Consider the following 113,676-nt stretch of genomic DNA (forward strand, 5'->3'; position numbering starts at 1 on the left):
CAGGCCCGGCAGCCGTCTATCCCTCCCCCACATCCACCCGACCCGTCACCATCCCCGTCAAGCCACCCCACGCCCCCGCCACCAAGCCCTCGGCACCGGTCCGGCCACCGGAAAAGGCGACCCCGCCCCCGGGCCCGCCGGCCGGCATCTGCGTACCGATCGTGGGCCTGTGCATCGACGACGGCCCGAACCCGTAGGAGCGGCGAGCCCTCAGCCCCGCCGGATCGTCAGCCCCGCCGGCTCATCAGCCACGGCTCGACCACGCCGAGCCCGCGCACCGCGCGCTGCCACATCGGCTGGAGCCCGAAGCGGTACACCGGCGGCTCCTCGCCCTCCTTCTCCGCGGCGACGGCCTCCTCGACGGCCACGGCCTCGGAAGCGGGCGCGTCGCCCGTGCGGATCAGTTCCTCGGCGAACGCCCCGTCGACCAGGACCGCGTCCTTGGGAGCTATCGACGTCAGCCGGGAGGCGAGGTTCACGGTCGTACCGAACACGTCGCCCATGCGCGTCGTCACCGTGCCGAACGCGATGCCCACGCGCAGCTCCGGCATCGTCTCGTCGTTGGCCATCGTCTCGATGAGGCGCAGCGCGATCTCGGCGGCCACCCCCGCGTCGTCGGCCGCGTACAGCACCTCGTCGCCCAGGGTCTTGATGAGCCGTCCCCCGTGGGCGGCGACGAGGTCGGCGGCGGTGGTCTCGAAGGCCTCGACGAGTTCGCCGAGCTCCTCCTCCTCCATGCGCCGGGTCAGGCGGGTGAAGCCGACGAGGTCGGCGAAGCCGACGGCCAGGCGCCGGTCGACCATCTCCTCGTCGTCCGCGGCCTGCACGACCCGCCCGGTCGCGGCGGCGAGCTGGCGCCGCCAGACGTAGATCAGGAACTCCTCCAGCTCGGGCAGCAGCAGTTCGATCAGGGGGTACGTGACCTCGGTGCGGGTCATGCCCGGCTCGGGCGGCTCGGTGAGGCCCTCCAGGAACGAGTCGATCTGCCACTCGGCCAGCCGGGCCGTGGTCTGGCCGGTGGAACGGGCCACCTGGACCGCCATCGCCTCGCTGAGCAGCCCCGCCTCGACGAGACCGGCCAGCCGTCGCAGTGCCAGGACGTCCGCCTCGGTCAGCGCCTTGGCCTGGCCGATGTCGGCGAAGCCCATGGCCCGCCAGAAACGGGAGGCCAGCTCCATGGAGACGCCCGCGCTGCGGGCCGCCTGGAAGGGGGTGTAGCGGCGCTCGGCGCCGAGGATGAGCTGTTCGAGCCGGAGCGCGAGCGGATCGTCGTCGGACTCGGCGCCGGGCTGGTCGGTCCGGCCGCCCTGCCCGCCCGTCCGGCTGTTCTGCACGTCGGTGCGGCTGTCCCGCACGTCCGCCCGGCCGTTCTGCACGTCGGTCCGGCCGTCCTGCGCGTCCACTGGGTCCTGTTCCTCTTCCTCCACGCGCGCGTGGAGCTCAGCGCGGTCGACCCGCGCGGCCGCCGTGTCGGCGACAGACCCGGCGGCACGCCCGGGCTCCCCGTCGGAGGCGGGGTCACCCGTGCCCGAACCGCTGTCGTCGACCGTCACGCCTGCTGCCCTTCCGATCTGCCGCGGTCAGGTATCGACCGGCCTCAACTCTACGGCAGGTGTGCTGTGGCTCACTCCCGACTGCCGAGGCCGGACGGCCCCTGACCCACTCCGTCCCCGTACGTCCGTCGGCCCGCTCCCGGCCCGCTCCCTGTCGTACGGCCCGGCCGCGCCCCTTGCTCACCACCAGCACGAACAGGCGCGTGACGCGGGGAACGCACGGAACGCCCCGCGTACCCCACTGGGCGCGTCCGTCACTCGCTGCCCGGGGATCCCGTCGATCCCGCCGGGCGCAGGTGCACGATGTCCCCGGCGCCCACGGGCTGCTGCACTCCTTCCGCGGTGGCGAGCACCAGCCGTCCGTCGCCGTCGAGGGCGACCGCCTCGCCGGTGATCGACTTGTCGCCGGGCAGTTCGGCCCGTACCTCGCGGCCGAGCGTCGCGCAGCCGGCCGCGTACGTGTCCTGGAGACCGGACGCGGCGGGGTCGCCTCCCACGCTCCGCCACTTCTCGAACCATTGTTCGAGCGAGCGGAGGACGGTCCGCAGGATGGTGTCCCGGTCGGTGGTCACCGCCCCCGCGAGAGCGAGCGATCCGGCGCCGGGCACGGGCAGTTCGTCGGCGCGGAGCGTGACGTTGATGCCGATGCCGACGACGACCGTGTCGGCCCCGGCGCGTTCGGCGAGGATGCCGCCGACCTTGCGTTCCTGCCCCTCGACCGTCACCAGCAGGTCGTTGGGCCACTTCAGCGCCGTGTCCACGCCGGCCGACCGTGAGAGCCCCGTCGCCATCGCCACCCCGGCGAGAAGCGGCAGCCAGCCCCACCGCTCGACGGGGACCCCGGTGGGCTTCAGCAGGACGGAGAAGAAGAGGCCGGAGCGGGCGGGCGCCGTCCACTGCCGGTCCAGGCGCCCCCGTCCGGCGTCCTGTTCCTCGGCGATCAGGACCGCGCCCTCCGCGGCCTTGCCGTCCACGGCGAGGGCGACGAGGTCGGAGTTGGTGGAGCCGGTACGGGCCACCACCTGGACGTCGGACCAGAGCCCTCCGCGTCCCCCGTCGCGCACGAGCGCGCGGCGCAGCGCCACGGCGTTGAGCGGCGGACGGTCCAGGTCGGACCACGGATTGCTGTGCGCGTTGCTGTTCGCGTCTGAGTCATCTCGCGGCGTCATGCAACCCACCCTAGGTGTGGTAAACGCCGCACTGCCGAACGGTAGGCACGCCACTACGCTACGGATGAGTAGCCAACCCCCCTTCTGAGCACCTCACCCTCACGTCCCCACTGAGCAGGCAGGGAGCCGCATCCCGATGTCCGAGCCGGAACAGCAGCAAGAGATCGACATCCACACCACCGCGGGCAAGCTCGCGGATCTGCGGCGCCGCATCGACGAGGCGACGCACGCCGGCTCGGCACGCGCCGTCGAAAAGCAGCACGCCAAGGGCAAGTTGACGGCCCGTGAGCGCATCGAGCTGCTGATGGACGAGGACTCCTTCGTCGAGTTCGACGAGTTCGCCCAGCACCGCTCGACGGACTTCGGGCTGGAGAACAACCGCCCGTACGGGGACGGCGTGGTGACCGGGTACGGCACGGTGGACGGCCGTCCGGTCGCCGTGTTCTCGCAGGACTTCACGGTCTTCGGCGGCGCCCTGGGCGAGGTCTTCGGCCAGAAGATCATGAAGGCGATGGACTTCGCGCTGAAGACCGGCTGTCCGGTCATCGGCATCAACGACTCCGGCGGCGCCCGCATCCAGGAGGGCGTGGCGGCGCTCGGCATGTACGGCGAGATCTTCCGCCGCAACACGCACGCCTCGGGTGTGATCCCGCAGATCAGCCTGGTCGTCGGCCCGTGCGCGGGCGGCGCGGTCTACTCCCCCGCGATCACCGACTTCACGGTGATGGTCGACCAGACCTCGCACATGTTCATCACCGGACCCGACGTCATCAAGACGGTCACCGGCGAGGACGTCGGCTTCGAGGAGCTGGGCGGCGCGCGCACGCACAACGCGGTGTCGGGCGTGGCCCATCACATGGCGGGCGACGAGAAGGACGCGATCGAGTACGTCAAGTCGCTGCTGTCCTACCTGCCGTCGAACAACCTCAGCGAGCCGCCCGCCTTCCCCGAGGAGGCGGACCTGGCGACGACGGACGAGGACCGTGAGCTCGACACGCTGATCCCGGACAGCGCGAACCAGCCGTACGACATGCACACGGTGATCGAACACGTCCTGGACGACGCCGAGTTCTTCGAGACGCAGCCGCTGTTCGCGCCGAACATCCTCACCGGCTTCGGCCGCGTGGAGGGCCGGCCGGTGGGCATCGTGGCCAACCAGCCGATGCAGTTCGCGGGCTGCCTGGACATCGACGCGAGCGAGAAGGCGGCCCGCTTCGTGCGCACCTGCGACGCCTTCAACGTCCCCGTCCTCACCTTCGTGGACGTCCCCGGCTTCCTCCCGGGCGTCGACCAGGAGCACACCGGCATCATCCGCCGCGGCGCCAAACTGATCTACGCGTACGCCGAGGCCACCGTCCCGCTGATCACGGTGATCACCCGCAAGGCCTTCGGCGGCGCCTACGACGTCATGGGCTCCAAGCACCTCGGCGCGGACCTCAACCTCGCCTGGCCGACCGCGCAGATCGCCGTGATGGGCGCGCAGGGCGCGGTGAACATCCTGCACCGGCGTGCCATCGCGGCGACCCCCGCCGACGAGCAGGAAGCCACCAGGGCCCGGCTGATCCAGGAGTACGAGGACACGCTCCTCAACCCCTACACGGCGGCCGAGCGCGGTTACATCGACGCCGTGGTCCTGCCCTCCGACACCCGCGCCCACGTCGTACGCGGTCTGCGGGCCCTGCGCACCAAGCGGGAGTCCCTGCCGCCGAAGAAGCACGGCAACATCCCCCTCTAGCCAGTACGCCGGTCGTCGAGAACGGGAGCGGTCATGAACATCAAGGTCGTACGGGGCAACCCGACCCCCGAGGAGCTGGCCGCCGCACTGGCAGTGGTCAGAGCACGCGCCGCGGCGGCGGAGACACCCTCGCCCGGCGCGGCGAAGAACAGGGACGCCTGGTCGGACCCGTCCCGCCTGGCCCAGACCCACCTACCGACCCCGGGCCCGCAGTCCTGGGCCCACACCTTCTGGCCCCGCTGACCTCTTGATCGGGCCCTCGGGGCCCGTCAAGGGGCGCGGGGAACTGCGCGACCAGCCACGACGCACCCGCAGTCAAAGAACCAACCCCACGGCTTCGGCCATCGCCTCGTACCCGAGATCATTCGGGTGCAGGTGATCGCCGAAGTCGTAAGCCCCACGCAGCTCATCCGGCGCCGCGGGATCGGCGAGCGCCCGATGGAGGTCGACCACCACGTCGTACTCCCCCGAGCGACGAACCCAGTCGTTGAACTCGTGGCTCACCTTCGCCGCCCGCTCCCCCCAGTGGTCGGACCCCCCGAAGGGCAGCAGCGTCGCCCCGACCACCCGCAGGCCCCGCCCCCGCGCCTGCCGTATCAACTCCCGGTGCCCCGCGATCAGTTCACGCACCTCGACCAGCGGCGCGGGCCGGTACGTGGGCTCCGCCGCCCCCTCGCTGAACCCGATGTCGTTGAGGCCGAGCAGCACGACGAGGGTGTCCACGCCGGCCAGGGAGAGCACGTCCCGCTCCAGCCGGTGGACGCCCTTCTCCCCGTACCAGGCGGAGTCGTTGAGCAGCAGGTTCCCGCCGATGCCGGCGTTGAGCACGGGCCGCCCGGTGCGCGCGGCGAGGGCGTCGGACCATCTGCGGTTCGCACCGGGCGTGGACCCGAACCCGTCGGTGATCGAGTCGCCGAAGAGCGCCACGCCGTCCGTGCGCCCGGCAAAGACATCGACCGCGGTCAGGAAGTACCAGGACTCGGTGGCCTCGCCGAAGCCCGCGCCCCCGGTGTCCGCCAGGAGGTCGCCCGCGCCCCGGTAACTGGTCGCGAAGGCCTGCGCGTGGAAGGTGGCGGGCCCGGTGACGGCGTCGAGGTGCAGGGTGACGGTCACGGACTCCCCGGCCGCCACGGCGAACTCGGCCGCGTCGCCGACGGTCTCCCCGCGCGCCGGGATCTCCACGGACGCGGCCCCGCCGAAGGCGAGCCGCACCGGCTCGGACCGCACGGCGGCACCGGCTCCGGCACCGACACCGGCGGCCGTACGGGCGAGGGTCGCGCCCGCGATCCTCAGCGGCGAGGTCCCGTACGCGTTCGAGAGGCGGATACGGACGCGGTCGCCGCCCGCGGAGAGGCGGACGACCTGCCGCAGGGACTGGCGCCAGAAGCCCTCCTGCGACCAGTTGGGGGTGAAGCCGGTGCTGGGCGACTGCGGAGAGGCGGTCCAGGCGGTGGTGAACACAGCGGTTCCCTCCAGTTCCTCACGGGAGCTCCTAACGGGATTGGAGTCCCTTTAGCGATGCCGGGAACGGTAGCAGGAATCGACCACCTAATGGAACCAGTGACCCTTTTAGTCAAGATGAGTACGCGTACTCAGGCGTCCGGAGCCGTGCCGGAGTCACGATCGGAGACATGCTGTGGTCCGACCCCGAGAACGAGCCGCCGAAGGAGCTGCGCGACATGCAGGACATGTTGCGGAGGCTCGGCGTTCTCATGGCGCTGGCCGTGGTGTTCGCGATGATCATCCTCGGCCTCATGTGAGCCCGGCCGGCAGGCGCTCGCTACGCTGACCGTATGACTGATCAGCCACGCCGCAGGCTCGTTCTCGCCTCCCAGTCCCCCGCCCGGCTCGGACTGCTGCGGCAGGCCGGACTCGACCCCGAGGTCATCGTCAGCGGGGTCGACGAGGACGCCGTGACCGCCCCGACCCCCGCCGAACTGGCGCTCGCCCTCGCCGAGGCGAAGGCGTCGGTGGTCGCGGCACGGCCCGAGGTCGCCGGCGCCCTGGTGATCGGCTGCGACTCGGTGCTCGAACTGGACGGCGTGGCGTACGGCAAGCCGGCCGACGCCGAGGAGGCGACCGCGCGCTGGAAGTCGATGCGCGGCCGGGCGGGCATCCTGCAGACCGGCCACTGCGTGTGGGACACGGAAGCCGGCCGTCACACCTCGGGGGTGGCGTCCACCGTCGTCCGCTTCGGCGAGCCGACCGACGCCGAGATCGCCGCGTACGTCGCCTCGGGCGAGCCGCTGCACGTGGCCGGGGCGTTCACGCTGGACGGCCGCTCGGCCCCGTTCGTCGACGGCATCGACGGCGACCACGGCAACGTCATCGGACTCTCGTTGCCGCTGGTACGCCGTCTGCTGGCCGAACTGGGCGTGGGCATCACGGACTTGTGGACCCCGCGCGAGAAGTAGGACACGCCCGGGCAGGTCGAGGGCGGTTCAGGGGCGATCCAGGGGCAGGTAGGGGGCAGCTCAGGGACCGTTCAGTGACGGGTCAGGGACCGTTCAGGAGACGGAGGGCGCCGGGGGCGGAGGCAGTACGCCGTCCCCGGAACCCCCGGAAACCCCGGAACCCTCGGCGTCCCTGGGGCTCCCCGGGCCGGCGTCAGGCCCCGCGTCAGGCCCCGCGCCCGGACCCGCGTCCGGCTTCGCGTCGGACCTCGTGCCGTCCAGCCGGTCGTACGTCATGAAGATGAGCACGATCAGACCCAGTACGACCATCATGAAGGCGAACGCGCCCCAGCCCACCAGGCCGACGGTGAACGCGCCGAGCAGGGCGTGCACCACCGCCGCGCTGATCAGCAGGATGCGGCCGATGCCCGCGGGCGCGCGGTCGCGCAGGCCGACGCGCAGCGCGGTGAAGCCGCAGAGCGCGAAGTAGAGGCCGAAGACCAGCCCGGCGACCTTCGACGACGTGGACATCACGTCCGGGTCGAGCCCCGCCAGGGACATGTCCTGCCGGTCGACGACGACCCCCATGAACCAGTTGACCCACGCGATGCCCACCGCCTCGACGAAGAGCACGATCGCGGTCACGAATGCCACCGGTCTGCGGACCACCGGGCCCCACCCACTTTCGACTTCCGCCCGAGCAGGGCCGCTGTTACCTCAAGTATCCGTACGCCAGCGAGCACGCTACTAACGAGTAAACCCAGGTACAAGGGATCTGCGGAGGGCAAAGAATCGTTGGGCCATTCGTAGGGTCTCCACAAAGAAACCGAGTGGCGCGCAGCACGGACTCACAGAGACCTTGGCCACACAGGAGAGCTAGGGTTCGAGGTAAGCCCCCTGCGTACCGAGGTACGGCAAGGGAAATCGCGGGCGAGCAGGCCTTGTATCACGCTCCGTGTGGGCAAGCTCACCATCGGGGACGGGTCGAAACGACGTGTCGGCAGTCCCTAAACTCGGCTTGTTTCAAGGAGAGGGAGCCAACGTGCGCAAGGTGTTGATCGCCAACCGTGGCGAAATCGCTGTTCGTGTCGCCCGGGCGTGCCGAGACGCCGGCATCGCGAGCGTGGCGGTGTACGCCGAGCCGGACCGGGACGCCCTGCATGTGCGGGCCGCGGACGAGGCGTTCGCGCTGGGCGGTGACACCCCCGCGAGCAGTTACCTCGACTTCGCCAAGGTGCTGCAGGCCGCCAAGGACTCCGGGGCGGACGCGGTCCATCCCGGGTACGGCTTCCTCTCGGAGAACGCCGACTTCGCCCAGGCCGTCCTGGACGCGGGCCTGACCTGGATCGGCCCGCCGCCGCAGGCGATCCGCGACCTCGGTGACAAGGTGGCGGCCCGGCACATCGCGCAGCGCGCGGGCGCCCCGCTGGTCGCCGGTACGCCGGACCCGGTGCCCGGCGCGGACGAGGTCGTCGCCTTCGCCCGGGAGCACGGCCTGCCGATCGCGATCAAGGCGGCCTTCGGTGGTGGCGGCCGCGGTCTGAAGGTGGCCCGCACCCTCGAAGAGATCCCCGAGCTGTTCGACTCCGCGGTGCGCGAGGCCGTCGCCGCCTTCGGCCGCGGCGAGTGCTTCGTGGAGCGCTACCTCGACAAGCCGCGGCACGTCGAGACCCAGTGCCTGGCCGACACCCACGGCAACGTGGCGGTCGTCTCCACCCGTGACTGCTCCCTGCAGCGTCGCCACCAGAAGCTGGTCGAGGAGGCGCCCGCGCCGTTCCTCTCCGACGCCCAGGTGGCCGAGCTGTACTCGTCCTCCAAGGCGATCCTCAAGGAGGCCGGGTACGTCGGCGCCGGCACCGTCGAGTTCCTGGTCGGCGCGGACGGCACGATCTCCTTCCTGGAGGTCAACACCCGTCTGCAGGTCGAGCACCCGGTCACCGAGGAGGTCTCCGGCATCGACCTGGTCCGGGAGATGTTCCGGATCGCCGACGGCGAGGAACTGGGCTACGACGACCCGCCGCTGCGCGGCCATTCCTTCGAGTTCCGCATCAACGGCGAGGACCCGGGCCGCGGCTTCCTGCCGGCCCCCGGCACGGTGACCCTGTTCGCCCCGCCCAGCGGTCCGGGCGTACGCCTGGACGCGGGCGTGGAGAGCGGCAGCGTGATCGGCCCGGCGTGGGACTCACTGCTCGCCAAGCTGATCGTCACCGGCGCCACGCGCGAGCAGGCTCTGCAGCGGGCCGCGCGCGCCCTGGAGGAGTTCACCGTGGAGGGCATGGCCACGGCCATCCCCTTCCACCGCACGGTGGTCGCCGACCCCGCCTTCGCGCCCGAGCTGACCGGCTCCACGGACCCGTTCACGGTCCACACCCGCTGGATCGAGACCGAGTTCGTCAACGAGATCCCGGCCTTCACCGCTCCCGCGGACGCCGACACGGAGGACGAGCCGGGCCGTGAGACGGTCGTCGTCGAGGTCGGCGGCAAGCGCCTCGAAGTCTCCCTGCCGGTCTCGCTGGGCATGTCCCTGGCCCGTACGGGACTCGCGGCGGGCGCCAAGCCCAAGCGGCGCGCGGCCAAGAAGTCCGGCCCGGCGGCCTCGGGCGACACCCTCGCCTCGCCCATGCAGGGCACCATCGTGAAGGTGGCGGTCGAGGAGGGCCAGGAGGTCAAGGAGGGCGACCTGATCGTGGTCCTGGAGGCCATGAAGATGGAACAGCCCCTGAACGCCCACCGCTCGGGCACGATCAAGGCCCTCGCGGCAGAAGTGGGCGCGTCCCTCACCTCGGGCGCGGTCATCTGCGAGATCAAGGACTGACCCCAGCCCGACCCGTCATGACGAGACGCCCGGCAACCAGGATCCCCTGCGTGCCGGGCGCCTCGGGTTACGGCCCCGAAGAGCGCCCCGCCAGGGGCGCGGGGAACTGCGCGACCAGCCACACACGACCCGCAGCAACCGGCGCGCTTTTCAGGGGCGCGGGGAACTGCGCGACCAGCCACATACGGCCCGCGGCACCCGGCCGGTGGTCATGGGGCAGACGGAAAGGGTCCGTGGTCGGCCCATCGCCGCCCGAAGGACCGAGGAGAGGGTAGGTAGGACATATGGCCAACCCCCCAACAGGGATGCGCGCCGACGCCCGCAGAAACCACGACCGCCTCATCACGGAGGCACGAACCACGTTCGCGCAACACGGCGCCGACGCCTCACTGGAAGACGTGGCGAAACGCGCAGGCGTAGGCATCGGCACCCTCTACCGCCACTTCCCCAACCGCCACGCCCTACTGAACGCCGTCTTCGCGGACGCGGTGAGCGACCTGCTGACCCGCTCACGCGAACTCCTCGACGCCCCGAACCCGTGCACGGCGCTCGTGGACTGGCTGCGCGCCGTCATCACTCATGCGAGTGAGTACCGCGGACTGTCACGCGCGCTCATGTCGGCCTCGCACGACGACGCCTCGGCGCTCGCGCAGTGCAGCGGCCCGATGCGTGAGGCGGGCAGCGCCCTCCTCACGCGCGCGCAGCAGGCAGGCTCCGTACGCACCGGTGTCGCCATCGGTGATCTGCTTCAGCTGACCAACGCGATCGCGCTGGCCGCCGAAGAGACCCCGGGCGACCCGGAGTTGGCCGACCGCCTGCTGGCACTGACGCTGCGGGGCCTCAAGGCCTGACACTCCGACGTACGGACTGGACCGCCGTCCGTCAGCCACCACTCCGTTGTCAGCGTCTGCGCATGTCGGCGACCCGCGCCCGCTCGCTCTGGGCCTGGTCGCCCAGCACCGCCGCGGCGCTGCGCAACTGCGGTCCCGCACCGGGCACCTGACCGCGTCGGGGGCCGGGCAGCGGCACGTCCCGGCGTGGCGGCTGGCGCCCCGCCGGGACCGTATCGCCGCCCGAACCACCCGCTCCCGCCACCGCGATCTGTACGCCCTGGTCCGCCAGGGCCTGCAGTTCGGTGGCCGCGCGGTCGTCCTGGGCCGGTGGCTCGTCCGTGACCAGGCGGGTGATCACATCGGTCGGCACCGTCTGGAACATCGTGTCGGCGCCGAGCTTGGTGTGATCGGCCAGGACGACGACCTCGGCGGCCGCCTGGACGAGCGCGCGGTCGACCGAGGCCGACAGCATGTTGGAGGTGGACAGGCCGCGTTCCGCGGTGAGCCCGCTTCCCGACAGGAAGGCCCGGGAGACCCGCAGTCCCTGGAGGGACTGTTCGGCTCCGCTGCCCACCAGGGCGTAGTTGGAACCGCGCAGGGTGCCGCCGGTCATCACGACTTCCACACGGTTGGCATGGGCCAACGCCTGGGCCACCAGCAGGGAATTGGTGACGACGGTCAGCCCCGGCACCCGCGCGAGCCGGCGAGCCAGCTCCTGCGTGGTGGTTCCCGCCCCCACCACAATGGCCTCGCCCTCTTCGACGAGACCCGCGGCGAGGTCGGCGATGGCCGTCTTCTCGGCGGTCGCGAGATGAGATTTCTGCGGAAAGCCGGACTCCCGCGTGAACCCGCCCGGCAATACCGCACCGCCATGCCGGCGGTCGAGGAGTCCTTCTGCCTCCAGTGCGCGCACGTCCCGCCGTACGGTCACTTCGGAGGTCTGGACGACGCGGGCGAGCTCACGGAGCGACACGGCTCCATTTGCTCGCACCATTTCGAGGATCAATTGACGACGTTCTGCAGCGAACACGAAACTGACAGTAACCCCAACGACCGTCTGCTTTCAGCAGTTTGCGCCGAATAACAGAAGTTGTTCGCATGGCAGTACCCGGAGTGGTATACGCGCCTAATCCGGGCGCCTATGCCGCACGAATGGTCGGCGACTCCCCGTGACCAGAGGGACGCCCGATCCGCGTGACCAGCGAAGAACCGCTCACGGCACCGCTTTCCGTGCCGCCCGGGGCCCGGCTTCGCGGGCCCCGCGCCGGCCGTCGGCGCTCAGCCCTCGCCCGTGGACTTCCGGGTGTGCAGCTGACGGGCCACCTCGGCGATCGACCCCGACAGGGACGGATACACGGTGAAGGCCTTCGCGATCTGCTCGACGGTCAGGTTGTTGTCGACCGCGAGCGAGATCGGGTGGATCAGTTCCGAGGCGCGCGGCGCGACGACCACACCGCCGACGACGATCCCGGTGCCCGGACGGCAGAAGATCTTCACGAAGCCGTCCCGGATGCCCTGCATCTTGGCGCGCGGGTTGCGCAGCAGGGGCAGCTTCACGACCCGGGCGTCGATGACGCCGCCGTCGACGTCCGACTGCGAGTAGCCGACGGTGGCGATCTCGGGGTCGGTGAAGACGTTCGACGAGACCGTCTTCAGATTGAGCGGCGCGACCGCGTCGCCGAGGAAGTGGTACATGGCGATACGGCCCTGCATGGCGGCCACGGAGGCGAGCGCGAAGATCCCGGTGACGTCACCGGCCGCGTACACGCCGGGGGCCGTGGTCCTGGAGACCTTGTCGGTCCAGATGTGCCCGGACTCCTGGACCTTGACCCCGGCCTCCTCCAAGCCCATGCCGTGGCTGTTGGGGATGGCGCCGACGGCCATCAGACAGTGCGAGCCGGTGATGACACGGCCGTCGGCGAGCGTCACCTCGACCCGGTCGCCCACCCGTTTGGCGGACGCGGCGCGCGAGCGGGCCATGACGTTCATGCCGCGCCGCCGGAACACGTCCTCCAGGACGGCCGCCGCGTCCGGGTCCTCGCCCGGCAGCACGCGGTCGCGGCTGGAGACGAGCGTGACCCGGGAGCCGAGGGCCTGGTAGGCGCCGGCGAACTCGGCGCCGGTGACACCGGAGCCGACCACGATGAGCTCCTCGGGGAGCTCGTCGAGGTCGTAGACCTGGGTCCAGTTCAGGATGCGCTCGCCGTCGGGCTGCGCGTCGGCCAGCTCGCGGGGGTGCCCGCCGGTGGCGATGAGGACGGCGTCGGCGACGAGCGTCTCCTCGCTGCCGTCCGCGGCGCGCACGACGACCTTGCGCGAGCCGTCCAGGCCCTGCATGCCCTCCAGCCGGCCGCGGCCGCGCAGCACCCGCGCCCCGGCGCGCGTCACGGAGGCCGTGATGTCGTGGGACTGGGCGAGCGCGAGGCGCTTCACCCGGCGGTTGACCTTGCCGAGGTCCACGCCGACGACCCGCGCGGGCTGGTCGATGTGCGGGGTGTCGTCGGCGACGATGATCCCCAGTTCCTCGTACGAGGAGTCGAAGGTGGTCATCACCTCGGCCGTCGCGATGAGGGTCTTGGACGGCACGCAGTCGGTGAGCACCGACGCACCGCCCAGGCCGTCGCAGTCGACGACGGTCACCTCCGCGCCGAGCTGCGCTGCCACCAGGGCCGCTTCGTATCCGCCGGGTCCGCCGCCAATGATCACGATCCGAGTCACGTACTCCATTGTCCCGCACGCTTCAAGGTGCTTCCGCACGGGGGCGCTGTCCGGGTGTCCCGGGCGGGCGATCGGGGTGGCACGGGTGTGCGATACGGGGCCGCGGTTACGGGAGAGTCACATGGGTTCGCTGCCGTACCCTCGGTCCCATGTCGCTCTACGCCGCGTACGCCGGCAATCTCGACCCGCGGCTCATGACGCGCCGCGCACCCCACTCGCCGCTGCGCGCCACGGGGTGGCTCAACGGCTGGCGGCTGACGTTCGGCGGCGAGCACATGGGCTGGGAGGGCGCGCTGGCGACGATCGTCGAGGCCCCGCGCTCGCAGGTCTTCGTCGCCCTGTACGACATCGCGCCCCCGGACGAGGAGTCCCTGGACCGCTGGGAGGGTGTCGGCCTCGACATCTACCGGCGGATGCGCGTACGGATCCACACCCTGGAGGGCGAGGAGCCGGCGTGGCTGTACGTCCTCAACGGGTACGAGGGAGGGCTCCCCTCGGCCCGCTACCTCGGCGAGCTGGCCGACGCGGCGGAGTCGGCGGGCGCCCCGCACGACTACGTGATGGAACTGCGCAAGCGCCCCTGCTGACCCGCGGGACGCCTCCCGGAACACGCCGCCGCCGGGTCTCGTCGGAAACAACAAGACAACGATCGCAAACCCGTGACCATCAACATCTACGCGCGTAGGCCGCGAGCGGCTACCCTCATGCGCGTGAACGCATCTCTTCTTCCGGACGACATCCAGGGCGACCCGTACGCCGCCGCCGACGCCGCCGCCGCGCGCCTGCGGGAACTCTCGGGCGCCGAGACCCACGACGTCGCCCTCGTGATGGGCTCCGGCTGGGCGCCGGCCGTGGACGCCCTCGGCGCTCCCGAAGCCGAGTTCCGGGTCACCGATCTGCCCGGTTTCCCGCCGCCGGCGGTCGAGGGGCACGGCGGCACGGTCCGCTCGTACGGGATCGGCGACAAGCGCGCGCTGGTCTTCCTGGGCCGCACCCACTACTACGAGGGCCGCGGGGTCGCCGCCGTCGCGCACGGCGTCCGGACGGCCGTGGCCGCCGGCTGCAAGACCATCGTGCTGACCAACGGCTGCGGTGGGCTGCGCGAGGGCATGCGGCCCGGGCAGCCGGTCCTCATCAGCGACCACATCAACCTGACCGCGACCTCCCCGATCGTCGGCGCGAACTTCGTCGACCTGACGGATCTGTACTCGCCGCGGCTGCGCGCGCTGTGCAAGGAGATCGACCCGACGCTCGAAGAGGGCGTGTACGCGCAGTTCCCCGGCCCGCACTACGAGACTCCGGCGGAGATCCGGATGGCCCGGGTGATCGGGGCGGACCTGGTGGGGATGTCGACCACGCTCGAAGCGATCGCCGCGCGGGAGGCGGGGGCGGAGGTGCTCGGCATCTCGCTCGTCACCAACCTCGCGGCGGGGATGACGGGCGAGCCGCTCAACCATGAGGAGGTGCTCCAGGCGGGCCGGGACTCGGCGACGCACATGGGGTCGCTCCTCACGCAGGTCCTGGACCGGCTGTAGTTCTCCGCCCCCGCCGCCCCTACCCTTCCCGTCACCGACTCGGGGGCGCTGCCCCCGAACCCCCGGTCCTCAAACGCCGGACGGGCTGAAAGGCAAGCGGACAGGCTGAGGGATAACGGACCGGCTGAAAGGCAGCGGACGGGCTGAAAAGACGGCGGATCGGCGAGGGGCAGCGACCGGCCGGGACTGGGGCGGACGCGGCTGAGAGGCGGCGGACGGGGCTGAGAAGTCCGCCACCGGGCTGAAAAGCCGGCGAGGGCGCAGCCCCGCCTCTTTTCAGGGGCGCGGGGAACTGCGCGAGCAACCCCCACCGGCCCGCGGACAACCCCATGGGCCGGGGGCACAGCCCCACCCTCAAGGGGCGCGGGGAACTGCGCGACCAGCCCCCACCGGACCCGCAGACAAACCCGCGGGCCGGGGCGCAGCCCCGCCCTCAAGGGGCGCGGGGAACTGCGCGACCAGCCCCCACCGGCCCCGCAGACAAACCCGCGGGCCGGGGCGCAGCCCCGCCCTCAAGGGGCGCGGGGAACTGCGCGACCAGCCCCCACCGGCCCGCGGACGAATCCCGGCGGCTGAGGCCCCGGGGGCCCGAGCACGGCGCCCCCGAGGGAAACCGGGGTACACCACCACGTACAGACGACGAAAAGAGGTCGACCCTCGTGCAGGACGAACTCATCGCGCGGGCCACGGCATGGCTGGCCGAGGACCCCGACACGGACACCCGCGAGGAACTCGCCAAGCTCATCGCCGCCGAGGACACCGCGGAGCTCACCGCACGCTTCGCCGGCACCCTCCAGTTCGGCACGGCGGGCCTCCGGGGTGAGCTGGGCGCGGGCCCGATGCGGATGAACCGCGCGGTCGTCATCCGCGCCGCCGCCGGCCTCGCCGCCTACCTGAAGGCGAAGGGGCAGACCGACGGCCTCGTCGTCATCGGCTACGACGCCCGCCACAAGTCCGCCGACTTCGCCCGCGACACCGCCGCGGTCATGACGGGCGCGGGCCTGCGCGCCGCCGTACTCCCCCGCCCCCTCCCCACGCCCGTCCTCGCGTACGCCATAAGGCATCTGGGCGCGGTGGCGGGCGTCGAGGTGACGGCGAGCCACAACCCCCCGCGGGACAACGGCTACAAGGTCTATCTGGGCGACGGCAGCCAGATCGTGCCCCCGGCGGACGCCGAGATCGCCGCGGAGATCGCCGCGGTCGCCCGCCTCGCCGACGTCCCCCGCCCGGACTCCGGCTGGGAGACCCTCGACGAGGGCGTCCTGAACGCCTATCTGGAGCGCACGGACGCGGTCCTGGCCCCCGGTTCCCCGCGGACCGCCCGCACGGTCTACACGGCCCTGCACGGCGTCGGCACGCAGACCCTGCTCGCCGCGTTCGAACGGGCCGGTTTCCCCGCGCCCGTCCTCGTCGCCGAACAGGCCGAGCCGGACCCCGACTTCCCGACCGTCGCCTTCCCCAACCCGGAAGAGCCCGGCGCGATGGACCTCGCCTTCGCGAAGGCCCGCGAGACCGACCCGGACCTGATCATCGCGAACGACCCGGACGCGGACCGCTGCGCCGCGGCCGTCAAGGACGCCGGGAACGGCGGGAACGGCGGCGACTGGCGCATGCTGCGGGGCGACGAGGTCGGCGCGCTCCTCGCCGCGCACCTCGTCCGCCGTGGCGCGCGCGGCACCTTCGCGGAGTCGATCGTCTCCTCCTCCCTCCTCGGCCGCATCGCCGGGAAGGCGGGTCTGCCGTACGAGGAGACCCTGACGGGCTTCAAGTGGATCGCCAGGGTGGAGGGCCTGCGGTACGGCTACGAGGAGGCGCTCGGCTACTGCGTCGACCCCGACGGCGTACGGGACAAGGACGGCATCACGGCGGCCCTCGCCATCACGGAACTGGCGTCGGAGCTGAAGGCGGAGGGCCGCACGCTCCTCGACCTGCTGGACGACCTCGCCGTCGAGCACGGGCTGCACGCCACGGACCAGCTGTCCGTCCGGGTGGATGACCTCTCCGTCATCTCCGACGCGATGCGCCGGCTGCGCGAACGGCCGCCGACGCAGCTCGCGGGCCTGTCCGTCACCGAGGCCGAGGACCTCACCCTGGGCACGGCCACGCTCCCGCCCACGGACGGCCTGCGCTACACGCTGGACGGCGCCCGTGTCATCGTCCGGCCCAGCGGTACGGAGCCGAAGCTGAAGTGCTATCTGGAGGTCGTGGTGCCGGTCGGCACCCACGACGACCTCCCGGCGGCGCACACGAAGGCGGCGGAGCTGCTGGCGGGGATCAAGCGGGACCTGTCGGCCGCCGCGGGCATCTGAGGGGGATGACGGACCGGCGCCACCGGAAGCGCCGGTCCGTCAGCTCTTCACCCCCTCAGCCCCTCAGTCCCTCAGCCCCTCACCCCGTCAGAGCCCGTACCGGCTCTTCAGGTGGCGCCAGAAGTCGCGGAACATCCACTTGTCGAACTCGGTGATCTGCGTGGCGCTGCCCGCGTTCATGAGGAAGCAGCACTGGCCCGTCGGCGTCCAGTCGTAGAAGTCGTCGAGGCCGAAGGTGTGGCCGACCTCGTGCAGATAGATGTGGATGTCCTCCTGGGACAACGCACCCGTGAAGTACTCCTGCCCGACACGCTGGCCCCAGTCGCCGCCCGCGCCGCCCCCGAAGCCCTTGGTCAGCCAGAGGGACTGGTCGTAGTGGCGGGCCGCGCCGCCCGGACACTTCGAGTAGTCGCCGTCCTGATGGAAGAACCGGCCGCAGTCGGGCGCGCACTGCGGGGCTCCGCCGCTGTCGAGGTTCCCGGCGTAGACGTCGACGGAGTTGTCCGTCCACTGGAGGGTGGAGCGGTTCTTCACCGCCCAGCCCACGATGTTGACGGGCACGCTGGTGTACGGCCAGGCGTTGTGGCCCGTGCCGTTGTCCAGCATGGCCGCCGTCCACTTGCCGAACTGTTTCTTCAGGGCGGTGTGGATCTGGTCCCGCAGAGCCGTGCTGACCGGCGCGTCCGACTCCCAGCGGACGCAGTAGTTGATGCTTCCCCGGTTGGCCATGACCTGGTCCCAGCCGTAGTTGCGGAAGCCGTAGAGGTCCGGGTACGTCGTCGAGACGTGGTTCCACACCTCGTTCAGCGGCTGCACCAGGTTCGCGGGCGGGTTCCACTGGTCGGCGGCCTTCGCCGGGGCGGCCCGCGTGAGGGGTGAGACGGCCAGCGCGACCAGCGCGACAAGGACGGTGACCAGTCGCGCCAGGCGCCTGTGCGGGTGTCTGCGCACGGTGAACTCCCTTGGTGGGGGACGGGATTTCACCTTCAGGTCGCCGCCGACACGGGCACGGGTTGCCTACCCGGCCCACCCCGGTCCACCCGGCTCGCGCCGGAGAGTCAGACACGCATCAGATAGCTGAAGCCCGTGTCCGGTCCCACGCAGGACTGCAGGGTGAGGTCGCCCCAGTACAGTCCGGCCGCCGGGGCGCCGCGGCCGGGCGTGACCCAGGTGGCGTACACGCGGTACGTCCAGGTCCCGCGCGGGGAGCGGACCGTGACCGTAGAACCGACCGGGAGTGTCGCGAACCGGTCGAAGCCGCAGTAGTCGTGGCCGACGAGCACGGCGGTACGCAGCCGGTAGCCGTCCTCGGCGCCGAGGGCGGGGCCGGTCCACTGGACGGCGTCCCGGCAGGCGTCGACGGCGTCCTGGCCGCCCCGGACGACCCGGGCCGACCAGTCCCCGATGGTGATGACCGTGTCCGAGCGGGCCCTGCCCGGGGTTCCCGCACCGGCCCGTTCCTCGGCCGAGGACGAGGGCGAGGGAGCCGCTGTGGTGCGCGGTGCCGTCGTCCGGGGCCGGGCGGAGGCGGGACGGGACAGGTCGGGGCCCCGTACCGGGCCGGTGGCCGTCGGCGAGGGACCGCCGGTGGCGGGGGCCCGGGGCGAGGTCGACGACGGGGCGGGCCGGTCGGCGGGCGGGCTGGGCTCGGGGGCGGACCCCGTCGCCGCCCGACCCGTGTCCCCGGCCGTCCGGCCACTCGTGCCGGGGGCGGCGGCCGGCCCGTTCCCGCCACCCGGGGCGCAGGCGGTCAGCGCGAACAGCAGGGCGAACAACAGGGTGAACGGCAAGGCGCGCGCGAGGGCCGACGTCCGGGCCGCCGGTCCGGGCGGGGCCGCCGCTTCACGGCCGTACGCACGGGCGCGGCGGTGGGTGCGGCCGTCGGCACCGCGGGAGGCGGGGGCGGCCTCGAAGTCGTCGCCGTGGCGCCTGGCTCGGAGCACCCGGAGCAGGCGGGGCAGGCGGGTCGCCCGAACCGGCCGGCTCACCCGAACCGGCCGTTCACGTAGTCCGACGTCCTTTCGTCCCGGGGCGAGGCGAACATCGCGTCCGTGTCCCCGTGCTCCACGATCACGCCCGGGGTGCCGTGGGACGCCAGGAAGAAGGCGCAGGTGTCGGAGACCCGCGCGGCCTGCTGCATGTTGTGGGTGACGATGACGATCGTGACCTCGGTCCGCAGTTCGGCGATGGTCTCCTCGATACGCCGGGTGGACGTCGGGTCGAGGGCCGAGCAGGGCTCGTCCATGAGCAGCACCCGCGGGCGGACCGCCAGCGAGCGGGCGATGCACAGGCGTTGCTGCTGTCCGCCGGAGAGCGCGCCGCCGGGCTGCCGGAGCCGGTCCTTGACCTCCTTCCACAGACCGGCCTTCGTCAGACACTCCTCGACGAGGTCGTCGCGGCCGTCCCGGGACGCCTTGATGCCGTTGAGCTTCAGGCCCGCCAGGACGTTGTCGTACAGGGACATCGCGGGGAAGGGGTTGGGCTTCTGGAAGACCATGCCGATCTCGCGGCGGGCCCGGGTGATGCGGCGGCCGCGGTCGTAGATGTCCTCGCCGTCCAGCAGGACGCGTCCGGCGAGGGAGGCCGAGCCGATCAGCTCGTGCATGCGGTTGAGGATGCGCAAAAAGGTCGACTTGCCGCAGCCGGAGGGCCCGATGAGGGCGGTGACCTGCTGTGCGGGCATGGTGAGCGAGACCCGGTCGAGGACCTTGTGGTCGCCGAACCAGGCCGAGACGTCCTCGGCCCGCAAGTCGGCGGGCCCGTCGCCGTGTCGCTGCCTGTGCTCCGGCCCGTCGACGGTCCGCGGCTGGACGAGGGTGGTGGCGGTCGCGCCGGTGGTACCGGTCGTGTCGGTGGACATGGGTACGTCAACTCCCGTACGGAACTGGGGGTTCAGAGGACATTGGGGAGCAGCGCGGTGAGGGCCGCGGAGTCGGCGAGACCGAGCGCGGTCAGTACGGGCGCCGCGCAGATCCAGGTCTGCCAGCGGCCCCACACCCGGTACAGCCAGACGGCGAGCAGCGCGGCGAGGAGCAGCCCCTGGGTCCACAGGAGGACGGCGAGCCATGCGTCGTCCTGGCCGGCGAGCGCCTGTTCGGACGGGTCGATCCAGCCGGACCGGATCACGCGCGGCGGGTTGGGGCGGAGGTCCGAGACGAGTTCCGCGTCCACCCGCAGCAGGCCGTCGGGCGTGTAGGGGGCGCCCTTCGCGGTGATCAGGGTGAGCCGGCCCTGCCCCTGGCCCAGCCGGACGGGCAGTTCGTCGCCCGCGTGCCGGACGCCGGTGACCTCGTACACGGACCTGCCCTGTCCGGTGGTCAGTTCGACGCGGGTGCCGGGGGCGAGCAGGTGCAGGTCGTTGAAGGGGCTGCCGTAGCCCCACTGGCGGCCCATGAGGACGACCGTGCCCGCCTGGCCGGGCAGCGGGGTGTCGCGGCGGTGGCCGGGCCCGGACATCAGCACATCGGCGGTGGTGCCCTCGGCGACCACCTCCTTGAGGCCGAGCACGGGGATGCGCAGCAGCGCGACCGGCGCGCCGAGGGCGAGCGGCCGGCCGTCGTAGGTGCGCTGGCCCACCGGCGCGGTGCCGAGCGCGAGTTGCTGCCGCAGGGTGTCGTACGCGGTCTGCTGGTCGCGGGAGTGCTGGAGGTGTCCGACGATCGTGAGGTTCGCGGCGAACCCGAGGAGCACGGCGGCCAGTACGCACAGCGTGGCGCCGGCCAGGGCGAGTCCTGGCCGGGCGGGCGGCCGCGGGGCGGCGGGCGGCGTCGGGGGTGGTGGGACCGGCACGGACACGGTGGGTGCGCTCCTCGGGCGGGTGTGCGGGTGTGCGGGTGGACGGATCGGCCGGGTGGGGTGGGGCGCGGTCCCGGGGCGGGGGTCGGCGGCTCTGCCCCGGGACCGGGGCCCGGTCGTGGGTGCGCGCGGCTCGCTAGAGGTGGTTCGGGGTGTCGCCGAAGGTCAGCAGGCCCTTGCGGCGGACGTGGACCACGAGGGCGGCGCCGGCGCAGAGCAGGGCCAGCGCGGCGAGGCCGACGGAGCCGACCTGGGCGCCGGTGGCGGCCATGCTGCCGCCGCCGCCCGTACCGCCGCCGGAGCCGCCCGTGCCACCGGCGGTGCCCGTGTCGCCGGACGTGCCTCCGTCGGTGCCGCCGCCCGTGTCCGAGCCGGTCTCCGAGGCACTGGGGTCGGGCTCGTCGCTCGGGTCGGACCCGGCGCCGGTCGTGAAGGCGAACGCCACGCTGTGGCCGTCGGCCTTGTCCTCCGCGAGGGTCAGCGTGTGGTCGCCGTCCGCGATCTTCTCGGGCACGGTGAAGGCATAGTCCGTGACGGTCCCGTCGGCGTCCGCCACCGCGTCGGTGTACTTCTCCTCGCTGTCGGCGAGCGTGACCAGCACCTTGGCGTCCTTGGTGTAGCCGCGGGCCGTGATCTTCACCTTCTGCCCCGCTTCGAGGTTCGGGCCGGCCTCCAGCACGGTGCCGTTCTCGTCGGTCACTTCGAGGTCGGCGGGGACGGTGGGGGTGGGCGAGGTGTCGGTGGGCGTCGGGGTGGGCGTGGGCGACTGGTCCGGCGTGGTGATCTGGACGGGCTTGACGGCCGTCGACGTGCTGAAGGCGTCCGGGTCCGCGGGCGTGAAGGTCGCGGAGTAGAAGTGGTTGCCGGCGGTCGCGGGCGCGGTGACCGTGATCTCCGCCTTGCCGTTCGCGACGTCCGCCGTACCGACCGGGACGGGCTCCGAGTCGTTCGTCGCCCCGGTGTAGGCGAAGGCGACGCTGCCCACGGCGGTGTCCGGGGTCAGGGTGGCCGTCAGCTTGAGGGAGCCGCCGACGGGGGTCGCGGGGCCGTCGAGCGCCACGGTGGTCGTCTGCGTCCGGACCAGCGTCCAGGTCTCGCCGGTGATCTGGACGATCGCGCTGAACGCCGGGACGTTGTTGGTCAGTCCGGCGCCGCAGGCCAGGGCCAGGGAGTACTTGCCGTCGAGGGAGCCCTCCGCCACGTACGAGCGCAGCTGGGTCTCCACGGTCGCGGTGCCCGGGGTCAGCGGGACCGTGAACGGGGCCGTCTTGGAGATCGTGTCCGCCGAACTGCTCTTGGCGAGCTGCTTGCCGACGGTGGCGCTGCCCGGCTTGAGCAGCCACAGGAACATGGCCGTGGGGTTACTGGTCTCGGGGCATCCCGCGTCCGTACTGGCGGAGGTGGCGCTCAGCGGGGCCTTGATGCTGCCCGTGCCCGGCTCCAGCGTGAACTTTCCGGTCGGGGTGACCGCGTGCGCCTGGCCCACGAACGCGAGCACTCCGGAGAGCGCCCCCATCAGCAGGGCGCAGCACAGCAGCAGGGCGGCGGGCGATCTGAGCGGTGTCTGGCGGTTCATGTGGTGTCCCCCCACAGGGTTCGGTCCGGGTCGGGTCGGTTGTCGGTCGGGTCGGTTGTCGGTCGAGGTGGTCACGGGTCGGGGTCCGGGGTGGTCGTCGGCCGCCGTCGCGGATACGCCGCCGGGCCGGGCACCCATCGGGGTGCCCGGCCGTTGTGCGATCAGGTCACGGCGCCGGTGATCAGCGCTCGCCCTTGAGGTCGGGGTCCGTGGTGTCACCGCAGTTGTCGATGGCACCGAAGCCGTAGAGCTGGATCGTGTCGGTGTCGTTGCAGACCTTCGAGCCGGAGCCGGCGAACGTGGACGCGATCGTCGCGTTCGACAGCTTCGAGGTCGGGACGACGTTGTAGACGTCGCGGTTGTAGGTGAAGCCGACGTTGAGCGTGCCGTCCGCGTTCAGCGGCGCGGAGCCGTTGATCTCGCCGAGGACCGTGGCGCCGTGGCGGTCGTTCACGATGCCGCCGGTCTGCGCGATGTACTGGGCCACGGAGTACGGGGCGATGTCGCCTGCGGTGTCCAGCGCCTCGCCGTTGTGCTCCTGCATCGAGCCGACGCAGGAGCCGACCGCGGACTCGGCCACACCGATCTTGCCGAGGAAGAAGGTCCGGGTGCCGGAGTTGGTCTGCGGCAGCAGCGGGGTGAGGGTGACGCCGTCGACCGAGGTCAGCGAGCAGGTGTAGATGTCGTGCAGCTGGGCCGTGGTGAGGTCCGGGACGGCCAGGGCGCTGTCCTCGCGGACGGCGACGGTGACGGCGTCCTTGGCGAAGGGGATCCAGGTGAGGTCCGTGGTCGAGGTGTCGGCCGGACCGCGGGAGGAACGGGCGAAGTCGAGGCAGCCCGTGCCGGTGTCGACGGCGTTGCGCAGCGCGTCGATGCCCGCGGAGGAGCCGTTGGGGCGGTTGATGACACAGCCGGTGGTGCGGGTCTTGACGGTGGCCGAGCCGGTGGCGTCGTACGAGGCGATGGTGTTGCCGCCGTCGACCGAGTCGCCGAGGCCGTTCACGACGTCCTGGGTCGTGTCGGAACCGGCGCCGGCGAGCACCCGGAAGCCGTTGGAGGGATCGGCCACGGCCGGGGCGGCCATGGCACCGACGGCGAGGGCGGTGACACCGACAACGGCGGCGATACGTGCGCGGGACTTGACGTTCACAACTGTTCTCCTCCGTCAAACGCATTGCATTTCCCACCGACCCGGCGGTCGGCCACGGCAAACAATTCCGCACTCCTCTTCGCGGCGGCCACCACATTCAGCCGCCCATTGAGTTAATAAAGCATTTCCAAGGTGACACCTGGGGAATTCGGTGATGGATAGCGGAATTTCCCGGAACCGACGAACCGCCGAACCATGGAGCCGACGAATCGTCGAACGTCGGGTTCCGGGGAATTCGCTAACCGCCCGCGGGCACCCGCCGCGCGGCCAGCCGCAGCATCACCGGCCCGGCGAGCGCGGCGGCACCGCCCACGACGAGCACGCCCAGCAGGACCCACCGGACGAGACCGATCACCTCCGAGGGGGTGAGCCCGCCGGACGCGGCCACGTTCTCCTTGGCCGGGTCCCGCGGTGCGACGGAGGGCCTGCCGGTGTCCATGGCGTCGGGACCGGCTCCCGCGGACCCGCCGGAACCGCCGGAGGCCGCGGCGCCCCCGGCCGCCGAACCGGCGTCCTCGCCGGAGACCGTCCCGCCGTCGCCGCCCGGGCCGCCGGAGCCCTCCGCGTCCTGGTCCTGGCCGCCCGGGGTGCCGGACGGGTCCGGCGCCGTCCAGGTCTCCAGGGTGGTCGCCGCCTTCAGCGCCTGGGTGCGCAGCGCGGCGGGCAGCGGCGCGTAGCCGTACGGCAGTTCGCCGCGCGCCGTGCCCTGGGTCTGCCCCGCGCCCGCCGCGTACCTGATCACCTTGGCGTAGTCCTGGCGCGCGTCCTTCGCCTGGTCCACGGACGAGGCCGCGTAGACGACCGCGGTGAGCGGGTAGGCGCCGTCGTCCGCCGTGGCGGGATCGGGGGTCTTCACCCCGGCGACGGCCGAGTCGGGCATGCGGGCCACGGCCTTGAGCATGGCGTCCGAGGTGGGTTTCACGAAGGCGCCGTCGGCGTTGGGCAGGGCGGCGACATCGAGCTGGTAGCGGGTACTGGAGGCCGCGTCGACGATCCCGAACTCCCGCGCGTTGGTGGCGGCCGGCCGTTCCCCGCTCAGCTTCCAGCCCGCGCCGGACTGCGCGCACAGATACAGCTGTCCGCCGTAGCCGTTGCGGACCTTCTGCGCGGCGTCGTGCATGTCGTTGGTGTAGGGGACGAGGTCCGTGCCGTCGAAGGGCAGGGAGTTCTCCGGGGTGCCGCAGGACGCCTTGGACGTCGTCGGGTCGGCCTTCGGGAAGTAGTCGAGCGGGGTCGCGTCGAGGTCCATGTCCTGGTACGACCTGTTGACCTTCATTCCCCATGGGTCGGCGGTGCCCGAAAGGAATTCCCGTGCGTCCTTGTTCTGCTGGACGTAACGCCAGAGCACGGTCGCCATGTCGGAATTCTCGGTGGAGAGGAGGAGCCCCCAGGGGGAATAGGTCCTGCCGCTCGCGGCCGGGAAATCGGGGTTGAGCTTCTGGAATTCCGGGTCGGCGCCGATGCTCTCGGGGTTCGTTTTCAGATAGTCCGGCAGGTAGTCGGCCGTGGCGACGCTCTTCTGGTACGACTGCGTGAGCAGTTTGGCGAGGAGGCGCTGGTTCAGCCGTACGTCGTGCAGCTGACGGTTGGCGATGTACGCGCCGGACCCCTCCCCCACCGTGACGTCGTACCGCCAGTACAGGCCTACGGTGAGGCCGCTGACCGCCACCGGCGCCTGCACGACCGGCGGGCCGTCCTCGGCCGTCTCGACCGGCTGCACGGTGAAGCCGAGTCCCGGCGAGGTGTCGCTCGGCGCGGTGACGCGCTCGCGGGCCTCGCCCTCGCCGGACTGGGTGAAGGTGAAGCGGCCGGCGCCGGAGCCGCACAGGGCGCTCTGCCACGACGTCATGGCGTCCGTGATCAGCTCGGAGCCGATGGTGCGCCGCTCGGCCCGGTCCTGGGAGCAGGTGCTGCCGACGGGCAGGAAGTCGAGCGGGAAGACCAGCCGCTGGTTCCAGTTCGTCCGGCTCAGCGCGGAGCTGCGTACCGAACCGCTGTTGCCCTCGGTGCCGTTGGTCTCGTGCTCGCCGCGCGGGACGACGACCAGCCAGCAGGGTCTGACCGCGCCCGAGGCCGTGGTCCGCGCGCCGCAGCCCAGGTGGGGCGACTCGACGGACGACCGCATCTCGAAGACCGTCTCGCCGTTGCCGTCGGAGTCGTTGGGCAGCCAGGTCTGGGAGTTGGTGTCGAGGCTGTTGAAGTAGGTCCAGTCGGTCCCGGTGGTGGTCGCGGCGCCCTCGACCGGCTTGAAGGGGACGAAGGCGATGTTGTCGGAATCCGTCGCGTGGTCGGTGTCGAGCGGGTCCCGGGTCGGCGAGACGAGCCGCCCGCCACCGGCCGGGGCGCCGTCCACCGCGCCGAACTCGCACTGGGTGCGGTCCGGCCCCTGGTCGGCGTCGTCGCCCCAGCACTCCATGATCTGCAGGTAGTTGTTGTACGTGGCACCGGTGGGCGCCGCCCGGCCGCCGGTCCAGGTGACCCGTACACCCTGCCCGCGCAGGTTCTTCGTCTGGTGGACCGTGACCTTCAGCTTCGAGAAGTCGTCGTAGGGTCCGGCGGTCCCGGTCTTGGTCACCGCGGAGTTCTCGGCGAAGTTCCCGGCGGAGTTCTTGGCGGCGTCCCCGGCGGAGTTCTGGGCGGTCGCCGCCGTGGCACCCTGCGGCAGCGGCACCAGGGCGAGCAGCAGGGCCGCGAGCAGCGAGCCGAGGCCCGCCGCGACCCGCCCGCGCCCGCCCGTACCGGCCCCGCCGGGGGCCGGGCCGCGCCCGCTCACGCCTCGTACGGATCTCATGCGGTTTCTCCCTTGCGGCGGGCGCGGGCGGACAACATGCGGGAGGTGAGCGGTGGGCCGACGACCACGGCGAGGAGCAGGACCGCGGAGAGCGCCATCAGCGCGCCGCGCATGCCGAACTGCTGTCCCGAGGCGAGGGCGACCGGGTTGGCGACGACCGCGTTGTCGCCGACGCCGGTGCCGTCGCCGCTGACGAGTTCGCCGGTGTCGGGGTCGACCACGGTGCCGCCGGTCGTGGTGGCCGCCGCCGACTCCTGGGCGTCCGGGGTGCCGTCACCGTCGCTGTCGGCCCCGGCGCCTCCCGTACCGCCGGTGCCGCCGGTACCGCCCGTGCTGCCCGAACCCCCGGTCGCGGAGCCGCCGTTCGCGGAGCCGCCGCCCTGGGCCGCCGGGCTGACCGGGGTGTCCGCCTTGGCTCCGGCGGTGCCGTCGGAGCACTGCTTGGAGCCCTTCCTGTCGCAGTCCTTGGGCTGGGGGGCGTTCTCCAGCAGGGTGTTCTTCCCGCCGGAGAAGGTGGGGTTGCGGCAGTCGTTGATGTCGATGGAGGAGGTGGGCGCGCCGGGCACCCGGCGGACCTGGTCGAAGCCCGCCTGGACGAGGTTCTTGGGCAGGGGCGAGTAGCCGAGTTCCTCCGCCTGCTGCTGGCCGTCGCAGAGGAAGTACCGGGCGAAGGTGCCCAGCGACTTCCCCTTGGCCTCGTTCATCGGGTTCTTGTCGCCGCCCACCGAGGTCGGCAGGATCATGTAGCTGTAGCTGGAGAGCGGGTACGTCCGCTTGTCGCCGTTGCGGTAGACGCCGTCCAGGATCTGGGTGAGGTAGTTCGCCGAGTTCTTGTCCTGGTTGATCCGGGCGCCGGTCAGGGCCACGGCGACACTGGAGGCGGTCGGCTCCACGTAATAGTTCGCCTTGTTGAGCACCTTGGCGACCGGGAAGCCGGTCTTGATGGCGTACGAGTACTCGACGTACGTGATCGAGCCCTCCGCCTGCGGCTGCCGCACGAAGCCGGAGACGCCCAGCGAACCGGACTTGGCGATCATCGAGGAGCCGGACAGGACCGGGAAGTACGAGGTCATCCCGCACGCGTTGCCGCGGCCGGTGCGCGCGCAGAAGTCGTTCCAGACGGAGCTCTGTTCCTTGGCCAGCCAGGTGGTGAACTGGGCGGTGGTGCCCGAGCCGTCGGAGCGGACGACCGGGACGATCCGGCGGGCCGGGAGGGTCAGACCGGGGTTGTCGGCGCGGATCTCCGGGGCGTTCCACATGGTGATCGCGCCGGTGAAGACCTTGGCGAGCACCGGCCCGGAGAGCCGGAGGTTGGTGACCTTCTTGCCGCCGATCTTGAGGTTGTACATGAAGGCGGTACCGCCGGCGACGATCGGCATGTACGCGTAGCCGCGGTCCGGCGGGGTGTCGGTGACGCCCTGTTCGGTCAGCCCGTACGGGATCTCGGAGACCGCGAAGTCGACGACGCCGTTGCGGAACTGCTCCCGTCCCTGCGAGGAGCCGACGGCCTTGAAGTTGACCGTCATGCCGAGGTTGGCGGAGATGTTGCGCCGCCACTGGTCCAGGGCGTTGGAGCTCCACGTCGAGCCGGAGCCGGTGATCTTCGTGTACGAGGCCGCCTCGGCGACCGGCGGACGGACGGCGAGCAGTGCGCAGAGCAGCGCAAGACCCGTCACACAGAGACGGAAGGCGGTTGCGGGTCTCACAACGAACTCCTCGGATCCTGAGCCGACTTACGGAGGGAGATGCGGGGCCGGATGGCCCAGTAGCGGGCGCGGGGCTGTATCGATATGCGGCTTCGCCGCGGGCCGCGCCCAGCCCCGTAAGGGGCGCGGGGAACTGCGCGACCAGCCCCCACCGGCCCGCGGCGAACGAACAACGCACCCAGCGCAGAGCGCAGCACGCGCGCCAGGCGCCCTGCGGCAGGCGGGGAGGTGGCAGCCGGGCCACCTCCCGGACCCTGGTGCGTGCGCGCCCCGAAGCGCCGGGCGTCCTTGCGGGAGGCGAGGACCCGGCGGTGCTGCTGGCGGCGGGTGAGCTGTCCCGGGCCGCGCCCGCCGATGCTCCGGGCGACGACGAACAGGGCGAGCACCACGACGAGCAGCGTGGCGGCGGCGCCGAACCCGCGGGCGATCATGTTCGGCTCGGGCGACTCGACGAGTTTCAGCGCGGCCAGCGGCAGCGACACCATCGGGTCGGAGAACGCGTTGGCGTTGAACTCGGCGCCGAAACCCGCCGTGATCAGCACCGGCGAGGTCTCCCCGATCCCCCGGGCCGTACCGAGGATCACCGCGGTCGCGAGACCGGAGCGGGCGGTCGGCAGCACCACGTGCCAGACCGTGCGCCAGCGCGAGGTGCCCATGGCGTACGCGGCCTCGCGCAGGGTGCCGGGGACCAGGCGGAGCACGACGTCGGAGGCGCGGATGATGATCGGCAGCATCATCACCGAGAGCGCGAGCCCCGCGGCGAAGCCGGACTCCGGGAAGCCCAGGGTCAGGATGACCGTGGCGTACACGAACAGTCCGGCCACGATGGACGGCAACGCCGTCATCGCCTCGACGATCGTCCGGACGAACCGGGCGAAGCGGCCGGGCACCTCGTTGAGGAAGACCGCGCAGACCAGCCCCACGGGGACCGTGACGATCAGCGCGATGGTGATCTCGATCAGGGTGCCGGCGATCGCGTGCTTGATACCGCCCGTGCTGAGCGGCTCCAGGGGACCCGCCAGCCGCATGTCCTCGGTGAAGAAGTTCGGATGCGGCAGCGCCCTGCGGCCCTCCCACAGGGTGTACGACACCACGAAGACCAGCACGCTCAGGAGCAGCGCCCCGAGCGAGCGGACCACGGCCGCCGCGATCCGGTCGGCCACCGCGGGCCCGTCCTCGTCGAAGGAGACGAGCAGCGCGTAGAGCCCGAGGAAGAGGGCGTACGCGACGACGACGAAGCCGACCGCCCCGTCGAAGGGCAGCAGCCTGGCGAAGAGCAGCCAGGTCAGGGCGAGCGCGGCGGCCGCGGCGCCCGCCAGCGCGTACACGTCGGTGGCCCGCACCTGCGAGACGGAGCGCCGGGGTTCACCGCCGGGCGCGGCGGCGCGCACGGCGGGCGGCAGGGTGGTGCGGGGCCGCGCGGAGGCCTGGTCCTGATGCCGGTTCTGGGGCTCGGTCTCGGTCTCGGTCTCGGGGGCTGCGGTCATCGCCGTTCTTTCCGTCGGGGACACAGGGGGCCACGACATCGGGGGGCCGGCCGGTGGGCCGGTCGGGCGGTCGTCGGCGGGCCGTCCGCGAGGCGCCTCACGCGTCGCTGGCCGCGCCGGAGCGGCTGCGGGCGACGATGGACGAGGCGGCGAAGTTGACGATCAGGGTCATCACGAACAGCGCGAACCCGGCGGCCATCAGGGCGGACAGACTGAACTCGCTCGCCTCGCCGTAGCGGAGCGCGATCAGCGAGGAGACCGAGCTGGTGCCCGACTGCAGGACGTGCCACTGGACGGTGAAGACCGGCGAGATGAGCATGAAGACGGCGATGGTCTCGCCGAGCGCCCGGCCGAGCCCCAGCATGGTGCCGCCGATCATGCCGCCCTTGCCGAACGGCAGGACGACGCTGCGGATCATGCCCCAGCGGGTCGCACCGAGCGCGTACGCCCCCTCGCGCTCACCCGCCGGGGCCTGCGAGAAGACCTCGCGCATGATCGAGCAGATGATGGGCGCGACCATCATCCCGACGACCAGGCCCGCGATGAACGTGGACGAGGTGTAGACGGTCTCCGGGGCGAGCGGGTCGCGCGGATCGGCGCCGTCGACCTCGAAGACCGGGATCCAGCCGAGGTAGGTGGCGATCCAGCGGGCGGTCGGGAGCACCTTGCCCTCAAGGAAGAAGACCCCCCACAGGCCGTACACCACGGACGGGACGGCGGCCATCAGGTCGACGACGCTGATCAGGGTGCGGCGCAGCCGCGCCGGCGCGTACTCGGAGATGTAGAGCGCCGCACCGAGGGCGAGCGGCACGGCGACGGTGATCGCGACGAGCGCGATCAGGACGGTGCCGACCAGGATGGCCGCGATACCGAAATTGCCGGTGTCGGGCTGCCAGGCGGCGGTCGTCAGGAAGGACCAGCCCGCCCGGTCGAGCGCCTGCCAGGCCCGCAGCAGCAGGAAGCCGCCGACCAGGAGCATGACGGCGAGGACGAACCCGCCGCCACTGCGGGCGACGGCACGGAAGACCCGGTCCGGCACACCGGGGTCCGCGTACAGCCGACGCGGTACGTCATCGGCGAACGCGGCGGACCCGGGCAGGGAGGTTCCCGGGGAGCCGGGTCTCAGACGTCTCGGAGGTCCAGAAGGTCTCTGTGAGGGCACACACCGGACGTTCTACGCCGTCGGTTGACATGCCCGTCCCGATGCGTGAACGAGAGGTTCCCTGGGGGCAACTTCCACCCCGGCGCACTCTCCACACGACCTCCGCCACCGGTCGCGCCTCACGTGTCACCCCATAACTCCGGCCTGGCCGGGTCGAGTTGGGGTAACAGCGCCCGGAAGCGGTCGTACGCGGAACGGCAGGTCGCATGACGCTCGTACGTACGCGCGGCCGCCGCCACGGGCCGGCTCGCCGCGTCCCAGAGCAGCCAGATCCATCCACCGCCCTCCGAGCTGTGCTGGATCCCGCCGACCAGTTCGCCCCGGCTCGCGCAGAGCCTGGTGAACGCGGCACGGCACTGTGTGTGCGAGTCGTGCGAGTCCGCCGAGACGGCCACGGACCGTCCGTTCGGTGCCACCAGGCGCCAGCCGTAGGCGCCTTCCGTCGAGAAGTCGATCAGACATCTCATCCCCGCCGTGACGGCGGCAGGTCTTGCCGCCCCCCTGGGCTGCTCCATGTCCCCACCCCCGCCGCCCTTCGAGACAGCAGAACCGCAGGTACGGCCCCCTTGTGAGCGACACAGGCAATCTACTGAGGCGCATGAGACACAGGGCAGACAAAACTAACTGCCGGACGCACACTTCATGCTCTGGTATCCCCTTGGTAACGCCTAGATAAGACGGGTCGGCAAGCGCTGTCACGAACGAGCGTCCCGCGCCTCGCGGCCCTCAGCCCTCAGCCCTCAGCCCTCAGCCCTCAGCCCTCAGCCCCACACCACCAGGACCGCCGCCCACACCAGTGCCAGCACGACGGCCAACGGCCAGAGCGGGCGGCCCCGTTCGGGGGTGGTGCTCTCCCCGGTGGGCCGCAGCGCCGGGTCGTCGCGCATGGCCGACAGCTCGGCCGCCAGCGCGTCGTACGGATGGACCAGGCCGCGCCGGCGCTCGAACCACGCCCAGCGCGGCGCCGCGACCGACCAGTCGTCGCCCCGCCAGCGCAGTTTCAGCTCGAAGGACCGGCGGCGTACGGAGCGGATGTCGTCCCAGGGAACGTGCCGGGGGCCGCGCAGCCCGGTGACCCACAGGCCCGAGCGGTCGGCGGTGATGCGCCAGGCGAGTTTCACGGGGACGCGGGCGGCTCCGTAGAGACCGAGGGCTGCGGCCAGAGCCAGCTTCCAGGAGGGCAGTTCGGCCTCGGTGAACCCGGCCCAGGTGAGCCAGACGCCCCACTGCACCAGCAGCGCGGCGGCCACCCAGTCCAGCCAGCCCGCACGCCAGCGACGCACCGGGGCGGGCGGGCGGTCCACGACCGACTCCCTGGCCTGCCGCGCCAGTTGACGGTTCTGCTCCTCGCGGGCCTTCTCCCTGGCGACGCGCCGCACACCCGCGCTCGGCGACAACGGGCGGACCGGGCCCGCCGACCACTCCGTCAGCGGCGGCTGGTCGGGGTCCTCGTCGGCGCTGAGGACCACGACCTCGGCACCGTCGAAGGGCGCCCCGAAGAGGACGGCCTCGCGCACCGGCCCGGGGACGTCGTCGTCGACGGCGTCGAGGAGCCGCTCCAACTCCTCGGCCCCGGCCCCGGCCCCGGTATCGGCATCGACATCGGCGGTGTCCGCCTCGTCCTCGTCCTCGTCGGATTCGCCGTCGTACGACGTCAGTTCCACCGTGAACAGGGGGCGCAGCGCCGCCAGGTCGTCCGCCGCGTACACCTCCGTGGTGCCCTGCGCGTCGTCGCGTACGAGGACACGCAGTACGGGTGCGGGGGCCCGGCGCAGTGCGACGGCCCGGTGGCGGCCGAGCCACGCCGAGACCAGGGCGGTCAATCCGAGCCCCGTCAGATAGAAGGCCATGACCCAGGAACCGCGCTGGTCGTCGACCGTGCCCCACAGATGCGCGGTGACACCGGTGAGGACACCGAGCACGAGCACCACGAGGCCGAGCGGCAGCAGGAAACGGCCGCGCCGCACCGGGGCCCGCGCGTCGGGGACCTGTGCCGTGCCGTCCCCGGCGGCCTCCAGGGCCTGTTCCAGCTGGGCGCCGCGGGCCCGCAGACGTACGGCGACGGCAGCCCAGGAGGCGACCACGACGAACGCCCCGACGGCGGTCACCGCCCAGGGCAGGGACGACGCCTGCACCGCGAGCCCCAGGAGCAGCGCGGGCGCTCCGGCCCAGACCAGTTCGGGGCGTGCGAGCACCCACAGGACGTACACCGCGAAGCCCGCCGCGACGAACGGCCACAGGCCGCCGAGCATCGCGGCCCAGGCGCCCGCGCAGAGCGCGAGGGTGGTCACGGCGCCGGCGATCGACCGGCGCACCCGCAGGAACGTCCAGCGCGACGGCAGCGCGGCCGACCAGTTCGCCGCCCGGCCGGCCGTCCAGTCCCGGCAGTCGTCGGGTATCGCGGCCGCGGGCAGTCGCAGCGGCTCGTCGTACGACACATGCACTCCTGGATCGCGTGGAAACGCCGGTGCCGACACCGGCGCGGGCACCGGTGGTGACAGTAGCGAGCGGGACGGCCCGCCCAGGCCGGCGGACGTCCCGGCGCCCGGGGCGGGCGCCGCCCTCTCGTACGGGCGGGCGTGGCCATCCGCCTCAAGCGGGCACGCGCGGAGTGCGGCGGGGCGCCGCCGGGGGGGGTGCGGTGTGCGGGATCAGGCCACGGACAGGAGGATCGCCAGCAGGACCGCTCCGGCCGCCGCGGGGGCCAGCACCTCGTAGGCCCAGCGCACCGACACCTCGCCCTGGGCCTGCGGGTCCTTGGCGTGGGCCTCAACCAGTTCGCGCAGTTCGTCGATGATCTGATCGCCCTGGGCGCGTACGGGGCCGGTGGCGACCGGGGTGGGGTGCGGGTGCGGGGCCTGCCGGGGCTGGCCGAGGCGGCCGCGGGCGCCCGCCGTGCCGCCGCGGGCCTCCTTGCGGGCGGCCCGGTTGCGGGCCCGCAGCGAGACCGGCACGGCCCAGACCTGGTACTTGGTGCCGGCCTTGTCGAGTACCTCGTTCGAGTAGCCGGACCTGAACGCCTCGACCGTTCCCCACGGCAGCGTGATCACCCGGAAGGGGTTACGGATGCGCAGGCGCTGCTCGTTCGCGTGAACGGCGGGGCGCAGGGTGAAGGCGGCGACCAGGGGGACCAGCAGGAGCAGTGCGGCCAGCGCGACCCAGGGGGTGCGGCCCTCGCCCGTGACGAGCGCGTCGATCCCGAGCCAGGCCGCGATGGCGAGCAGCAGGGCGCCGCCCGCGACACCGGAGGGGGACCGGTAGACCCTGTCCTTGAACTGGGGTTCCGGCGAGCTCGGGGTGTCCGGTGCGGGGGGCTGGTGGTCCGGGGTCGTCATACCCCGATTCTGCCTGACCGTTCCCACGGGGGTCGCTCCGCGGGTGGGGACGCGGACGCTGCCCGCACCTTCCGTCCGGGCGGGGGCCCGGTCCCGCGCCCAGGCCCGCGCCCGGGCCGTCGCCGTCTGCGGCGCCGCGGGGGCGGACCGCGCCGTTCCCCGCGCCCCTGGCCGGGGGCATCGTCGGCTGCAGGAGCGTGGGGGTTGCCCGCGCCGTTCCCCGCGCCCCCGGCAGGGCACCCCTGCGGGACCCCACGCCCGAGCGTCGTCGACTGCGGCGGCGTGGGGGCGGGCCGCGCAGTTCCCCGCGCCCCTGGCAGGGCGCCCCTGCGGGACCCCTCGCCGGGGACGTCGTCGGCTGCGGGCGTGCGGGGGTTGCTCGCGCCGTTCCCCGCGCCCCTCGCGGGGCGCCCCTGCGGGGCCCCTCGCCCGGGCGTCGTCGGCTGCGGGAGCGTGGGGGCGGGCCGCGCAGTTCCCCGCGCCCCTGGCGGGGCTGCGGCAAGGCGCCCCCGAAGGGGCGCGGGGAACGGCGCGGGCAACCCCCACACGCCCGCAGCCGAAGACACCCCGGCCACCACCCAAAAGGGGCGCGGGGAACAGCGCAGGCGCCCCCCACACCCCCACAGACGAACGCACCCCACACCCAGGGGTGTACAGCCGCTACGCGCGTAGATATGCTCGGGTGGTGACCATGCCCACCACCACCCCCTCCGCAGCCCCCGCCTTCACGGACGTGACCGCGTCAGACAGCGCCCTGCGCCGCTTCCTCCACGGGCTGCCCGGCGTCGACACGGTCGGTCTGGAGGCGCGCGCCGCCGCGCTCGGCACCCGTTCCGTCAAGACGACCGCGAAGGCGTACGCCATAGACCTCGCCATCTCGATGGTCGACCTGACGACGCTGGAAGGCGCGGACACCCCCGGCAAGGTCCGGGCGCTCGGCGCCAAGGCCGTCCACCCGGACCCCACGGACCGCACCGCCCCGACGACCGCCGCCGTCTGCGTCTACCCCGACATGGTGGCCGCGGCCAAGGACGCCGTCGCCGGCTCAGGCGTGCTGGTCGCCTCCGTCGCGACCGCATTTCCGGCCGGCCGCGCCGCGCTCGACGTGAAGCTGGCCGACGTGCGCGACGCCGTCGCCGCGGGCGCCGACGAGATCGACATGGTCATCGACCGCGGCGCGTTCCTCGCGGGCAGGTACCTGAAGGTGTACGACGAGATCGTCGCCGTGAAGGAGGCCTCGGGCGCCGCCCGCCTGAAGGTCATCTTCGAGACGGGCGAGCTGTCGACGTACGACAACATCCGGCGCGCGAGCTGGCTCGGCATGCTGGCGGGCGCGGACTTCATCAAGACGTCGACGGGCAAGGTCGCCGTCAACGCGACCCCCGCGAACACCCTTTTGATGCTGGAGGCCGTCCGCGACTTCCGCGCGCAGACCGGGGTCCAGGTGGGCGTGAAGCCCGCCGGCGGCATTCGTACCACGAAGGACGCCGTCAAGTTCCTGGTGCTGGTCAAGGAGACCGCGGGCGAGGACTGGCTGGACAACCACTGGTTCCGCTTCGGCGCGTCCTCGCTCCTCAACGACCTGCTGATGCAGCGCCAGAAACTGGCCACCGGCCGCTACTCCGGCCCCGACTACGTGACGGTGGACTGATCCACATGGCTTCCGCAACGCCTTCCGCAACGGCTTCCGCGTTCGAGTACGCACCGGCGCCCGAGTCCCGCTCCGTCGTCGACATCGCCCCGTCGTACGGGCTGTTCATCGACGGCGAGTTCACCGAGGCCGCCGACGGCAAGGTCTTCAAGACCGTCAGCCCGAGCACCGAAGAGGTGCTGTCCGAGATCGCCCGGGCGGGCGAGGCGGACGTCGACCGCGCGGTGAAGGCCGCCCGCCGGGCCTTCGAGAAGTGGTCCGCGCTGCCCGGCTCCGAGCGCGCCAAGTACCTGTTCCGTATCGCCCGCATCATCCAGGAGCGCAGCCGCGAGCTGGCCGTCCTGGAGACGCTGGACAACGGAAAGCCCATCAAGGAGACGAGGGACGCCGACCTCCCCCTGGTGGCGGCGCACTTCTTCTACTACGCGGGCTGGGCCGACAAGCTCGACCACGCCGGCTTCGGCGCGAACCCGCGCCCGCTGGGCGTCGCCGGCCAGGTCATCCCCTGGAACTTCCCGCTCCTGATGCTGGCCTGGAAGATCGCCCCGGCCCTCGCGACGGGCAACACGGTGGTGCTGAAGCCCGCCGAGACGACCCCCCTGTCCGCCCTGTTCTTCGCGGACATCTGCCGCCAGGCGGGCCTGCCCAAGGGCGTCGTCAACATCCTGCCGGGATACGGCGACGCGGGCGCGGCGCTCGTCGAGCACCCGGACGTGAACAAGGTGGCCTTCACCGGCTCAACCGCCGTCGGCAAGGCCATCGCCCGCCAGGTGGCGGGCACGGCCAAGAAGGTCACGCTCGAACTGGGCGGCAAGGGCGCGAACATCGTCTTCGACGACGCCCCGATCGACCAGGCCGTCGAGGGCATCGTCACGGGCATCTTCTTCAACCAGGGCCAGGTCTGCTGCGCGGGCTCGCGGCTCCTTGTCCAGGAGTCGATCCACGACGAGCTGCTGGACTCCCTCAAGCGCAGGCTCTCGACGCTGCGTCTGGGCGACCCACTCGACAAGAACACCGACATCGGCGCGATCAACAGCGCCGAGCAGCTCGCCCGGATCTCCTCGCTCGTCGAGCAGGGCGAGGCGGAGGGCGCCGAGCGCTGGTCACCGTCCTGCGAACTGCCGTCGTCGGGCTACTGGTTCGCCCCGACGCTCTTCACGAACGTCACCCAGGCGCACACCGTCGCCCGCGACGAGATCTTCGGCCCGGTCCTGTCCGTCCTCACCTTCCGCACCCCGGACGAGGCGGTCGCGAAGGCCAACAACAGCCAGTACGGCCTCTCGGCGGGCATCTGGACCGAGAAGGGTTCCCGGATCCTGGCGGTCGCGAGCAAGCTGCGCGCGGGTGTCATCTGGTCCAACACGTTCAACAAGTTCGATCCGACCTCGCCGTTCGGCGGCTACAAGGAGTCGGGCTACGGCCGCGAGGGCGGTCGCCACGGCCTGGAGGCGTACCTCGATGTCTGACAAGCCGAAGAACACCGAGAAGGCCAAGCAGGCCGAACAGGCCGCGCCGCGGCGCCTGAGCGTCTTCAAGACCTACAAGCTGTACGTCGGCGGGAAGTTCCCGCGTTCCGAGAGCGGCCGGGTGTACGAGGTGACCGACTCGAAGGGCACATGGCTGGCCAACGCGCCGCGTGCGAGCCGCAAGGACGCCCGTGACGCGGTCGTCGCCGCCCGCAAGGCGTTCGGCGGCTGGTCCGGCGCGACCGCGTACAACCGCGGCCAGGTCCTCTACCGCGTCGCGGAGATGCTGGAGGGCCGCAGGGACCAGTTCGTACGGGAGGTCTCGGAAGCGGAGGGTCTCTCGAAGTCCCGGGCCGCCGCCCAGGTGGACGCGGCGATCGACCGCTGGGTCTGGTACGCGGGCTGGACCGACAAGATCGCCCAGGTCGTCGGCGGCGGGAACCCGGTGGCGGGCCCGTACTTCAACCTCTCGTCCCCCGAACCGACGGGTGTGGTGACGGTCCTCGCCCCGCAGGAGTCGTCGTTCCTCGGGCTGGTCTCGGTGCTCGCCCCGGTGATCGCGACCGGCAACACGGCGGTCGTCATCGCGAGCGAGAGGTCCCCGCTCCCCGCGCTGTCGCTGGGCGAGGTCCTGGCGACCTCGGACGTCCCGGGCGGCGTGGTGAATATCCTCACCGGCGGTACGGCTGAGATCGCGGCCCCGCTCGCCGCCCACCAGGACGTCAACGCGATCGACCTGGCCGGCGCCGACGAGGCACTCGCGAAGGAACTGGAGATCGCGGCGGCCGACAACCTCAAGCGCGTCGTCCGTCCACAGCCTGTGGATTACTTCGCCACGCCCGGCACGGACCGCCTGACGGCCTTCCTGGAGACGAAGACGGTCTGGCACCCCACGGGAGCGCTGGGCGCGTCGGGCTCGTCCTACTAGACCGCCGACGCAAGAGAACGGTTCGGCCCCCATACGGAGAGCCGCGCATCCCCACCGTCCGGGGGAGGCGCGGCTCTCTCTCGCCCGCACAGGGGCTCATGGGCGCTCGCGGTTCAGGCGCCCAGCAGTGTCGTCACCTGGCCCAGCACCGGGACGCTGCCCAGCGACTGGGCCTGCGCGACCGGCGCCGTCAGCATGGTCGTCGCCATCGGCGGGAAGTCGGCGATCTGGGTGCCGAGCCCGTTGTCGAGCGGGTCGACGCCCGTGCCGGCCAGCGGGTTGGGCTTCAGGTCCGCGACCGGACCGGTCACGTAACCGACCGTCCCGGTCAGTGCCTGCAGCCCGGCCTGCGGGTCGACGGTGCCCAGCGAGGTCGGGCGCGTACGGATCACGTCGACCACGGGGTCGGTGTCCGCGGCCGCCGCGGTCGCGCCCGCGCCGACCGCGATCCCCGCGGTGGTGAGGGCCAGCAACGCGCGCCGGGCGGTCGGGTTCTGGTAGGCCGTGTGTCGTGCCATCGCTGCTGCCACCTTCTGATGCGCTGAGTAATCAGGTCGACACGTAGGGTAGTTGAGGGGTGACGTGCGTTCCAAAGGCGACCCGCGGGCTCGGCCGGGAGCGGATGATGCCGCACACTGGTGTCTCGTGAGTTCCCCTCTTCCGAATTCCCCGGCAACCGCACGTGTCGTACTGCTGTGCGGCCCCTCCGGCTCCGGCAAGTCCCTTCTCGCGGCCCGCTCCGGCCTTCCGGTGCTGCGGCTCGACGACTTCTACAAGGAGGGCCACGACCCGACGCTGCCGCAGGTGGCGGGGAGTTCGGACATCGACTGGGACCACCCGCTGTCCTGGGACGCGGACGCGGCCGTCGCGGCGATCGCGGAGCTGTGCGGGACGGGGCGTACGAGCGTTCCCGTGTACGACATTTCGCTGAGCGCGCGTACGGGTGCCGAGACCGTCGACTTCGAGGGGACCCCGGTCTTCATCGCCGAGGGCATCTTCGCGGCGGAGATAGTGGAGCGGTGCCGGGAAGCGGGGCTGCTGGCCGACGCGCTCTGTCTGAGCCGGGGGGCCGTGACGACGTTCCGGCGGCGGTTCCTGCGGGATCTTCGCGAGGGCCGGAAGTCCGTACCGTTCCTTCTTCGGCGGGGGTGGCGGCTGATGCGGGACGAGCGGACGATCGTGTCGCGGCAGACCGCGCTCGGGGCGTACGCGTGTGATCGCGACGAGGCGCTGGCGCGGCTTGCCTCGGCGTCCCGCTCCTCGGCGTGTCGCTCCGCGGCGTCTCGCTCCGCGGCGGAGGTCGTGGATGACGTGCGGGTGAGTGGGGGCTGAGCTCGCGCAGTTCCCCGCGCCCCTTAAAAGCGAAAGACTGCGCCGTTCCCCGCGCCCCTCAAGGGCGAAAGACTGCGCCGTTGCCCGCGGCCCTGGCGGCGGAAGCAAAAAGCAGCGGGGCCGGTTGGGCCCCCCGGCCCTTCCGGTCCCGCTGCTCTTCGTGCTCCCCCGTGGTCCCCCCGGACCCCGTTGCTCCCCCGAGCCGTCCGTCACCTCCCCCGAAGTGACGAACTTTCCCCGTGCTGTCCGACGCCTCCCCCCGGAGTGACGGACATTCCCCCCACAGCCTTCAGGCGACAAGCTCCCCGAAGGACTCCTCCTCGTCACGGCCGAAGCTGAGGACGTCGTCCTCGCGCAGCCGGCGGAGCGACCGCCAGATGCTGGACTTCACCGTGCCGACACTGATGTCGAGGATCTCCGCGATCTCCGGGTCCGTGCGGCCCTCGTAGTAACGAAGGACCAGCATGGTGCGCTGGAGTTCGGGGAGCCGGGCGAGCGCCTGCCACAGAACCGCGCGCAGCTCCGTGCCGCGCATCGCGTCCGTGTCGCCGGCCGTCTCCGGCAGTTCCTCGGTCGGGTATTCGTTCAGCTTGCGGCGGCGCCACGCGCTGATGTGCAGATTGGTCATCGTGCGGCGGAGGTAGCCCCCGACCGCGGCCTTGTCACTGATGCGGTCCCACGCCCGGTACGTCGAGAAGAGGGCGCTCTGCAGCAGGTCCTCGGCCTCGAAACGGTCACCGGTCAGGTGGTAGGCGGTCGCGTACAGGGAGGCGCGGCGCTCCTGGACGTAGGCGGTGAACTCCGCCTCCGACACCGAGTGCCGCTCCCCCGTGACCTCCCCGTACGCCGCCCCCGTACCCCCGTGGGCGACCCCCGTGCCGCTTCCCCCCGTATGTGCGTCAACCACCGTCATGTACGACCCGGTGTGCTGACGCCCGGTGCCGCGAGCGCACCCCCGCCCGCTCACGGCACCGGACTTCTCGGTGCTCCTCGTGACGTCGTGGAGCCGCGTGACAACTGCGCCAGTGCTGGTGCTGTGCAGCGTGTTCATCTCGCGCCCCCCGTCGTGGAGTTCCGGTTCTCCGGTACTTCGTCTGCTTCGTCGCCGACCGTGTCGCCGGCTTCGCTGCGGTGCTTCCGTGCTTGTGACCAAAAGCTTGCCGGGGCCACTTCATGACGGTGTCCCCCGACTGTCACAGACCTGTCACAGGGGTCGGTCCCCGATTTTCCACAGACCGATCACAGAGAAGCGTCGTACGGCTACTCATCCGGCACACTCGGCACGCCTCGGCCCCGCACTCGTACGCGGGACATGTGTGGGAGCGCTCCAACAGTCGATACCCGCCCACGTCATGGGACAGAATGACGTCCGTGCCTTCCCTGTTGCTGATCGAGGACGACGACGCCATCCGGACGGCCCTGGAGCTCTCGCTGACGCGCCAGGGACACCGGGTGGCCACCGCTGCCACCGGCGAGGACGGTCTGAAGCTGTTGCGCGAGCAACGGCCCGATCTGATCGTTCTCGACGTGATGCTGCCCGGCATCGACGGATTCGAGGTGTGCCGCCGTATCCGGCGTACGGACCAGTTGCCGATCATCCTGCTGACCGCGCGCAGCGATGACATCGACGTCGTGGTCGGGCTGGAGTCCGGCGCCGACGACTACGTGGTCAAACCCGTGCAGGGGCGGGTGCTCGACGCCCGGATCCGGGCCGTGCTGCGCCGCGGCGAGCGCGAGGCGAACGACTCGGCGACCTTCGGTTCGCTGGTGATCGACCGCGCCGCGATGACCGTGACGAAGAACGGCGAGGACCTGCAGCTGACGCCCACCGAGCTGCGGCTGCTCCTTGAGCTGAGCCGGCGCCCCGGCCAGGCCCTGTCCCGGCAGCAGCTGCTGCGGCTGGTGTGGGAGCACGACTACCTCGGCGACTCACGGCTCGTCGACGCGTGTGTGCAGCGGCTGCGCGCGAAGGTGGAGGACGTGCCGTCCTCGCCGACCCTGATCCGTACCGTGCGCGGCGTCGGCTACCGGCTGGACAATCCTCAGTGACCAAACCGCAGGACAAGCTCCGCGGCTGGGCGGCGGCCCGCCGTACGGTCATGGCGGGGCTGCGCTTCACCAGTCTTCGGCTTCGCCTGGTCGTGGTGTTCGGGCTCGTCGCGCTGACCGCCGCCGTGTCGGCGTCCGGGATCGCGTACTGGCTCAACCGCGAGGCCGTGCTCACCCGTACGCAGGACGCGGTGCTCGGCGACTTCCAGCAGGCGATGCAGACCCGCGCCAGCACACTGCGCCAGCACCCCACGCAGGGGGAACTGCAGCGCGCCGCCGGGCAGATGGCGAACAGCAGCCAGCGCTTCAGCGTGCTGCTGATCGCCGAGGACGAGAACGGCACGGCCGTCCGCGGCAACTCCGACCTGGACACCTTCACGCTGGCGGACGTACCGCAGTCCCTCCAGAAGGCGGTGAACAAGGAACAGAAGATCTCCTCGCACAACAAGTACGCGTACCACCTGTACTGGCAGCGGACCGTGCAGGGCGACAAGCCGTATCTGGTGGGCGGTGCCAAGGTGATCGGCGGCGGGCCGACCGGGTACATGCTCAAGTCGCTGGAGCCGGAGGCCAAGGACCTCAACTCGCTCGCCTGGTCGCTGGGGATCGCGACCGGGCTCGCGCTGATCGGCTCGGCGCTGCTCGCGCAGGCCGCCGCGACGACCGTGCTGAAGCCGGTGCACCGGCTGGGGACCGCCGCGCGGCGGCTCGGCGAGGGCAAGCTCGACACCCGGCTGCGGGTGTCGGGGACGGACGAACTCGCCGATCTGTCACGGACGTTCAACCGCACGGCGGAGTCGCTGGAGAAACGGGTCGCGGACATGAGCGCCCGCGACGAGGCGTCCCGGCGGTTCGTGGCGGACATGTCGCACGAACTGCGGACACCGCTGACCGCGATCACCGCGGTGACCGAGGTGCTGGAGGAGGAGCTCGACGCCGAGACCGGCAGCGTCGACCCGATGATCGAGCCCGCCGTACGGCTCGTCGTCAGCGAGACCCGGCGGCTGAACAACCTCGTGGAGAACCTGATGGAGGTCACCCGCTTCGACGCGGGCACCGCCCGGCTCGTCTCCGACACCGTCGACATCGCCGACCAGATCACCGCGTGCATCGACGCGCGCGCCTGGCTGGACGCGGTCGAACTGGACGCGCGGCGCGGCATCATGGCGCACGTCGACCCGCGCCGTCTGGACGTCATCCTGGCGAACCTCATCGGCAACGCCCTCAAGCACGGCGGTTCCCCGGTGCGCGTGTACGTGCGCGAGGAGGGCGCCGACCTGGTCATCGAGGTGCAGGACCACGGTCCCGGCATCCCCGAGGACGTCCTGCCGCACGTCTTCGACCGCTTCTACAAGGCGAGCGCCTCCCGGCCGCGCTCCGAGGGCAGCGGTCTCGGCCTGTCCATCGCCCTGGAGAACGCCCACATCCACGGCGGCGAGATCACCGCCGCGAACTCGCCCAAGGGAGGCGCGGTCTTCACCCTGCGCCTGCCGCTCGACTCCTCCGAGCCGAAGGATCCCGAGGACCACGGGGACCACGGCGACCCGGAGGCCGAGGACGCCCACCGGGCCGACGCCGACCGCACCGAGGGGGGCGTGTGATGCCCGTACGACAGGACACGCGGGACGCACGGGACGCACGGGACATACGCGCCCCGCGTGCGCCGCGTGCGACACGACCCCTTCGTGCGACACGAGCCCTGCGCGCGGCCCGCGCCGTCCGGGCTGTCCGTCCGGTGCTCGCCGTGCCGCTGGTGGCCATGGCGCTGACGCTGGCCGGGTGCGGGATCCGGGCGACGGAGGTGCCGACCGACTTCGGTCCCGCGCCCTCCCGGGTGCCGTGCGCGCTGACCGGCCCGGACATCGGTACGCAGTCCTCGCGCGGCATCCTCGTGCAGGTCTTCCTCGTCTGCTCGTCCCAGCTCGCGCCGGTCGACCGGACCGTGCGCATCGAGGCGGGTCCCGCGGAGACGGACCGGGTACGCGCCGCGCAGGCCCTCCTCGACGAGCTGTCCGAGTCCCCGTCGGACGCGGAGAAGCAGGCGAACTACTCGACGACCGTGCCCAAGGGCCTCACCGTGGCCGGCCCGCGGCGCACCGACCCGGGTGACGCGCTCCGGCTGAGCACGGCGCCCACGGATCTGACCCCGTACGCGCTGGCGCAGATCATCTGCACCTTCAGCGACTCCGAGGCCGCCTCCGACGACGGCACGGTGACCCTGGGCGGCCCCGCAGGCGATGCCTCACGGCGCTACGAGTGCACGGAGGCCGTGCGTACGCGGCCGGGCACGGAGACCCCGCCCTCGACGCGCACGGACGGGGCCTGAGCCCTTCCGCCCGCACGGGCGGACGCCCTGCGGGGCTGTCCTGAAACGGTCGGCCGGAGCCCGTCTGTGGCGCACGCCTCACCCGTGCGGGGCAAGCGCCGCCGTCACACGGAACCGATCCTGCCGGTGGCCGCGTCCTTGGGGTCGTGCAGCGTCAAGGCTCGAACGGCGGAACCGCCGTGAACCGCGTCCGTGCGACGGGAGGTCTCCTCCTCGTCGCACATCTCGCGCTTGTCGCCTGGGTCACGCTGCGGCCCCTGGACGTGCCCTGGGTGAGCGCGGCGAACCTGCGGCCGTTCGCCGGCATCAGGGCCGATCTGGCGATGGGCCCCGAGGCGGCGGCCCGCGCCATCGGCAAGGGGCTGCTGCTGCTCGCCCCGCTCGGGGTGCTGCTGCCCCTCGCGGGCGGCCGGCTCTCCGTCTCTCCGCTGCTGTCCCTGATGCGGACGGTCGCCGCGGGCGCGCTGCTGTCGCTGGGCATCGAACTCCTGCAGACCGGGGTGCCCGGCCAGGTCGTCGACGTCGACTCGCTGCTGCTCAACACCGTGGGCGTGGCACTGGCCCATCTGGCCTTCGTGCCCGCCGGCCGGGCCGCGCTGCGCCGCCGCGCCCTGCTGCGTCGCCGGGCCGCCGCACTGCGCCGCAGGGAAGCGGTGGAGGAGTCGACTCAGGGTCTGACCCCGACGATTCCCAGGGTCGGTATCGCTCCATAGAGTGACGCCCGTGACTCTTCGTGTCCGTACTGTGGATGTCAGACGGGGCGACCGCACGGGAAGCCCCGGACCCGTCCGACGACGCTCACGAAGGAGTCGCAATGAACCGCCTTGCCCGCCCGACCGACGGCCGGATGATCGGCGGAGTGTGCGCCGCGCTGGCTCGGCGCTTCGGCACCTCCGCGACCACGATGCGCGTGATCTTCCTGGTCTCCTGCCTGCTGCCCGGCCCGCAGTTCCTGCTCTACATAGCGCTGTGGATCCTCTTCCCCGCCGAGGGCAAGGCGACCCGCACGGCCTGGTGACGCGTACGGCCTGGTGACGCGCACCTGAGCACGCCGATGGGGCGCACCCGAGCGGGGGTGCGCCCCATCGGCGCGTACGAAGGCGGTGCGGGCCGGGTCAGCCCAGCGGGATGCCGTTGACCGGCGCGCCGTGCGTGGGCAGGCCCTGGACGGGCAGTCCGCCGAGCAGACCGGCGACGGGCGCGGCGGGACCCTCGGCGAGGAGGTTCGCGACGGCCGGCTGGGCGGCGGTGACGGCACTGCCGAGCGCGTTCTGGCCCTGGGTGACCGCCTCGCCCGTCCCGGGCAGGGCCGAGGCGAGTCCGTCGACCGGCAGCGTGCTGGTGGCGTTGCCGAGCGCCGGGACCTCGGGGAGCGCGGGAGCGGCGTTGGCGGCGCCGGCTCCGGCGGCGGCGAAGGCGGCACCGAGAGCGGCGACACCGAGGGTTTTGGCAGCAGACTGCTTCATCTTCGTCCTTGCATGCTGTGACGGGGATTCGAGCGGTCCGAAACGGTAATCACGTGCGAGCGCGCCCCGCAAACATCGAAAAGCGGCCGAGTCGTCATCCCCCGGCCGCTTCCCGTCCTGCGATTTCAGCCCTCTTCGCGCACAGAACCGCTGGTGGAGGCGGTCTGCTGGAACAGCCATTCGGATTTAAGCTCGGCATAACCGGGCTTGATCACGTCATTGATCATGGCCAGTCGTTCATCGAAAGGAATGAATGCTGATTTCATCGCATTGACTGTGAACCACTGCATGTCGTCGAGCGAATAGCCGAAAGCGTCGACAAGGTGCTCGAATTCGCGGCTCATGCTGGTGCCGGACATCAGACGGTTGTCGGTGTTCACGGTCGCCCGGAAGTGCAGCCGCCGCAGCAGCCCGATGGGGTGCTCGGCGTACGAGTCGGCGGCGCCCGTCTGGAGGTTGGAACTGGGGCACAGCTCCAGCGGCACCCGCTTGTCGCGTACGTACGAGGCGAGGCGGCCCAGTTTCACCGTGCCGTCGTCCTGCACCTGGATGTCGTCGATGATGCGCACGCCGTGGCCCAGCCGGTCGGCGCCGCACCACTGGAGCGCCTGCCAGATGGAGGGGAGCCCGAAGGCCTCGCCCGCGTGGATCGTGAAGTGGTTGTTCTCCCGCTTCAGATACTCGAAGGCGTCCAGGTGGCGGGTGGGCGGGAAGCCCGCCTCGGCGCCCGCGATGTCGAAGCCGACGACGCCCAGATCCCGGTAGCGGTTGGCCAGTTCGGCGATCTCCAGGGCGCGGGCCGCGTGCCGCATGGCGGTGAGCAGGGCGCCGACGCGGATGCGGTGGCCGTTCTCGCGGGCCAGCCGCTCGCCCTCCCGGAAGCCCTCGTTGACGGCCTCGACGACCTCTTCGAGGGTGAGCCCGGCTTCGAGGTGCTGCTCGGGCGCGTACCGCACCTCGGCGTAGACGACGCCGTCCTGGGCAAGGTCCTCGGCGCACTCGGCGGCGACGCGGACCAGCGCCTCGCGGGTCTGCATGACGGCGCAGGTGTGCGCGAAGGTCTCCAAGTACCGCTCCAGCGAACCGGAGTCGGCGGCTTCGCGGAACCAGATGCCGAGCTTGTCGGCGTCCGTCTCCGGGAGGCCCGTATAGCCCGTGTCACGGGCGAGGTCGACGATCGTCCCGGGGCGCAGGCCGCCGTCCAGGTGATCGTGCAGCAGGACCTTCGGCGCCCGGCGGATCTGCTCCGAGCTCGGGGTGTTCTTGGTCTGGCTCGTCATTTCCGCACTCTAACTCCTACGCGCGTAGATATCTCCTTGCGCGGATCCGTCGATATGTAACGGTGACCGTGCGGACGGATGGCGTACACCATGACTTCTGACACTGTTTTGTCATGGCACAGCAAGCGACGCCGGTTCGCACGGCACGGCTGGGGCGGGCACTCGGCACGGAGCCGACGGCGGTGAGCGGCGTGGTGCTGCTGCTGCCGGGCGGCGAGGAGACCTCGTCCCGCAGACCTTCACCGATGCTGGCGGCCGCGTCCGTCAGGGCGTTGGGCCGCCGGCTCACACGCGCGGGACGCACGGAGGGGCTGGCGGTGCACGTGGTGCACTACCGGTTCCGCGGCTGGAACGGGAGCGAGGCGCATCTGGCGCAGGACGCCGCGTGGGCCGCGGACGAGGTCGTACGGCGGTACGGGGACGTGCCCGTCTGCCTCGCGGGCGTGGACATGGGCGGGCGGGCCGCGCTGCGCGCGGGAGGCCATGACGCCGTCAACTCCGTGCTGGCGCTGTCCCCCTGGCTGCCCGAGGACGATGTCGCGGCACCGCCCGAACCGGTGAAACAGCTCGCGGGGCGGCGAGTGCTGATCGTGCACGGCACCAACGACCAGCGGACCGACCCCGAGTTGTCGTTCCGGCTCGCGGCGCGGGCCAAGAAGGCGAACCGGGACATCTGCCGGTTCGAGGTGCACTCGGACCGGCACGCGCTGCACGCGTTCCGCGACGAAGTGCACGCGCTCGCCGAGGACTTCGTGATGGGGGCGCTGTTCGGGCGGGCGTTCTCGCGCCCCGTGGAGGACGCGCTCGCGGCTCCGCCGCCGCTGGGCCTGCGGATGCCGCTCGCGTCCGGTTTCGGACGGTCGCTCCGGCGCTAGGTCCTGGAGGAGATTGTCTGCGCGGTGTTCCTGCCGCTGGTGCGCCGAGCCGCGGAACAGTGGGAAGAACGGCGGTGGAATTCTTCATTCAGCAGGCATGTACTTCTTTGCCGAGCAATTCCGCTCCCCCCGTCCATCGACAGGACCTGCGCAAACGCCGGCCGAAGCCGTTGCGCGGAAATGACGGATCCTGTCAAACTGACGCCGGAAACCGTCCATTTGGAGGGGTGTCTGGTGGGGGAACGGCCCGACGACCGACACAGACGACGGCTCGCCTCATGAGCCCTGTTCTGGACACCGCGTCCATGCCGCCGCAGGACCGGGAGGAAGTGGTCCGGCACGCGGTGTGGGAATCCGTGGTGGCGGTCGACATCGACCATCCCGTCCCGGCGGAGGACATCTCCGTCCGCATCGGGCTCGGCACCTTCGGGCCCCTCAGGGTCCTTTCGGCGCGGGCGACCGCGGTCACCGTCCGCCGGACCGAGCAACTGGCCCGGAAGGACGAGGAACCGCTCGTCTTCCTCGGTCTGCAGATGACGGGCACCAGCCTGGTGGTGCAGAACGGCCGCGAATGCCTGCTGGGGCCGGGAGACTTCGCCGTGTACGAATCGGTCGCTCCCTACACGCTCCTCTTCGACGAGGGGGTCGACCACCACTTCTTCCGTCTCCCCCGCGCCGCGCTCGCGCTCCCCGAGCGGCTGTTACGGGACGTCACCGCGGTCACCCTGGGCCCCGGCAATCCCGTCGCGCGCCTCGCCTCCACCTACTTCTCCAGGCTGGCCGCCGACGACACCCTGCAGCAGGGCGCGCACGCGGACGCCGTCGTGGAACCGAGCATCGAACTGCTCCGGGCCGTCCTGGCGTCCCAGCACGGTGACGCCCGCCGGGCCAGGGAGCCGCTGGAGGCGACACTGAGCCTGCGGATCACCCACTGGATCCGGGCGCACCTGGCCGACCCCGACCTGTCGGCGGCACGGATCGCCGCCGCGCACGGAATCTCCGTACGCCATCTCTACGCCGTGCTGTCCCGGTCGGGCATCAGCCTCGGAGACTGGATCCGCGCACTCCGCCTGGCCGAATGCAGACGGGAGCTGGCCGGCCCGAGCGGCCGGCTGCGGACCGTCGCGGCGATCGGCCGACGATGGGGCTTCGTGGACGCGACCCACTTCAGCAAGGTGTTCAAGCGGGCCTACGGGATCTCGCCCCGGGCCTGGCGCGACCAGAACGGCCCCGGCGGCCCGCGCCTCTCCGGGTGAGGGCTGCCGTACGACCGCGGTCGTACGGCAGCCGGAGCGGACTACGGCCTCAGCACTGGCGCAGGCCGGACGCCGGGTCCTGACCGGTCTTCAGCGAGACGGCCGGGACGTTGCCCCAGGCGCCGTTGTCGAGCTGGGTCCAGTACCAGATGTCGTTCTGGCCCTGGTGCGGGTCGCCGTGGCCCCAGCACACGAACCAGTTGAACCCGGTGTTGAGCGTGCCGCGGGTGGCCGAGCGGTAGGAGCGGTCCGCGTAGCCCTTCGCGCCCACGGTGTTGCCGCAGTACAGACGGCCGTCGGAGCGGACCCCGCACTCGGCGGCGTGGGCGGTGGTGGCGGGCACGAAGAGTGCCAGCAGGGCGGTGGCGATCAGAGCGCCCAATGTCCTGGTCATGCGCGAGGTATTCATGATCCGTCCAACGGCCCGGCCGGGGCGAGGTAACGACCGGTCCCGGCCACCGTGGCGGAGCGAAACCGGCCCCCTCACTCCGGGAGCAGATTGCCCCTTCTCGACAGCAGGAACTTCTTGAAGGCCGCCACCGGGGGTGTGTCCGGGTGGCCGTCCAGCCAGGCGACCCCGATCTCGCGGGCCGCGCGGGGGGCGGTGACCGTCAGTTCCACCACGCCCGGGCGGGGGACGGCCGGCGGCGGCAGGAGGGCCACGCCCAGGCCCGCCGCCACCAGGCCGCGCAGGGTCTCGGCCTCCTCGCCCTCGAAGGCGATCCGGGGGCGGAAGCCCGCCTGCCGGCAGAGGTCGTCGGTGATGCGGCGCAGGCCGTAGCCCGGTTCCAGGGTCACGAAAGCCTCGTCGGCGGCCTCGGCGAGACGGATACGGCGGCGCGAGGCCAGGCGGTGGTCGGCCGGGACCACCAGGCGGAGCTTCTGCTCGTCCAGACGGCGGCCCACCAGGTCGGGGGCGTCCGGGACGGGGGACGTGAGGCAGAGGTCGAGTTCGCCGGAGCGCAGGCGCTCGATCATCGCCTCGCCGTAGTTCTGGACGAGGCTGAAGCGCACGCGGGGATGGTCGACGCGGAAGGCCCGGATCAGCGCCGGGACCGTCTCGGAGCCCATGGTGTGCAGAAAGCCGAAGGCGACCTTGCCGGTGGTGGGGTCGGCGTCGGCCCGTACCTCGTCGGCGGCCCGCTCGATCTCGGCGAGCGCCCGTTCGACGGAACCGAGGAACGTGCGGCCGGCCGGGGTGAGGGAGACCGTGCGGCCGCGGCGGGCGAAGAGGTCCACGCCCAGGTCCTGTTCGAGGCGGACCATCGCCCGGGACAGCGTCGACTGCGGGACCTGCATCTCCTGCGCGGCCCGCGTCACATGCTCGGTGCGGGCGACCCCGGCGAAGTACGCCAGCCGCGGGGCGAGCACGGCGACGATGTCTTCTGTGTCACCGGACGGTGACAGGCGACCTTCTGACCTCTGCTGATGCATCACGGGAACGATTATGGCGATTCCATGCATTGGACGGATGACGAGGAGGACTTTAGGTTCGAAACATGCCTTCCGCCAGTACCGGGGCGTCCACCAGCGTGGTCGCCCCCTCCGCCGCCACTCCCTCCGAAGCCGTCGTCCCCACCGACGTGGTCCCCGTCGACACCCGGCTGACCCCGGGCGGGCCCGGCTACCGCCGGATGAGCTTCGCCCTGTTCCTCGCCGGTGTCGCGACCTTCGCGCTCCTCTACTCCACCCAGGCCCTCCTCCCCCTGATCTCGCACGACTTCGGGGTCACGGCGAGCACCGCGAGCTGGACGGTGTCGGCGGCGACCGGCGCACTGGCCCTGTTCGTCCTGCCGCTGAGCGCGCTCTCCGAGCGATTCGGACGGCGTACGTTGATGACGGCGTCCCTCGCGGTCGCGGTGACCGTCGGTCTGCTCGTGCCCTTCGCCCCCTCGGTCGGCTGGCTGGTCGCGCTGCGGGCCGTCCAGGGCGCGGCGCTGGCCGGACTGCCGGCCTCGGCGACGGCGTACCTGGCGGAGGAGGTACGGCCGAAGGCACTGATCACCGCCATCGGCCTGTTCGTCGCGGGCAACAGCGTCGGCGGGATGAGCGGCCGGGTCATCACCGGCTGGGTCGCGCAGGAGTGGGGCTGGCGGGTCGCCGTCGGGACGATCGGCGTGATCGCGGTGGGCTGCGCGGTCGCCTTCCGGCTGCTGCTCCCGGCGCCCCGGCACTTCAAGGCGGCGTCGCTGCGCCCCACGGCGCTGGTCCGCACGGTCCGGGATCACCTCGCGAACCCGCTGCTGCGCAGGCTGTACGCGATCGGCGCGCTGTTCATGACGGTGTTCGGCGCCGTCTACACGGTGATCGGCTACCGCCTCACCGACGCCCCGTTCTCCCTCCCGCAGGGCCTCATCGGCTCGATCTTCCTGGTCTACCTGGTCGGTACGGTCTCGGCGTCGACCGCCGGAAAGCTGGTGGGCCGTCTCGGTCGGCGCGGCGCGCTGTATCTCGCGGGCGCCACGACGACCGCGGGTCTGCTGGTGTCGCTGGCCGACTCGCTGCCGTTCGTGCTGCTCGGTCTTGTGCTGATCACAGCCGGGTTCTTCGCCGGGCACGCGGTGGCGTCCTCCTCCGTCAGCCACACGGCGAAGCAGGGCCGCGCCCAGGCCTCGGCGCTGTACCAGTCCGCCTACTACCTGGGCTCCAGCGCGGGCGGCACGCTCGGCGCGGTCGCCTACCACTCCGGCGGCTGGGCCGGGACGGTCGCGCTCGGCCTGCTGGCGGTGGTCGGGGTCGTGGGGATCACGGTGATCGGCTCGCACGCGGCCCGGACGCAGCGGCGGCTGGTGGCGGTGCAGCACTGACACACCCGGGGCTCCCCGGGGGCAACCGGCGTACATGGGGGTGCAGGTCAGGACAGTAACTGTCCTGACCTGCACCTTTTCCGTCTCGGGGGGCCATTGTCAGTGGGCTGCGGTAGCTTCCGGGGTGTCGGTGCCGCAATGGGGCGGCGTCTGTGCGACGGACAGAGCCACAGGGGTGGGTTGGCCATGAGCGACGGTACGGCGACGGTGGAAGACCTCGATGTCCGGCTGGAGAAGCACCGGGTCGAGCTGACGGGGTACTGCTACCGCATGCTCGGCTCGTCCTTCGAGGCCGAGGACGCGGTGCAGGACACGCTGGTGCGCGCCTGGCGCAGCTACGACAAGTTCGAGGGCCGCTCCTCGATGCGTTCGTGGCTGTACCGGATCGCGACGAACGTCTGCCTGGACATGCTGACCGCCGGCAACAAACGGGCCCGGCCGATGGATCTGACGGACTCGACGCCCCTCGCGCAGGCCGCCCTGACGCCGCGCGCGGACAACACCTGGCTGGAGCCGATGCCGGACGCGCGCGTGCTGCCGACGGTCGCCGACCCGGCCGAGGCCGCCGTCGCCAAGGAGTCGGTGCGTCTCGCCTTCATGGCCGCCCTGCAGCAGCTGCCGCCCAAGCAGCGGGCCGTGCTCATCCTGCGTGAGGTGCTGGCGTGGAAGGCGAGCGAGGTGGCCGAGTTGCTCGGCACGACGGTCGCCTCCGTGAACAGCGCGCTGCAGCGGGCGCGTGCGACGCTCTCGGAGAGCGGCGACGGGAGCGCGGCGGCGCGGGCCGTCACCTCCGATCCGCTCGACGAGGAGCAGCAGAAGCTGCTCGATCGCTATGTGGCCGCCTTCGAGGGGTACGACATGGCGGCGCTGACGGCCCTCCTGCACGAGGACGCCGTGATGACGATGCCGCCGTTCGACCTGTGGCTGACCGGGCCCGCGGACATCACGGGCTTCATGACGACGCTCGGTGCGGCCTGCGCGGACTCCCATCTGGTGCCGGTCGCGGTGAACGGACTGCCGGGCTTCGCCCAGTACAAGCCGGATCCCGAGACGGGTGGCCGTACGGCGTGGGCCGTGCAGGTCCTGGAGATCTCAGAGGGGCGGATCACGGGGTTCCACTGCTTCCTCGACACGCAGCGGTGGTTCCCGCTGTTCGGGCTGCCGCTCCAGCTCGAAGGGCAGGGCGACGAGGGCGAGCAGCGCGCGTAGGGCGGGGTCCGGGGAGCGGAGTCTGAGGCGGCCTCCGGCGCGGCGGGCCGCGAGCTGCATCCTGGCCAGGGCGTCGACGGTCGTCAGGCCCGGTGGGCCCAGGTCCGCGACGTCGCAGACGACGACGTGGGCCGTGGTGTCCTGCAGCCGTGCGCGCACGGCTTCGCAGAGCCTCGGCACGTCGTCCTTGGTGACGGGGCCGGGCAGTACGAGTACGGGGGGTGTCGTGGCGTCCACGTGCGGTAGACCGGGGCGGGGCGCGGAACTCATCGCTTGAGCGTTGCGACCTGCGGTCGGCTGGGCGATCCGTCGGGTGCGGGTCGGTGGGGGCTGGCCGCGCCGTTCCCCGCGCCCCTTGAAGGCGGGCCCCAAGGGGCGCGGGGAACTGCGCGAGCGGGGGCGAGGGGGCGGAGCCCCCATGCGGTGACGGGGAGCCCCACAGCCGGTGGGGGCTCCCCCCGGCCCTAGGGTTGGGTGTATGACCCATGAATCACCGGGCCCGCGGGAGGCGTCGTGCAGGGGGTGCTGAACGGGTTCGCCGTCATCGCCGTCGTCATCGCGGTCGGCTATCTGATCGGGCGTCGGGGGTATCTCGGCGACAACGGACGGGAGGTGCTGACCAAGCTCGCCTTCCACGTCGCCACGCCCGCGCTGCTCTTCACGACCCTCGCGCGGGCCGACCTGTCGGTGATCCTGTCGAACCGGCTGCTGGTGACGGCGATCAGCACGTTCGCCGTGGCCGGGATCTTCGTCGCGGTCGGTGCCGTACGCCGCTGGGGCGTGGGCCGTACGACGATCGGCGCGCTCTGCTCCAGCTACGTCAACGCGGGCAATCTCGGTATCCCGATCGCCGTGTACGTCCTCGGGGACGCCTCACTCGTCGCGCCGGTCCTGCTGTTCCAGCAGATCGTGATGACACCGGTCGCGCTGACGGTCCTCGACCTGTCGGGCGCGGGCGAGAAGCAGCCCCTCTGGCGTCAGGTCACCGCTCCCCTGCGCAACCCCGTCGGGATCGGCTCACTGGCCGGGGTGGCCGTCTCGGCGACGGGGCTGACCGTCCCGGGGCCCGTCATGGACCCGCTGACCCTGATCGGCAACATGTCCGTACCGGCCGTGCTGCTCGCCTTCGGCATCTCCCTGTGCGGCAGCACGATGCCGGGCCGCGGGCCGGACCGGGCACCCGTACTGCTCTCCGTCGCCCTGAAGTCCGTGGGCCAGCCCCTGGCGGCCTGGGCACTGGCGGCGGGTGTCTTCGGCCTGCGGGGCGAGCACCTGCTGGACGTGGTCGTCACCTCGGCCCTGCCGGCCGCCCAGAACCTCTTCACCTACGCCTCGCGCTACCGCGTCGGCGAGGTCCTGGCCCGCGAGTCGATCCTGCTGTCGACGATGCTGGCGGTACCGGTGCTGGTGGTGATCGCGGCGCTGCTGGGATGACGCCCTCGACAGCGCCGGATCGCGGAACGGGACCGGTGGTCGTCCACCGGTCCCGTTCCGCGATCCGCTTCAATCGCCTCAGGCGATACGTTCCAGCACCACCGGTGGCGTCTTGAACTCCGTGCCGGGGGTCGTCACGTCGTACGCGTCCGTCACCGCCTCCAGGGCGTAGTCGAAGCGTTCCGGGGTGTCCGTGTGGAGGGTGAGGAGGGGCTGGCCCTCGGTCACCGTGTCGCCGGGCTTGGCGTGGAGTTCGATGCCCGCGGCGGCCTGCACCGGGTCCTCCTTGCGGGCGCGGCCCGCGCCCAGGCGCCAGGCGGCGACGCCGATGTCGTACGCGTCCAGGCGGGTCAGGACACCGGAGGCCGGGGCCTTGACGACGTGCTGTTCGCGGGACGTGGGGAGCGGGGCGTCCGGGTCGCCGCCCTGGGCCGCGATCATGCGGCGCCACGCGTCCATCGCCGAGCCGTCGGCCAGTGCCTTCGCCGGGTCGGCGTCCTTGATGCCCGCCGCGTCCAGCATCTCGCGGGCCAGGGCGAGGGTGAGTTCCACGACGTCGGACGGGCCGCCGCCGGCCAGGACCTCGACCGACTCGCGGACCTCCAGGGCGTTGCCGGCGGTCAGGCCGAGCGGGGTGGACATGTCGGTGAGGAGCGCGACCGTCCGTACGCCGTGGTCCGTGCCCAGGCCCACCATCGTGGAGGCCAGCTCGCGGGCGTCCTCGATGGTCTTCATGAAGGCGCCGCTGCCGACCTTCACGTCCAGGACGAGCGAGCCCGTACCCTCCGCGATCTTCTTCGACATGATCGAGGAGGCGATCAGCGGGATCGCCTCGACCGTGCCGGTCACGTCACGCAGCGCGTAGAGCTTCTTGTCCGCGGGGGCCAGGCCGTCGCCCGCCGCGCAGATCACCGCGCCGACCGAGTCCAGGACGGAGAGCATCTCGTCGTTCGAGAGCGCCGCGCGCCAGCCCGGGACCGACTCCAGCTTGTCGAGGGTGCCGCCGGTGTGGCCGAGGCCCCGGCCGGACAGCTGCGGGACGGCCGCGCCGCAGGCCGCCACGAGGGGCGCGAGCGGGAGCGTGATCTTGTCGCCGACGCCGCCCGTGGAGTGCTTGTCGGCCGTCGGGCGGGACAGGGACGAGAAGTCCATGCGCTCGCCGGAGGCGATCATCGCGGCGGTCCAGGTGGCGATCTCCCGGCGGTTCATGCCGTTGAGCAGGATCGCCATGTTGAGGGCGGCCATCTGGTAGTCGGCGACCTCACCGCGCGTGTACGCGTCGATGACCCAGTCGATCTGCCCGTCGCTCAGCTCGCCGCGGTCCCGCTTGGTGCGGATCACGGAGATGGCGTCCATCGACAACGCGGTCATGGCTTCCCTTCGGTAGTGCAAGTAGTGCAAGTAGTGCAAGTGGTGCAAGTAATGCGGTGGTGCGAGCAGTGCGGCGGCCCCCGGAGCTCTCCGGGAGCCGCCCGTGGATCACCTGGTGAGGTGGTCCGGGCCGAAGGCCTGCGGGAGCATCTCGGAGAGCGGGAGGAGGCCGGCCGGGGTCTCCAGAATGAGATCGGGGCCGCCGAACTCGTACAGGAGCTGGCGGCAGCGGCCGCACGGGACGAGGATCTCGCCGTGGCCGTCCACGCACGTGAAGTGCGTGAGCCGGCCTCCCCCGGTGTTCTGGAGCTGCGAGACCAGCCCGCACTCGGCGCACAGGCCGAGTCCGTACGAGGCGTTCTCCACGTTGCAGCCGGAGATCACCCGGCCGTCGTCGACCAGGGCCGCGACCCCGACCGGGTAGCCCGAGTAGGGGGCGTACGCGCGGGACATCGCCTCGCGCGCCACCTCCCGCAGGGCCTTCCAGTCGACCTCGGCCGGCCCGGTCCCGGCCGCCGTCACTTGCCCTGCCCTCGCCGGTACGGCATGCCGTCCGCCTTCGGCATCCGCAGGCGCTGCGCGGAGAGCGCGAGGACCAGCAGCGTGACGACGTACGGGGTCGCGGTGACGACCTGGTTCGGGACCTCGTTGGTGGTGGCGTACCAGAGGAAGACCAGGACTCCGAGGACACCGGTGATCGCCGCGTGGACGTACCGCTTCTTCCAGACGAAGTACGCCGCGCCGATGATCAGGAGCAGCGCCAGCAGGAGGAGCAGCGCGTGGACGTTGGTGCCGCCGCCGCGGAGCTTGAGGCTGTCGGTGTAGCCGAACAGGCCCGCGCCCAGGGCGAGTCCGCCCGGCATCCAGTTGCCGAAGATCATCGCGGCGAGACCGATGTAGCCGCGCCCGCCGGTCTGGCCCTCCAGGTAGATGTTGGAGGCGACCAGGGAGAGGAACGCGCCGCCGAGTCCGGCGAAGCCGCCGGAGATGACCACGGCCAGGTACTTGTACTTGTAGACGTTGACGCCGAGCGACTCCGCGGCCACCGGGTTCTCGCCGCAGGAGCGCAGCCGCAGCCCGAAGGAGGTGCGCCACAGCACCCACCAGGTGACCGGGACGAGCAGGACGGCGATCACGGTGAGCGGCGACAGGTCGGTGAAGAGGCCGCCGACCAGACCGGCGAGGTCGGAGACCAGGAACCAGTGCTTGCCGTTCAGCGTCTGGAGCCAGTCCGAGAGCCCCGGGATGTCGAAGGTGCCGAGCGAGTCGACGGGCGGCGACTGCTTCGACGTACCGCCCTCCTCGCCCTCGAAGGCGAAGGTCGACAGATAGCGGGTGGCGCCGAGGGCCAGGATGTTGATGGCCACACCGGAGACGATGTGGTTGACGTTGAAGGTCACGGTGACGATCGCGTGCAGCAGACCGCCGAGCGCGCCGCCGATGATGCCGAAGGCGACACCGGTCCACGGGCCCCACTGGAAGCCGGCCCAGGCGCCGAACCAGGTGCCGAGGATCATCATGCCTTCGAGGCCGATGTTGACGACGCCCGCGCGCTCGGCCCACAGTCCGCCGAGTCCCGCGAGGCCGATCGGTACGGCCAGGCGCAGGGCGGTGGACATCTGGCCGGTGGAGGTGATGCCGTTCGCGTCGGTGATGAGGCGGACGACGGAGACGAGGACCAGCAGGCCCGCGATGAGCAGGAGCAGGACCGGGAGCGAGATACGGCGGCGGCCCCGGGCGGGCTTCGGCGCCTGCGGCTTGGCGACGGTCGAGGTGCTCATCGGGCAGCCACCTCCTTCTTGGAGTTGTCGTTGGCGGCGGCAGCGGCCAGTTCGGCACCGACGCGCCGCTGCTGGCGGCGCAGGCCCCAGACGCGTACGGCCTCGTAGGAGACGACGACCGCGATCACGATGAGACCCTGCATGATCACCGCGATCTCCTTGTCGTACGCCACCGGGGTCGCGTAGTCGAGGGCGGGCGAGGCCTTGTCGAGGAAGGCGACCAGCAGGGCGGCGAAGGCGATGCCGACCGGGTTGTTGCGGCCGAGCAGCGCGATGGTGATGCCGGTGAAGCCGAGGCCCGTCGGGAAGGACAGGCTGTAGGTGTGGGCGTCGCCGAGGAGGATCGGCAGGCCGGCGAGGCCCGCCATGCCGCCGGAGATGAGCATCGCGGTGAGGACCATGCGCTTGGCGTCCACGCCGGAGGCGGCGGCCGCGGTCTCGGAGGCGCCGGTGGCGCGCAGGTCGAAGCCGAAGCGGGTGCGGTTGAGGACCAGCCAGTACAGGACACCGGCGAGTACGGCGATCAGGGTGAAGCCGTAGATCTCGCCCGCGTCGCCCATGTCGAAGCCGGGGAACCAGCCGGACTCCTTCATCACGCCGGTGGTCTGGTTGTTGCCGAGCGGCTGGCCCCAGACCTCGGTGAGGGTGAGGTAGCCGATGAGGCTGGTGGCGATGGCGTTGAGCATGATCGTCGCGACGACCTCGCTCACTCCGCGGGTCACCTTCAGGACACCCGCGATACCGGCCCAGAAGGCGCCGGTGAGCACGGCGATCAGCATCAGGAACGGGATCTGCAGGGCGGCGGGCAGCGAGACGTGCGCGCCGACGACCGCGGTCATCATGGCGGCGAGGCGGTACTGGCCGTCGACGCCGATGTTGAAGAGGTTCATCCGGAAGCCGACGGCGACCGCGAGGGCGGCGAGGTAGTAGACGCCGGCCTGGTTGATGATCAGGACCTGGACGTCGGCGAAACCGGCCTGCTCGAACATCAGGGTGTACGGCTCGATCGGGCTCTTGCCCGAGGCGAGCAGCACGAACGAGGTCAGCACCACGGCCGCCACGAGCGCGATGACCGGTCCGGCCACCGCGAGGAGCACTCGCTCCTTGTCGAACTTCTTCATCGGGCCTCGTCCTCCGGGGCTTCCTCTGCCTGCGCTGCGTGCTCTTCGCGCTCTGCCTGCTCCACGTGCTCCAGGTGGCCGGAGGCGGCGCCCGTCATGGCCGAACCCAGCTCCTCCGGAGTGATGGTGGCCGGGTCGGCGTCCGCGACGAGCCGGCCGTTGTAGATCACCCGGAGGGTGTCGGAGAGGCCGATCAGCTCGTCCAGGTCGGCTGAGATGAGCAGCACGGCGAGGCCCTCGCGGCGGGCCTCGCGGATCTGGTCCCAGATCGCGGCCTGCGCGCCGACGTCCACACCGCGGGTGGGGTGGGCGGCGATCAGGAAGCGCGGCTTGTGGCTCATCTCGCGGCCGACGATCAGCTTCTGCTGGTTGCCGCCGGACAGGGAGGCCGCCGTGACGTCGATGCCGGGCGTCCGGACGTCGTACTCCTCGACGATGCGGCGGGTGTCGGCCTGGGCGCCCTTGATGTCGAGCCACCTGCCCTTGGCGTTGGGCTTCTCGGTGACGTGGCCCAGGATGCGGTTCTCCCACAGCGGGGCTTCGAGGAGCAGGCCGTGGCGGTGGCGGTCCTCGGGGATGTAGCCGACGCCCTGTTCGCGGCGCCTGCGGGTGGGCCAGGAGGTGATCTCCTCGCCGATGAAGCGCAGGGTGCCCGAGTCGGCGTTCTTGAGGCCGATCAGGGCGTCGACCAGTTCGGTCTGGCCGTTGCCCTCGACCCCGGCGATGCCCATGACCTCACCGGCGTGGATGGTGAAGGTGACGTCGTCCAGGACGCGCTTGGCGTCGCCGCCCGCCGCGTCGCCCGCGAGCGATCCGGCGGCCGGGGCGTCGCCGACGGTGCCGGTCTCGCCGAGGGAGGCGCCGCCCGCCGCGTACACGGTGAGGCCCTCGACCTGGATGACGGGCTTGTCGGTGACCGTCGACTCGGCGGTCTCGGGGGTGGGCAGTTCGCTGCCGACCATCATCTCGGCGAGCTGCCGGGAGGTGGTCTCGGCGGGGACGGCCGTGCCGACCGTCGTGCCGCGGCGGATGACGGTGATCTCGTCGGCGACCGACAGGACCTCGCCCAGCTTGTGGGAGATGAAGATGACGGACAGGCCCTCGGCCTTGAGCTCGCGGAGGTTGTCGAAGAGCGCGTCGACCTCCTGCGGCACGAGGACGGCGGTGGGCTCGTCCAGGATCAGGATGCGGGCGCCGCGGTAGAGGACCTTGAGGATCTCCACGCGCTGGCGGTCGGCGACGCCGAGGTCCTCGACGAGGGCGTCCGGGCGGACCCCGAGGCCGTACCGGTCGGAGATCTCCCTGATCTTGTCGCGGGCTGCGCCGCCGATGCCGTACAGCTTCTCGCTGCCGAGGACGACGTTCTCCAGGACGGTGAGGTAGTCGGCCAGCATGAAGTGCTGGTGGACCATGCCGATGCCGCGCGCGATGGCGTCGGCGGGGCTGGCGAAGGCGACCTGCTCGCCGTCGACCGCGATGGTGCCCTCGTCCGGCTTCTGCATGCCGTAGAGGATCTTCATCAGGGTGGACTTGCCTGCCCCGTTCTCGCCGACGAGGGCGTGCACGGTGCCCTTGCGGACGGACAGGTGGATGTCGTGGTTGGCGACGACACCGGGGAAGCGCTTGGTGATCCCCGCGAGTTCGACCGACACGGGCGACTGCGACGGGGACGGTGACTGTGCGGCGAGCGGAGGGCTGCTGGACGCGTCGATGGCGTACTCCTTGGGGAAGGGGTCGATCTACGCGCGTAGAGCCCCTGCTTCAACAACTACTGCGGAGTCGGATGTTCCGGTCACATCCAGGCAGATCCATGCCTCCCGGACAGACCCGGGTCATCCGCCGCGCGAACGGGGCGCGGGAAGGCCATCCTTCCCACACCCCGTTTTCGCGACCGTAACGCTGCCATTACAGCGCCTGATTGACCACGGTTACTACGAGGTCTTCACCTTGATCGTGCCGTCGTTGATGCCGTCGGTGGCCTTCTTCAGGGCCTCCTGCAGCTTCGCGTTGTCCTTGAACTCCGGGTTCGAGTCCGCGAGGCCGACGCCGCCGGTCTTGAGGGAGGCGCGCACGACGCCCGTCTCGGGCTTGCCGTCCTGGACCGACTTGGCGAGGTTGTAGACCGCGCCCGCGACGTCCTTGGTGGCCGAGGTGAGGATGTACTGCTTGTACGCCTTCAGGGCGTCCTGGCTGTACTGGTCGGAGTCGACGCCGATCGCCCACACCTTGGCGGCGGAGGCGGCCTCGATGACACCCTGACCGGAGAGGCCGGCCGCGTGGTAGACCACGTCGGCGCCGTCCTCGATCTGGCCCTCGGCGGCGGTCTTGCCCTTGTCGGGGCTGGCGAAGCCGCCGTCCTCGGCCTTCTCGGTGAGGAACTGCGAGACGACCTTGACCTTCGGGTTGGTGTCCGCGACGCCCTGCTTGTAGCCCGCCTCGAACTTGTGGATCAGCGGGATGTCCACGCCGCCGACGAAGCCGACGGTCTTGGACTTGGTGGTGAGGGCCGCGGCGACACCCGCGAGGTACGAGGACTGCTCCTCGTGGAAGACCATGTCGGCGACGTTCTTCTTGTCGATCGTCTCGTCGTCGACGATGCCGAACGTGGTCTTCGGGAACTTCTCGGCGACCTCGGCGACCGCCGGCGCGTAGGCGTAGCCGACGCCGACCACCGGGTTGTAGCCCGCCTTGGCCAGCGTCTGCAGGCGCTGCACCTTGTCGGCGTCGGACTCGCCGTCGGTGGGCTCGACGGCCTTGGAGCCGTACTTGAACTCCGCGGCGGCCTTCTCCATTCCGGCGGTCGCGGCGTCGTTGAAGGACTGGTCGCCCTTGCCGCCGACGTCGTACGCGAGGGCGATGCCCTTGCTCTTGCCGTCGCCGCTGTCAGCGGCGTCGTTGGACGTGCCGCCGCAAGCAGCGAGGGCGGCGGTGAGGGTAGCGGTCGCAACGCCCGCGACAGCGATTCGGGACACCCGGCGCATGGAACGTGACTCCTTAGTGCAAGCGCCCGTACCAGGCGCTGGTTCCGCCGCAGCGTAACGCGCGTAGACCAGACGGAAAACCCCTTCTGTCCGGTCCGTTATCGAGCTGTGGCCACAGATGCCGTACAGACTACGGAACGTGGTACGCCCCTTGCGGGAGGCAAGGGGCGTACGTGTCCCTCGGCGGGGGCGGGGCGATGGGGGCGCGTTGTCCACTGCGGCCCGGTGGGGGCTGGTCGCGCAGTTCCCCGCGCCCCTCCGGAGCGGGGATGCGCCCCTGCCCCGGCTGCCGGCCGGCAGCCGAACACGCCACCGCCACCACATCAAGGGGCGCGGGGAACTGCGCGATCAGCCCCCACCGGCCGTCGGCCGAGGACCTACCCGCACCACCCCGCACCCCCGACCCGCACACACCGGAGGTGTCAGTCGGTCTTGACCGTCACCGTGCCGCTCACGATGTCCTCCTTCGCCTTCTCCACCGCCTCGACGACGTCCGTCATCTCCTTGTACTTCGGGTTCGAGTCGGCGAAGCCCACCCCGCCCGACTTCAGGTCGCCCCGGTGCTCACCGGAGAGCGGCTTCCCGTCCACGACGGACTTCGTGACCTCGTACACCGCGCCGCCCACGTCCTTGAGCGCGGAGCCGAGGATCCATTCCTTCGACGCGGCGAGCGCCTTCTGCTTGTACTGGTCCGAGTCGACCCCGATCGCCCAGACCTTCTGCGCCGCGGCCTCCTGGATGACGCCCTGGCCGGACAGACCGGCCGCGTGGTAGATCACGTCGGCGCCGGCCTCGACCTGCCCGCTGGCGGCCTCCTTGCCCATGCTCGGGTTGGAGAACCCGCCGTCCTCGGGCTTCTCGGTGAGGTACCGCTTCTCGATGTCGATCTTCGGGTCGACGGACTTGACCCCCTGGACGAAGCCGTCCTCAAACTTGTGGATGAGGGGGATGTCCACTCCGCCGATGAAGCCCACGTGCTTCTTCTTCGTGGCCTTGGCGGCGGCGACACCGGCGAGGTAGGAGGCCTGCTCCTCGGCGAACACCATGTCGGCGACGTTCTTCGCCTGCACCTGGGCGTCGTCGATGACGGCGAAGGTGGTCTTCGGGTACTTGGCGGCGACCTCCTTGACCGCCGGGGCGTAGATGTAGCCGACGCCGACGATGGGGTTGTAGCCGGCCTTCGCCATCTGGGTCAGCCGCTGCACCTTGTCGGCGTCCGACTCGCCGTCGCTCGGCTCGATGTCGTTCCCGCCGATCTTGAATTCCTTGCGGGCCTTCTCGAACCCGCTGTAGGCGGCGTCGTTGAAGGACTGGTCTCCCCGGCCGCCGATGTCGTAGGCGAGCCCGATGCCCTTGCCCTTGTAGCCGGAGCCTGAGCCGGACTCGGTGTCGCTGCCCGAGGAGTCGCTGCTGGTCTCACCGCAGCCGGAGGCCGCGACGACGACGACCGCGACGGCGACAGCGGCTTGAGAAAGCCTGGTTCTCCGAGAGATCCGACGCATGAGAGTGCACCCCTTACATTCCCCAACGGCGCCGTTGCCGACGCTGACTGCGGCGCACAGTAACGCGCGTAGAAGGGGAGGGGAACGGGGTTCTTCACTGCCGTTATCGATTCGTGCCGACGGCCGGTTACGAACGTCCGCCGCCGGTTACGTACGAGTGACACAAGGGGACGAAGGGGTACCGAACGGGGCACCCCTTCGTCCGTGGATCACCGGTTGCCCGGCGTCGCCCCCTCAGCCGCGCGCCTGCAGCAGGGCGGCGGCGGTGAACATCTCGACGCCCACCGTGATGGCCGATTCGTCGGCGTCGAAGTCACCCTGGTGCAGGTCGCGCACGGTGCGCTCGCCCGGCGTGCGCACCCCGAGGCGGGCCATGGCGCCGGGCACCTGCTCCAGGTACCAGGAGAAGTCCTCCCCGCCCAGGCTCTGCTCGGTGTCCTCCACGGAGTTCGCCCCGAGCCGGGCGGTCATCGCCGCGCGCAGCAGATCGGTGGCGCCCGGCTCGTTGACGACCGGCGGCACCCCGCGTACGTAGCTGATCTCGGACTTGGCCCGGTGGAGCGTGGCGACCTCGTCGATCGCGGCGTGCACCAGGTCGGGGGCGGCGTGCCAGGCGGCGAGGTCCAGGCACCGTACGGTCCCGGAGAGTTCGGCGTGCTGCGGGATCACGTTGCAGGCGTGCCCCGACTCGATGCGTCCCCAGGTCAGGGAGAGTCCGGAGCGGGCGTCGACCCGCCGGGCGACGACGGCCGGCACGTCGACGGCGACCCGGGCGGCGGCGGTGACGAGGTCGGTGGTCAGGTGCGGCCGGGCGGTGTGCCCGCCGGGCCCGTCCAGGGAGACCTCGACCCGGTCGCAGGCGGAGGTGATGGGCCCGTACCGCAGGCCGATGCGTCCGGCGTCCACGCGCGGGTCGCAGTGGACGGCGACGATACGGCCGACGCCGTCGAGGCCGCCGTTCTTGATGACGTCGGGGGCGCCGCCGGGCAGCACTTCCTCGGCGGGCTGGAAGATCAGGCGTACGGCCCGGTCGAGGAGACCCCGGTCGTACAGGTCGGCGAGGACGAGCGCGGCGCCCAGGACGACGGTCGTGTGCACGTCGTGTCCGCAGGCGTGGGCGCGGTCGGGCACGGTCGAGCGGTAGGCGCAGCCGCTCTTCATGTCCGGGATGGGCAGTCCGTCGATGTCGGCGCGCAGGGCGAGCATCGGAAGCGCGGGGTCCGGTACGCCGATGTCACAGATGAGCCCGGTTCCGGTGTCGAGCACGCGGGGCCGCAGACCGGCCCTCTCCAGCCGCTCCTTGATCGCGGCGGTGGTGCGGAACTCCTGGTTGCCCAGCTCGGGGTGCATGTGCAAGTCGCGTCGGAACGCGACCAGTTCGGCGCGCAGCGCCTCCGACAGCACACCGGGAAGCGCTGCCCCCTCGGACGGCTCCTCCCCGATCGACGCTTCCCCGGACGAATCGGCCTCGGACTCTTGCGACATCAGTTGGTTCACCCTCTGAAGGGTAGGGCGACGCGACGACCAACTGCCCTGCGATCAACAAAACTTCAACTCGTTCGGGACAGGAAATCTAGCCGCGTGGCGCATACAAATGGACTGGCTTGGGTACACTCGCCCGGCTTTTCGGACCAGCGGCTCCCACGCCTGCCCAGGCGGATACCGGATCCGGCCTTCCTTGTGGGAAAACCTCCGAGCGGCGACGCCCATTCCCGGGTCCCCGGAAACAGGCTCTCTACGCATACCACGCATACGGGCGCCTGATCGGTTCCGTTCAGCTGCCGGACGCCCCTGCCGGTCGGCGCCACGGCGGGAACCGGCTCAGGTGGCCGTGATCGCCGACAGCCGGTGGGCGTCGCGGGCCGTGTCCGTGACGCCCGAGAGGAAGCCCTGGGCCCGGGGGGAGGCGTTCTCCGTGAGCCAGGCCGGGTCGATGTCGAAGACGGCGACCTTGACGTCCGTGCCGGCCAGTGCGAGCGGCAGGGTGTGGACCACCGTGGAGGGGAAGCTGAGGATCGTGCGGCCGATGGGGCCCCGGCGGGCGATCAGTTCCAGGGGGAGGTCCGGGCGGACGATCTCCAGGCCCGTCTCGACGGCCAGCCGGTGCAGCTTCTCGGGGCTCTCCCTGCGGTGGGCGAAGTAGCGGGTGGCCCCGTAGGTGCCGGCCAGCCCCTTCACCGCTTCGAGGTAGCGGTCGGGGTCGACGACCCCGGTCTCCACCAGGGACGTGCCGACCAGGTCGGCGCCCTTGGTGATGCGGGGCGGGCCGAAGCGGGCCCGGGTCCACGCAAAGTCGTTGGCCGAGACGTCGACGCCCTCGGGCGTCTCGTCGATCGGCATGGAGGAGAAGATCTCCACCCGGCGTCCGGCGCCGGGGGTGAGCCGGCGGCGGGCCCGGGCCGAGACCGGTGCGAAGACCAGGTCCCGGGCCCCGGGGCGCCCGCCGCGCCGGTGCCAGCGCACCAGCCGTTCACCGCGCGCCAGCTGGGAGACGAACTCCATGGTCGCGGTCCCGTCGTCCACGACGACGAGGTCGCGGGCGCGGGTGATGGTCAGCAGGAGTTGCACGTACCGCGAGAAGGGGTCGCCCATCACGATGCGCCGTGCGCGCCGCAGCAGCGGCGCGAGTCCGCCGACCGTGTGGAAGGGCGCGGTCGTGCCGCCCCGCGCCTCCTCCCACCGCACGTCGTACCCCTCGTCCCTGGCCAGTTCCGCCATCCGTCTGAGCTGCCCGCGGGTCATCGGGTCGGTGGGCGACAGGACGACGAGCGTGAGGCCGGTACCGGCCTCTCCCGGCCTGGCGCCCTCGGTCCTGCCGGGCCCGCCGGGCCTGCCCGACCCGCCGGGCCTGCCGGAGCGGCCGAACCTTCCGGTTCCGCCGGGCCGGCCGGCTCCCAGTTCCGGACCCGGGGGTCCGGAGGTCTCGCCGGTGCTCCTGAGGGCCGCCGCCTTCAGGGCGTGCGCGTGCGCCCACTCCAGGACGTTCAGGAGCTGCACCGGGCTTTCCACGAAAGCCAGCGTGGCGGGTGACTGGGGGCCGGTGGACCCGGCGTGGGGACTCATCGACGTACGACCGTCGCTTCCCTGGAATCGGTAGGGGTGGGAGTGACGAAGGGTGGAGCGTGGGTCAGACGGCGACGGGCTCGCCCGCGGCGGCGGCGATCTCGGCCTCGGCGACGACGCCCGAGACGCGGCGCAGCTTCTTCATCGGGCCCAGCTCGGACTCGTAGACCTTCTTGACGCCGTCGCCGAGGGAGGCCTCGATGGTGCGGATGTCGCGCACCAGGCGGGTCAGGCCCTGCGGCTCGACGGAGGCGGCCTGGTCGGAGCCCCACATCGCGCGGTCGAGGGTGATGTGGCGCTCGACGAAGGTGGCGCCGAGGGCGACCGCGGCGAGCGTGGTCTGCAGGCCCGTCTCGTGACCGGAGTAGCCGATCGGGACGTTCGGGTACTCGGCCTGGAGGGTGTTGATGACGCGGAGGTTGAGCTCCTCGGCGACGGACGGGTACGTCGACGTGGCGTGGCACATCAGGATGTTGTCGCTGCCGAGGACCTCGACCGCGTGGCGGATCTGCTTCGGCGTCGACATGCCGGTGGAGAGGATGACCGTGCGGCCGGTGGCGCGCAGCGCGCGCAGCAGCTCGTCGTCGGTCAGGGAGGCGGAGGCGACCTTGTGGGCCGGGACGTCGAACTTCTCCAGGAAGGCGACGGCCTCGGTGTCCCACGGGGAGGCGAACCAGGCGATGTTCTTCGACTTGGAGTACTCGTCGATCTGGCGGTACTCGTCCTCGCCGAACTCCACGCGGTGGCGGTAGTCGATGTAGGTCATCCGGCCCCAGGGGGTGTCGCGCTCGATGTCCCACTGGTCGCGCGGGGTGCAGATCTCGGGGGTGCGCTTCTGGAACTTCACGGCGTCGCAGCCGGCTTCGGCGGCCGCGTCGATCAGCTTGAACGCGTTCTCCAGGTCGCCGTTGTGGTTGATGCCGATCTCACCGACGACGTAGACGGGGTGGCCGGGTCCTGCGGTCTTGGAACCGAAGGTGCGCAGACGGGAGTTGGAGCTCATGGTGAGGAAGTTCCTTACTTGTCGAGGGAATCGAGAGAGGGGCCGAGGATCCAGCTGGCGATCTCCCGGATCGCGCCGTCGCCACCGGGGACGGTGGTGACCGCGCGTGCGGCGCCGCGTACGACGTCGTGGGCGCTCGCGACCGCCACGGGCCAGCCGACGAGGGCGAAGCACGGGAGGTCGTTGACGTCGTTGCCGACGTAGAGCACGCGCTCGGGCGCGATGCCCTGTTCCTCGCACCACTGCTTCAGTGCGAGATCTTTCCGGTCGATGCCGTGCAGCACGGGGATCTTGAGCTTGCGTGCGCGGGCGGCGACGACCGGGTTCTGTTCCGTGGAAAGGATCAGCATCGACAGGCCGCTCCTGCGGAGGGCCGCGATACCGAGTCCGTCCCCGCGGTGCACGGAGACGAACTCCTTTCCGTCGGAGTCGATCAGCACCCTGTCGTCGGTCTGGGTGCCGTCGAAGTCGAGGACGACCGCGTCGATGTCCTGCGCGGTCGGGAGGGCGCCGGGCCGGTGCGCGTCGAAGAGCGGCGCGAGGGCACGGGCGCGGGCGAGGTCGTGCGGGTCGTCGATCTCCAGGACCCGCGCGGGGTCGGTGCGCACGAGTTCCGTCCGCCCGAAGAAGCGGTGCCTGTGCTCGCGCAGTCCGGCCGCGTTCATGCAGTACGCGGCGCCGGTCTCCAGGAGGTCCTGGGGCCGGTCCTGGCGGCGCGGCCGGAAGGACTTGTCGTGGTTGACGCCGTAACCGCCGTCGGTGGCGGTGGTGTTGGCGACCGTGGTGCCGCCGCCGACGGACCGGGTCAGTCCGGTGTCGACCGCGGCCGGGTCGTCGTCGGCGTCCCGCCAGATGAACCCGTGGAAGGGCGCCACGGTCAGTGCGGTGTCCGCGCCGTTCTCCACGACCGCGCCGGCCACTCCGTCGATGTCCTCGCGGATGATGAAGGGGCTGGTGCACTGCACGAGGAGTACGGCGTCCACGCCGGCGCCGTGCAGGGCCTCGTGGGCGTCCATGGCGTGCAGGACGGCCGCCTCGGAGGTCGCGGTGTCGCCGGCGATGGCGGCGGGCCGCAGTACGACCTCGGCGCCCGCCTCGCGGGCGGCGGAGGCGATCGCCTGGTCGTCGGTGGAGACCACGACGTCCGTCACCAGCCGGGCCGCGCGGCACTCGCGCACCGCGCGGGCGACCAGCGGCACACCGCCGACGGGCAGCAGGTTCTTGGCGGGAACACCCTTGGACCCGCCCCGGGCCGGGATCACCGCGAGCACACGCGGCACGGACTTCAACCGCCCGGCTTCGGACTTGGTCATGACCTGTACTCCTTGATCGACGATCGCGTGGAGCCCCGATAGGGGCGCGGGGAACTGCGCGCCCAGCCACGACGGACCCGCGGCTTCAAACCGGCCCCCGCCGCGGAGCGGAACGTCACAGCTCCCCCATCCGCCGGATGACCGGAGCCACCCGCTGCACCCCGTGCCGGTACGCGCCGCGCGCAGCGCGCCGCACGATCTGCCGCACGGCCCCCGGCTCCCGGTCGGCGTCGGGCGCGCCGGGCAGCGGACTGCCGTCCGGCGCGAGGTGGTGGCGGGCGAGGATGCCGGGCAGGTAACCGGGCGCGGTGACGGGCGTGTAGTAGGGGGCGAGGGCGGGCAGCGTGCCCCCGGCGAGCAGCCCGGCGATCCGCTCGCGGGCCGTGTCGAAGGCCGTCTCGTACGAGCCGCCCTCGGCCGCGGAACTCCCGGCGGTGGAACCGGTGTCGGACCCCCCGGCGGCGACGCCCTGGCGGGCGACCCACCGTTCGTCGGGCGACGGGACGTGCCCGTCGTCCAGCTGGTCCCAGGAGGCGAGGCAGCCGGAGCCCACGAAGTGGTGGTTGCCGAGCGACTCGCGCACCCCGAGGTCGGTGAGGACCACGGTGGGGATCCGCCGGTGCAGCGATTCGAGGGCCGCCGTGGAACTGACGGTGACCAGCAGGTCCGTACGGTCGAGGACCTCGCCCATGTGCCCGTACACGAGGCGGAGGTTGGCGGGCAGGCCGCCGGGGATCCGCTCCGCGAGGCGCTGGTAGGGCTGCTCCTCGATGTGGGTGGTGTGCTCGCCCGGCTTGGACCGCAGCTTCAGCAGGACCTCGCGGTCCGGGTGCAGCCTGGCGTGCTGGACGAGCCGGTTCAGCAGGTACGTACGGTCCTTGCGGCTCTCCGGGACGGAGGGCTGCGCGGCGAAGACGACCGTGTAGGGGTCGTGCTTCTCGTACGGGTCGCCGCCGAGGAACGGCAGGGCGACCTCGGTCACCGAGGAGGCGTCGGCGCCCACTCCCTCGTACACGGCGGTGAAACGGTCCGCGTCCTGGCGGGAGTTGGCGAGGACGAGGTCCGCGCCGTGCCGCAGGAGCAGTCCGTCGGCGAGCTTCTCGTAGACGACGCCGACATAGCCGGTGACGACCACGGGCCGCTTCGTGCTGCCCGTCGCCGCGCGCTCCCGCCACTGGTGGGAGAGCCCGTGGAGCATCGCCTGGACGCCGCCCCCGACGAGGGACAGCACGAGGACGTCGTACGCGGCCTCCTCGCGGGCCATCTCCCGGAGGAACTCCACGGAGGTGACCTCCCGGAGGGAGTCGGCGCGCACGCCGACCTCTTCGAGCTGTCGGGCGGTGGGGGTCGCACGGCCCCTCAGGAGGTAGCCGTCGAGCCTGATGTCCGAATCGGCCGGTGCGATACGGTTCGCGGTGAGCGCGCCCCATTTCCACCGGGTGTCGGAATCGGCGAGGACGGCCACTCGCAGGGACTTCGTGGTACTTGCTGGCACACCGAAGACGCTAGGAAGCGATTCCGATCACCGGCCCAACCGAAATACAACAAAGGGTTAACAGCACACCGCCGAATGGCGATGCGGCCCCGGATCCGCCCGCAATAAGGCCCGGTTCACCATTCCGCCACGTGTCGTTCACCTGACATCTCACCGGCGGTCAAGACGAATGCCGGGCCGCCGCCTAACGTCACGTGGGTGGTCAAGCTCTCCGTCATCGTGCCGTTCTACAACGTGCAGCAATATGCGCCCGACACCCTGAAGAGTCTGCGTGCGAACGCACGCGACGACTTCGAGTTCATTCTCGTCGACGACTGCTCCCGCGACGAGACGCCGGACATCCTCGCGCGCGCGGAGCGCGAGCTCCCGGGCGCGGTGCATGTCAGACACGAGCAGAACGGAGGACTGGCCACCGCGCGCAACACCGGCATCGACGCGGCACAGGGCGAGTACCTCACGTTCCTCGACGGGGACGACTGGCTCGCCCCCGGCTATTACGAGCAACTGCTCGCCTCCATCGAGGAGTTGGGCTGCGACTTCGTGCGCACGGACCATGTCCAGTGCACCGCGCGGGCCCGCACCATCCACCGTGTGCCGTACGGCAGGCGCGGTGTCGTCCTCGATCCGCGCGAGGCGATCCTGCCCGCCGACCGCTCCACCTCCGTCGACTACGCGTACGCGTGGGCCGGCATCTACCACCGCAGACTGGCCGACCGGGGCCTGCTGCACTTCACCGACGGGCTGCGCACGGCCGAGGACCGGCCGTGGATCTGGAAGCTGCACCGGGAGGCGGAATCGTTCGCCACGGTGGGCCTGCTCGGGGTGTTCTACCGTCGCGGTGTCGCCTCCTCACTGACGCAGATCGGTGACGTACGGCAGTTGGATTTCATTCGCGCGTTCGACCAGGTGGTAAGCGAAACGGCGCAGGACCGGGACGCGGATAAACTCCTGCCGAAGGCCGTGCGGACCTACTGTGCGATTATTTCCCATCACCTGGGATCCATCGAAAGGTTCGAGCCGCCCGTGGCACGAAAACTGAAGTCGATGAGTGCCGTCGCATTGCGGCGTATGCCGCAGGACGTCCTCGATGACGCCCTCGACTCCATGGACATACAGCGCGCGACGCGACTGCGTCGGCTGCGTCGCCGGCCGGCGGCCGCGGGGGTGTCCGCGTGAGGACCCAGATCTTCATGGCGTCGACGCTGTACGGCACGGCGACGCTCGCCGCGGCCGTCGACGCCGGCTGCTTCCGTCCCGCGGACCGGCGCGTCCTGCTGGTCTCCAACAACGCGGCGACCCCGGAGACGACACCCGGCGTCGACGAGATGCCCGGCTTCACGCAGTTGCGCGGCCGCTTCGACGACGTGATCTCGTGGAACGAGACCATCTCCCCGTTCCACCCGGGCGGTTGGGCCCCGCGGCCCGACGACGTACCGCTGTGGGAGCGGCATCTGCGGCTCGCCTGGGGGCTCGGCGACGACGACGTCGAGCTGGTCGTCGAGTCGATCCAGGTGAACCCGGCGCTCGGCCTCACCCAGATCTTCACCGGCGCCCCCGTCACCGTGTACGCCGACGGCCTGATGAGCTACGGCCCGACCCGCAGCAAGATCGACCCGCTGGTCGGCACGCGGATCGACCGGCTCCTCCACCTCGACCTGGTGCCGGGCCTCACTCCCCTGCTCCTCACGGAGTTCGGCGTCGGACCGGAGATCGTGCCGACCGAGGTCTTCACCGAGGTCCTGACCGAACTCGTCAAGACGGGCGACGAGTTGCCCGCCATCGACGAACCGGCGCTGCTGCTCGGCCAGTACCTCTCCGCCCTCGGCATCCTCACCGCCGAGGAGGAGGAGGACCTGCACGTACGGATGCTCAAGGGCGCCGTCGCACTCGGGCACGCCCGGATCGTGTTCAAGCCGCACCCCAGCGCGCCGGCCCGCTGGTCGCGCGCCCTGGAGAAGGAGGCCGAGCGGATCGGCGCCGACCTCACGGTGCTCGACACCCCGGTCCTCGCCGAGGTGCTCTACCAGCGGATGCGTCCCGCGCTGGTCGTGGGCTGCTTCTCCACCGCCCTGCTCACGGCCTCCGCGCTGTACGGCCTCCCGGTCGCCCGCATCGGTACCGAACCCCTCCTGGAACGCCTCACCCCGTACGAGAACAGCAACCGCGTCCCCGTCACGATCGTGGACGCGCTGCTGCCGGAGCTGACGGACGGCGCGGCGGTCACCGAGCAGCGCCGAGGCATGACCGCCGAGGAACTGTCCGAGCTGGTACGGGCCGTGGGCTTCGCCATGCAGCCCAAGATCTACCCGGACACCCGGCCGGGCGCCGAGCAGTATCTGACGCGGCGTCTGAACGACCACACCTGGCGGTACTTCAAGCGGCGACGGCTGACCTCGCTGGGGCTGCCCGGCGCGGTCCCGGCGCAGCTCGCCTTCATCCCGCGCAACGCGACGGTCCGTCGAGTGGCCAAGCGCGCCCGATCCCTGAAGAGGGCCACTCTCGGATGAGCACCGTGGAATCCTCGCCCGCCCCGACGTCCTCTCCGGGGGCGGGCTCCTCTCCCGGGGCCGGTCCCTCCACCGAGGCGGGCGACAGCTCCTCCGTCCCTCCCCGGATAGTTCCCAGGAAGCACGCCCCGCGGCTGCGCGCGCTGGACGGGCTTCGGCTGATCGCCGCCCTGATGGTCGCCGCGTACCACTACGGCGGCCGGGACGGCGAGGTGACACAGGCATGGGGCACCTCGCCGCAGCTCCAGTTCCCCACGCTCCACACCTGGTTCGCGTACGGCTGCCTGGGCGTGCAGATCTTCTTCGTGATCAGCGGCTTCGTGATCTGCATGAGCGGCTGGGGACGGAGCCTGCGCTCGTTCTTCGCCTCGCGGGTCTCCCGGCTGATGCCCGCGTACTGGGCGGCGATCGTGATCGTCACGGCCGTCTTCGCGCTGCCGGTGGTCGCGTACCACGCCGTCTCGCCCAGTGACGCGCTGCTGAACCTGACGCTCATGCAGCAACCGCTGGGCGCCGACCGGGTGCTCGGCGTCTGCTGGACGCTCTGGGCCGAGGTCCGCTTCTACGCGCTGTTCGCCCTCTGCGTGGTCCTGCCCGGGGCGACCCGGCAGCGCGTGATCCTGTTCTGCGCGAGCTGGACCCTGGCCGCGGCGATCGCCCAGGCGGCGCACGAGCCGCTGCTCGATCTGATCCTGATGCCCGAGTACGCACCGTTCTTCATCGGCGGCATCGGCCTGTACCTCGTCCACCGCGACCGGCGCGACGCGTACGCCTGGGGCATCGTGATCGTGAGCTGGCTGATCGGCCAGCACTACGCGGTGGCGGGGCTGTGGCACGCGCCCGACCCGCGGTTCTTCTCCGACCGCAGCTCGACCGGGATCATCCTCGTCGTCACCCTGGGCTTCGTGGCGGTCGGCGCGGTCGCGCTGGGCTGGCTGAACCGGGCGAACTGGCCGTGGCTGACGGTGGCCGGGGCGCTGACCTACCCCTTCTACCTGGTCCACGAGCACCTGGGCTGGGTCGCCATCAAGGCCTACCACCAGGGCCTGGGCCTTCCGTCGTACGCGACGGCGCTGCTGACGGTCGCGACGATGCTGACGCTGGCCTGGCTGCTGACCCGCTATGTCGAGGACCGGTTGACCCCGCGGCTGCGCTCGGCGCTGTCGAAGCCGCGCTGAACGTCCTGGAGGATCTCGCCGAGCGCGTCGCCGGCCTCGTCGACGAGGTCGGCGAGTTCGGACATCCGGCGGGCGAGTTCGGCACGGACGGCGGGGTCGGGGACGAAGTCGGCGAGCGAGGCGCCCGCGTCGGGCCCGTCCGCCGGTTCCGCCCCCTCGGCCGGCTTCTGCGCTTCGGCCGGTTCCGCCCCGTCGGCGGATGCCGCACCGCCGACCGGTTCCGGGTCGGGGCGGCCGTGCGTCTCAGGCTTTTCCACAGCGTGCCTCGATCCCGGCCAGCAGCAGCATGAGCCCTTCCTCGAATCCCTCGTCGTACCCCTCGAAGATCACCGAGCCCGCCGCCGCCGACAGGGGATGGTCGGCGAGCATCTCGGCGCGCGCGTCCACGTCGTAGCCCTCGCGGCGCTCCCCCGGCAGGGGATACACGCCCTGCTCCTCGGTGACGAAGCCCAGCGTGTACAGGTACGCGGTGGTGAAGGCGCGTACCCCCTGCCTCAGGGTGAACCCGGCGTCCACGAAGGCGCGCAGGTTCTCCTCCATCTGGGCGGCGTGCTCGGTGCCGGTGAAGCGTGAGCCGCTGAAGACCTTGGCCCCGTCGCGGTAGCTGAGCAGCGCGGCACGCAGTCCCCGGTTCGCGGCGAGCAGCCGCTCGCGCCAGTCCGTGCCCGGCGCGATCGGGGTACTGGCGATCATCCGCCGGTACATCTCCGTCGCCATCTCGTCCAGCAGGGCCTGCTTGTCCTTGAAGTGCCAGTAGAGGGCGGGCGCCTTGACGTCCAGCTCCTTGGCGATGACGCGGAGGCTGAGGCCGTTGAGCCCGACCTCGTTCAGCAGACGCAGGGCCGTGTCGGCCACCAGCGCTCGGTCGATCTTCCCTACAGCCACGCTCGCACCCTATCCGGAGGTCTCCGCTTGACAGCTTAACGCCGTTAAGTGCATCCTCGACGCATGGAACTTAACGACGTTAAGGAGATCCCCGTGAACGCCGTCACGCACACCACTGCGGACACCGCCGTGGACACCGCAGCCGTACCGGCCGGGACCGACGTCCTGATCGTGGGCGCGGGCCCCACCGGACTCGCCCTCGCGCTCGACCTCGCCCGGCACGGCGTACGCGCCCTCGTCGTGGAGCGGTCCGCCGCCCTCTTCCCCGGCTCACGGGGCAAGGGGATCCAGCCGCGCACCCAGGAGGTCTTCGACGACCTCGGCGTACTGGACGCGCTCCGGGCCGGCGGCGGCACGTACCCCGTCGGGATGATCTGGAAGGACGGGCAGCGGCAGGGCGAGCACCGGATGTTCGACGAGGTCGAGGCGACGGAGGCCGACCCGTACGCGGGCTTCGCGCTGATGGTGCCGCAGTGGAGGACACAGGAGATCCTGTACGCGCGCCTGACGGAGTTGGGCGGCGGCGTCGCCTTCGGCCGGGAACTGGTGGGCCTCGCCCAGGACGCCGACGGAGTGACGGCGAGCTTCGCCTCCGGCGCCCCGGTGCGCGCCCGCTACGCCGTCGCCGCGGACGGCGGCCGGTCGGCCGTGCGGCGCGCGCTGGGCATCACGATGACCGGCGAGACCGTGGACCCGGCTCCGGCGATGGTCGCGGACATCCGCGTCACCGGACTCGACCGCGACAACTGGCACTTCTTCCCGCCCACCGAGGCCGGCCCGGGCCTGCAGGGCGGCTTCCTGGGGATCTGCCCCCTCCCCCACACCGAGGACTTCCAGCTGGCGGCCGGTTTCGCGGACCCGTCCGCCGAGCCGGACCTGTCCCTCGACGGCATCCGCAAGCTGGTCGCCACGCGCACGCATCTGTCCGCGGACGCTGTGACCGAGGTCCGCTGGGCCTCCGAGTTCCGGCCGCGTGCCGCGATGGCGGACCGGTTCCGGGACGGGCGCGTCTTCCTGGCGGGCGACGCGGCCCACGTCCACTCGCCCGCGGGCGGCCAGGGCCTCAACACCAGCGTCCAGGACGCCTACAACCTGGCCTGGAAGCTCGCGGCCGTGCTGCGGGGGTCCGCCCCGGCCGCCCTCCTCGACTCCTACGAGGAGGAGCGGATGCCCGTCGCCGCCCAGATGCTGGGCCTGTCCACCGGCGTCCACCGCGGCGAGGTGCGGCGCGGCGCGGCCACCCAGCAGCTCGGCCTCGGCTACCGGGGTTCGGCGCTGGCGGTGGAGACACGTGCGGACCTGTCCGAGGAGGCCCTGCGGGCGGGCGACCGCGCGCCGGACGGCACCCGGTCCGGAACCCGCCTCTTCGACGCCTTCCGGGGCCCGCACTGGACCCTGCTCACGGTCGGCAGCACGGACACCGAGGTGCCGGACCTCCCCGGCGTCCGCACGGTCCGCTTCCCCGCCTACGAGGCGTACGGCACCGGGATGTTCCTCGTCCGCCCCGACGGTTACGTGGGCTGGGCGGGCGAGCCGGGCGCATCGGGCGAGCCGACGCACGGCCTGGCGGAGTACGCGGCGCGCGCAGGTGTTCTCTAGGGCTGCCCCGAGGGGGTCCCGGTCAGACGGAGCTGGCGAGCGACAGCTTCACGGCGAAACCGAGGAAGAGCGCGCCGGCGGCGGAGGTGGCTCCCGCGGAGAGCCGCCTGCGCCGCTCGAAGGCCGCCGCCAGCTTCGTACCGCCGAATATCAGCGCGCTGAGATAGAGGACGCTCGCGAGCTGGGCGAAGGCGCCGAGCACGACGAACGACAGGGCCGGGTACGCGTAACCGGGGTCGACGAACTGCACGAAGAAGGCCACGAAGAACAGGATCGCCTTCGGGTTGAACAGGCTGATGACGAGCGCCCGCCGGAAGGGCCGCTCCTCGACGGCCGGCGGGACGGTCTCCTCGGCCCCGCCCCGCTCCCGCCGGGTCCGCCACATCTGCCACGCGGCCCGCAGCATCCCGAAGGCCAGCCAGGTGAGATACCCGGCTCCCGCGTACTTCACGATCCCGAACAGCAGGGCGTTGGCCTGCAGCAGGGACGCGACACCGGCCGCGGACAGCGTCATCAGCACGGCGTCACCGCACCAGACACCGGCGGAGGCCCGATACCCGGTCCGGACACCGCGCCGCGCGGCGACGGACAGCACATACAGCGAGTTCGGCCCCGGCAGCAGGACAATCAGCACGAGGCCCACGAGATAGGTGGGGAGATCGGTTACGCCAAGCATGGGAGGCAGTGTCGCATCCGGGTATGACAGCGCAGGATGGAGTTCTGCGGGATGAGACGGCCGCTCGGATGTCACCACGGCACATCGGTCACCGGATCGATGAGCGGCGGGGGGTTCAAATGCGTACATCAGGTGTGTGGAGATCGGTCGCGGCGGCGACGGCACTGGCGGCGCTCACCGTGGTGAGCGGGTGCACCATCCAGCCCGCGGGCCCGCCGGGCACGTCACCGGCCGCCTCGCCGCCCGCCGGCGGGTCGTCGTCCGCGGGCTCCTCGCCACCGGCCGGCCGCACCCCGGACGCCAAGCCGCCCGCCTCCGCCGGGCAGCCCGCGCCCGAGGTCCTGTGGTCGCCGGGCGACCGGGGCGGGGACGTACGGGAGCTGCAGGCCCGGCTGCGCCAGGTGCTGTGGCTCTACGAGGGCCCCACGGGCACGTACGACGCCTCGACGGTCTACGCGGTCAAGGGTTTCCAGGGCAAGCGCGGCCTGCCGAGGACCGGCACCACGGACTCGGTGACCTGGCAGCGGCTGCTGGGGATGACCCGCGAGCCGGGCAAGTGGGACCTGTACGCGTCGGGCGGCCAGCCGGCCGCGAAACCGGACCCGCGCTGTATGACGGGCCGGGTGCTGTGCATCAGCAAGACCAGCCGCACCCTGCGCTGGATGATCGACGGCCGCACGGTCTCGGTGATGGCGGTGCGCTTCGGCGCGCAGTACACACCCACCCGCGAAGGTGTCTTCAACGTCTACTTCAAGTCGCGCCATCATGTGTCGACGCTCTACGACTCACCCATGCCGTACGCGATGTTCTTCAGCGGCGGCCAGGCGGTCCACTACTCCGCGGACTTCGCGGGGACGGGCTACTACGGCGGCTCGCACGGCTGTGTGAACGTACGGGACGAGGGGAAGATCGCGGCGATGTTCGCGCAGGTGAGGGACGGCGACAAGGTCGTCATCTACTGGTGAGCGCCGGGCGGCGGAGAAGGTGTGCGGGCGCGGGCGGGACCGGGGAACGTGTCCCGCCCGCGCCTTTTGTGCACTGAGCCGTGAGTACGGGGGGAACCCCGGCTCGTGCGACAGCCGATGACCAGTCGGCTCGCTTAGTACTGCGTCGGGGCGGCTGAAAACGTCACACCGGGACGGCACACCCGTGTAGAGCGAACGGAATCGCAGGTCAGAAGCGGCCGGTCAGTTCCGCGAGGGCACTGACCCGCGGGGTCGGGGCCGCTTTGCCCCCGTCGCCCCGGAACGTACCCGTCCCTATGTGGCCGCGGTCGTCACCGCCCGGGCCGTCACCGCCGCCGTCACCACCCTCACCGCTGCCGCCGCCGTTGCCGCCGCCGTTCCCGCCGTCGCCGCCGCGGTCGTCGCCCTGGCCGTCGTCGCCCCTGCCGGAGTCGCTGTGCCCGGAACCGTCGCTCCAGTCGTCGTCGAAGTCCCGGTGGTTCAAGGCCTTCAGGATGCCCTTGCAGTACTTCTGCACCTGCTCGGCGCCCCGGGCCGCGTCCTCCAGGGTGCGTCTGCGCCCGGCGTCGAGGTCCTTGCCGTCGCGGATGTCACGGCAGGCCGAGGCGATCCTGGCCCACCGCTGGCCCTGCCGGTTCTGGCGGCCGGTGTCGTCGGAGTCGGGCTGTGCGCCGGTGCCCGTGCCCTCGGGCGCCTCGCCTGCCGGGGCCGAGCTCCCGCCGGTCGGTGCGCCGGCGCTGCCCTCGGGCCGCGGGTCGTCGCCGCGTCGGGTCGCCTCGGGGGACGGCGTGCGCAGCGGGCGGTCCTGCGTGACGTCGGCCGTCGCGGAGGTGCCCGGTTCCGGTCCGCCCCCGCCGAAGGCCAGGACACCGGCGGTGGCGGCCACGGCGACCCCGCCGATCATCCCGGCGGCCAGCGCGGCGGCGAGCCCGAAGCGCACCGGGCGGCTCCATGGCGAGCGGGCGCGCCGGTCCGGGGTGAAACGGCCCAGCCGGACGAGTCCCGCGTCCAGGGAGGCTCCCAGGGACGTGGGGGACGACGGGGACGGGAAGGGCGCCGAGGGCCGCGTACGGGCGGGCCCGGCGAAGACCGTCTCCTCGCCCCGGCCGGAGCGCGCCGAGCGGAAGGCGGCCAACGCGGCCTCCTCGCCCGGGAGTTCGGCGCCGCGGTCACCGGCAGCGCCGATCGGCGCGTATTCGGCACCGGGCGCGCCCACGGCGTCCTTGGCGTCCACCGCGTCCTCGGCGGCAGGCGCGGCGCCCGTCGCACGCGCCCCGCCCAGTTCGCCGAGCGCCTCGGCGAGCCGGTCGGCCTGGGCGCGGATGTCGGCGTCGACGGCTTCGAGCGGTTCTCCGCGCAGCAGCCGTTCCGCCGCGTCACGGTCCAGCCACCGGCCGGGTGGCGTGGGATCGTCCCCCGGGAAGACAGAGCGCTCGTCGGCCATCACATGTCCTTCTGCGTACGCGAAGGCGTATGCGTCACACCGGCCGACGTCACCGCACGGGTACGCGGCTCCGTGTGCGGGGGTCTCTGCTGGGGTACCGAGGCCAGGGAGCCCACGGATTCCGGAGCGGCCTCCTCCGGGTCCGCGCCGAGCAGTTCCGCGAGGCGCTTGAGTCCGCGGTGCGCCGCCGTGCGGACGGCGCCGGGCCGTTTGCCGAGGGTGTCCGCGGCGGTCTTGGCGTCGAGGCCGACGACGACACGCAGCACGACGGCTTCCGCCTGGTCCTGTGGGAGCTGGGCGATGAGGGAGAGGGTGCGGCCCGTGGCGAGCGCCTCGATGGCCTCACCCGCGGTGTCGGACTCGGCGGCCCTGCCGGTCAGTTCGCTCTCGTCGCCGCCTATCGCGGGGCGCCGCCCGCGCATGCGTATGTGGTCGAGCGCGCGGTTGCGGGCTATCCGGGCCGCCCAGCCGCGGAACCGGTCCGCGTCTCCGCTGAACCGCTCCAGGTCGCGGGCGATCTGCAGCCAGGCCTCGGACGTCACGTCCTCGGCGTCCGGGTCACCGACCAGCGTCCGCACATACCCGAGCAGCCGTGGATGCACGGCTCGGTACACAGTCCGGAACGCGGTCTCGTCTCCGTACTGTGCGGCAAGCACCGCGGCGGTCAGCTCCGCGTCGTCCCCCAGCACCGCGCCCCTTATCGCGCCCAGCCGACACCGCTTACGCGGGCCGGGTCATCTCCGTCGTGGTCTCTCGGTCGATGGTTGCGGTCCTGCCCCGCATCCGGCGCGAAATGCACGTTACGGCTTGAAACCGGGGCGCGTCCATGTCCGTACAAGATGCAACTACCTTGTTGCGGCGTCAGGTGTGACACAAAACGCACCGTCGGCGCTGAGGAGAGTACGGGCCGCCGCGCGGCCCGTGCCGCGCGACGGCCGGGGCCTCTCCTGTGGGGGGTGGCGGCCCCGGCCGTTGCCATCGGCGGAGTCGGCGCCCCTTCCCGTCAACCGCTCCCGCCCTTCTCGCCCTTCGCGCTTTTCGCAGCCTTTGTGGCCTTTGTCGCCTTCGGGTTCTTCGTGACACCGTTGCCCGACGCCTTCGACGGTTCGGCCGATTCACTCGCCTCGGCCTTCTCTGCTTTCTCCGCCTTCTCCGCCGCCTTGGCGCTCCTGGTGTCCTTCTTCTCCTCCGCCTCGGCCAGCCGTGCCGCGCAGTACGCCGCCACCTCGTCCTCGCCGCCCGCCGCCCGGACCAGCCGCTGCCAGGCGGTCGATTCGAGGGCCTTGCCACGCTTCTTCACGGAGTCGTACGCGCGGCAGTGGGCCACGGTGTCCTGCGCGGTGGAGGGCCGGTCGGTCCGGCCGGACGCGGACGCACCGGGGGTGACGACCTCGGCAGGGGCTCCGGGACCGGTCGCGGAACTGCTCGACGGCCGCCGGGTTCCGTCCCGCTCGCCCCCGTCGTCCCGTCCGGCCACGCCCGAGCCGATGGCCGCGACGGCCACCCCGCCGAGCGTCACGCTCGCGGCCAACGCAACCAGCGTCGCCCGCAGCGACCAGCCGCGCCGCTCGCCCGCGGGCCGCCAGTCGTCCCGCCGCCGGGTGCGGACCGCCGCGTGCGCCCCCTCGTCCCGGGCGTCCCGGAACGCGGCGAGCGCCCTCTTGCGCGCATCGGGGTCCGCTTCCCCGCCCCGTACGGCGGCGGCGAGCAGGGCACCGAGGTCCGGGCGGGTGCCGTCGCCCTCTCGTTCACCCATGTCCGCATCCACTTCCGCCGCCGGAGGACCGTCTGCCGTTCATCCCGACTCCCCCAGCGTCCGGGGCCCGTCTTCCGTCACACCCTCGGCGTCGAGGCGGCGGGCCAGCCGCTTCAGACCCCGGTGGGCGGCGGTGCGTACCGCGCCGGGGCGTTTGCCGAGGACCCGCCCGGCCGCCGGACCGTCGAGACCGACGACGACCCGCAGCAGCACGGCCTCCGCCTGGTCGCGCGGCAGGGTCGACAGGAGTTCGAGGGCGTACTGCGTGCCGAGGGACTCCAGGGCCTGGTCGTCCGTGCTCCGGGCGGCGGGCAGGTCGAGCACGTCCTGTTCCAGCTCGGACGCCCGCGGGCGTACCTTCTGCCGACGCAGATGATCGAGCGCCCGGTGCCTGGCGATGGTCGCGGTCCAGCCGCGGAACCCCGCCCCGTCCCCGCGGAACCGCCCGAGGTCCCGGGCGATCTCCAGCCACGCGTCCGAGGCCACGTCCTCCGCCTCGGCGCCGACCAGGCCCCGCAGATATCCGAGCAGTCCGGGCTGCACGATCCGGTACGCGATCGCGAAGGCGTCCTCGTCCCCCTGCTGCGCACGCGCGACGGCCAGGCCCAGCTCCCCGTCGGACGACCGCACGCGGCGGGACTCCCCTCCCTGGCCTGACACTGCCTCGTTCGCACCGGTTCGGACCACCGTGACGGACCTCGGTGGCCGCACGCGGTCGCACACCCTCAAGGTCATCTGCGCCGGGGGGCGCGGAAACGTCACAGCTCGTCGCTCGCGCCGCCCGCCTCCGCGCACCCGGACCGCCCCGGCAGGCCGGGCGGTCCGGCCCGCGCCCGCCCGTGCAACTGCAGATAGAACGTGCGCAGCGACTCCCGCTCCCCCGCCTCGAACCGCTTCACGACCTTGCCCAGCGGATTCCACACGCGCCCGTCCGGCATCCGTACGCCCACCGGCTGGCCGAACAGCTCCCGCTGCCCCTGGTCGAACTCGACCCACGCGGCACCGGCCCGCCGCACCAGCACCTCTCCCGCGTACACCCCGAGCCCGAACAGCACCCGGCCCACGGCCGCGTGGTCCCGGCCGCTCCTGCGCAGGCCGTCGACGATGAAGTCGACGACGCGCAGGCTCGCGACGGAGTAGTCCAGCGGCAGCCGGTTGCGGGCCGTGACGTCCCGGACGAACCGGGCCGCGTGCTGCCGCATCCGCAGATCGGCCGAGAGCCCGCGGGTCCCGCGCGGGGGCTCCTCCGACTCCGCGCTCGTCCCCATCACGTCTGGCGCCCCCTCACTCGGTCACGTCCGGACCGCGAGCCACGGCCGGTCCGCAACACCAAGCGGACCGGGTGACCCGAACATCACACGTCCCCATGGTGACAAAGGTCACGCGGCAATTCACCGGAATCCGTACAACCCTCCACTCGCCCCAAGCGTCGGATCAGCTCCGGGTGACGTACCGCACAAGCTTGTTGGGTGATGTTTCGCCCGGAGTCGGCGCTGAATTAAGGAGCCACCCCTGTGACGGGTGGGTTTTTTGTGCTGCTTATCTAGGGGTGGGGCATTTGAGTCGCCGGACGACCCATGCGTACAAACCGCTGAGCCTGAAGCGGAGAGCGTGGCTGACGACAGGAGCCGTCGTACTGGCCGCGACGGGCGCGGTGACGTACGCGGTCGCGAACCCGGGCGACGACCCGTCGGCGGACGCCACGCGCGGCAAGCGGCCCGTGAAGGTCCACGAGCTCGCGATGAGCAGCGACGGCGCGGGGCGCCGCGAGGTGGAGCGGACGAGCACCGCCCAGTTCTCGCTGCTCGGCATCTCCTGGAGCGGCGCGAAGGCCGAACTCGACGGCACCGCCCAGGTACGGACCCGCGCGCTCGGCTCGGGCGAGTGGACCGGCTGGCAGAACCTGGACCTCGAACTCCACCCCGTCGACAAGGCGGAACCCGGCGCCAAGGAGGCGCGCGGCGCGTCCGATCCTCTGTGGGTCGGGCCGAGCGACGGCGTCGAGGCGCGGGTGGTCGCAGCTGGGGGGTCGGCGATTTCCGGTCTGCCCAAGGGACTTGAGCTGAGTCTCGTGGACCCGGGCGTGACGTCGGCCGAGGCGAGGAACGAGGCGCTGAGCACGACCACCGGTCTCTCGATGGACAGCGCGGCCTTCGTCGCCGAGGATCCGACCGGCTCCCCGTCCGACGCCGCCTCGGCGTCCGCGTCCCCGGCGGATTCGGCGGGCGCGGAGCCCACGGGTGCGGCCGACACGACCGGCGCTCCCGCGTCACCCGCCGAAAGCACGTCCCAAAGCGCCTCCGGGAGTGCGTCGGAGAGCGCTTCGGCCTCCCCGACCCCCGACCCGGTCCCGTCCCCGCCGCCGTCCACCGTGACGCAGCCGCCGATCGTCTCCCGCGCCCAGTGGGGTGCCGCCGAGTCGACGGTCAAGGACGCGCCGGAGTACATCGACAAGATCAGCGCGGTCTTCGTCCACCACACGGTCGGTACGAACGACTACAGCTGCGCCGAGTCCCCGGCGCTGGTGCGCGGCATCATGGCGTACCACGTGCAGACCGAGCTGTGGAACGACATCGGCTACAACTTCCTGGTCGACAAGTGCGGCCGGATCTTCGAGGGCCGCGCGGGCGGCATCGACCTGCCGGTGCGCGGCGCGCACACCTACGGCTTCAACGGCGACTCGGCGGGCATCGCCGTCCTCGGTGACTTCGAGGGCGCCGCCGCCACCTCCACCACCGCGGCGAAGGCCGCGGGCAAGCCGACCCGGGCCGCCCTGGAGTCCGTGGCGCGCGTCGCCGCGTGGAAGCTCGGCCAGTACGGCGGCGACCCGGGCGGCCAGGTCACCCTGACCGCCGCCGACGACACGGGGGTGTGGAAGTCGGGCCAGCAGGCCACGCTGAACACGATCTCCGGCCACCGCGACGGCTTCGCGACCGAGTGCCCCGGCAAGAACCTCTACTCGAAGCTGAGCGAGATCCGCCGGTACGCCTCAAGTCCGGCCAGGAACTCCGCGGTCCCGACCGCCGACTTCAACGGTGACGGCATCAGCGACCTGGTCGCCGCCACGCCCAAGCAGGGCAGCGGCTGGCTCACCCTCGTCCCGGGCGGTCTGAACGGCCCCGTATCGGCCTCGAAGGTGAAGCTCAACCAGGGCACCGCCAACGTTCCGGGCGCCGCCGAGTCGGGCGACCAGTGGGGCGCGGCCACGGCCCTCGGCGACATCAACGGCGACGGCTACGCGGACATCGCGATCGGCGCCCCCGGCGAGGACGACACGACCGGCCACGCGGACCGCGGCGCGGTGACGATCCTGTACGGCCCGAAGTTCGACCTCGGCGCGGACACCATGGCGCTGGGCGACGACTACGAGCCGACCGGGGCGCGGTTCGGCGCGACGGTCGCGGTCGGCGACTTCAACGCCGACGGCAGGGCGGACGTCTTCACGGCGGCCACCGGTACGGGCGGCAACTGGGCGGCCCGCTTCGACGACGGCCACGAGGTCGCCGGCGACCTCACCACCGCCTCCGGCGCCCTCGCGTACGCGGACGCCGCGACCGGTGACTTCAACCGGGACGGCTACGCGGACGTGGCGCTCAACTACCGCGACGCGTCCGGCGCCGGCAAGGTCACCTGGTTCAAGGGGTCCAAGTCGCTGGGCCTGTCGAAGGTGTCCACGCTCTCCGTCAAGGGCGGCCGCTCGATCGCCGCGGGCGACGTGAACGGCAACGGCTACGACGACATCGTCATCGGCCAGCCGTACGCCTCCGAGTCCGGCGCGATCTCCGGCGGCCAGGTCACGATGGTCCCGGGCACGTCGACGGGCTTCACCACCACCGGGCTGACGAAGATCACCCAGAGCACGGCGGGGGTCGAGGGCGCCAACGAGTCCGGTGACGCGCTGGGCACCTCGGTCTCCGTGGGCGACTTCAACGCCGACGGCTTCGCGGACGTCCTCACCGGCGCCCCGAACGAGGACATCACCCGCGGCGGCGCCAACAAGGCCAACGCGGGCGCGGTCTGGCTCCTCAAGGGCGCCTCGACCGGCCTCACCGGCACCGGGTCGCTCTCCTTCTCCCAGGACACGACCGGTGTCCCCGGGTCCACGGAGAAGGACGACAAGCTGGGTTCGGCCGTCTCGCTGACGGACTTCTCCGGCCACGGCCGCGCGCATCTGCTGATCGGCGCGGAGGGCGAGGACGCGTACAACGGCACGCTGCTGTACCTCCCGAGCACCGCCTCGGGCGTCTCCGTCGCCAAGTCGGCGTACTACGGCGTGACCCAGCTGGGCACGGCGACGGCCACGCGACTGGGCCAGGTCCTGACCCCGTAGGCATCACGTGGCACACGCGAGACATCACGTGGCACACGCACGAGGCCGGGACCCTGTACGGAACAGGGTCCCGGCCTCGTGCGTACGCGCGGGCGGCCGTGTGCGGGGGCGGGTGCTCAGGCCCGTCCGCGGGCCCGTCGGGAGACCACCGCGCGCAGGACGCGCCGGCCCTCGGTGGTCAGCTCCAGCGCCTGGCGCAGACCCCCCGGACCGTGCGCCGACACCAGTTCCAGCACGCTGACCTGGCGGCGCAGTTCGGCGGCGACGAGCGGCGACATGTCCTGCGTACGCCCCTCGCGCCGGTCCCGTGCCGAGGCCGCGCCGCCGGACTCGGCACGGGCCGTGGCGTCGAGGAGGCCGTGGATCTGCAGCGCGGCGACCGAGCAGGCGTCGGCCCACTCCCGCAGGTTCGCGGCGGTCCGCTCCGCCGGGGCCTCGCCGAGCATGTGGTGGGCCAGCGCGACGGCCTCGCCCTCCGCCGACGCGGCGCTCTGCGGGCCGTCCGCCACATAGAGCTTGGCGCGCACCTGCTCGACGCACTCGCCCCAGTCCCGGAACCCCTCCTCGGACTCCGCGAGACTCGCCCACAGGGGGCGCAGGATCTCGTCGTCGCCGCCCAACAGGGGCACGCACCTGTCCAGGCACGCCAGACCGCCCGCCGCGAGCCCCAGCTCGTCGGCCTGAGCGGTCAGTTCCACCAGGCTCATCACGCCTCCCTCGGTGGGCCGCCGCTGGTTGCGGAGCCCGCACTTCCCCTTACTGCGTACACAGTGGCCGGAACGTCACAGTGCGAAGTGGCCGAAATCTACATGGGGATGACGCCCAGTCGGTCCAGGAACCGGAAGAACAGCATCTCGGCCGAGGGGTTCGCGTCGGAACTGAGCACGTCGAGGAGACGTTCCTCCGACGCGTCACGGCCCGATTCGCGGGCCCAGGCGAGGGCCCGTACGACGGCGTCGCGCGGTTCCAGGAAGAAGTCGTCGACGGCCAGTCCGTCCTCGTTCCCGCCCAGGTACCCGGCCATTGCGTCCCTGGCCAGACAGGTCGTCCAGGCCCCGCTGTCGGGCGCGGCCGCCTCGACGACCACGCAGTCGCTGTCCATGACATAGCCGAAGAGGGCGGGCGCGCCCGTCTCCTCGGCCAGGTCGTTCATGTTCCCCACGTCCGAGGCGCCCCCGTCGGGCGCGTTCGGGTACTCCCAGACCTGCCAGCCGCCGTCCGCCGTCTCGTGCAGCGTCATGCCCGCCGCGCCGGACAACGCGCGTAGCTCGGCAAGCGGCTGCTCGCTTCTGCCCACGACGAAATACCCCCAGTAGCCCATGCCGCTCCCCCCGGTGTGTCGGTCGGCCAGCGCCGAATACACCACAGACGCACAGCAGTTCGCCACCGGAACACGCAAGCCGCCAGAAACCCCACAGGCACGGCCGGGGCACCGCCCCGGGTCTTCCCGCTCAGTCCAGCTTCGCCGCCAGCGCCTTGAAGTCGGCCCAGGACGAGCCGGGCTTGCGCGGGTCCCACAGCTTCTGCGTCAGCGCCCGCAGCGGCATCCGGACGCCCGCCGCCACCTGGTCCTGGGTCTGGGAGTTCGAGAGGTCGCACCAGACGGCGAAGGACGCGCCGAGGATCTGGTCGTCGTACTCCTTGGACACCGGGCTCGTGCCGCGGACGACGAGGGGCGTCCACTGCTCGTAGATGCGCTGCCCGGTCGGGTAGACGAAGGTGTTGGGCTGCCCGAGGACGTAGTACAGGTACTCGTCGTTGTAGTTCAGCAGCTCGCGCCCGGTCCGCAGGTACTCCGTCGGCTGCCGCGCGCCGATCTCCTTGCCGGTCCAGTACGCGACCTTCAGGTCCTTGTCGGCCTGGACGGTGCCCCCGGCGAAGATCCCGTCGTTCCAGGCGCGCATGGTCCGGTCGTGGCCGCGCATAGTGTCGGCCCGGTCGTTGAGCCACCCGGTCGCCAGGTCGGCGATCCCGGCGCCGGATCCGTACGCCTTCGTCGCGGCGGTCGCCAGCTGCGGGTACGAGGCCGCCGGGTTCGCCACCGTCAGCGCCTGGTACTCGTCTGCGCCGAGGTGCCAGTACGGCCCGGGGAACAGGTCGGCGTACTCGTTCAGCAGCTCGTCGACGATCTTCCCGGCGGCGGGCTTGGAGATGTCGAGCGCGCCCTTGGAGGCGACGCCCGCGGTGTTGCGGAGCTGGAGGTCGGGGTGGGCTGCGATCACCGCGCCGAGGTGTCCCGGTGAGTCGATCTCGGGCACCACGGCTATGTGGCGGCTCTTCGCGAGGGCGAGGATGCGCCGCACCTCGGCCTTGGTCAGGTGTTCCTTCGAGACGATCTCGGGGTGCGAGTCGGAGGCTATCCGGAAGCCCTGGTCGTCGGAGAAGTGCAGCCCGAGCTGGTTGTACTTCAGATCGCCCAGCTCACGGATGCGGTCCTCGATCCAGGCGGCGGTGAAATGCTTGCGCGCGATGTCCAGCATGAACCCGCGCTGCGGCTTGGCCGGCGAGTCGCGTACGACCCCCTCGGGCGCCGTGGCGTTCCCGTGGACCTCCTGCTTGAGCGTGCGGGTGCCGTAGAAGACGCCCGCCTCCTCCGTACCGCTGATCCGCACCCGCCCGTCGGCCACCCGCAGCGTGTACGACTCGGCGTTCGCGTCCTCGTCCGTGAGGTTCAGCCCGACGTCCCCGGCGCGCGCCTCGCCCCGGCCCGCGTAGGTCAGCCCCAGTTCCTCGGCCAGAAGCCGCCCCTCGTCGGCGAGCGCGTCGTCGCCCACGACCACGCGGCCGCCCTTCGCGGGCCGCCAGCCGGGTCCACGGGCGGGGGTGTGCTCGCGGACCGCCGGTATCGTCCGGGGCGTCCGTGACATCGGATACGTCCGATCGGGTGACGGTGTCGGCGAGGCCGCCGGTGCCAGGGCGCTCCTCTCGCCGGAGGGCCGCCCCGTCGAGGGCCCGTCCGAATCGCCGCTCGGCCAGAGCCCGACGGTCAGCGCGGCGCCCGCCACGACCGCCACCACGCCCGCGCCGACCAGCAGGGGCTTCCGGTGGACCGATGCCGACTCTTTGCGCCTACGCCCGTTCACCACAGACCACTCACTCTCCCGATCACTCCCCCGCGTTCGTCCCCGTACGCTGTACCTCCGCTGTGAACCTAAGCCCCGGCGCCCGGTGCCGCCGTCCACCATCTGTCCTGAAACTCTCCCTTACGGGTGAAGTTCGGGCATCTCTCGGACAGCTACCGCCAAGCCTCGATAGCGTGAAACCACACCTCTCACTTCATCCACTTGATCCCCTGCCGAATCCCGTGTGGCGCGCATCCCGGCGCCGCCGAACCGCCGAGGACCCCGCCCTGCCCGCGCACCGTCCTACCCGTCTCCCCGGCCAGGCCGTCGCCACACCGGAGCCGCCCGGACACCGCCCCACCGGCCTGGCCCGGTTCAACGCCATGCCCGCGGACGAGGCCGAGCGGACCCTCCTGGCCTGCTGCGGCAGCGGCCACTGGGCCCGCCGTGTCGCCGCGCACCGCCCCTATCCCGACCTGGGCGCCCTGCTGGCCGCGTCCGACGAGGCGGCGTACGACCTGACGTCGGCCGACGTCGCCGAGGCCCTGGCCTGCGAATCCCTCACGCTGCTCCCGGACGGCGCGTACTCCGCCGCGCACACGGCCCTGAGCGCCGCCCACGCCGCGTACGAGAGCCGTTTCGGCCATGTCTTCGTCATCTGCCTGGACGACACGCCCCCGGACGAATCCCCCGACCTGGTCCTGACCGAAATCAGCTCCCGCCTGGCCAACGACCCCGACAAAGAACTCACGCTCGCGGCGGATGAACTACGCCGCCTGACCAGGGGCCGCCTGACAAGATCCCTGGAAGCCGCCCCAAGGGGCGCGGGGAACGGCGCAATCTTTTGAGGGGCGCGGGGAACGGCGCAGTCTTTTGTCCTTAGGGGCGCGGGGAACTGCGCAATCCCTGAGGCCGACCACGACGCACCCGCACCCGACCCCACCCGCAATAGCCCATACGTACCCCTTTGCCTGCCAGTTCGATCACATCGGTAGGCCCGCCGTAAACGTTCCGACAACACGTCGCTACGATGGCCAGGGCCGGTGGACCGTACCCGGCCGGGCCAGGTCGACATCGAAGCCGGCAGGCCCCAATCCCCGCTCCCGGAGGGTTCTTCCGTGCCGGCTGGAACGCTGTACCGCGGCCGGGAAGGAATGTGGTCCTGGGTGGCTCATCGAGTCACCGGCGTCCTCATCTTCTTCTTCCTGTTCGTACACGTGCTGGACACCGCTCTTGTCCGTGTCTCTCCCCAGGACTACGACAAGGTCGTAGCCACCTACAAGACGCCGATCGTCGCGCTGCTGGAGTACGGCCTCGTCGCCGCCATCCTCTTCCACGCGCTCAACGGCCTGCGGGTGATCGCCGTCGACTTCTGGTCGAAGGGCCCCCGCTACCAGAAGCAGATGCTCTGGACCGTTGTCGGCATCTGGGTCGTGCTGATGATCGGGGCGCTGTACCCCGTCCTCGGCCACGCCGCTCGTGAAGTCTTCGGGAGCTGACGCGCAAGATGTCGAACAACACAGGCACCACCGAGAAGACCGCGTCCGGCATCGGCCCCGTGGAGGGCGCGTCCCTCTACGACGTCGACAACCCGGCGCCCCTCATCGAAGCCCCGCGCAAGCGGACCAGCAAGACCCCGAAGTCCACCCGCGGCAACTTCGAGATGTACGGCTGGCTGTTCATGCGGCTGTCCGGCGTCGTCCTGGTCGTCCTGGTCCTCGGCCACCTGCTCATCCAGCTCGTCCTCGACGGCGGCGTCTCCAAGATCGGTTTCGCCTTCGTGGCGGGCCGCTGGGCCTCCCCGTTCTGGCAGGTCTGGGATCTGTTGATGCTGTGGCTGGCGATGCTGCACGGCGCCAACGGCCTGCGCACGGTCATCAACGACTACGCGGAGCGCGCGGACACCCGGCTGTGGCTCAAGGGCCTGCTCTACACCGCCACGGTGTTCACCATCCTGCTGGGCACGCTGGTGATCTTCACCTTCGACCCGAACATCCGCTAGGCACGGGGCTGCGAGAATCATGAAGATCCACAAGTACGACACCGTCATCGTCGGCGCCGGCGGCGCCGGAATGCGCGCGGCCATCGAGTCGACGAAGCGCAGCCGGACCGCCGTGCTGACGAAGCTCTACCCCACCCGCTCCCACACGGGCGCCGCGCAGGGCGGTATGGCCGCAGCGCTGGCGAACGTGGAGGAGGACAACTGGGAGTGGCACACCTTCGACACGATCAAGGGCGGCGACTACCTGGTCGACCAGGACGCCGCCGAGATCCTGGCGAAGGAGGCCATCGACGCGGTCCTCGACCTGGAGAAGATGGGCCTGCCGTTCAACCGGACCCCGGACGGCACCATCGACCAGCGCCGGTTCGGCGGGCACTCCCGCAACCACGGCGAGGCCCCGGTCCGCCGGTCCTGCTACGCGGCGGACCGCACCGGCCACATGATCCTCCAGACGCTCTACCAGAACTGCGTCAAGGAGGGTGTGGAGTTCTTCAACGAGTTCTACGTCCTCGACCAGCTGCTCGTGGAGGTCGACGGCGTCAAGAAGTCGGCCGGCGTCGTCGCCTACGAACTGGCGACCGGTGAGATCCACGTCTTCCAGGCGAAGGCCGTGATCTACGCGTCCGGCGGCACCGGCAAGTTCTTCAAGGTGACGTCGAACGCGCACACGCTGACCGGTGACGGCCAGGCCGCGGTCTACCGCCGTGGGCTGCCGCTGGAGGACATGGAGTTCTTCCAGTTCCACCCGACCGGCATCTGGCGCATGGGCATCCTGCTGACGGAGGGCGCCCGCGGTGAGGGCGGCATCCTCCGCAACAAGGACGGCGAGCGCTTCATGGAGAAGTACGCGCCGGTCATGAAGGACCTCGCGTCCCGTGACGTCGTGTCCCGCTCCATCTACACGGAGATCCGTGAGGGCCGCGGCTGCGGTCCCGAGGGCGACCACGTCTACCTCGACCTCACCCACCTCCCGCCGGAGCAGCTGGACGCCAAGCTCCCGGACATCACGGAGTTCGCGCGGACGTACCTCGGCATCGAGCCGTACACGGACCCGATCCCGATCCAGCCCACCGCGCACTACGCCATGGGCGGCATCCCGACCAACGTCGAGGGTGAGGTCCTGTCGGACAACACCACCGTCGTCCCGGGCCTGTACGCGGCCGGTGAGGTCGCGTGCGTCTCCGTGCACGGCGCGAACCGCCTGGGCACCAACTCGCTGCTCGACATCAACGTCTTCGGGCGTCGTGCGGGCATCGCGGCGGCGGAGTACTCGGCCACCGTCGGCCACGTCGAGCTGCCCGAGGACCCGGCCTCGCTGGTCGTCGGACAGATCGAGCGGCTGCGGGCGTCCACGGGCAACGAGCGCGTGGCGGACATCCGCCGCGAGCTGCAGGAGTGCATGGACGCCAACGTCATGGTGTTCCGCACCGAGCAGACGATCAAGACGGCCGTCGAGAAGATCGCCGAGCTGCGCGAGCGCTACCTGAACGTGTCCGTCCAGGACAAGGGCAAGCGGTTCAACACCGACCTCCTCGAAGCCGTCGAGCTGGGCAACCTGCTCGACCTCGCCGAGGTCATGGCCGTGTCCGCGCTCGCCCGCAAGGAGTCCCGCGGCGGTCACTACCGCGAGGACTACCCCAACCGCGACGACGTCAACTTCATGCGCCACACCATGGCGTACCGCGAGGTCGGCGACGACGGCACCGAGTCGATCCGTCTCGACTACAAGCCGGTCGTGCAGACCCGCTACCAGCCGATGGAGCGTAAGTACTGATGGCAACCCCGACCCTGGACAAGGCCGACGCGGCCGGCACGGCCGAGCCCGGCTTCGCCGACTCCCCGTACATCACGGCCACGTTCCGCATCCGCCGCTTCAACCCCGAGAACTCGGCGGAAGCGGTCTGGGAAGACTTCCAGCTGGAGATCGACCCCAAGGAGCGTGTCCTCGACGCGCTGCACAAGATCAAGTGGGATCTGGACGGCACCCTGACGTTCCGCCGGTCCTGCGCGCACGGCATCTGCGGCTCGGACGCCATGCGGATCAACGGCAAGAACCGTCTCGCCTGCAAGACCCTGATCAAGGACATCAACCCGGCCAAGCCCATCACGGTCGAGCCCATCAAGGGCCTCACCGTGCTGAAGGACCTGGTCGTGGACATGGAGCCGTTCTTCCAGGCGTACCGCGACGTGATGCCGTTCCTGGTCACGAAGGAGACGAACGAGCCGACGCGCGAGCGTCTGCAGACGGCCGAGGACCGGGAGCGCTTCGACGACACGACGAAGTGCATCCTCTGCGCCGCGTGCACGTCCTCGTGCCCGGTGTTCTGGAACGACGGGCAGTACTTCGGCCCGGCGGCCATCGTGAACGCCCACCGCTTCATCTTCGACTCGCGTGACGACGCCGGAGAGCAGCGCCTGGAGATCCTCAACGACAAGGACGGCGTGTGGCGTTGCCGCACGACGTTCAACTGCACGGACGCCTGCCCGCGCGGTATCGAGGTCACGAAGGCGATCCAGGAAGTGAAGCGGGCGCTGATCACGCGCCGCTTCTGATCTTCCGGTACGCCGGTACTCGGTACTTCGGTACGCATGCAAGAGGGGCCCCACTCCCGCCGGTGTGGGGCCCCTCTTGCGGTGCGCCGGCCGGCATCAGCCGCGCAGGACGCGACCCTGCTTGTCCGTGCGGTCGTTGCTGGTGAGGAACAGGATGCCGTCGATCAGCGCCCAGAAGCCCAGGCCACCGCAGGTGAGGAGCTGGGCGACACCGACGCCGACGGAGCCGACGTAGAAGCGGCCGATGCCGAGCGTGCCCAGGAAGATCTGCAGGATGCCCGCGACGATCTTCGACTTGTCGGAGTAGGGACGGCCCTGCGGGTCGACGCCGTACGGGGTGGCAGGGGGGACGGTCATGAGACGTGCTCCTGGATGACTGGATGAATCCGAATGCTTCATCTGAATGGCTTCGACAGACACCGGAGCGGGGGCGGCCCGCTCCGGAACATCACCAGGAGGGACCTCCGACGGAGAAAGAGCCCGTCCGAGATCGCATAGCGGCATGGCCGCGTACACGTCATCCCCCCTGTGCCGTGTGAGCGTACGGAGAAGGGAGGGGCGGTTGGGAGGGTAAACAATCTATTGTTCCCATCCCGTGATCAAGTTATGCCAAAATCAGTTCCGAATATTGCGAACCACGGTCCATGTCACGGCCAGTGACAGGATCAACACCTGTACGCGGGGGCTGAGTTCGGGCCGCCAGCGCCGCCCGCGCAGCCCTTCCACCATCCAGCGGGCCAACAGCGCGAGGGCGAAGGGCGAGGCGAGCAGCAGCGCCCGGTTGTCGAGCCAGGCCGCGCCGAACTGACCGTGCATCAGGTCGTACGTCATCCGCGTGCCGCCGCAGGCCGGGCAGAGCAGCCCGGTGACGAACCGGAACGGGCAGGCGGGCAGGACGTGCCCGGGCTCGTGCGGGTCGGTGCCGTACAGATAGCCCGCGCCGACGACCCCGGCGACGAGCACCGCGAGGGGTGCCGCCGCCGGGCGCCGCAGCAGGTGCGCGCGCACGGGGGCCGTCTCAGCCACGCAGGGGGCGGCCCTGCGCGTCCGTGGCGTTGTGCCCGGTCAGCAGCATGATCCCGTCGATGAGGGCCCAGATCCCGAGCCCACCGCAGGTGAAGAGCTGGGCGAGCCCGATGCCGACGCTGCCGATGTAGAAGCGCCCGACACCGAGGCTGCCGAGCACGAGCTGGAGAACACCGGCGATGATCTTCGACTTGTCCGAGTAGGGACGCCCGTAGGGGTCGTAGCCGTACGGGGCGTTGGGGTCACCGGTGTAGGTACCGGGCGGGTAGGCGCCGGGAGGGTACGCACCGGGCGGGGGATAACCGCCGGGCTGCTGGTACCCGCCCTGCGGATACCCGTACGGCTGCCCCGGCTGACCGCCCGGCTGACTCGGCTGCTGGTGCTGACCGGAGCCCGGCTGCCCGGCCGCGTACGGGTTGGCGTCGCTGGGCGGGACGGAGCCCGGGTTCGGATAACCGTAACCGGGAGGCGTCTCCCCGGAGTTCGGATAGCCGTAGCCGGGCGGCTGGTTCGGGGGCTGCTGCGGCTGAGACGGCTGCTCGCTCACGGTGACTGCTCCTGGGGACGGGGTGACGTATGGAAAGAATCAGGTCAGGTCATCTTGCCGGACAGAACAGCCGATAGAGAAGCCGGTTCGGCCGTGGGCTCTTGTGTGGATGCGGCGAGTGCCACGAAGCGGGACCCGGTCGACTCTACGCACGAGGGGTGCGCCACTCGGCCCAAACCTCCTTGCCGCCGCCGTCGCGCCGCCCGTTGATGACGAGGCAGTGGCCCCAGTCGTCGGCGCACGCCCGGGTGAGCCAGAGCCCGCGCCCGCTCTCGTCATCCGGCCCCGCGACGGCCCCCGGCGGTCGCGGTGGAGGATACGGGCTGCTGTCCCACACGCTGAGCCGCAACCGCCCGTCGGTCCGCATGAGCCGCACGGCGACGGAATCCCGCGTACAGGAGAGGGAGTTGGTGACCAGCTCCGACGCGACGAGCTGGGCGTTGTCGAGGACGCCGGAGCTCACCTGGTAACGGGTGAGCACGGCCCACACGTGGGCGCGGACGATGCCCGGACCCAGGGGCGTGTGGGGGATGCGGAGCGCGTACTCCCAGTCGCCGTCGAGCGGCGAGTGGGCAGGGTGGTGCAGGGCGAGTTCGGTCATGGCCGTAACTCCTCGGTGCGATACAGGGGTTGATGGCTGCAGTCAGGCGACGCGGGCGATGGCTCTGCCGCTGGTGCGGTGCACTTCCGGAACACCGTCGCCACATTAAGTGACTGACTGCACACTGAAAGTAGAGCAATCGGCTGCAATACTGCTACCGAACACGGCAACTTAATGGAGTGAAGCTGCGATGCCACCAAGGCCCTCAGCCACCGTCAGGCAGCAGCGCCTAGGCGCTGAACTGCGCAAACTCCGTGAGCGCGCGGGCCTCAACTCCCGCGAGGCGGGGCAGAAACTGGGCGTCGATCCGGCTCGAATCAGCAACATCGAGTCCGGACGATTCGGTGTCAGCGCGGATCGTGTTCGAGCATTCGCCCACGGGTACGAATGCTGCGATGAGCCCTACGTCGACGCGCTCGCGGCCATGACGGCTGGACGCTCCCGCAACTGGTGGGACGACTACCGGGATCTCCTCCCGCCGGTCCTGCTGGACCTGTCGGAGATGGAGGAGCACGCGAAGGCGCTGCGTACGGTTCAGTTCACGCATCTGCCAGGGCTACTCCAGACCGCGGACTACGCCCGTCTGGTCTTCCAGCAGAATGTGCCCAGCCTGCCGCCCCCGAAGATCGAGCACCGCCTGTCCCACCGCATCAAGCGCCAGGGGATTCTCTACGACGACGGCCCGACGCGATACGCCGGAATCATCCACGAGGCGGCTCTGCGTATGCGCTTCGGGGGCCCCGACGTCATGCGCGACCAGTTGGCGCACATTGCGCAGATGAGTGAACGCGAGAACGTGACCGTCCTCGTGCTTCCCTTCTCGGCCGGAATCTTCCCCGGCGCGGGCCAGACCGTGGTCATCGCCGACGGTCCGCACCCACAGCTGGACACCGTGCAGTTGGACACGGAGCACGGCTCGGAGTTCCTGCACGCGGAGGCTCAGCTGGACAAGTACCGAACAATCATGAGGCGCATGGAGCAGCTCTCACTCACCGCCGCAGAATCGCGCGACTTCATCCACGGACTGATCGCAGATCTACGAAAGGACCCGTCATGACCGAACTCCGCTGGCAGAAGTCCTCGTTCAGCAGCGAGGCCAGCAACTGCCTGGAACTGGCCACCACCCCCGACGGAAGCCTCCACCTCCGCGAATCCGACGACCCGGCGACCACGCTCGCCTTCGACCCGGCGGGCCTCCGCTCGCTGCTGGCCGCGGTCCGTCAGGAGATATCCATTCGCTCTTGAGCGCGCGGCTAGCGCATCAGCGTCTCGAAGCCGGCGGCGTCGCAGTACTGAACCAGGCGCCCCTCCGCGTCGGAGTCAGCGTTGTTCATCGCTGCCGCCGTCGCCTCCGCAAGAGTGCGCCCCTGGCCGACGGTCTCGTCCCGGAGCGGCTCCAACGCGAGGAGGGCGTCCCGCGCGACGGTGTCGGTCCCGTCGTCCCCTGACGCGTCCGTGCGCGCCGCGTCACGCGCCTTCTGCCATGCCCCCAGCTGCGTGCAGTAGTTCTCCCGCTGCGCGGTGAGCCGCTGCTCGTCCTTGCTCTCGGACGAGGAGCATCCCGCCATCGCCACTGCCACCGCCACCGCCATCAAGGCGAGGACCGGGAACACCGCTTTCGAGACGCGCACCACGTCGCCCCCGTCCTCCTCGATTCCCGCAGCAGGGTACCCGCGCGGGAAGCCGAGCGTCGTGGGCGCCGGAGAGATCACGCAGCCCTGTCCGCGGGCCGGTCGACAGCCGTCAAGTTGGGGTGGCCCAGCTCCCGCGGCGCCACACGGGTGACTCCCCCAGCGCCTCCTCATCACCTCCCCCGCCACCCCCACCCCACCACCTAATCTGACGACATGTCAGACGAAGAGTCGTACGAGCTGCTCGGTTTCGACAACGTTCTTCTTCCCGTCGGCAGTCTCGACGAGGCCGTGGACTTCTACCGGCGGGCCGGGTTCACGGTCGGGTTCCGGCTCGACGAGGCCGGGATCGCCGTGCTGAAGGTCGGCAAGGAGACGCCCGGCGTGCTGCTGCGGCTGGAGCACGAGCTGGGGCATCGGCCGCCGACCTGGGCCACCCCCCGGATCTGGCTGGAGGTGCGGGACGCCCGAGGTATGGCCGACGCCCTCGCCGCCGCCGGTGTCCAGCCCCTCGACGCACCCCTCTCCGTGGCCACCGGCTGGACCGTCGAGGTCGCCGACCCCTGGGGCAACGTCATCGGCTTCACCGACTACACCAAGCGGCCGGAGCTGGCCCGCACCGGATGAGCCCCCCGCACGCCTGAGCCGCACGTCACACCCGTACCGCCGAAGCTCTGCTTGAACGTGTTCAAAAACAGGTCTACGTTGTCTCTCGACAGCCTTTTGAACATGTTCAAGAAAGGGTGGGGACATGGACCTCACGGTCGTTGCGTACGTCATATATCTGCTGATCAGCGTCGCGCTGACGGTCTGGGTGGCACGGACGCTCAGCCACAACGGGCGGATCTTCCTGGCCGATGTGCTCCAGGGGAACGAAAAACTCGCGGACGCCGTCAACCACCTCCTGGTGGTCGGCTTCTACCTGGTGAACCTCGGCTTCGTGGCGCTCTATCTCAACCAGGACGACGAGATCGCCGACGCCCGAGGGATCTTCGAGGCCCTGTCGACCAAGCTCGGCGTGGTGCTCCTGGTGCTCGGCGCCATGCACCTGGGGAACGTGTACGTGCTCAACAAGATCCGCCGCCGCGGCGTCATGGAGCGCGAGCAGCAGCCGCCCGTGCCGCCGCAGGGCTGGGTCGCGCCGACGGCCGGTGCGTGATGACGGTGGCAGCCGCCACAGGCCCGGACCGGGACGCCGCACGCGTCCCGGTCCGCGGGCTCACCGTCCTGTACGACGCCGAGTGCCGGCTCTGCGCCTTCCTGCGCGACTGGCTCGTACGGCAGCGGCAGTTGGTGCCCCTGGAACTGGTGGCCGCAGGCTCGGCGGAGGCCACGCGCCGCTACCCCGGGCTCGACCACACCGCGACGCTCGACGAGATCACCGTGATCGGGGACGCGGGCCAGGTCTACCGGGGCACCGCCGCCTGGATCGTCACCCTGTGGGCGCTCGCCGACCACCGCCCGACGGCCCACCGGCTCAGCACCCCGGCCGGGGCCCGGCTGGCGCGGGGTGTGGTCCTCGCCGCGGCCAGGTGGCGCGAGGGGCAGCGGGCCCGCCGGGAGGGCTACTGGGGCGGGGGTGCGTACACCGCGGTCGACGGATGGTCGTACGACCCGGTCGTGGGCTGGACCTGGAACCCGCCCGCCTGCGACAGCGGCACCTGTCCGCCTCGTTAGGCTCTGTCCCGTGCCAGCAGCGAACGACAGTGCCCCCAGCCCGGACGGTCCCGCGGTGCCCGAAGGCCACGCCGTGTCCGAGGGCGCCGCGGTGCCCGAAGGCCCCGGCGCCCCGCGGACGCCCGCCAAGAGCGAGCAGACCCGGGCCCTGATCCTGGAGACGGCGATGCGCCTGTTCCAGGAGCGGGGTTACGAGAAGACGACGATGCGGGCCATCGCCAAGGAGGCCGGGGTCTCCGTAGGCAACGCGTACTACTACTTCGCGGGCAAGGAGCACCTGATCCAGGGCTTCTACGACCGCATGGCCGTGGAGCACCGCGCGGCGGTCCGTGAGGTCCTGGACCACGAGCGTGACCTGGAGAAACGGATCGCCGGGGTCCTGAAGGCCTGGCTGGACGTGGCGACGCCGTACCACGAGTTCGCCGTGCAGTTCTTCAAGAACGCCGCCGATCCGGACAGCCCGCTCAGCCCGTTCTCGCCCGAGTCGGAGCACGCGCGCGTGGAGGCCATCGGCGTCTGCAGCGAGGTGCTGAGCGGTTCGAAGGCGAAGATCCCCGAGGAGCTGCGGGAGGTGCTTCCCGAACTGCTGTGGCTCTCCCAGATGGGCCTGGTCCTGTACTGGATCTTCGACCGTACGGAGGGCCGCGAGCGCAGTTACCGGCTCGCCGAACGCGGCGCCCGCCTCACCTCGCTCGGCGTCTCGCTGGCCCGTTTCCGGGTGCTGCGCCCCCTGGTCCGCGAGGTGCACGAACTGTTCACGGACTTCCTGCCGGGGATGACGAACGCGCTGCCCGATCCCGCCGGAGCCGCCAGGAAGTCCACGAAACAGTCCTCGCGATAGCGCCCGTACGGCGCCCGGACGCGGTCAGTTCACCGCGTCCACCTCGTCCTCCGCCAGCTCCACGTCGTACACCAGCGGTTCCGCGCCGACCATCACATGGCGGGCCCGGGAGGGGTGCTCCTGGGCCGTCACGGCCAGCAGGTACGAGCCCGCGGACGGGACCGAGACGATGTACGAGCCGTCGGCCAGCGAGGTCACCCGGTCGAGCTGACGGCCGCCCTTGGAGAGCAGGGTCAGCGCGGCGCCCTCGACGGGCGCGCCGTCCGGGGTGCGGACGAAGCCGTGGATCACCGTGGAACCGCCGTCGGTACCGCTCCCGGTGCCGGTGCCGGTGCCGGTCTCCGCGTCGGGCACGCGCGCGTGGGGGCTGTCGGCCGGCTCCTCGCGGGGCTCCACCGCCAGGTGCGGCAGCCGCTTCTCCAGGCCCGCGGGCAGCCACCAGTTGGAGTTGCCCAGGAGGTGCATCGCGGCCGGCACCAGGGCCGTACGCAGGATGAACGCGTCCAGGGCGACCGCCGCCGCGAGCCCGATGCCCGCCATCGCGCCCTCCATGTCACCGCTGAGCACGAACGCGGAGAACACGCAGATCATGATCAGGGCCGCACAGTTGATGACCCGGCTGGTCTCGGCGAGGCCGACCCGGACCGCGCGCGCGTTGTCCTTGGTGTGCACCCACTCCTCGTGCATCCGGCTCACCAGGAACACCTGGTAGTCCATCGAGAGCCCGAAGAGCAGCGACAGCATGATGACCGGCAGGAAGGCGGTGATCGGCCCCTCCTTGCCGATGCCGAGGAGTTCCGTGCCCCAGCCCCACTGGAAGATCGCGACGAGCACTCCGAAGGAGGCGGCTGCCGCGATGAGGTTCATCAGGGCCGCCGTCAGCGGCACCACCAGGGAGCGGAAGGCCACCATCAGCAGCAGGAAGCCGAGCGAGATGATCGCCGCGACGAAGTAGGGCAGCCGCTCCCCCGTGACGGCCGCGAAGTCCTTGAAGACGGCGGTCACGCCGCCCACATGCGCCTTCGCGCCGGACTCAGGGATCACATCGTCGCGCAGCCGGTCGATCAGCTGGTCCGTCTTCTCGGACTGCGGTGACGTGGTGGGCACCACCTGGATGACCGTGATGCCCCGCGCGGGCGGCGCGGCGGCGACCTGGGCGACCCCGTCGGTCGAGCGGATGGTGGAGACGAGCGCGTCCACGTCACCGGCCGCCGCACCACCGGTGGCGCCCCCGCCGTCCACGACCACCTGGAGCGGACCGTTGAAGCCGGGCCCGAACCCTTCGGCGAGCAGGTCGTACGCCTGCCGGGTGGTCGTGGAGTCCTGGTGGTTGCCCTGGTCGGTGGCGCCGAGCCGGATCGACAGGACGGGCAGCGCCAGGACCATCATCACGAGGAACGCCCCGGCGGCGATCGACCGCGGCCGCTTCTGTACGAAGGCGGACCAGCGGGCGGCGAGTCCGCTCGCCTCCTCCGACTCCGGCCCCTCGGCGGCGAGCCGGCGGCGCTGCTTGCGACTGAGCACCCGCATACCGAGCACTCCCAGGAGCGCGGGCAGCAGGGTGGTCGCGGCGAGCACGCTCAGCACGACCGTCAGCGAGGTGGCGACGACGACGCCGTCCAGGAAGCGCATGTTCATCACCAGCATTCCGGCGAGCGCGATGCACACCGTGCCGCCGGCGAACAGGACGGCGCGGCCCGAGGTGTTGAGGGCCGTGACGGCGGACTCCTCGGGCTCCATGCCGCGCAGGATGCCCCTGCGGTGCCGCGTCACGATGAACAGCGCGTAGTCGATGCCGACGCCCAGACCGATCAGCGAGCCGAGCAGCGGCGCCACTTCTGGCACGTCGGTGACATGGCTGAGCAGCGAGGTCGCCATCAGGCCGGTGCCGAGGGCCGCGACCGCGACGACGAGCGGCAGCAGCATCGCGAAGAGCGAGCCGAAGGCGAGGAAGAGGACAACCGCCGCGGCCAGGATGCCGACCATCTCGGCGATGCCGGTGGGCGGTTCCTGGGTGCGGGTGATCGCCTGGCCGCCCAGCTCCACCCGGAGCCCGGCGCGTTCGGCGTCCTGCGCGGTGTCGACGACGTCCTCCACGAGCGCCTTCGGCACACCGTTGGCCTGCTCGGTGAAGGTGATCTGGGCGTACGCGATCCGCCCGTTCCCGCTGATCTGCGAGGCCCCCTGGGCGGCGTACGGGCTGCTGACCTCGCCGACGCCCTTCATGCGCCCGATCTCTTCGAGCGCGGGCTCGATCCGGGAGCGTACGGACGCGTCCCTCGCCGTCCCCCCGTCGACCTTCCACACCACCGTGTCGGTGTCGCCGGACCGCTCCGGGAAGGCCTTCTCCATCAGGTCGTACGCGCGCGTGGAGTCCGTGTTCGGAAGGGTGAAGGTGTCCGCGTAGTTCGTGCCCGCGGCGGAGCCCGCGAAGCCCAGCCCCAGCAACGCCCCCACCCACAGAATCAGGACCACCAGCCGGTGCCGATAGCACCACCGTGCCAATGTCGTCACGCCTCAACGCCCCTTAGTCGTCCGTCGGTTGTCGGTTGGTCCCCCAGGTCCTGGGCCACAGCATCGGGCGCGGCGCGGGCCGCGGGACATGACCTGGCCATGACTCACAAGGAACTCCAAAGGGAGAGCCGGGCCCGTTGTCGGTGCTCGCGCCGATACTGGGAGGCATGACCGCTCACGAGGGGGCGACCGTGCTGGTCGTCGAGGACGAGCCGAGCATCGCGGACGTGCTGAGCATCGCCCTGCGCTACCACCGCTTCGAGGTGATGACGGCCGGGACCGTCCGCCAGGCGCTGACGCTGGCCGAGCGCACACGCCCGGACGCGGCGCTCCTCGACGTGATGCTCCCGGACGGCGACGGCCGGGCGCTCGGCCGCGAACTGCGCGTGAAACAGCCCGACCTGGCGCTGGTGTTCCTCACCGCACGGGACGCGCCGACCGAGATCGTCGGCGCGCTCTCCTTCGGCGACGACTACATCACCAAGCCGTTCAACATCGACGAGGTGATCGCCCGGATCACCGCCGTGCTGCGCCGCACCCGCCCCGCCGACGTCCTGCCCGAGCGCCCGCCGCTGCGCTACGGCGACCTGGAGCTGGACGAGACGACGTACTCGGTGCACCGCGCCGGCCGCACGGTCGAGCTGACCCCGACCGAGTACGCGCTGCTGCGTTTCCTCGTGCGCAACGGCGGCCGGATCGTGCCCAAGGAGCAGCTGCTGCGGCACGTCTGGCAGTACGAGCACCCGGCGGAGTCGACCGTCGTGGAGACGTACATCAGCTATCTGCGGCGCAAGCTCGACGCCCTCGGCGCCCCGGTGATCACGACCCGGCGCGGTGTCGGATACGGGCTCGCATGATCCTCAAGCGCTGCCGCGCGCACGGCGTCCACTCCCTGCGCGGCAAGCTGACGGTGGCCAATGTGGCACTGCTGGCGCTCGGCATCGTCGTGGCGACGGCGGTGAGCCTGATGGGCATGCGGTACTACCTGCTGGACCAGGTCGACTCGGAACTGCTCAGGATGCGCGACTCCCTGGAGAGTACGCAGCTGACCGCGCGGCAGATCGACTCGCTGAGCGCGCTGGCCTTCGTCCGGGAGGGGCGGGCGCCGGAGGCGCAGGGGCCTCCGGACGCGGACTCGCTGTTCGCGGTGGTCGACGCCGAGGGCCGGGCCCTCACGCTCGGCACGTTCGAACCGACCGCGAACCAGCGTGCGCTCGCCGCGGCGGTGGACGATCCCCGCGCGCTCACCGGCGACGCGGACCCGCGCGATGTGACGGTGGACGATTCCCCGTTCCGGGTGATCGGCGCGTCCCTGCCCGACGGGTCCGTGATCCTGGTCGCCGGCTCGACCGACGCGCTGCACAAGGGAATGGCCAAGGCGCTCAAGCTCGATCTGTTCTTCGGGGTGCTGCTGCTGGCGCTGCTCGCCGTGCTGACGATGCTGAGCGTGAGGCGGCGGCTGCGGCCGCTGGAGGACATGGTCGAGACGTCGTCGGCGATCGCCGAGGGGGATCTGGCCCGCCGGGTGCCGTCCAACCACCATCCGACCCAGGAGGTCGAGCAGTTGCGGCTCGCCCTCAACTCGATGCTCCAGCAGGTCGAGGTGGCGTACCGGACGCGGGAGCGCAGCGCGGCCCAGCTGCGGCGGTTCGTCGCGGACGCCTCGCACGAGCTGCGTACACCGCTGTCGGCGATACGGGGCTATCTCCAGCTGTACGACAAGGGCATGCTGCGGGAGCCGGCCGAGCGCAAGCGGGCGTGGGACCGGATGACCGGGGAGGCCGACCGGATGGGGCGCCTCGTCGACGAGCTGCTCACCCTGGCGCGCCTCGACCAGCAGCCCGAACTGCGGTTCCGGAACGTCGACCTGAGCCGTCTGGTGCGGGACGCGGCGGAGGATCTGCGGGCCCAGCAGCCGGGCCGGCCGGTGTCGGTGAGCGCCGAGGGGGCCGTTCTCGTACGGGCGGACGAGTCGGGCCTGCGGCAGGTGCTGGGCAACCTCGTGGCGAACGTACGCACGCACACGCCCGCGGATGTCGCGGTCGTCCTCGATCTGGAGCGGGTCGACGGGGTGGTGCGGGTGCGGGTCGCCGACGAGGGGCCGGGGCTGGCGGAGGAGGACGCCGCCCGCATCTTCGACCGGTTCTTCCGGGCGGGCGGGGGTGCGGGGAGCGGGCTGGGGATGGCGATCGTGCAGGGGGTTGCGGCGGCGCACGGGGGTGAGGTGACGGTCCGCACGTCACCGGGGTCGGGCTTGACGGTGACGGTGACGCTGCCGGCGGGCTTGTGCGAGGTGTCATCCTGACGGGAGGGGGACCGGGGGTTCCCGGGGTGCGGGCCGGTGGGGGTTGCCCGCGCAGTTCCCCGCGCCCCTGACGGGGCCTGCCCCGCTCTTCATTGACCTGCGGGCCGGTGGGGGCTGGTCGCGCCGTTCCTCGCGCCCCTGACGGGGCTTGGCCCGCCGGTATGTCGCCTGCGGGTTGGTGGGGGTTGCTCGCGCCGTTCCTCGCGCCCCTATAGGGCGCCCCCGGGGGGAAAAGCTGGGGCGCAGCCCCGCTTTTGAGGGGCGCGGGGAACTGCGCGACAAGCCCCCACCGAGCCGCAGATCTCAAAACAACGGGGCCAAGCCCCTTAAGGGGCGCGGGGAACTGCGCGGGCGACCCCCACCGGCCCGCAGGTCACCCCGTCCACCCCCGCCCGGAGGGCTCCGGCGTCGGCGCCGGGACCAGCGCCCAGACCGTCTTGCCGTGGCGGCCCCGGCTCCACACCCCCCACGCCGTCGTGAGGCTCTCGACCAGCCTCAACCCCCGCCCCGACTCCTCCTCGTACTCCCCGATCGACCGCAACCGCGGCTGCACGGCACTCTCGTCGGAGACCTCTATGAGACACGACCCGTCCGCGAGCGTCGTCACCGCGACCTCGAACTCCCGTTCAAGCAGCGGCGCGTGCCGCACCGCGTTCGTCGCCAGTTCGGACACGAGCAGCACCACGTCCTCGAACGCCTGCTCCCCCGAACTGTGCCCCCAGTTCGACAGATGGTCACGCACCCGGCGCCGCGCGAGCCCGACGGAAGCCGGGTGTCTGGGCAACCGGAAGGAGTTGCGTCTCAACACGTTTGCTCCTCACCCCGCGCACGCCTCCGTCACATCATGCTGCGTGACGCGGGCCCGATGCGTCACTCGCGCAATTGCAACCCTGCATGAACGCGACAGGCACTCGACGGGCCGATCCCGCACCGCGCTCCACAACCGGAAGACCCCCCGCCGCCCGACGGGCACCCCGCCCTCCCCCGTCCGCACTGCTCAGCCGGTGGTTCGCCCCCCGGCGCCCCACGCCGGCCGGCGCCCGCACGTGACGGTTCACCGGATCATGTGAAGGTTCCCGGCCGCACGGCCACGACCTGCGCCTCACCGACTGGCCAGATTCAGCTGGTCGGCGCCCCGCGTCAGGAGACTCGCGTCAGGCCTGCCTGGAGGCCAGCTCCACGACCGTGATGTCCGACGGCGCCCCCACCCGCGTGGGCGGCCCCCACGCGCCGGCGCCCCGCGACACGTACAACTGCGTGTCCCCGTAGCGCTCCAGACCCGCGAGGGTCGGATTGGCGAGGTCCGCGATGAGGTTGCCGGGCCACAACTGCCCGCCGTGGGTGTGCCCGGAGAGCTGGAGGTCCACCCCGTGGTCCACGGCGTCATGGATCTGTACGGGCTGGTGGGCGAGCAGGACGCACGTCCGGGCGCGGTCCCGGTCGCCGAGGGCCTTCGTGAAGTCGGGCCCCTGCCCCTCGTCCTCCCCGGCCACGTCGTTGACCCCGGCGAGATCGAAGTGGGCCAGTTCGGTGCGGGCGTTCTCCAGCGGGTTCAGCCCCAGTTCGCGTACGCGCGCGACCCACTCCTCGGCGCCGGAGAAGTACTCGTGATTCCCGGTGACGAAGAACGAGCCGTGCCGTGCCCGCAGTTGCGCGAGCGGCGCGGCGGCGGGCCCGAGGTCCTTCACACTGCCGTCGACGAGGTCGCCCACGACCGCGATCAGGTCGGGCTGCGTCGAGTTGATCGTGTCGACGACCTTCTGGGCGAAGCCGCGCCCCAGCACGGGCCCGAGGTGGATGTCGCTGACGACGGCGATCCGGTACCCGTGGGCGGCCCTGGGCAACTTGGCCAGCGGCACGGTGACCCGCTTGACCTTGGGGCCGCTCAGGACGCCGTACGTCCCGTACCCCACGGTCCCCACGGCGGCGGCCGCCGCGGCCCCGCCCACGACCCGCGAGATGAGCAGCCGACGCGAGGGACCGACGGGCGTCGGCGCGGGCTCCGGCGCCTCCGCGGGCCGCTCGGTCCCCTTGGGCCGCCCGGTCTCCGTCTGCCGCTCGGTCTCCTTGGCCGGTGCTTCCCCGGCGGCGGACGCCCCCGACGGGACGTGCGCGGCCTCGCGCACCTCCGCGGGTTCGGCCGCGGGCTCGGTGACCGGCTCGGCCCCGGGCTCCGTACGCCGGTCCAGGAACCTCCGCAGCAGCGGCCGTACCGCCTCGCCGACCAGCAGCGCAAGCAGGAGGTAGATCGACAGCGCCATCCACAGGAAGCCGGGCCAGGCCAGCACCTGCTGCAGCCAGAACGGCGCGCCCGTCCGCTCGGACGTGACCGCCGCGAACATCAGCAGCGGCCCGCCGACGATCACGACCGTGCCCACACGCCGGGACACCCCGGGCCGCGCGGTCGTGTCGCGCACCAGCCGGCGCCACAGGTACCAGTGCAGCCCCCCGAACACGGCCAGGGCCAGCACCACGACCACGACGAACACGATGACCACGCGACGACTCTCCCGTTATGACGTTATGACGTTGTGCGTTACGACGTTGTGCGTTACGACGACGGCGTCCGGCGCAAGGCCCGGACACCGCGCAACCCGATGCCCCCGACAACCGTCCCCAAGACAAAGGAGACAACGGCGAGCGTCAGGTGCACCCAGAAGTACCCGGTCGGATCGCCCGCGTCGTCGAAGGCGAGCCCGCTGCCGTCCTTCCATAGATTTTTGATGAAAGTGACCCAAATGACCCAGCTCCACACCCCGAAGGCGAGCAGGAACCAGGAGACGGGACGGCTGAGCTTCATGGGTTCAGTATCGCCGTCCTCGAACGGAACCGGCGCCCGGGGTGGGTCCGGCCACGGCGCACGGCACGGTGGCGGAAAACCCCCTGCCGGAAAGGGCCCCGGCGAGGAGGCCCCTGCGACACCCCTTCCCACGCCCTGTACGTTCTCGACCGTGCCCGCCATGAAAAAGACCGCCAAGTCCTCCTTGCTGGTCACTTCCGCCACCCTGTTGTCGTTCTCGCTCGCGCTCACGGCGACCGCCACCGCGCCCGCCGCCGCAGCCGCGGCAGCCTTCGCGGCGGACAAGCCGAAGCCGAGCCCGTCGGCCAGCCCCTCGGCCACCCCACCGGCGGACATGTCGTCCGTGGGCGGCGCCCTGCTCGCGCAGCCCGGGACGCAGGCGAACCTCGGCACCGGCGCGCCGGTCCTCCCGAAGGATCTGAGCGCCCGCTCCTGGATCGTCGCGGACGCCGAGTCCGGCGATGTCCTCGCCTCGCACAACGCGCACTGGCGGCTGCCCCCGGCGAGCACCCTGAAGATGCTGTTCGCCGACACCGTGCTGCCGAAGTTCCCCAAGAAGCAGAAGCACAAGGTCGTCCCGGCGGACCTGGCGGGCATCGGCGCGGGCTCCAGCATGGTGGGCGTCAAGGAGGACGAGACGTACACGGTCCACGATCTGTGGCTCGGTGTCTTCCTTCGCTCCGGCAACGACGCCGTGCACGTCCTGTCCGCGATGAACGGCGGCGTCGACCAGACCGTCAAGGACATGAACGCGCGCGCCGAGGAGCTCCAGGCGCTCGACACGAACGTGGTCAGCCCGGACGGCTACGACGAGAAGCGCCAGGTGTCGTCGGCGTACGACCTGACCCTGTTCGCCCGCTCCGGCCTGCAGAACGAGGACTTCCGGGAGTACTGCTCGACGGTCCGCGCGAAGTTCCCCGGGGAGACGAAGAAGAACAAGAAGGGCAAGACCACCCGCGGGTCCTTCGAGATCCAGAACACCAACCGGCTGCTGACCGGCGACTACGGCCTCGACGCCTACCAGGGCATTGCGGGTGTGAAGAACGGCAACACCACGAACGCGGGCGCGACCTTCACCGGGGTCGCCGAGCGCGACGGCCGCGTGCTGCTCGTCACGGTCATGAACCCGGAGAAGCAGGAGCACGACGAGGTCTACAAGGAGACCGCCAAGCTCCTCGACTGGGGCTTCAAGGCCTCGGGCAAGGTCACCCCGGTCGGCGAGCTGGTGCCGCCGAAGAGCGCGGACACGGGCGCGCAGCCCGGCGCGAACGCCTCCGGCGAGGCGGGCGGTTCGGGTGACGGCGCGGGCAGGTCGAAGACGGTGGCCGCCGCGTCGAAGACGGACGGTTCGGGCGGTGTCGGCATCGCCCTGGCGATCACCGGCGGCGTCCTCGCCCTGCTCGCCGCCGGTGTCTTCCTGATCAACCGCCGCTGGCCGCTGCCGGAGCTGATGCGCCGCCGCCGTTGAGGTCCGCGGAGTCGTCCTCTCCGGCCGGCTCCGCCGTCTCCTTGTGCCCCGTCGCCGTCCAGGACGCGCAGAAGAGCAGCAGCTTGGACGTGAAGTTGATCCACAGCAGCAGCGCGACGGGGACCCCGAACGCCCCGTACATGCTCTTCGCCGCGACTCCCTGGATATAGCCGCTGAGCAGCAGTTTCAGCAGCTCGAACCCGGCGGCGCCGATCAGTGCGGCGACGACGAGACGGCGCCGCTCGGGCTGGACGCCGGGGAGCAGCGTCAGGACGTACAGGAGCAGCAGGAAGGCGGCGAGGACGGCCACGGCGAACGCGGCCACCCTCAGCAGCACCCCGCCCCAGCCGCCCTCGTCGACGCCGAGCTGCCGGGTGGTCCAGCCCACAGCGGTCGACGCGAGGGTCGACGCGGCGATCGTGACGAGGGCGGCGCCGCCGAGGCCGACGAGCACGCCGCCGTCCACGAGCTTGCGCAGGACCGGGTTCTCCTCCTCGTCCGGCAGCTCCCAGACCGCACGCAGGCACTCGCGCATCGAGCCGACCCAGCCGATGCCGGTGAAGAGCAGCAGGGCGCCCGCGATCAGTCCGACGGTGCCCGCGTTGTCGACGAGGGCGCCGATGTCGAGCTGTTCGGCGATGCCGGGGATCTGCTCGGCGATCTTGTCCTCAAGCGTCTTCACCCCCTTCTCGTCGAGGGTCGCGGCGGCGATCGCGGCGGCCACGGTGATCAGCGGGAAGAGCGCGATGAAGCTGATGAAGGTCATCGCGGCGGCGAGCCGCGTCCACTTCACCCGGTCCAGCCGTTCGTACGAGCGCCAGGCGTGCGTGAGCATCAGTCGTGCGACCAACGGGCCCACGACGGGGAGCTTTTTCAGCCAGTCCATGATCCGACTCTGCCCTCGCCTCGGAAAACCAATGTCCTCGTACCCCAGAAGCGCAGGACCGTGGCGAGCACTATGCCGATCCCCGCGCCCGACACGGTGTCCGCGCGCGGGGAGGTGAGCCCCAGGCCGTAGTGGCTGACGAGGATGCACAGCAGCTGTACCAGGGCTCCAGCGACGTTCACCCCGAAGAAGATCCCGTACTGGAGCAGGCTCGTGTTCGTGTGCCGGTACGTACCCAGCGCGTTGCCCGCGTACGCGACCGAGCAGCCCGCCACGAACGACAGGGCCTTGGCGGTCAGCGGGTCGAGCCCGGCCGGGCCGCGCAGCCAGAGGAAGAGGGCCAGGTCGGCGGCGTACGCGAGGAGGCCCACGGCGGCGAAGCCGAGCAGTTCCCGGCGGTGCGGCCGGGTCACCAGTTGGCCACCGCCAGGCCGTACATGGCGAGCCAGGCCACGCCGATCAGGGCGAGCGCGCGGTCGCGCAGGACGACGTCCTCCGGTTCGCCCGCGGTGCCCCGGTCGGCGAAGACCGCGTACCGCAGGACGGCGAGGATGAAGGCGACCATCGACAGCTGCCGCCAGGGCAGCACGCTGGTGTGCGGCAGTCCGCCCTCCTCCAGGGCCCACAGGCAGTAGCCGAGGACGGCGACGGAGGCGGCGAGCTGCCAGACGAAGCGCAGGTAGCCGACGGTGTACTCGGTGAGCAACGCGCGCGTGGCGCCCGCTTTCCCGGCCATCTGGACGGCTTCGGAGTAGCGCTTGGCGGACACCATGAACAGCGCGCCGAAGCCGGTGGTGATCAGGAACCAGCGCGACAGCGGGATGCCGAGCGCGAGCCCGCCGATCATGGCCCGCATCAGGAACCCGGTGGTCACCACGGCGAGATCGACGACCAGGACGTGCTTGAGGCTGACGCAGTACGCGAACTGCATCCCCAGGTAGGCGGTGAGCAGCGCCGAGGTGAGCGGGGAGCACACGAAGGCGGCCACGGTCGGGGCGACGACGGCGAGAACGATCCCTACGGAGTAGGCGACCGGGACGGGCACCACGCCCGCGGCGACCGGCCGGCGGCGCTTGACCGGGTGGGCGCGGTCGGCGTCGGCGTCACGGGCGTCGTTGACCAGGTAGACGCTCGCCGCGCAGGCCGTGAACAGCACGAAGACCAGGGCGACCTGGACGAGCGCGTGGCGTGAGAAGAGTTCGCCGGCGGCGGCCGGGGCGGCGACGACGAGGACGTTCTTGACCCACTGTTTCGGACGGGCGGTCCTGACGAGCCCCTTCAGGAGGCCACTTTTCTTCGGGGCGGGCTGCTCTTCCCGTGCTCTCCCAGGACTCTCAGGGCTCCCAGGACTCCCAGCGCTCTTCAGAAGGACCGTCTCAGCCATGGTCACGGCCTCCTGTCATCCAGCGGGCGCCGAGGCGGGCCGTCACCGCGCCGAGGGCGGCGCCGGCGGCGACGTCCGAGGGGTAGTGGACGCCGACGACCACCCGTGACACGCACATCGCGGCGGCCAGCGCGGGCACCACGCGGGCGCCGAGCGCGCCGAAGGCCACGGCGGCGGCCACCGCGGACGTGGCGTGCGAGCTGGGGAAGGAGTGCCGGCCCGCGGTGCGCACCAGCGGCTCGACATGGCCGGGACGCGGACGGCGTACGAGCCGTTTCACGCCCATGCTGGCGAGGTGCGCGCCCGCGGTCAGGGCCGTGCCGCGCAGCCAGGCGCCGCGCCGCTCCCGGTCCGCGGCGGCTCCCGCGAGGCCCGCCGCGAGCCACAGCGCACCGTGCTCGCCGGCCAGGGACAGGGTCCGCGCGGCGGCGGCGACCGCGGGGCCGGTGCCGCGTGCGTGGAGGGCCGTGAGGATGCGGTGATCCAGGTCAGGGCGCTCGTCGTGGTGGTCCATGGGAACTCACTGTTCACGTCAACAGGGCTACAGCTCCGGCAATATTGAGCGACATCCCATTAATCACCCATTTCGGGGAGGAAAGGGATGTAGAGGGATGTTAGGTAACTAAAGCCAACTTCCGCTCGATACGGTCACCGGTATGCCTACCGACACGGTTTCCGTCACGGGGTGGGGCCGCACCGCTCCCACCGCAGCCCGCCTGGTGCGCCCCCGTTCGTACGAGGAGGCCGTGGCGGCCGTCCGGGACTGTGGGGCCCGCGGAGGCATCCCCAGGGGCCTGGGACGGGCGTACGGGGACGCGGCGCAGAACGCGGGCGGGGCCGTGTTCGACATGACGGGGCTCGACAGCGTCCACGCGGTCGACGTGGACGGCGGGACCGTACTGTGCGGCGCCGGTGTCTCCCTGCACCGGCTCATGGAAGTACTGCTGCCGCTGGGCTGGTTCGTGCCGGTGACCCCCGGGACCCGCTATGTGACGGTCGGCGGCGCGATCGGCGCGGACATCCACGGCAAGAACCACCATGTGTCCGGCTCGTTCGCCCGGCACGTCCTGTCCTTCGAACTGCTGACCGCCGACGGGCAGATCCGCATGGTGGACCGGGGGACGCCCCTGTTCGACGCCACGGCGGGCGGCATGGGCCTGACCGGCGTCATCCTGACGGCCACCGTCCGGCTGCAGCCCGTCGAGACGTCGTTGATGTCCGTCGACACAGAACGCGCCACGGACCTGGACGACTTGATGGCCCGCCTCACGGCCACCGACCACCGCTACCGCTACTCGGTCGCCTGGATCGACCTGCTGGCCCGCGGCGCGTCCCTGGGCCGCTCGGTGCTGACCCGGGGCGATCATGCCCCCCTGGAGGCGCTGGACGGCCGCACGCGCGCGCGTAGAGCCCCGTTGGAGTTCCGTCCGGGGCGTCTTCCCGCCGCGCCCTCCTTCGTCCCCGAGGGTCTGCTGGGCCGTACGACGGTGGGCCTCTTCAACGAGCTCTGGTACCGCAAGGCGCCCCGCGCGCGGGTGGGCGAACTCCAGCGGATGTCCACCTTCTTCCACCCCCTCGACGGTGTGCCGCACTGGAACCGCGTCTACGGGCGCGGCGGTTTCGTGCAGTACCAGTTCGCCGTCGGCTACGGACAGGAGGAGACCCTGCGCCGGATCGTGCGGCGCATCTCGCAGCGCCGCTGCCCCTCGTTCCTCGCCGTCCTGAAGCGGTTCGGCGAGGGCGACCCGGGCTGGCTGTCCTTCCCGATGCCCGGCTGGACCCTCGCCCTCGACATCCCCGCGAACCTGCCGGGGCTCGGCGGTTTCCTCGACGAACTCGACGAGGAGGTCGCCGCGGCCGACGGGCGGGTCTACCTCGCCAAGGACTCCCGGCTGCGGCCCGAGCTGCTCACGGCGATGTATCCGCGGCTCGGCGAGTTCCGGGCGCTGCGCGAGGAGCTGGACCCGCGGTCCGTCTTCACCTCCGACCTGTCCCGGCGCCTCGGGCTCTGACCCCGGCCGCCTGCCCTGTCGGCCCTCTCCCCATAGGAGTTCGGTTCCATGAAGGACGCCTTCGGCATCCCCCAGTCCCTGCTCGTCCTCGGCGGCACGTCCGAGATCGGGCTCGCCACCGCACGCCGGCTGATCGCCCGCCGCACCCGCACGGTGTGGCTCGCGGGCCGTCCCTCACCCGGCCTGGAATCGGCCGCGTCCGGACTGCGCGAACTCGGCGCGGACGTCCGTACCGTCGACTTCGACGCGCTCGACCCCGACGCCCACGAGGCGGCCCTCGGCAAGGTCTTCGCCGAGGGCGACATCGACATGGTGCTGCTCGCGTTCGGCGTCCTGGGCGACCAGTCGCACGACGAGAACGAGCCCGGCGCCGCGGTACGGGTCGCCCAGACCAACTACACGGGCGCCGTGTCGTCGGGCCTGGTGTGCGCACGGGCGCTCCAGACGCAGGGCCACGGCTCCCTGGTGGTGCTCTCCTCGGTGGCGGGCGAGCGGGCCCGCCGCGCCAACTTCATCTACGGCTCCAGCAAGGCGGGCCTCGACGCGTTCACCCAGGGCCTGGGGGACGCGCTGTTCGGCACGGGCGTCCACGTGATGGTCGTACGCCCCGGCTTCGTCCGCTCCAGGATGACGGAGGGCCTGGAGGAGGCCCCGCTGGCGACAACCCCCGAGGCGGTCGCCACAGCCATCGAAACGGGCCTGCGCCGCCGCTCGGAGACGGTATGGGTACCGGGGGCGCTGAGGCTGGTCATGTCGGCACTGCGACACGTCCCACGGGGGGTGTTCCGCCGCCTGCCGCTGTAGGGGGCGGGGCATCGTGGGGGCTGCGCCCCGGTGGGGGTGCCCCTTCAGGGGCACCGGTTCAGGGTCGCGGGTTCAGGAGCGCCCCTGAAGGGGCGCGGGGAACTGCGCGGCCAACCACGACGGACCCGCGGGCGAGAACCCGGCCAAAACCCCCACCCACCCCAGGGGCGCGGGGAACTGCGCGACAAGCCACGACGAACCCGCAGACGAGAACCGAACCTCAGGCCCCCGCCCCGCCCCCCAAGCGCCCCGTCAGCACGCCGGAAGCGGCCCCCGCTCAACATGATTCGCCTGCGGCGGCACGACGGCGCCTCCGAAGACGTAGTCGCGCAGCCTGCGCCACACGCCGTCGGCCCCCTGCTCGTAGAGCGCGAACCCCGTGCACGGCCACTGCGCCTCGTACTCCGCCAGTTCCTCGAAGGCACGATCCATCGCCGCGTCGTCGATGCCGT

109 protein-coding genes (2 of these 109 cut by a window edge) are annotated in these 113,676 nt (G+C 71.5%); 46 read left to right on the forward strand and 63 right to left on the reverse strand.

The window, feature by feature from the left end; all coding sequences use genetic code 11:
- Positions 1-197: the final stretch of a hypothetical protein gene (locus J8N05_RS01230; RefSeq protein WP_210880643.1), read on the forward strand. 406 nt of this gene lie to the left of the window's left edge; only the last 197 of its 603 coding nucleotides appear in the window; its start codon lies off the left edge, out of view; its stop codon occupies positions 195-197.
- A gap of 30 nt (positions 198-227) precedes the next feature.
- On the opposite strand, the gene J8N05_RS01235 is transcribed toward J8N05_RS01230, so the two are convergent.
- Together J8N05_RS01235 and J8N05_RS01240 are read right to left on the reverse strand one after the other, a co-directional pair.
- Positions 228-1,334: an adenylate/guanylate cyclase domain-containing protein gene (locus J8N05_RS01235; protein WP_210889943.1), complete on the reverse strand. Its 1,107-nt coding sequence runs from the start codon at positions 1,332-1,334 to the stop codon at positions 228-230.
- A 473-nt stretch (positions 1,335-1,807) separates the two neighbouring features.
- The gene (locus J8N05_RS01240; RefSeq protein WP_210880644.1) at positions 1,808-2,722 is read right to left on the reverse strand and encodes a biotin--[acetyl-CoA-carboxylase] ligase; all 915 of its coding nucleotides are present in this window, start codon (positions 2,720-2,722) and stop codon (positions 1,808-1,810) included.
- A 136-nt stretch (positions 2,723-2,858) separates the two neighbouring features.
- On the opposite strand from J8N05_RS01240, the gene J8N05_RS01245 reads away from it, so the two are divergent.
- Complete coding sequence (locus J8N05_RS01245) at positions 2,859-4,457, forward strand: acyl-CoA carboxylase subunit beta (RefSeq protein ID WP_210880645.1); 1,599 nt, start codon at positions 2,859-2,861, stop codon at positions 4,455-4,457.
- Between the two features lie 33 nt (positions 4,458-4,490).
- The gene (locus tag J8N05_RS01250) at positions 4,491-4,700 is read left to right on the forward strand and encodes an acyl-CoA carboxylase epsilon subunit (protein ID WP_210880646.1); all 210 of its coding nucleotides are present in this window, start codon (positions 4,491-4,493) and stop codon (positions 4,698-4,700) included.
- A gap of 72 nt (positions 4,701-4,772) precedes the next feature.
- Here the strand turns inward: J8N05_RS01250 and J8N05_RS01255 are convergent, their stop codons facing one another.
- Positions 4,773-5,918, reverse strand: coding sequence for an SGNH/GDSL hydrolase family protein (locus tag J8N05_RS01255; RefSeq protein ID WP_210880647.1), 1,146 nt, complete (start codon positions 5,916-5,918; stop codon positions 4,773-4,775).
- Positions 5,919-6,088: 170 nt separating this feature from the next.
- Between J8N05_RS01255 and mmpB the strand changes: the two genes are divergently transcribed.
- Both mmpB and J8N05_RS01260 read left to right on the forward strand, forming a co-directional pair.
- Positions 6,089-6,217 (forward strand): morphogenic membrane protein MmpB, encoded by a 129-nt coding sequence (gene mmpB, locus J8N05_RS47870; RefSeq protein WP_107020342.1) that lies wholly within the window; start codon positions 6,089-6,091, stop codon positions 6,215-6,217.
- 33 nt (positions 6,218-6,250) lie between these two features.
- On the forward strand, positions 6,251-6,871 hold the full coding sequence (locus J8N05_RS01260; RefSeq protein WP_210880648.1) for a Maf family protein: 621 nt from the start codon (positions 6,251-6,253) through the stop codon (positions 6,869-6,871).
- Between the two features lie 93 nt (positions 6,872-6,964).
- On the opposite strand, the gene J8N05_RS01265 is transcribed toward J8N05_RS01260, so the two are convergent.
- Positions 6,965-7,519 carry a hypothetical protein gene (locus J8N05_RS01265; protein ID WP_210880649.1) on the reverse strand — a complete coding sequence of 185 codons (555 nt, stop codon included), beginning with the start codon at positions 7,517-7,519 and terminating at the stop codon, positions 6,965-6,967.
- A 373-nt stretch (positions 7,520-7,892) separates the two neighbouring features.
- Between J8N05_RS01265 and J8N05_RS01270 the strand changes: the two genes are divergently transcribed.
- Positions 7,893-9,665 carry an acetyl/propionyl/methylcrotonyl-CoA carboxylase subunit alpha gene (locus J8N05_RS01270; protein WP_210880650.1) on the forward strand — a complete coding sequence of 591 codons (1,773 nt, stop codon included), beginning with the start codon at positions 7,893-7,895 and terminating at the stop codon, positions 9,663-9,665.
- Between the two features lie 305 nt (positions 9,666-9,970).
- Positions 9,971-10,516 carry a TetR/AcrR family transcriptional regulator gene (locus J8N05_RS01275; RefSeq protein WP_210889944.1) on the forward strand — a complete coding sequence of 182 codons (546 nt, stop codon included), beginning with the start codon at positions 9,971-9,973 and terminating at the stop codon, positions 10,514-10,516.
- 49 nt (positions 10,517-10,565) lie between these two features.
- On the opposite strand, the gene J8N05_RS01280 is transcribed toward J8N05_RS01275, so the two are convergent.
- Both J8N05_RS01280 and J8N05_RS01285 read right to left on the reverse strand, forming a co-directional pair.
- On the reverse strand, positions 10,566-11,528 hold the full coding sequence (locus tag J8N05_RS01280; protein WP_107020346.1) for a DeoR/GlpR family DNA-binding transcription regulator: 963 nt from the start codon (positions 11,526-11,528) through the stop codon (positions 10,566-10,568).
- Between the two features lie 248 nt (positions 11,529-11,776).
- Positions 11,777-13,225 (reverse strand): NAD(P)H-quinone dehydrogenase, encoded by a 1,449-nt coding sequence (locus J8N05_RS01285; protein WP_210880651.1) that lies wholly within the window; start codon positions 13,223-13,225, stop codon positions 11,777-11,779.
- A gap of 140 nt (positions 13,226-13,365) precedes the next feature.
- Between J8N05_RS01285 and J8N05_RS01290 the strand changes: the two genes are divergently transcribed.
- The 3 genes from J8N05_RS01290 (at position 13,366) to J8N05_RS01300 (ending at position 17,060) form a co-directional block, all read left to right on the forward strand.
- Positions 13,366-13,803, forward strand: a complete 438-nt coding sequence (locus J8N05_RS01290) for a gamma-glutamylcyclotransferase (RefSeq protein ID WP_210880652.1) — start codon at positions 13,366-13,368, stop codon at positions 13,801-13,803.
- 123 nt (positions 13,804-13,926) lie between these two features.
- Positions 13,927-14,751: a purine-nucleoside phosphorylase gene (locus tag J8N05_RS01295; RefSeq protein ID WP_210880653.1), complete on the forward strand. Its 825-nt coding sequence runs from the start codon at positions 13,927-13,929 to the stop codon at positions 14,749-14,751.
- A gap of 659 nt (positions 14,752-15,410) precedes the next feature.
- The gene (locus J8N05_RS01300; protein WP_210880654.1) at positions 15,411-17,060 is read left to right on the forward strand and encodes a phospho-sugar mutase; all 1,650 of its coding nucleotides are present in this window, start codon (positions 15,411-15,413) and stop codon (positions 17,058-17,060) included.
- Between the two features lie 87 nt (positions 17,061-17,147).
- Here J8N05_RS01300 and J8N05_RS01305 read toward each other — a convergent pair whose 3' ends face one another.
- From J8N05_RS01305 to J8N05_RS01365, 13 genes are all read right to left on the reverse strand, one after another.
- A complete protein-coding gene (locus tag J8N05_RS01305) occupies positions 17,148-18,011 on the reverse strand; it encodes a hypothetical protein (protein WP_210880655.1) in 864 nt (287 codons plus the stop codon).
- A gap of 107 nt (positions 18,012-18,118) precedes the next feature.
- A complete protein-coding gene (locus J8N05_RS01310; RefSeq protein ID WP_210880656.1) occupies positions 18,119-19,003 on the reverse strand; it encodes a sortase family protein in 885 nt (294 codons plus the stop codon).
- A gap of 41 nt (positions 19,004-19,044) precedes the next feature.
- A complete protein-coding gene (pstB, locus tag J8N05_RS01315; RefSeq protein WP_210880657.1) occupies positions 19,045-19,920 on the reverse strand; it encodes a phosphate ABC transporter ATP-binding protein PstB in 876 nt (291 codons plus the stop codon).
- Between the two features lie 32 nt (positions 19,921-19,952).
- Positions 19,953-20,855: a sortase gene (locus J8N05_RS01320; RefSeq protein WP_210880658.1), complete on the reverse strand. Its 903-nt coding sequence runs from the start codon at positions 20,853-20,855 to the stop codon at positions 19,953-19,955.
- A 136-nt stretch (positions 20,856-20,991) separates the two neighbouring features.
- Positions 20,992-22,431, reverse strand: coding sequence for a hypothetical protein (locus J8N05_RS01325; RefSeq protein ID WP_210880659.1), 1,440 nt, complete (start codon positions 22,429-22,431; stop codon positions 20,992-20,994).
- Positions 22,432-22,612: 181 nt separating this feature from the next.
- Positions 22,613-23,581 (reverse strand): type 2 periplasmic-binding domain-containing protein, encoded by a 969-nt coding sequence (locus tag J8N05_RS01330; RefSeq protein WP_210880660.1) that lies wholly within the window; start codon positions 23,579-23,581, stop codon positions 22,613-22,615.
- A gap of 238 nt (positions 23,582-23,819) precedes the next feature.
- Positions 23,820-26,372, reverse strand: a complete 2,553-nt coding sequence (locus J8N05_RS01335) for a hypothetical protein (protein WP_210880661.1) — start codon at positions 26,370-26,372, stop codon at positions 23,820-23,822.
- The gene (pstS, locus tag J8N05_RS01340) at positions 26,369-28,078 is read right to left on the reverse strand and encodes a phosphate ABC transporter substrate-binding protein PstS (RefSeq protein WP_210880662.1); all 1,710 of its coding nucleotides are present in this window, start codon (positions 28,076-28,078) and stop codon (positions 26,369-26,371) included. Before pstS ends, J8N05_RS01335 begins: the two co-directional genes overlap by 4 nt.
- On the reverse strand, positions 28,075-29,565 hold the full coding sequence (pstA, locus tag J8N05_RS01345; RefSeq protein WP_210880663.1) for a phosphate ABC transporter permease PstA: 1,491 nt from the start codon (positions 29,563-29,565) through the stop codon (positions 28,075-28,077). The genes pstS and pstA overlap by 4 nt, the downstream gene beginning before the upstream one ends.
- A gap of 97 nt (positions 29,566-29,662) precedes the next feature.
- On the reverse strand, positions 29,663-30,604 hold the full coding sequence (gene pstC / locus J8N05_RS01350) for a phosphate ABC transporter permease subunit PstC (RefSeq protein ID WP_247706103.1): 942 nt from the start codon (positions 30,602-30,604) through the stop codon (positions 29,663-29,665).
- Positions 30,605-30,846: 242 nt separating this feature from the next.
- Positions 30,847-31,242, reverse strand: a complete 396-nt coding sequence (locus tag J8N05_RS01355) for a hypothetical protein (protein WP_210880664.1) — start codon at positions 31,240-31,242, stop codon at positions 30,847-30,849.
- Between the two features lie 246 nt (positions 31,243-31,488).
- Positions 31,489-33,165: a hypothetical protein gene (locus J8N05_RS01360; RefSeq protein WP_210880665.1), complete on the reverse strand. Its 1,677-nt coding sequence runs from the start codon at positions 33,163-33,165 to the stop codon at positions 31,489-31,491.
- 213 nt (positions 33,166-33,378) lie between these two features.
- The gene (locus tag J8N05_RS01365) at positions 33,379-34,062 is read right to left on the reverse strand and encodes a PH domain-containing protein (RefSeq protein WP_210880666.1); all 684 of its coding nucleotides are present in this window, start codon (positions 34,060-34,062) and stop codon (positions 33,379-33,381) included.
- A gap of 691 nt (positions 34,063-34,753) precedes the next feature.
- On the opposite strand from J8N05_RS01365, the gene deoC reads away from it, so the two are divergent.
- Genes deoC through J8N05_RS01380 form a run of 3 tightly spaced genes read left to right on the forward strand, consistent with a single transcriptional unit; the run spans position 34,754 to position 38,107 of the window.
- A complete protein-coding gene (gene deoC, locus J8N05_RS01370; RefSeq protein WP_210889946.1) occupies positions 34,754-35,713 on the forward strand; it encodes a deoxyribose-phosphate aldolase in 960 nt (319 codons plus the stop codon).
- Between the two features lie 5 nt (positions 35,714-35,718).
- Positions 35,719-37,179, forward strand: a complete 1,461-nt coding sequence (locus J8N05_RS01375; RefSeq protein ID WP_210880667.1) for an aldehyde dehydrogenase family protein — start codon at positions 35,719-35,721, stop codon at positions 37,177-37,179.
- Positions 37,172-38,107, forward strand: a complete 936-nt coding sequence (locus J8N05_RS01380) for an aldehyde dehydrogenase family protein (RefSeq protein WP_210880668.1) — start codon at positions 37,172-37,174, stop codon at positions 38,105-38,107. The genes J8N05_RS01375 and J8N05_RS01380 overlap by 8 nt, the downstream gene beginning before the upstream one ends.
- Positions 38,108-38,220: 113 nt before the next feature.
- Here J8N05_RS01380 and J8N05_RS01385 read toward each other — a convergent pair whose 3' ends face one another.
- The gene (locus J8N05_RS01385) at positions 38,221-38,625 is read right to left on the reverse strand and encodes a hypothetical protein (protein WP_210880669.1); all 405 of its coding nucleotides are present in this window, start codon (positions 38,623-38,625) and stop codon (positions 38,221-38,223) included.
- Between the two features lie 127 nt (positions 38,626-38,752).
- On the opposite strand from J8N05_RS01385, the gene J8N05_RS01390 reads away from it, so the two are divergent.
- On the forward strand, positions 38,753-39,439 hold the full coding sequence (locus J8N05_RS01390; protein ID WP_247706104.1) for a uridine kinase: 687 nt from the start codon (positions 38,753-38,755) through the stop codon (positions 39,437-39,439).
- Between the two features lie 289 nt (positions 39,440-39,728).
- On the opposite strand, the gene J8N05_RS01395 is transcribed toward J8N05_RS01390, so the two are convergent.
- The gene (locus tag J8N05_RS01395) at positions 39,729-40,490 is read right to left on the reverse strand and encodes a SigE family RNA polymerase sigma factor (RefSeq protein WP_210880671.1); all 762 of its coding nucleotides are present in this window, start codon (positions 40,488-40,490) and stop codon (positions 39,729-39,731) included.
- A 320-nt stretch (positions 40,491-40,810) separates the two neighbouring features.
- Between J8N05_RS01395 and afsQ1 the strand changes: the two genes are divergently transcribed.
- From afsQ1 to J8N05_RS01420, 5 genes are all read left to right on the forward strand, one after another.
- Positions 40,811-41,488: a two-component system response regulator AfsQ1 gene (gene afsQ1, locus J8N05_RS01400; RefSeq protein WP_099505496.1), complete on the forward strand. Its 678-nt coding sequence runs from the start codon at positions 40,811-40,813 to the stop codon at positions 41,486-41,488.
- A complete protein-coding gene (locus J8N05_RS01405) occupies positions 41,485-43,089 on the forward strand; it encodes a sensor histidine kinase (protein ID WP_282108138.1) in 1,605 nt (534 codons plus the stop codon). The genes afsQ1 and J8N05_RS01405 overlap by 4 nt, the downstream gene beginning before the upstream one ends.
- A gap of 158 nt (positions 43,090-43,247) precedes the next feature.
- On the forward strand, positions 43,248-43,814 hold the full coding sequence (locus J8N05_RS01410; RefSeq protein WP_210889948.1) for a hypothetical protein: 567 nt from the start codon (positions 43,248-43,250) through the stop codon (positions 43,812-43,814).
- A 146-nt stretch (positions 43,815-43,960) separates the two neighbouring features.
- The gene (locus tag J8N05_RS01415; RefSeq protein ID WP_210880672.1) at positions 43,961-44,527 is read left to right on the forward strand and encodes a VanZ family protein; all 567 of its coding nucleotides are present in this window, start codon (positions 43,961-43,963) and stop codon (positions 44,525-44,527) included.
- A gap of 101 nt (positions 44,528-44,628) precedes the next feature.
- On the forward strand, positions 44,629-44,832 hold the full coding sequence (locus J8N05_RS01420) for a PspC domain-containing protein (RefSeq protein WP_107020361.1): 204 nt from the start codon (positions 44,629-44,631) through the stop codon (positions 44,830-44,832).
- 97 nt (positions 44,833-44,929) lie between these two features.
- Here the strand turns inward: J8N05_RS01420 and J8N05_RS01425 are convergent, their stop codons facing one another.
- Both J8N05_RS01425 and J8N05_RS01430 read right to left on the reverse strand, forming a co-directional pair.
- Positions 44,930-45,280 carry an ATP-binding protein gene (locus tag J8N05_RS01425; RefSeq protein ID WP_210880673.1) on the reverse strand — a complete coding sequence of 117 codons (351 nt, stop codon included), beginning with the start codon at positions 45,278-45,280 and terminating at the stop codon, positions 44,930-44,932.
- A gap of 125 nt (positions 45,281-45,405) precedes the next feature.
- Positions 45,406-46,560, reverse strand: a complete 1,155-nt coding sequence (locus J8N05_RS01430) for an adenosine deaminase (RefSeq protein ID WP_210880674.1) — start codon at positions 46,558-46,560, stop codon at positions 45,406-45,408.
- 113 nt (positions 46,561-46,673) lie between these two features.
- On the opposite strand from J8N05_RS01430, the gene J8N05_RS01435 reads away from it, so the two are divergent.
- Both J8N05_RS01435 and J8N05_RS01440 read left to right on the forward strand, forming a co-directional pair.
- The gene (locus J8N05_RS01435) at positions 46,674-47,435 is read left to right on the forward strand and encodes an alpha/beta hydrolase (protein ID WP_210880675.1); all 762 of its coding nucleotides are present in this window, start codon (positions 46,674-46,676) and stop codon (positions 47,433-47,435) included.
- A 278-nt stretch (positions 47,436-47,713) separates the two neighbouring features.
- Complete coding sequence (locus tag J8N05_RS01440) at positions 47,714-48,691, forward strand: AraC-like ligand-binding domain-containing protein (protein ID WP_210880676.1); 978 nt, start codon at positions 47,714-47,716, stop codon at positions 48,689-48,691.
- Positions 48,692-48,740: 49 nt separating this feature from the next.
- Here J8N05_RS01440 and J8N05_RS01445 read toward each other — a convergent pair whose 3' ends face one another.
- A complete protein-coding gene (locus J8N05_RS01445; RefSeq protein WP_210880677.1) occupies positions 48,741-49,085 on the reverse strand; it encodes a hypothetical protein in 345 nt (114 codons plus the stop codon).
- An 89-nt stretch (positions 49,086-49,174) separates the two neighbouring features.
- Positions 49,175-50,128 carry a LysR family transcriptional regulator gene (locus J8N05_RS01450; RefSeq protein ID WP_210880678.1) on the reverse strand — a complete coding sequence of 318 codons (954 nt, stop codon included), beginning with the start codon at positions 50,126-50,128 and terminating at the stop codon, positions 49,175-49,177.
- Positions 50,129-50,190: 62 nt separating this feature from the next.
- Here J8N05_RS01450 and J8N05_RS01455 point away from each other — a divergent pair, with 62 nt between their 5' ends.
- Positions 50,191-51,498 (forward strand): MFS transporter, encoded by a 1,308-nt coding sequence (locus J8N05_RS01455; RefSeq protein ID WP_210880679.1) that lies wholly within the window; start codon positions 50,191-50,193, stop codon positions 51,496-51,498.
- Between the two features lie 186 nt (positions 51,499-51,684).
- Positions 51,685-52,707 carry a sigma-70 family RNA polymerase sigma factor gene (locus tag J8N05_RS01460; protein WP_210880680.1) on the forward strand — a complete coding sequence of 341 codons (1,023 nt, stop codon included), beginning with the start codon at positions 51,685-51,687 and terminating at the stop codon, positions 52,705-52,707.
- Here the strand turns inward: J8N05_RS01460 and J8N05_RS01465 are convergent.
- Positions 52,591-52,977: an STAS domain-containing protein gene (locus tag J8N05_RS01465; protein WP_210880681.1), complete on the reverse strand. Its 387-nt coding sequence runs from the start codon at positions 52,975-52,977 to the stop codon at positions 52,591-52,593. The genes J8N05_RS01460 and J8N05_RS01465 overlap by 117 nt on opposite strands.
- Before the next feature lie 243 nt (positions 52,978-53,220).
- On the opposite strand from J8N05_RS01465, the gene J8N05_RS01470 reads away from it, so the two are divergent.
- Positions 53,221-54,141 (forward strand): AEC family transporter, encoded by a 921-nt coding sequence (locus J8N05_RS01470; RefSeq protein ID WP_210880682.1) that lies wholly within the window; start codon positions 53,221-53,223, stop codon positions 54,139-54,141.
- Positions 54,142-54,219: 78 nt separating this feature from the next.
- Here J8N05_RS01470 and J8N05_RS01475 read toward each other — a convergent pair whose 3' ends face one another.
- From J8N05_RS01475 to J8N05_RS01530, 12 genes are all read right to left on the reverse strand, one after another.
- The gene (locus J8N05_RS01475) at positions 54,220-55,503 is read right to left on the reverse strand and encodes a thymidine phosphorylase (RefSeq protein WP_210889949.1); all 1,284 of its coding nucleotides are present in this window, start codon (positions 55,501-55,503) and stop codon (positions 54,220-54,222) included.
- Positions 55,504-55,620: 117 nt separating this feature from the next.
- Complete coding sequence (locus J8N05_RS01480; RefSeq protein WP_210880683.1) at positions 55,621-56,034, reverse strand: cytidine deaminase; 414 nt, start codon at positions 56,032-56,034, stop codon at positions 55,621-55,623.
- On the reverse strand, positions 56,031-57,293 hold the full coding sequence (locus tag J8N05_RS01485) for an ABC transporter permease (RefSeq protein WP_210880684.1): 1,263 nt from the start codon (positions 57,291-57,293) through the stop codon (positions 56,031-56,033). Before J8N05_RS01485 ends, J8N05_RS01480 begins: the two co-directional genes overlap by 4 nt.
- Positions 57,290-58,414: an ABC transporter permease gene (locus J8N05_RS01490; protein WP_210880685.1), complete on the reverse strand. Its 1,125-nt coding sequence runs from the start codon at positions 58,412-58,414 to the stop codon at positions 57,290-57,292. Before J8N05_RS01490 ends, J8N05_RS01485 begins: the two co-directional genes overlap by 4 nt.
- A complete protein-coding gene (locus tag J8N05_RS01495; protein WP_210880686.1) occupies positions 58,411-60,066 on the reverse strand; it encodes an ABC transporter ATP-binding protein in 1,656 nt (551 codons plus the stop codon). Before J8N05_RS01495 ends, J8N05_RS01490 begins: the two co-directional genes overlap by 4 nt.
- Before the next feature lie 279 nt (positions 60,067-60,345).
- Positions 60,346-61,395, reverse strand: a complete 1,050-nt coding sequence (locus J8N05_RS01500) for a BMP family lipoprotein (protein WP_210880687.1) — start codon at positions 61,393-61,395, stop codon at positions 60,346-60,348.
- 422 nt (positions 61,396-61,817) lie between these two features.
- A complete protein-coding gene (locus J8N05_RS01505) occupies positions 61,818-62,897 on the reverse strand; it encodes a BMP family lipoprotein (protein WP_210880688.1) in 1,080 nt (359 codons plus the stop codon).
- A 234-nt stretch (positions 62,898-63,131) separates the two neighbouring features.
- Positions 63,132-64,382: an amidohydrolase gene (locus J8N05_RS01510; protein ID WP_210880689.1), complete on the reverse strand. Its 1,251-nt coding sequence runs from the start codon at positions 64,380-64,382 to the stop codon at positions 63,132-63,134.
- Positions 64,383-64,718: 336 nt separating this feature from the next.
- Complete coding sequence (locus tag J8N05_RS01515; protein ID WP_210880690.1) at positions 64,719-65,960, reverse strand: hypothetical protein; 1,242 nt, start codon at positions 65,958-65,960, stop codon at positions 64,719-64,721.
- 64 nt (positions 65,961-66,024) lie between these two features.
- A complete protein-coding gene (locus J8N05_RS01520; protein ID WP_210880691.1) occupies positions 66,025-66,963 on the reverse strand; it encodes an N-acetylneuraminate synthase family protein in 939 nt (312 codons plus the stop codon).
- 14 nt (positions 66,964-66,977) lie between these two features.
- Positions 66,978-68,276: an N-acylneuraminate cytidylyltransferase gene (locus tag J8N05_RS01525; RefSeq protein ID WP_210880692.1), complete on the reverse strand. Its 1,299-nt coding sequence runs from the start codon at positions 68,274-68,276 to the stop codon at positions 66,978-66,980.
- A 115-nt stretch (positions 68,277-68,391) separates the two neighbouring features.
- Entirely contained in the window at positions 68,392-69,771 is a 1,380-nt protein-coding gene (locus tag J8N05_RS01530) for a DUF6716 putative glycosyltransferase (RefSeq protein ID WP_210880693.1), read from the reverse strand.
- Positions 69,772-69,969: 198 nt separating this feature from the next.
- Between J8N05_RS01530 and J8N05_RS01535 the strand changes: the two genes are divergently transcribed.
- Genes J8N05_RS01535 through J8N05_RS01545 form a run of 3 tightly spaced genes read left to right on the forward strand, consistent with a single transcriptional unit; the run spans position 69,970 to position 73,456 of the window.
- Complete coding sequence (locus tag J8N05_RS01535) at positions 69,970-70,947, forward strand: glycosyltransferase family 2 protein (protein WP_210880694.1); 978 nt, start codon at positions 69,970-69,972, stop codon at positions 70,945-70,947.
- The gene (locus tag J8N05_RS01540) at positions 70,944-72,278 is read left to right on the forward strand and encodes an alpha-2,8-polysialyltransferase family protein (RefSeq protein ID WP_210880695.1); all 1,335 of its coding nucleotides are present in this window, start codon (positions 70,944-70,946) and stop codon (positions 72,276-72,278) included. Before J8N05_RS01535 ends, J8N05_RS01540 begins: the two co-directional genes overlap by 4 nt.
- A complete protein-coding gene (locus tag J8N05_RS01545) occupies positions 72,275-73,456 on the forward strand; it encodes an acyltransferase family protein (protein WP_210880696.1) in 1,182 nt (393 codons plus the stop codon). Before J8N05_RS01540 ends, J8N05_RS01545 begins: the two co-directional genes overlap by 4 nt.
- Here J8N05_RS01545 and J8N05_RS01550 read toward each other — a convergent pair.
- Positions 73,399-73,713, reverse strand: coding sequence for a hypothetical protein (locus J8N05_RS01550; protein WP_210880697.1), 315 nt, complete (start codon positions 73,711-73,713; stop codon positions 73,399-73,401). The genes J8N05_RS01545 and J8N05_RS01550 overlap by 58 nt on opposite strands.
- The gene (locus J8N05_RS01555; protein WP_210880698.1) at positions 73,700-74,341 is read right to left on the reverse strand and encodes a TetR/AcrR family transcriptional regulator; all 642 of its coding nucleotides are present in this window, start codon (positions 74,339-74,341) and stop codon (positions 73,700-73,702) included. The genes J8N05_RS01550 and J8N05_RS01555 overlap by 14 nt, the downstream gene beginning before the upstream one ends.
- A gap of 63 nt (positions 74,342-74,404) precedes the next feature.
- Here J8N05_RS01555 and J8N05_RS01560 point away from each other — a divergent pair, with 63 nt between their 5' ends.
- Positions 74,405-75,940 (forward strand): FAD-dependent oxidoreductase, encoded by a 1,536-nt coding sequence (locus J8N05_RS01560; RefSeq protein WP_210880699.1) that lies wholly within the window; start codon positions 74,405-74,407, stop codon positions 75,938-75,940.
- Between the two features lie 22 nt (positions 75,941-75,962).
- Here J8N05_RS01560 and leuE read toward each other — a convergent pair whose 3' ends face one another.
- Complete coding sequence (leuE, locus tag J8N05_RS01565) at positions 75,963-76,616, reverse strand: leucine efflux protein LeuE (protein WP_210880700.1); 654 nt, start codon at positions 76,614-76,616, stop codon at positions 75,963-75,965.
- Positions 76,617-76,735: 119 nt separating this feature from the next.
- Between leuE and J8N05_RS01570 the strand changes: the two genes are divergently transcribed.
- A complete protein-coding gene (locus J8N05_RS01570) occupies positions 76,736-77,581 on the forward strand; it encodes a L,D-transpeptidase family protein (RefSeq protein ID WP_210880701.1) in 846 nt (281 codons plus the stop codon).
- Between the two features lie 208 nt (positions 77,582-77,789).
- Here J8N05_RS01570 and J8N05_RS01575 read toward each other — a convergent pair whose 3' ends face one another.
- The 5 genes from J8N05_RS01575 to J8N05_RS01595 form a co-directional block, all read right to left on the reverse strand.
- Positions 77,790-79,025: a hypothetical protein gene (locus J8N05_RS01575; RefSeq protein ID WP_210880702.1), complete on the reverse strand. Its 1,236-nt coding sequence runs from the start codon at positions 79,023-79,025 to the stop codon at positions 77,790-77,792.
- Positions 79,025-79,714: an RNA polymerase sigma factor gene (locus J8N05_RS01580; RefSeq protein WP_210880703.1), complete on the reverse strand. Its 690-nt coding sequence runs from the start codon at positions 79,712-79,714 to the stop codon at positions 79,025-79,027. Before J8N05_RS01580 ends, J8N05_RS01575 begins: the two co-directional genes overlap by 1 nt.
- Before the next feature lie 314 nt (positions 79,715-80,028).
- Positions 80,029-80,781, reverse strand: coding sequence for a hypothetical protein (locus J8N05_RS01585; RefSeq protein WP_210880704.1), 753 nt, complete (start codon positions 80,779-80,781; stop codon positions 80,029-80,031).
- A 39-nt stretch (positions 80,782-80,820) separates the two neighbouring features.
- Entirely contained in the window at positions 80,821-81,441 is a 621-nt protein-coding gene (locus tag J8N05_RS01590; RefSeq protein ID WP_247706105.1) for an RNA polymerase sigma factor, read from the reverse strand.
- Positions 81,442-81,539: 98 nt separating this feature from the next.
- Positions 81,540-81,983, reverse strand: coding sequence for a hypothetical protein (locus J8N05_RS01595; protein ID WP_247706646.1), 444 nt, complete (start codon positions 81,981-81,983; stop codon positions 81,540-81,542).
- Positions 81,984-82,330: 347 nt separating this feature from the next.
- Between J8N05_RS01595 and J8N05_RS01600 the strand changes: the two genes are divergently transcribed.
- Positions 82,331-85,111, forward strand: a complete 2,781-nt coding sequence (locus tag J8N05_RS01600; RefSeq protein ID WP_247706106.1) for an FG-GAP-like repeat-containing protein — start codon at positions 82,331-82,333, stop codon at positions 85,109-85,111.
- Positions 85,112-85,227: 116 nt separating this feature from the next.
- Here the strand turns inward: J8N05_RS01600 and J8N05_RS01605 are convergent, their stop codons facing one another.
- The 3 genes from J8N05_RS01605 to J8N05_RS01615 form a co-directional block, all read right to left on the reverse strand.
- Positions 85,228-85,818, reverse strand: coding sequence for a hypothetical protein (locus J8N05_RS01605; RefSeq protein WP_210880706.1), 591 nt, complete (start codon positions 85,816-85,818; stop codon positions 85,228-85,230).
- Positions 85,819-85,916: 98 nt separating this feature from the next.
- Positions 85,917-86,432 (reverse strand): hypothetical protein, encoded by a 516-nt coding sequence (locus tag J8N05_RS01610; RefSeq protein ID WP_210889951.1) that lies wholly within the window; start codon positions 86,430-86,432, stop codon positions 85,917-85,919.
- A 130-nt stretch (positions 86,433-86,562) separates the two neighbouring features.
- Entirely contained in the window at positions 86,563-88,194 is a 1,632-nt protein-coding gene (locus J8N05_RS01615; protein WP_210890598.1) for a beta-N-acetylhexosaminidase, read from the reverse strand.
- A gap of 221 nt (positions 88,195-88,415) precedes the next feature.
- On the opposite strand from J8N05_RS01615, the gene J8N05_RS47175 reads away from it, so the two are divergent.
- The 5 genes from J8N05_RS47175 (at position 88,416) to J8N05_RS01640 (ending at position 92,728) form a co-directional block, all read left to right on the forward strand.
- Positions 88,416-89,021, forward strand: coding sequence for a 2-oxo-4-hydroxy-4-carboxy-5-ureidoimidazoline decarboxylase (locus J8N05_RS47175; protein ID WP_282108139.1), 606 nt, complete (start codon positions 88,416-88,418; stop codon positions 89,019-89,021).
- A gap of 270 nt (positions 89,022-89,291) precedes the next feature.
- On the forward strand, positions 89,292-89,672 hold the full coding sequence (gene sdhC / locus J8N05_RS01625) for a succinate dehydrogenase, cytochrome b556 subunit (protein ID WP_210880708.1): 381 nt from the start codon (positions 89,292-89,294) through the stop codon (positions 89,670-89,672).
- Between the two features lie 8 nt (positions 89,673-89,680).
- Complete coding sequence (locus J8N05_RS01630) at positions 89,681-90,175, forward strand: succinate dehydrogenase hydrophobic membrane anchor subunit (RefSeq protein ID WP_210880709.1); 495 nt, start codon at positions 89,681-89,683, stop codon at positions 90,173-90,175.
- Between the two features lie 19 nt (positions 90,176-90,194).
- Complete coding sequence (gene sdhA, locus J8N05_RS01635) at positions 90,195-91,949, forward strand: succinate dehydrogenase flavoprotein subunit (protein ID WP_210880710.1); 1,755 nt, start codon at positions 90,195-90,197, stop codon at positions 91,947-91,949.
- Positions 91,949-92,728: a succinate dehydrogenase iron-sulfur subunit gene (locus J8N05_RS01640; RefSeq protein WP_210880711.1), complete on the forward strand. Its 780-nt coding sequence runs from the start codon at positions 91,949-91,951 to the stop codon at positions 92,726-92,728. The genes sdhA and J8N05_RS01640 overlap by 1 nt, the downstream gene beginning before the upstream one ends.
- Before the next feature lie 96 nt (positions 92,729-92,824).
- Here J8N05_RS01640 and J8N05_RS01645 read toward each other — a convergent pair whose 3' ends face one another.
- The 4 genes from J8N05_RS01645 to J8N05_RS01660 all read right to left on the reverse strand — a co-directional run bounded on the left by J8N05_RS01645 (position 92,825) and on the right by J8N05_RS01660 (position 94,902).
- Positions 92,825-93,085 carry a TM2 domain-containing protein gene (locus tag J8N05_RS01645; protein ID WP_210880712.1) on the reverse strand — a complete coding sequence of 87 codons (261 nt, stop codon included), beginning with the start codon at positions 93,083-93,085 and terminating at the stop codon, positions 92,825-92,827.
- Positions 93,086-93,343: 258 nt separating this feature from the next.
- Positions 93,344-93,754, reverse strand: coding sequence for a DUF2752 domain-containing protein (locus tag J8N05_RS01650; RefSeq protein WP_210880713.1), 411 nt, complete (start codon positions 93,752-93,754; stop codon positions 93,344-93,346).
- Entirely contained in the window at positions 93,747-94,301 is a 555-nt protein-coding gene (locus tag J8N05_RS01655) for a TM2 domain-containing protein (RefSeq protein ID WP_210880714.1), read from the reverse strand. The genes J8N05_RS01650 and J8N05_RS01655 overlap by 8 nt, the downstream gene beginning before the upstream one ends.
- A gap of 145 nt (positions 94,302-94,446) precedes the next feature.
- Positions 94,447-94,902: an ATP-binding protein gene (locus J8N05_RS01660; protein WP_210880715.1), complete on the reverse strand. Its 456-nt coding sequence runs from the start codon at positions 94,900-94,902 to the stop codon at positions 94,447-94,449.
- A 190-nt stretch (positions 94,903-95,092) separates the two neighbouring features.
- Between J8N05_RS01660 and J8N05_RS01665 the strand changes: the two genes are divergently transcribed.
- Entirely contained in the window at positions 95,093-95,959 is an 867-nt protein-coding gene (locus tag J8N05_RS01665; RefSeq protein ID WP_210880716.1) for a helix-turn-helix domain-containing protein, read from the forward strand.
- A complete protein-coding gene (locus J8N05_RS01670) occupies positions 95,956-96,147 on the forward strand; it encodes a DUF397 domain-containing protein (protein ID WP_210880717.1) in 192 nt (63 codons plus the stop codon). Before J8N05_RS01665 ends, J8N05_RS01670 begins: the two co-directional genes overlap by 4 nt.
- An 8-nt stretch (positions 96,148-96,155) precedes the next feature.
- Here the strand turns inward: J8N05_RS01670 and J8N05_RS01675 are convergent, their stop codons facing one another.
- Entirely contained in the window at positions 96,156-96,614 is a 459-nt protein-coding gene (locus tag J8N05_RS01675) for a hypothetical protein (protein WP_247706107.1), read from the reverse strand.
- Positions 96,615-96,749: 135 nt separating this feature from the next.
- Between J8N05_RS01675 and J8N05_RS01680 the strand changes: the two genes are divergently transcribed.
- The 4 genes from J8N05_RS01680 to J8N05_RS01695 all read left to right on the forward strand — a co-directional run bounded on the left by J8N05_RS01680 (position 96,750) and on the right by J8N05_RS01695 (position 99,051).
- Positions 96,750-97,160, forward strand: coding sequence for a VOC family protein (locus J8N05_RS01680; protein ID WP_210880718.1), 411 nt, complete (start codon positions 96,750-96,752; stop codon positions 97,158-97,160).
- Positions 97,161-97,284: 124 nt separating this feature from the next.
- Positions 97,285-97,692 carry a hypothetical protein gene (locus tag J8N05_RS01685; protein ID WP_210880719.1) on the forward strand — a complete coding sequence of 136 codons (408 nt, stop codon included), beginning with the start codon at positions 97,285-97,287 and terminating at the stop codon, positions 97,690-97,692.
- A complete protein-coding gene (locus J8N05_RS01690) occupies positions 97,692-98,210 on the forward strand; it encodes a thiol-disulfide oxidoreductase DCC family protein (protein WP_210880720.1) in 519 nt (172 codons plus the stop codon). Before J8N05_RS01685 ends, J8N05_RS01690 begins: the two co-directional genes overlap by 1 nt.
- 73 nt (positions 98,211-98,283) lie before the next feature.
- Positions 98,284-99,051 carry a TetR/AcrR family transcriptional regulator gene (locus tag J8N05_RS01695; protein ID WP_247706649.1) on the forward strand — a complete coding sequence of 256 codons (768 nt, stop codon included), beginning with the start codon at positions 98,284-98,286 and terminating at the stop codon, positions 99,049-99,051.
- Positions 99,052-99,075: 24 nt separating this feature from the next.
- On the opposite strand, the gene J8N05_RS01700 is transcribed toward J8N05_RS01695, so the two are convergent.
- Positions 99,076-101,556, reverse strand: coding sequence for an MMPL family transporter (locus J8N05_RS01700; protein ID WP_210889954.1), 2,481 nt, complete (start codon positions 101,554-101,556; stop codon positions 99,076-99,078).
- 176 nt (positions 101,557-101,732) lie between these two features.
- Here J8N05_RS01700 and J8N05_RS01705 point away from each other — a divergent pair, with 176 nt between their 5' ends.
- Both J8N05_RS01705 and J8N05_RS01710 read left to right on the forward strand, forming a co-directional pair.
- A complete protein-coding gene (locus J8N05_RS01705) occupies positions 101,733-102,422 on the forward strand; it encodes a response regulator transcription factor (protein WP_210880721.1) in 690 nt (229 codons plus the stop codon).
- On the forward strand, positions 102,419-103,870 hold the full coding sequence (locus tag J8N05_RS01710; RefSeq protein ID WP_210880722.1) for a sensor histidine kinase: 1,452 nt from the start codon (positions 102,419-102,421) through the stop codon (positions 103,868-103,870). The genes J8N05_RS01705 and J8N05_RS01710 overlap by 4 nt, the downstream gene beginning before the upstream one ends.
- Before the next feature lie 373 nt (positions 103,871-104,243).
- Here the strand turns inward: J8N05_RS01710 and J8N05_RS01715 are convergent, their stop codons facing one another.
- The 3 genes from J8N05_RS01715 to J8N05_RS47180 all read right to left on the reverse strand — a co-directional run bounded on the left by J8N05_RS01715 (position 104,244) and on the right by J8N05_RS47180 (position 106,670).
- Entirely contained in the window at positions 104,244-104,678 is a 435-nt protein-coding gene (locus J8N05_RS01715) for an ATP-binding protein (RefSeq protein ID WP_210880723.1), read from the reverse strand.
- A 346-nt stretch (positions 104,679-105,024) separates the two neighbouring features.
- Positions 105,025-106,368: a metallophosphoesterase gene (locus tag J8N05_RS01720; protein ID WP_210880724.1), complete on the reverse strand. Its 1,344-nt coding sequence runs from the start codon at positions 106,366-106,368 to the stop codon at positions 105,025-105,027.
- 53 nt (positions 106,369-106,421) lie between these two features.
- Positions 106,422-106,670, reverse strand: coding sequence for an SCO4848 family membrane protein (locus J8N05_RS47180; RefSeq protein ID WP_247706108.1), 249 nt, complete (start codon positions 106,668-106,670; stop codon positions 106,422-106,424).
- Between the two features lie 151 nt (positions 106,671-106,821).
- Here J8N05_RS47180 and J8N05_RS01725 point away from each other — a divergent pair, with 151 nt between their 5' ends.
- Positions 106,822-108,138, forward strand: coding sequence for a D-alanyl-D-alanine carboxypeptidase family protein (locus J8N05_RS01725; RefSeq protein WP_384276876.1), 1,317 nt, complete (start codon positions 106,822-106,824; stop codon positions 108,136-108,138).
- Here the strand turns inward: J8N05_RS01725 and J8N05_RS01730 are convergent.
- Genes J8N05_RS01730 through J8N05_RS01745 form a run of 4 tightly spaced genes read right to left on the reverse strand, consistent with a single transcriptional unit; the run spans position 108,092 to position 110,922 of the window.
- The gene (locus tag J8N05_RS01730) at positions 108,092-109,024 is read right to left on the reverse strand and encodes a YihY/virulence factor BrkB family protein (protein ID WP_210880725.1); all 933 of its coding nucleotides are present in this window, start codon (positions 109,022-109,024) and stop codon (positions 108,092-108,094) included. The genes J8N05_RS01725 and J8N05_RS01730 overlap by 47 nt on opposite strands.
- Positions 109,012-109,437 carry a GtrA family protein gene (locus J8N05_RS01735; RefSeq protein ID WP_247706110.1) on the reverse strand — a complete coding sequence of 142 codons (426 nt, stop codon included), beginning with the start codon at positions 109,435-109,437 and terminating at the stop codon, positions 109,012-109,014. Before J8N05_RS01735 ends, J8N05_RS01730 begins: the two co-directional genes overlap by 13 nt.
- The gene (locus tag J8N05_RS01740) at positions 109,434-110,408 is read right to left on the reverse strand and encodes a decaprenyl-phosphate phosphoribosyltransferase (RefSeq protein WP_210880726.1); all 975 of its coding nucleotides are present in this window, start codon (positions 110,406-110,408) and stop codon (positions 109,434-109,436) included. The genes J8N05_RS01735 and J8N05_RS01740 overlap by 4 nt, the downstream gene beginning before the upstream one ends.
- Complete coding sequence (locus J8N05_RS01745; protein ID WP_107015752.1) at positions 110,401-110,922, reverse strand: phosphatase PAP2 family protein; 522 nt, start codon at positions 110,920-110,922, stop codon at positions 110,401-110,403. Before J8N05_RS01745 ends, J8N05_RS01740 begins: the two co-directional genes overlap by 8 nt.
- A gap of 142 nt (positions 110,923-111,064) precedes the next feature.
- Between J8N05_RS01745 and J8N05_RS01750 the strand changes: the two genes are divergently transcribed.
- Both J8N05_RS01750 and J8N05_RS01755 read left to right on the forward strand, forming a co-directional pair.
- Positions 111,065-112,420 (forward strand): FAD-binding oxidoreductase, encoded by a 1,356-nt coding sequence (locus tag J8N05_RS01750; protein WP_210880727.1) that lies wholly within the window; start codon positions 111,065-111,067, stop codon positions 112,418-112,420.
- A 48-nt stretch (positions 112,421-112,468) separates the two neighbouring features.
- Complete coding sequence (locus tag J8N05_RS01755; protein ID WP_210880728.1) at positions 112,469-113,224, forward strand: decaprenylphospho-beta-D-erythro-pentofuranosid-2-ulose 2-reductase; 756 nt, start codon at positions 112,469-112,471, stop codon at positions 113,222-113,224.
- A gap of 252 nt (positions 113,225-113,476) precedes the next feature.
- Here J8N05_RS01755 and J8N05_RS01760 read toward each other — a convergent pair whose 3' ends face one another.
- Positions 113,477-113,676: the 3' end of a 2'-5' RNA ligase family protein gene (locus tag J8N05_RS01760; protein WP_210880729.1), read on the reverse strand. 379 nt of this gene lie beyond the right edge of the window; 200 of the gene's 579 nt are visible here — the last part of the coding sequence; the start codon falls outside the window, past its right edge; its stop codon occupies positions 113,477-113,479.

The sequence above is a fragment of the Streptomyces liliiviolaceus genome, from assembly GCF_018070025.1.
GTDB lineage: Bacteria > Actinomycetota > Actinomycetes > Streptomycetales > Streptomycetaceae > Streptomyces > Streptomyces liliiviolaceus.

Coding starts and splice junctions, on each gene's coding strand:
- J8N05_RS01460 (WP_210880680.1), top strand. CDS start 51,685: ATGAGCGACGGTACGGCGACGGTGGAAGACCTCGATGTCCGGCTGGAG.
- sdhA (WP_210880710.1), top strand. CDS start 90,195: ATGAAGATCCACAAGTACGACACCGTCATCGTCGGCGCCGGCGGCGCC.
- J8N05_RS01705 (WP_210880721.1), top strand. CDS start 101,733: ATGACCGCTCACGAGGGGGCGACCGTGCTGGTCGTCGAGGACGAGCCG.
- J8N05_RS01355 (WP_210880664.1), bottom strand. CDS start 31,242: ATGGAGCAGCCCAGGGGGGCGGCAAGACCTGCCGCCGTCACGGCGGGG.
- J8N05_RS01755 (WP_210880728.1), top strand. CDS start 112,469: ATGAAGGACGCCTTCGGCATCCCCCAGTCCCTGCTCGTCCTCGGCGGC.
- J8N05_RS01380 (WP_210880668.1), top strand. CDS start 37,172: ATGTCTGACAAGCCGAAGAACACCGAGAAGGCCAAGCAGGCCGAACAG.
- J8N05_RS01665 (WP_210880716.1), top strand. CDS start 95,093: ATGCCACCAAGGCCCTCAGCCACCGTCAGGCAGCAGCGCCTAGGCGCT.
- J8N05_RS01290 (WP_210880652.1), top strand. CDS start 13,366: ATGTCGCTCTACGCCGCGTACGCCGGCAATCTCGACCCGCGGCTCATG.
- J8N05_RS01455 (WP_210880679.1), top strand. CDS start 50,191: ATGCCTTCCGCCAGTACCGGGGCGTCCACCAGCGTGGTCGCCCCCTCC.
- J8N05_RS01395 (WP_210880671.1), bottom strand. CDS start 40,490: ATGAACACGCTGCACAGCACCAGCACTGGCGCAGTTGTCACGCGGCTC.
- J8N05_RS01245 (WP_210880645.1), top strand. CDS start 2,859: ATGTCCGAGCCGGAACAGCAGCAAGAGATCGACATCCACACCACCGCG.
- J8N05_RS01505 (WP_210880688.1), bottom strand. CDS start 62,897: ATGCGTCGGATCTCTCGGAGAACCAGGCTTTCTCAAGCCGCTGTCGCC.
- J8N05_RS01730 (WP_210880725.1), bottom strand. CDS start 109,024: ATGGACTGGCTGAAAAAGCTCCCCGTCGTGGGCCCGTTGGTCGCACGA.
- J8N05_RS01640 (WP_210880711.1), top strand. CDS start 91,949: ATGGCAACCCCGACCCTGGACAAGGCCGACGCGGCCGGCACGGCCGAG.
- J8N05_RS01335 (WP_210880661.1), bottom strand. CDS start 26,372: ATGAGATCCGTACGAGGCGTGAGCGGGCGCGGCCCGGCCCCCGGCGGG.
- pstB (WP_210880657.1), bottom strand. CDS start 19,920: ATGTCCACCGACACGACCGGTACCACCGGCGCGACCGCCACCACCCTC.
- J8N05_RS01670 (WP_210880717.1), top strand. CDS start 95,956: ATGACCGAACTCCGCTGGCAGAAGTCCTCGTTCAGCAGCGAGGCCAGC.
- leuE (WP_210880700.1), bottom strand. CDS start 76,616: ATGCTTGGCGTAACCGATCTCCCCACCTATCTCGTGGGCCTCGTGCTG.
- J8N05_RS01240 (WP_210880644.1), bottom strand. CDS start 2,722: ATGACGCCGCGAGATGACTCAGACGCGAACAGCAACGCGCACAGCAAT.
- J8N05_RS01740 (WP_210880726.1), bottom strand. CDS start 110,408: ATGGCTGAGACGGTCCTTCTGAAGAGCGCTGGGAGTCCTGGGAGCCCT.
- J8N05_RS01605 (WP_210880706.1), bottom strand. CDS start 85,818: ATGAGCCTGGTGGAACTGACCGCTCAGGCCGACGAGCTGGGGCTCGCG.
- J8N05_RS01385 (WP_210880669.1), bottom strand. CDS start 38,625: ATGGCACGACACACGGCCTACCAGAACCCGACCGCCCGGCGCGCGTTG.
- J8N05_RS01520 (WP_210880691.1), bottom strand. CDS start 66,963: ATGAGCTCCAACTCCCGTCTGCGCACCTTCGGTTCCAAGACCGCAGGA.
- deoC (WP_210889946.1), top strand. CDS start 34,754: ATGCCCACCACCACCCCCTCCGCAGCCCCCGCCTTCACGGACGTGACC.
- J8N05_RS01510 (WP_210880689.1), bottom strand. CDS start 64,382: ATGTCGCAAGAGTCCGAGGCCGATTCGTCCGGGGAAGCGTCGATCGGG.
- J8N05_RS01260 (WP_210880648.1), top strand. CDS start 6,251: ATGACTGATCAGCCACGCCGCAGGCTCGTTCTCGCCTCCCAGTCCCCC.
- J8N05_RS01440 (WP_210880676.1), top strand. CDS start 47,714: ATGAGCCCTGTTCTGGACACCGCGTCCATGCCGCCGCAGGACCGGGAG.
- J8N05_RS01365 (WP_210880666.1), bottom strand. CDS start 34,062: ATGACGACCCCGGACCACCAGCCCCCCGCACCGGACACCCCGAGCTCG.
- J8N05_RS01595 (WP_247706646.1), bottom strand. CDS start 81,983: ATGCGGCAGCACGCGGCCCGGTTCGTCCGGGACGTCACGGCCCGCAAC.
- J8N05_RS01680 (WP_210880718.1), top strand. CDS start 96,750: ATGTCAGACGAAGAGTCGTACGAGCTGCTCGGTTTCGACAACGTTCTT.
- J8N05_RS01645 (WP_210880712.1), bottom strand. CDS start 93,085: ATGACCGTCCCCCCTGCCACCCCGTACGGCGTCGACCCGCAGGGCCGT.
- J8N05_RS47180 (WP_247706108.1), bottom strand. CDS start 106,670: ATGAAGCTCAGCCGTCCCGTCTCCTGGTTCCTGCTCGCCTTCGGGGTG.
- J8N05_RS01575 (WP_210880702.1), bottom strand. CDS start 79,025: ATGGCCGACGAGCGCTCTGTCTTCCCGGGGGACGATCCCACGCCACCC.
- J8N05_RS01660 (WP_210880715.1), bottom strand. CDS start 94,902: ATGACCGAACTCGCCCTGCACCACCCTGCCCACTCGCCGCTCGACGGC.
- J8N05_RS01745 (WP_107015752.1), bottom strand. CDS start 110,922: ATGGACCACCACGACGAGCGCCCTGACCTGGATCACCGCATCCTCACG.
- J8N05_RS01525 (WP_210880692.1), bottom strand. CDS start 68,276: ATGACCAAGTCCGAAGCCGGGCGGTTGAAGTCCGTGCCGCGTGTGCTC.
- J8N05_RS01285 (WP_210880651.1), bottom strand. CDS start 13,225: ATGGAGTACGTGACTCGGATCGTGATCATTGGCGGCGGACCCGGCGGA.
- J8N05_RS01425 (WP_210880673.1), bottom strand. CDS start 45,280: ATGAAGCAGTCTGCTGCCAAAACCCTCGGTGTCGCCGCTCTCGGTGCC.
- J8N05_RS01585 (WP_210880704.1), bottom strand. CDS start 80,781: ATGGGTGAACGAGAGGGCGACGGCACCCGCCCGGACCTCGGTGCCCTG.
- J8N05_RS01465 (WP_210880681.1), bottom strand. CDS start 52,977: ATGAGTTCCGCGCCCCGCCCCGGTCTACCGCACGTGGACGCCACGACA.
- J8N05_RS01275 (WP_210889944.1), top strand. CDS start 9,971: ATGCGCGCCGACGCCCGCAGAAACCACGACCGCCTCATCACGGAGGCA.
- J8N05_RS01690 (WP_210880720.1), top strand. CDS start 97,692: ATGACGGTGGCAGCCGCCACAGGCCCGGACCGGGACGCCGCACGCGTC.
- J8N05_RS01430 (WP_210880674.1), bottom strand. CDS start 46,560: ATGACGAGCCAGACCAAGAACACCCCGAGCTCGGAGCAGATCCGCCGG.
- J8N05_RS01710 (WP_210880722.1), top strand. CDS start 102,419: ATGATCCTCAAGCGCTGCCGCGCGCACGGCGTCCACTCCCTGCGCGGC.
- J8N05_RS01490 (WP_210880685.1), bottom strand. CDS start 58,414: ATGAAGAAGTTCGACAAGGAGCGAGTGCTCCTCGCGGTGGCCGGACCG.
- J8N05_RS01435 (WP_210880675.1), top strand. CDS start 46,674: ATGGCACAGCAAGCGACGCCGGTTCGCACGGCACGGCTGGGGCGGGCA.
- J8N05_RS01485 (WP_210880684.1), bottom strand. CDS start 57,293: ATGAGCACCTCGACCGTCGCCAAGCCGCAGGCGCCGAAGCCCGCCCGG.
- J8N05_RS01375 (WP_210880667.1), top strand. CDS start 35,719: ATGGCTTCCGCAACGCCTTCCGCAACGGCTTCCGCGTTCGAGTACGCA.
- J8N05_RS01630 (WP_210880709.1), top strand. CDS start 89,681: ATGTCGAACAACACAGGCACCACCGAGAAGACCGCGTCCGGCATCGGC.
- J8N05_RS01250 (WP_210880646.1), top strand. CDS start 4,491: ATGAACATCAAGGTCGTACGGGGCAACCCGACCCCCGAGGAGCTGGCC.
- J8N05_RS01560 (WP_210880699.1), top strand. CDS start 74,405: ATGGAACTTAACGACGTTAAGGAGATCCCCGTGAACGCCGTCACGCAC.
- J8N05_RS01685 (WP_210880719.1), top strand. CDS start 97,285: ATGGACCTCACGGTCGTTGCGTACGTCATATATCTGCTGATCAGCGTC.
- J8N05_RS01500 (WP_210880687.1), bottom strand. CDS start 61,395: ATGCGCCGGGTGTCCCGAATCGCTGTCGCGGGCGTTGCGACCGCTACC.
- J8N05_RS01420 (WP_107020361.1), top strand. CDS start 44,629: ATGAACCGCCTTGCCCGCCCGACCGACGGCCGGATGATCGGCGGAGTG.
- J8N05_RS01445 (WP_210880677.1), bottom strand. CDS start 49,085: ATGACCAGGACATTGGGCGCTCTGATCGCCACCGCCCTGCTGGCACTC.
- pstA (WP_210880663.1), bottom strand. CDS start 29,565: ATGACCGCAGCCCCCGAGACCGAGACCGAGACCGAGCCCCAGAACCGG.
- J8N05_RS01515 (WP_210880690.1), bottom strand. CDS start 65,960: ATGAGTCCCCACGCCGGGTCCACCGGCCCCCAGTCACCCGCCACGCTG.
- J8N05_RS01325 (WP_210880659.1), bottom strand. CDS start 22,431: ATGAACCGCCAGACACCGCTCAGATCGCCCGCCGCCCTGCTGCTGTGC.
- J8N05_RS01570 (WP_210880701.1), top strand. CDS start 76,736: ATGCGTACATCAGGTGTGTGGAGATCGGTCGCGGCGGCGACGGCACTG.
- J8N05_RS01610 (WP_210889951.1), bottom strand. CDS start 86,432: ATGGGCTACTGGGGGTATTTCGTCGTGGGCAGAAGCGAGCAGCCGCTT.
- mmpB (WP_107020342.1), top strand. CDS start 6,089: ATGCTGTGGTCCGACCCCGAGAACGAGCCGCCGAAGGAGCTGCGCGAC.
- J8N05_RS01750 (WP_210880727.1), top strand. CDS start 111,065: ATGCCTACCGACACGGTTTCCGTCACGGGGTGGGGCCGCACCGCTCCC.
- J8N05_RS01545 (WP_210880696.1), top strand. CDS start 72,275: ATGAGCACCGTGGAATCCTCGCCCGCCCCGACGTCCTCTCCGGGGGCG.
- J8N05_RS01410 (WP_210889948.1), top strand. CDS start 43,248: ATGGCGCTGACGCTGGCCGGGTGCGGGATCCGGGCGACGGAGGTGCCG.